We start from the raw sequence: 113,142 nt of genomic DNA on the forward strand, positions 1-113,142 counted from the left end.
CCGCTATGCCAAACGCGCTGCTTACTACCAGGCCGAGCTGACCATCGCTGCGATTGTGCTCTGGCTCCGATGACTTACAGGACAGCTCCTAGCCGCGGCCACGACCCGGCCGGCTCCGGTGTGGAATCGGCCGGGTCGGGTAGTTCCATGCCCGCTCCGCTGCGATCCGCCCGGCGCCTCGGCCGGTGGCACCTGCTCGGCGCGGCCGCGTTGAACGGGACGTACCCGATCCGGTGGTAGTCGCGCAGCGCTTCGAGCCCCGGCCGAAGTCGGCCGGGTGAAACACCCCCGCTGGTGTGACCGTACGTGGTAGGGGTATTCCGGTGGGCATGGAGTGGCACGAAGAGCTGCACGAGCGCGCCGACGAGCGGGTCGGCGCCCTGGCGGACCGGCTGTGGGCGGTCGCGACCGCGCTGCACGAACGGCCGGAACTGTCCTATGAGGAGCACGCGGCCGCCGAGCGGCTGACCGCGGAGCTGGCCGCCGACGGGTTCGACGTGGAGACCGGCGTCGCCGGGCTGCCCACGGCGTTCGTCGCGCGGGCGGGGAGCGGGCGCCCGTGCGTGGCGCTGCTGATGGAGTACGACGCGCTGCCCGGGCTGGGTCACGCGTGCGGGCACAACCTGATCGCCGCGGCCGGCCTCGGTGCTGCGCTGGCGGCGCGCGAGGTGCTGGCGGACGGCCCGGGCTCGCTGCTCGCCGTCGGCTGCCCGGCCGAGGAACGCGGCGGCGGCAAGGTGGCGCTGGCCGAGGCGGGCGTCTTCGACGACGTCGACGCGGCCCTGATGGTCCACCCCGGCGTGCACTCGTGGTCGTGGGCCCCGCTGACCGCGCAGGTCGAGCTCAAGGTGACCTTCCACGGCCGCGCGGCCCACCCGACCGGCGACCCCGAGGCCGGCGTCGACGCCCTGGCCGCGTTGATCCAGGCGTTCGGCGCGGTCTCGGTCCTGCGCCAGCGGCTCCCGGCGGGGGCGCACGTCCAGGGCATCATCACCCACGGCGGCGAGGCCACGAACATCGTCCCCGACCGCGCCGAAGGCCGCTTCGGGCTCCGCGCACTCACGACCGACGCGCTGGACCGCCTGGCCGAGGACGTCTCGACGTGCGCGCAGGGCGCGGCCCTGGCGACCGGCGCGAAGGTCGACGTCGAACGCCTCGGGAGCGGCTACTCGCACTTCCGCGACAACCCGGTGCTGTCCGAGCGGTTCACCGAGCACTTGGCGGCGGGCGGGATCCACGCAACCCCGCCCGAGCCGGGGGTGTTCCTGGGCTCGTCGGACATCGGCGACGTGAGCGTCCGGGTCCCGGCGATCCACCCGTTCGTGGCGATCACGGCGGAGGAGTACTCCGACCACACGGCGGAGTTCGCGGCGGCCGCGGCGAGCCCGCGCGGCCGGTCGGCGATGCTCGCGTCCGCGGCGGCCCTGGCCCGGACGACGATCGACCTGCGCACCCACCCGGCGTTGGTCAGCCGGGCGTGGGACTGCTTCCGCGACCTGGAGCGCAACGGCCGCTGACGCGTTGTCGTAGCACCGTTTCCGGCCCGCCGCCCGCAGCAATCCCGTCCGGGCCCGGGCACCCGGGCCCGGACGGGACCCGGCTAGGCGACGGAGGTGTAGTGCGAGGCGTCGCCTTCGAGCGATTCGCTCGCCCGTCCGTCGACGCCCACCGGGACGTCGCCGGCCACCGTGACGCGGTTGAGGCGCCGGGGGAGGCCGTCGTAGTTGTCGATCGCGTAGTGCTGGGTGATCCGGTTGTCGAACAGCACCAGCTGGTTCGGCTCCCACGCCACGCGCACGACGTTCTCGGGCCGCGTCACGTAGGACTGCAGCAGCCGCAGCAGGTCCCGCGACTCGCTCACCGACAGGCCCTCGATCCGCTGCGCGAACCCGCCGATGAACAGGCCGCGCTCGCCGGTCGCCGGGTGCACCCGCACCACCGGGTGCACCGTGCGGTACTTGCGCGAGACGAACTGGGCCCGGCGCGCCTGCTCCTTCTCGTCCACCGTCTCCGGCGGCTGGACGTAGTCGTAGTCGTTGGTGTGCACCGCCCGCAGCGTGTCGGCGAACGCGCGCAGCGGCTCCGGCAGGTCCCGGTAGGCCGCGGCCGCGTTGGCGATGAGCGTCTCCCCGCCGTAGGGCGGCACCACGAGGCTGCGCAGCGTACTGGCCTTCGGCGGGTTGAGCACGAACGTGACGTCGGTGTGCCAGTGGTTGGCCCGGCCCAGCTCGCTGTCCACCGGCAGGATCGTCGGGGCGCCGTCGACGGCGGGCACGGTCGGGTGCGCCTTGGTCAGCTCGCCGAAGCGCGCGGCGAACCGCTGCTGGCCCTCGTCGTCGAGCTCGGTGTTCCGGAACACCAGCGCCTTGTGCTCGTGCAGGGCGTCGGCGAGGAACGCCACCTGGGACGCGTCGAGATCCCCGGCCGGGTCGAGGCCGATGATCTCGGCGCCGATGTTCCCGGTGATCTTGCGGACGTCGGTGCTGATCGCGGTCATGCGGGCTCCTTGACTCGGTTGCGGTTGACGGGACGCGCGAGGCCGTAGTGCTCGCGCAGGGTGGTGCCGGAGTACTCGGTGCGGAAGAGCCCGCGCCGCTGCAGCTCCGGGACGACGAGGTCGACGAAGTCGTCGAGCCCGCCGGGCAGGGTGGGCGGCATGACGTTGAAGCCGTCGGCGGCGCCGCCGGTGAACCAGGCCTCCAGCTCGTCGGCGACCTGGACCGGCGTCCCGGCGAAGACGCGGTGCCCGCGCCCGCCCGCCAGCCGCTCCAGGAGCTGCCGGATGGTGAGGTCCTCGCGGCGGGCCAGCCCGACGACCAGCTCGAACCGGCTCTGGCCGCCCTCGGTGAAGCTGCCGACGTCCGGCAGCGGACCGTCGAGCGGATAGCCGGTCACGTCGTGGTCGAGCATCTTCGACAGCTGCCGCAACCCGTAGTCCGGGGTGATCAGCGCGTTCAGTTCGGCTTCGCGTTCGCGGGCCTCGGCCTCGGTGCGGCCCAGGATGGGGGAGATGCCGGGCAGGATCTTGATCTCGTCCGGCGTCCGGCCGTACTTGGCGAGCCGGCCCTTGACGTCGTCGTAGAACGCCTTGCCGTCGGCGAACGTCTGCTGCGCGGTGAACACGGCTTCGGCGTGCCGGGCCGCGTACTCCTTGCCGGTTTCGGACGAGCCCGCCTGCACGAGCAGCGGGTGGCCCTGGACCGGGCGTTCGATGTTGAGCGGCCCGCGGACCTGGAAGTGCTCGCCGTCGTGCGCGATGGCCCGGATCCGGTCGGTGTCGGCGTAGACGCCGGTCTCGCGGTCGACGACGGCGGCGTCGTCGTCCCAGCTGTCCCACAGCTTCTTGACCACCTCGATGAACTCTTCGGCCCGCTCGTAGCGCGCCGAGTGGGCCGGCCGCTTGGCCAGGTTGAAGTTCCGGGCTTCGTCGACGCCGGCCGAAGTGACGATGTTCCAGCCCGCCCGGCCGCCGGAGAGGTGGTCGAGCGAGGCGAACTTGCGCGCCAGGTGGTAGGGCTCGTTGTAGGTCGTCGACGCCGTCGCGATGAGTCCGATGTGGACTGTGCTCGCCGCGAGAGCCGACAGCAGCGTCAGCGGCTCGAAGTGACTGTGGGAGTTGTGCTTGACGTTGCCCCACAACGCGACGCCGTCGGCGAGGAAGAGCGAGTCGAGCTTGCCGCGTTCGGCCGTCCGCGCGATGTCGGCGTAGTGCTGCAGCGTCCGCGCCCGGTGCGGGTCGGTCGACGGGTGCCGCCAGGCGGCTTCGTGGTGGCCGTTCGGCATCACGAACGCGTTGAGGTGCATCATGCTTTCTCCTTGGGACGCCAGGTCGAGAACCGCCGTTCGAGGACGACGAAACCGGAGTTGACGAGCACGCCGAGCACCGAGACGGCGATGATCCCGGCGTACATCTGCTGGATCTGGAAGTTCACCTGGCTGGTGTTGATGAGGTAGCCGAGCCCGGCTTTCGCGCCGACCATCTCGGCCGCCACGAGCACCAGGATCGAGTAGGACGCCGCCATCCGGATGCCGGTGAAGACGGTCGGCACGGCCGAGGGCAGGATCACCTTCCGGAACAGCCGCGGGCCGGCCACCCCGAGCGAGCGGGCCGCCTTCACCAGCAGCGGGTCGACGGTGTTGACACCGGCGATCGTGTTGAGCAGCACCGGCCACACGCAGGCGTAGACGACCAGGGTCACCTTCGACAGTTCGCCGATGCCCAGCAGCAGCGTGAACACCGGGAGCAGCGCCAGCGCGGCGGTGTTGCGGGCCAGTTCGAGCAGCGGCTGCAGGAAGCGCGCGACCGGCCGGTACCAGCCGATCAGCAGCCCGAGCGGCACGGCGACCGCGACGGCGATCGCGAAGCCGGCGGCCGACCGGCCCACGCTGGCCAGTAGGTGGTCGGCGAGCTGGCCGTCGAGGACGAGGTCCCAGAGCGCCTGCAGGTCCTCCGACAGCGGCGGGAGGAAGGTGCGGGTGCCCTCGTCGAGGACGAAACGCGGGACTAGCTCCCAGAGCGCGGCGAACAGGACGACCGCGGCGGAGGCGTGCACCGCCCGGGTGAGCGTCTTCGTGAACCGGCGCGGCTTCGCCGGTGCGGCCGGGGATCCGGTGTGGACGGCCGGGGCTTCGAGCGTGGTGGTCATCCGGCCGCGCTCCGTTCGTGTTCGGCCGCCTTGCGGACCTCGTCGTGCAGCAGTTCCCAGAGCCGGTGCCGCTGCCGCCCGAACGCCGGGTCGGACCGGACGTCCCCGGAGCGGTCGCCGAGGTCGATGTCGACGACGGCCTTGAGCCGCCCGGGCCGGGACGTCAGCACGGCCACCCGCTGTCCCAGGTAGACGGCTTCGTCGATGCCGTGGGTGATGAAGACGATCGTCTTGCCGGTGCGGCGCCAGATCCGCAGCAGCTCGTCCTGCAGCTGCTCGCGGGTCTGGGCGTCGAGCGCGGCGAACGGCTCGTCCATCAGCAGCACGGCGGGGTCGTAGGCGAGGCTGCGGGCGATCGCGACCCGCTGCTTCATCCCGCCGGACAGCTCGTGCGGGTAGCGGTCCTCGAAGCCGGAAAGCCCGACCAGGGAAAGGTATTCGCGGGCCCGCTCGGCCCGCTCCCGCTTGCCGAGCGCGCCGCCTTCGAGGCCGAACTCGACGTTGGAGCGGGCGGTGCGCCACGGGAACAGCGCGTACTGCTGGAAGACGACCCCGCGGTCGAGCCCGGGTCCGCGCACCGGCTCGCCGTCGATGAGCACCTCACCGGAGGTCGGCGTGGTGAGGCCGCCGAGCAGGTCGAGCAGCGTCGACTTGCCCGAACCGCTCGGCCCGACCAGCGCGAGGAAGGTGCCGTCGGCGACGTCGAGGGAGACGTCGTCGAGTGCGGTCAGGGCGCCGAACGTCTTGGTGACCGACCGGATGCCGATCACTTGGTCACCGCCGGCGCGCCGTCGCGGTAGGGGTTGTACTCGTTGGTGTACAGCTTCGCCGGGTCGATCTTGTCGCCCTTGATGTAGCCCTGCTGCTTCAGCCACGGCTCCCAGAGCGTGAAGTCCTTGTCGGCGATGAGGCCGCCGCGGGTGACCCCGACGCTCTTCCAGTACTTGAGCGTGTCGGTGTTCTCGTTGCGGCCGCGGGCCTGGATGATCTTGGTGAAGCGGGCGATCACCTGCTCGCGCGGGGTGGTGCGCTCCCACTCGATCGCCTTGGCCACGGCCGAGACGAAGATCTTCGTCGTCTCCGGGTTCTTCTTGATGAAGTCGGTGCGCAGCACGTACGGGCCGCCGTTGTACGGCCCGAACGCCTGGACGTCGCTGAAGAGCGACCGGACGCCGCCCACGGCGAGGGCGTGGTCCTGCAGGATCCCCTGCAGCGCGACGACGTCGAGCTGGCCGTTGCGCAAAGCCTGCTCGGCGTTGACCGGCGGGATGACGACGAGCTGCACCTGCTTGACCTCGTCGTCGGACAGGCCCTGACCCTTGAGCCAGGTGTCGAGCGCGGCCTCGAGGTTCGCGCCGGCGGTGTTGACGCCGACCTTCTTGCCGATCAGGTCGCGGGCGGTCCGGATCGGACTGTCCTCTTTGGTGTAGTAGCCGATGAACGCCTTGTCGTCGGAGCCGTAGTAGTTGACGACCGCCTTGACGGGCGCGCCGGCTTCGACGAGCTTGACGACCGCGCCGGTGAAGGCGCCGCCGAAGTCGGTCTGGTCGGTGGCCGCGGACTGGATGTCCTGCGGGCCGCTGATCGTGTTGCCGACCCACTTCAGTTTGACCGAGCCGAAGTAGCCCAGGTCTTCGGCGAGTTCGGGCAGGGTCACGGCGTTGGCGCTGCCCTGGTAGCGCAGTTCGAGTTTCTCCGGCTGCCCGGGCGTGCCGGTCGCCGTCGCCGACGCGCACCCGGCGAGCAGGAGCGCGGCGGCGGCCAGGAGGGGCAGGGTTTTCTTCACGGTGGTTTCGTCCGTTCCGCCGAGTCGGTGGGGATGCACCGATTGTTCGGGCCCGCCGGCCGGACGGTCAATTTTGCGAGTTCGTGAAATAACTCCGGTGATTCACGAGGCGTGGGACAACCGGGTGAGAAGCGGACCGAGCGGGTCGTCGTAGAGTGCCCGCAGGAGCACCGCGCCGCCCGCGGTCGCCAGCTCGGTGCCCGGGAAGCTCGTCGGCACAACGGTTTCCGCCGGATCGGCGCAGGTCCGCGAACGCTCGCCGACCTCGTCCCGGATGGCGGGAAGGCAACCGGGCACCTGGGCTACACTCCGGTCGACCACGACGAGCACGGCCGGGTTCAGGACGTCGAGCAGCAATGCGGCGGCCTGTCCGATGAGCCGCGCGCGGTCGTGGAAAACCCGCACCGCCGCGGAATCGCCGGAAGTCGCGAGCGCGAGCAATTCCGGGAAGTCCGGCCGTGTGATGAGCCCGCTTTCCGCGGCTTTGCGCGCCAGCGTCGCTTCGGACACCGTGGCTTCGAGACAGCCGGTGCGCCCGCAGCGGCACGGTTCGGCGCTGTCGTCGACCGGCAGGTGCGCGACGGCTCCCGCGGCCGAGCGCGGCCCGTGGTGCACGGTGTCACCGGTGGCGAACGCGGCGTCGACGACGTTGCCGGCGAAGAGCTGAACAACGCTCTCGCGCGCTTTCGTGTGGCCGAAGAGGCGTTCGCCGTGCACGAGGGCGCGCGCGTGGCCGTCGACTTCGACGGCGAGGCCGGTACTGCCGGCCAGCAGATCGCGCACCGGCACGTTCTTCCAGCCGAGCAGCGGGTGTTCGACGACGGTGCCGGATTCCCGGTCGACCCAGCCCCCGGTGGCGACGCCGAGCCCGAGCGGCTCGCGGTCCGGGGCGTGCCCGAGCAGCAGGTCGTCGAGGATCTCGGCGGCGCGGGCGAGGAGGTCTTCGGCGCCCAGGCCGTCGTGCGGTTCTTCGTGCTGCACCAGGACGTTCCCGCGCAGGTCGAGCAGCGCGACGGTCGCGTGGTGCACCGCGAAGTGCACCGCGCCGGCGACGTGCCGTCCGGTGTCGAGGTCGACCGGCACGTGCGGCCGGCCGACGCTTCGCCTTCCGGTTTCCGGGAGTTCCCGCAGCAGCCCGCGCCGGAGCAGTTCGGCGGTGTGCCCGGTGACGGCGGCCGCGGACAGCCCCGTCCGCCGCGCGACGGTGCTGCGCGCGATCGGCCCCTCGTCGAGGATCGCTCGCAGGACGGAACTCGCGCCGGCACTGCGCCGGGCGCCGCGCGCATCCGTCCTCTGTGGACCGTCGGCCGCCGCCGTCATGGCCCGATGGTGGCAGACGCGGCGGCCGGAGCCCAGCGTGCCCAGGATGCGGGCTCTTGACGCATACCCATATCGGCATATGATGGGTCGCGTGGCACGAGCAGCGACGACCGCCGACACCTTCAACGCCGTCGCCGAACCCCGGCGGCGGCAGATCCTCGACGTCCTCATGGGCGGCGAACGGTCCGTCGGCGACCTCGTCGACCTGCTCGGCCTCGCCCAGCCGCAGGTGTCGAAACACCTGCGCGTGCTGCGGGAGGTGGGTGCCGTGGACGTGCGCGGCGACGGCCGGCAGCGGCTCTACCGGCTCAACGGGCCCGCGCTCAAGCCCATCCACGACTGGGTGAAGCGCTACGAGCGGACGTGGGCCGGACGCTTCGACCTGATGGACGAAGTCCTCGAAGAACTCAAGGAACAGGAGCAGTGACGTGGAGATCACCACCCCCGCCGACGACCAGATCCTGATCACGCGCGAATTCGACGCGCCCAAGCACCTCGTCTACCGCGTGTGGACCACGCCGGAGCTGGTGCGGCGCTGGTGGAGCGGGCACCGCGGCACCACCACCGAAGTCGAGCTGGACCTGCGCCCCGGCGGCCGCTGGCGGTACGTCATCAAGTCCAACGCCGGCGCGGAGGTCGGCTTCCACGGCGAGTACCGCGAAATCGTGCCGGACGAGCGGATCGTCTACACCGAGGTGTTCGAGATGCCCGGCGTGGACCTCGACTCCGTGGACGGCCCGCTCAACACCGTCACCTTCACGGCCCTGGACGGGGACCGCACGCGGCTCGAACTGCTGACCGTGACCGGCAGCAAGGAACTGCGCGACACGATCCTCCAGTCCGGCATGGAGGTCGGCGTCAAGGAGCAGATGACGATCATCCAGGAGCTGGCGGACTCCCTGCGCTAGCCGCGCGCAGGAACCGTTCGCCCGTCTTCGCCAGCTCGGCCGCCAGGTCCGGCGCGTCGAGCACCTCGAAGTCGACCTCGAGGAGCCCGAGGTACAGCCCGAGCATCTGCGCGTTGTCGGAGCCCACCTCCGCGACGCACCGGTCCGGCCCCTCGGGCGTCACCTCGACCGCGAGCGGGAGCCGGGCCCGGACGTACGCGTCGGACGCGTGCAGGCGGACCTTCGCGTGGAACCGCCAGGTCGCCGCGCCGACGCTGCGCTGGACGAACTGCGCGACGTCGCCCTCGGGCGGCTCGCGCGGGGCGAAGCGCGGCCCGTTCGGCACCCTCGGCGTCATCCGGTCGACGCGGAACGTGCGCCAGCCGTCCCGCGCGGTGTCCCACGCGACGAGGTACCAGCGCCGGCCCCAGCTGACCAGCCGGTGCGGCTCGACGTCGCGGCGGCTCGCCGCGCGGGTGTGGCTCGTGTAGTCGAACCGCAGCCGTTCGCCGGCGCGGATCGACGCCGCGATCGCCGTCAGCACGTCCGCGTCGACGGCCGGGCCGTCGCCCGGCACCGCGACCGTCGCGGCCTGCAGCGCGTGAACCCGGTGCCGCAGCCGCGACGGCAGCACCTGCTCCAGCTTCGCCAGCGCGCGCACCGACGTCTCGGCGATCCCGGCGACGCCGGTGGCCGTCCGCAGCCCGACCGCGACGGCCACCGCTTCGTCGTCGTCCAGCAGCAGCGGCGGCAGCTGCGCGCCCGCGCCGAGCCGGTAGCCGCCCTGGACGCCGGGGGCGGCCTCGACGGGGTAGCCGAGGTCGCGCAGCTTCCCGACGTCGCTGCGGACGGTCCGCGCGGTGACGCCCAGCCGCTCGGCGAGGTCGGCGCCGGTCCAGTCGCGCCGCGTCTCGAGCAGCGACAGCAGCCGCAACAGGCGGGCGGAGGTCTGCAACATTCTTCGAGGATGACATGAATCGCGGAAGGAAGTCTTCCGCAATGGCTCCTAACGTCCTGGTCATGACGAACCCCTTCCGCATCGAGATCCCGCAGCCCGACCTGGACGACCTGCACCGCCGCCTCGCCGAGGCCCGGTTCGCCGACCCCGTGCCCGGCGACGAGCCGGACTGGTCGCGCGGCATCCCCACCGCCGCCGTGCGCGAACTGGCCGAGTACTGGCGCGACGGCTTCGACTGGCGCGCGCAGGAGGCCGCGATCAACGCGTTCCCGCAGTTCACGACCGAGATCGACGGCCAGGTCATCCACTACCTGCACGTCCGGTCGCCGCGGGCCGACGCGCTGCCGCTGCTGCTCACCCACGGCTATCCCAGCTCCTTCGCCGAGTTCCTCGACGTCATCGGGCCGCTGACCGAGCCGGGCGCGGACGCGTTCCACGTCGTCGTCCCGTCGCTGCCCGGCTTCGGGTTCTCGACGCCGCTGAGCGGCCCGGGCTGGGAGCTCGCCCGGACGACGGACGCGTTCGCCGAGCTGATGACGCGCCTCGGCTACGACCGCTTCGCCGCGCAGGGCGGCGACATCGGCGCCGGCGTCACCGGACGGCTCGCGGCGCTGTACCCGGACCGGGTCGTCGGCACCCATGTCAACAGCGACCGCGGCACGATCGCGCTCGCCGGCGAGCAACTTCCGTTGCCCGAGAACCTGTCCGAGGCCGAACAGTCCGAATTGGACGCCGCCCGCACGGCGTGGCGGGCCGGCCGCGGCTACCTCGACCTCCAGTCGCACAAGCCGGAGACGATCGCGGCCGCGCTCACCGACTCCCCGGTCGGGCAGCTGGCGTGGATCGCGGAGAAGTTCCAGGCGTGGACCGGCGCCGGCGTCGACCGCGACCGGCTGCTGACGAACGTGAGCCTGTACTGGTTCACCCGCAGCGGCGCGACGGCCGCCCGGTTCCTGTACGAGGCCGCGCACTCCGGCCACGGCTGGCTGGCACCGTCGGACGTGCCGGCCGGCTGGGCGGTGTTCGACAGCTCGCCCGTCGTGCGCCGGATCATGGACCCGGAGGAGAAGATCGCGCACTGGTCGGAGTTCGCCGAAGGTGGCCACTTCGCGGCGATGGAAGAGCCGGAGCTGCTGGTGGACGACATCCGGGCGTTCTTCCGCGGCCTGCGGCCGTGAACGCCCGGTTCACCGAAAGCTGACCGCCGGACGCCGCGGTGAGCCAGAATCAGCGCGTGCAGTTCGCGATTCTCGGGCCGGTCGAAGCCCGCCGTCCCGATGGGACCGTCGTCGCCCTCGGTGGTCCGCAGCTTCGCGGGTTGCTCGCGCTGCTCGCGCTCGACGCCGGACGCGTCGTCAGCGCCGAGCGGCTCATCGACGGCCTGCACGGCGACCGCCCGCCCGAGGGTGCCGCCGAAGCGCTCCAGTCGCAGGTCTCGCGGCTGCGGCGCCGGCTTCGGGACGGCGGTGCGCCCGACGGGCTCGTCGAGTTCAGCCCGGCCGGGTACCGGCTGGCCGTCGACCCCCGGGACGTCGACCTCCACCGCTTCGAACGGCTCACTGCCCAGGCAAGGGAAACGCCCGATCCGGCCAGGAGACGCGAGCTGTTCGCCGAGGCGCTCGCGCTGTGGCGGGGGCCGGCGCTCGACGGTCTCGCCGACCCGCCCCGCGCCGCCCGCCTCGCCGAACTGCGCCTGGCCGCGACCGAGGACCGCGTCGAAGCCGACCTGGTCCTCGGCCGCCACGAAGAGGTCGTGGCCGAACTCCGGGAGCTGGCCCGGGAACACCCGCTGCGCGAACGGCTCACCGCCCAGCTCGTGCGCGCCCTGCACGGCGGCGGCCGCTCGGCCGAGGCCCTCACCGTCTTCGCCGAGACGCGGGAGCGGCTCGCCGACGAGCTGGGCGCCGACCCGTCGCCGGAACTGGCGGACGCGCACGCCGCCGTCCTGCGGGCCGCCGCCCCGGCTCCGGCCCGGCGGGTCCCGGTGCCGCTCACCGGGTTCGTCGCCCGGACCGAACTCGACCAGCTGAAGAAGGCCCTCGGCGCCGCCCGGCTCGTCACGCTCACCGGACCCGGCGGCGCGGGCAAGACCCGCCTCGCCATCGAAGCCGCGACCGGCGACGCCTGCTTCGTCGAGCTGGCCGCGACCACCGACGTGCCCCGGGCCGTGCTGACCGCGCTGGGCCTGCGCGAACAGGGCGTGCTCGCCCCGGGCGCGGCCGAGGACCCGGCCGACCGCCTGGCCACCGCCCTCGCCGACCGGCCGCTGCTGCTCGTCCTCGACAACTGCGAACACGTCGTCGCCGCGGCCGCGCGGCTCGTCCGGCGGCTGCTCGCCGGGTGCGCCGGCCTGCGCGTGCTCGCCACCAGCCGCGAACCGCTCGGCCCCACCGGCGAGACGCTGGTGCCGGTCGGGGCCCTGCCCGCCGACGCCGCCGCGAGGCTGTTCGCTGACCGGGCTGCGGCCGTCGCGTCCGGCGAGGAGCCCGACCCGGCCGCGGTGACGCGGATCTGCGCCGCCCTCGACGGCCTCCCGCTGGCGATCGAGCTCGCGGCCGCGCGCCTGCGGTCGCTGTCCGCCGCCGACGTCGCCGCCCGGCTCGGCGACCGCTTCCGGTTGCTCTCGCGCGGCGACCGGACCGCCGAGCCGCGGCACCGGACGCTGCGCGGCGTCGTCGAATGGAGCTGGGACCTCCTCGAACCGGACGAGCGGCGGCTCGCGGGCCGGTTCGCGGTGTTCGCCGGCGGCGCGCGGCTCGGCGCGGCCGAGCGCGTCTGCGCCGAACCCGACGCCGACGTCGTGCTCACCGGACTGGTCGAGAAGTCCTTCGTCGGGTTCGACGGCGGCCGCTACCGGATGCTGGAGACGATCCGGGCGTTCTGCGCCGAGCACGGCGACGACCGGCGCGCGGAGCACGCCAAGTACTTCCTCGACCTGGCCCGCGCCGCGGAACCGAAGCTGCGCGGCGCCGAGCAGTTGACGACCCTCGACGCCCTGACGGCCGAGCACGCCGACCTCACCGCGGCGCTGCGCTGGAGCACCGCCGAAGACCCGGAGACCGCGGTCCGGCTGATCGCCGCCCTCACCTGGTACTGGTGGCTGCGCGGCCGCCGCGGCGAGGCGACGCCGTTCGCGGACGCCGTCGTCGCCGCGTTCGGAGCCGAGCCACCGCCCGGGCTGGCCGAGGAGTACGTGGTCTGCCTGATCCACGCGTCGCGCACCGACGTCGAGCCGGAGCCGATCCTGCGGGAGCTCGACGGGCCGCTGCGCCACCCTTACCTCTTCCTGCTGTGGGCGTTTTCCCCGCACACCAAGGTGAAAGACGGCGAGCGGCTGGCCGCGCTGGTCGGCGACGACCCGTGGTCGCGCGCGTTCACGCGCATCGGGGACGGACTCGGCGCCCAGTACCGCGGCCGGATCGCGGAAGCCGAGACGCACTTTTCCGCGGCGTTGAACGGGTTCCGCGCCCTCGGCGACCGCTGGGGTGCGGCGAGCGCGCTGGAGAAGCTCGCCGAGTTCGCGGACTGGCGCGGCGACCACGTGCGGTTCCGGGAGCTGATGGACGAGTCCGTCCGGCTGGCCGGCGAGCTGGGTTCGTTCGAAGACGCCGCCGACCTGCTCTGCCGCCGCGCCGACGGCGTCCTGCGGGCCGGCGACGCCGAAACCGCCCGCGCCGACTACGAAACCGCCGCCGAACAGGCCCGCGCGGCCGGGACGCCGGTGACGCTCGCGCGGGCACGCGGCGGCCTCGGCGAGATCGCGCGGCGCGCGGGCGACCTGGCCGAGGCGCGGCGCTGGTACACCGCGGCCGTCGGCCTCGCCGCGGGCCCGGTCACCGGCGGCGAGACGCGGATCCGGCTCCACACGGGCTTCGGCTGGACGGCCGCCGCCGAGGGCCGGCTCGACGAGGCGACCGAACTGCACCAGGAGGCGCTGGCCACCGCCCTGGAGCACGCGAACCTGCCGGGCGCGGCCCAGGCGATCGAAGGCCTGGCCGGCGTCCTCGCCGCGCGGGAGGAGGACGAGCGGGCCGCGTTCCTGCTCGGCGTCGCGGTCGGGTTGCGCGGCGCGCCCGTCACCGGCGACCCGGACGTGGCGGGCGTGACCGACCGGGTGCGCTCGCGCATCGGCGCCGAGGCGTACGGCAGGGCCTTCGAGCGCGGCCGCGAAATGCCGCCTGATCAGGCGTTGAGCGAGTTCGGTCAGCGGCGGTTCGCGCTCGGTTCGTGAGCGGTCAGCGGCCGCGCCCACAGTCCGGGGCATGACGAAGACGATCCTGATCTCCGGCGCCAGTGTCGCCGGCCCCGCCCTCGCCTGGTGGCTGCACCACCACGGCTTCCGCCCCACCGTCGTCGAGCGCGCGCCGAGCCTGCGCGACGGCGGCTACAAGGTCGACATCCGCGGCGTCGCGGTCGACGTCGTCCGCCGGATGGGCCTCCTGGACGAGGTGCGCGCGGCGAGCACCGACATGCGCGGCGCGGCGTTCGTGAACAAGCGCGGCAAGGAGGTCGCGACGCTGGACGCCGACACGTTCGGCTTCCGCCACGGCGACGACACCGAGATCCTGCGCGGCGACCTGGCGAAGATCCTCTACGACGCCACTCGCGAGACCACCGAGTACGTCTTCGGCGACTGGATCACCGGCCTGGACGAGCGTGCGGACGGCGTCCACGTGACCTTCGCCCACGGGGCGCCGCGCCGGTTCGACCTGGTCGTCGGCGCCGACGGCCTGCACTCCGGCGTCCGCGCGCTGGCGTTCGGCCCGGAGGAGGACTTCCTGCGCCGGTTCGACGCCTACGTCTCGATCTCGACCGTGCCGAACACCTTCGAGCTGGACCGCTGGGAGCTGCTGCACTCGGCGGCCGCGGGCAAGATGGTGAACGTCTACAGCACCGCCCGCGCCGCCGACGCGAAGGCGGCGTTCTGGTTCAGCGCGCCGCCGCTGACCTACGACCGCCGCGACGTCGACGGCCAGAAGGACCTGGTCGCCGCCCAGTTCGCCGGCCTGGGCTGGGAAACCGCCGCGTTGCTCGACGCGATGCGCGAAGCGGGCGACTTCTACTTCGACCCGGTGTGCCAGATCGTCATGAACCGCCTGTCCGCCGGCCGCGTGACCCTGCTCGGCGACGCGGGGTACTGCCCCTCGCCGGCGTCGGGGCAGGGAACGAGCCTGGCGCTCGCGGGCGCGTACGTCCTGGCGGGCGAGCTGGCCACCGCCCCCGATTCCGGGGTGGCGCTCGCCCGGTACGAGAGCGAGATGCGGCCCTACATCGAGAAGAACCAGGCCCTGGCGAAGGCGGCGTTGCGCGGGATCATCCCGCAATCGCGCGCGTTCGCGTGGTTCAACACCCGGATGATCAAGCTGATGCCGTACCTCCCGGGCCGCAACCGCGTCCTGGAGCAGATGGCCCGCCCGATCCGCGAAGCGGCCGACGCCTTGGTGCTGAAGGAGTTCCCGTGACCGGCGGCCGGCCGTCGTCCATTCGGGACGCATACCCGCCCCGATCACGGGTATCCGCCCCTCAGGAGGTGGTTCTCGTGAGCAAGGACTTCAAGAAGGGCGACCGCGTCCGCTGGGACGCGGGCAACCAGAGCTCCGCCGGGACGGTCGAGGAGAAGATCACCGAGGACACCCACGCGGGCAAGCGGGACGTCAAGGCGTCGCCGGAGGAGCCGCAGTACCTCGTGAAGAGCGAGAAGTCCGGGAAGACCGCGGTGCACCACCCGGACAAGCTCCACAAGGCCTAGCTCTTCGCCAGGTGCTTTTCCGCCCACTCCGCGAACGTCGTCAGCGGGATGCCGAGCGCGCGGGCGAATTCGGGACGCGCGGGGTGGCCGACCTCGTTCTGCCACTCGTGCCGCACCGCGTAGGCGGGCGCTCCGGCCGCGATCGCCTCCTCGGCGGTCATGTCCGGCGCGGTCAGCTCGACGCCGAGCGCGTGCGAGAGGACCTCGGCGACCCGCGTCATGGTCATCCGCTCGCTCGCGAGCTCCAGTTCGACCCCGTCGAAGCGCGCCGGGTCCGCGAACGCCGCGGCCGCCGCGGCGCCGATGTCGTCCACCGCGACCAGGGCCAGTTCCGTCGTGGGCTTGACGGTGGTGACGAGCCGGCCGTGGGGCAGCAGGAACGACGGCGGCAGGAAGTTCTCCATGAAGAAGCCGGGCTTGAGCAGCGTCCAGTGCGGGAAACCGGCGTCGCGGACGCGGTCCTGGATCGCCGTCTTCGTCTCCAGGTAGTGCTCCATCGACGCCCAGCGCCCTTCGGCCCAGCCGGGCACCGACCGGTGCTGCCCGGCGCCGGACACGGAGGTGTGCACGAACTGCGGCACGCCGGCTTCGCGGGCCGCGTCGACGAGGTTGCGGCCTTGCACCCACTCGGAGTCGCCGTCGAGGTTCGTCATGTCGGGCATCTGGATCGAGAACACCCCGCGCACGCCCTTCACGGCCGGGGCGAGGGAGGCGGGGTCGTGGAGGTCGCCTTGCACGATTTCGGCGCCCGACGCGCGCAGAGCCCGCGCCTTCTCCGGGTTCCGCACGAGCGCGCGGACGGGGATGCCGGCCTTCAGGAGGGCGCGGGCGGTGGCGCCGCCTTGCTTGCCGGTGGCGCCGGTGACCAGGACGGGGGACATGGGGACTCCTCGGGACGATAAGTGGCGGGGCCCGCCACTTCGCGGTCGCTACACTAGCCACTAAGTGGCGGCCCCCGCCACTTCCTGTTCCGGAGGTGGTCCGTGCCGCGGTCCGACGCCCGCCGCAACTACGCGCGCATCCTCGCCGTCGCCGAGGAGGAGGTCGCGGCGCGCGGTGCCGACGCGTCGCTGGAGCAGATCGCCCGGACGGCGGGCGTCGGCTCGGCGACGGTCCGCCGCCACTTCCCGACCCGGCCGGCCCTGCTGGAGGCGGTGTTCCGGCGGCAGGTGGACGCGCTGGCCGAGCGGGCCCGGTCGCTGGAGGAGGCCGCGGACGCCCGCGAGGCCCTGCTGGAGTGGTTGCGCGCGTTGACGACCTACTCGGCGTCGGCCCGGGGGCTGGCGACGGCGCTCGTCCGCGACGAGGAGTCGATGGCCCACGCCTGCTCGGCGACGATGACGGAGGCGGCCGAGCCACTGGTCCGCCGCGCCGCCGACGCGGGCGCGGTCGGCCCGGACGTGACGGCGGCGGACCTGATCGCGGTGGTGACCGGGATAGTGCTGGCGACCGAGCACCACCGCGACCCGGCGGCCGAGGCGCAGCGGTTGCTGGAGCTGGCCGTGCGGGGCATCAGCCCGCCGCGGTGAGCCAATGGTGCAGCGCCCACCAGGACCGCACCGCGTCCAGCACCCGGCCGCCCGCGTTTTCCGTCAGCGGCAACGGGGTCAGCTCCGCCAGCCGGTCCAGCCGGTACCGGACCGTGTTCGGGTGCAGGTGCAAGGCCTCCGCGGTCGGGCGCAGGCGCTGGCCGTGGTCCAGGTACGCGAGGGCCGTCGCCGCCAGTTCCCGGTGGAACGGGTTCGCGGGGTCCAGCGCGCCGAGCAACTCCGTCGTCAGCAGACCCGCCAGCAACGGCTGGGCCGTCACCGCGATTTCGCCCGCCAGCGCCGTCAAGTCGTGGTACCCGCGGCCGGCGATGCGCGCCGCCGCCGTGCAGAGCCGGTGGACCTCCCGCAGCTCCGGCAGCGCCGCCGGGGGCGACACGACCAGCAGAACACCGTCCCCGAGCGCCACTCCGGCCGGTGAGCGCGCCGCCAAGCCGGTCAGCCTGCCCTCGACCAGGCCGTACACCCCGCCGAACTCCAGCAGTGCCTGCTCCAGCGTCCGCGCCTGGGCCGGGTCGCTGACGTCGGAGACCACGCAGAAGTACCGCACGTCGGGATGCAGTCCCGCCCGCCGGAGCTCTTCGGGCGCGGGCGGGTGGCCCGAGTGCAGCAACGTCCGCAGCAGCTGCGTCCGCGCGTCGCGCACGGTGCGCGACAGCTGGAGCTCGGCCGCGTGGTAGCCCTTGACGATGTGGTGCTCCAGCGCCCCGGTGTAGCGGTCCGCGTCGAGGACCGTTTCGAGGATGAGCTCGTCCGGCACGCCCGCCGCCCGGGCGCGCTCGACGGCGACGCGGGCCGCGTGCGTGCGGCCGGCCTGGACCCCGCGCAGCAGCGCGGTGAGCGGGACACCCTGCGCCGCGCGGTCGGCGCCCAGCGCCTCGGCAGTGGTGTAGTCCTCTCGCGCGGGCCCGTCCGGGCTCGCCGTCGCCCGCAGCGCGGCCGAGAGCAGGACCTGGATGTGGCGCCGGTTCTCGGCCTCCGGCAGCCGCGCGACCTCGGGCGACTCGCTGCGCGCCACCTTGACCAGCTCGTCCAGCACGGCCTCGTCCGCGGCCAGGTCGTCGAGGATCCGGCGGAGCAGCGGCGTCACCGGGCACCTCCCGAAACCGTTGTGGCACCGCCACAACCCGGCACCGGCGACGTTGGGCGCGCGACCCTACCGGACGGGCTCCGGTGCCCGGTTATCGTGGCAATACCGGACAGTAACCCCTGTCCGGCGCAAAAACCACCGCCGCACCTGTTCAGCGTCGAAAGGTGTCTTGTCGTGCGCACTTCCCCGAGAACCCGCCGCCGGCGGTCCTACCTCTCGCGCCTGGCGTACCTGACCTCCGCCGTCGCCCTGCTGGCGACCGGCGCGGCGGTGCCCGCGACCGGCGCGCCCGCGGCGCTGCGGGAGGTGATGTTCGTCGGCAACAACTGGGACGGGACGGCCGACGTCATCGCCTCGAGCGGCTCCTTCGCGAAGATCGGGCGCGTCAACATCATCCCCGACAAGGACGACCGGCTCCGCGAGATCTACCTGAACCCGATCAAGCTGGCGTTCTTCCTCGGCATCCGCAACGGGCCGGGGGAGGGGCACGACCAGTTCGTCGACGACATGTACACGACGCCGGACGGGACGTCGGTGGTGGCGTCGCGACCCAGCTTCGCCGACGTCGTGTCGATCAGCCTCAGCACCGGCCGGATCAACTGGCGCTTCCCGGTTTCCGGGTTCCGCGCCGACCACATGGCGGTCTCGCCGGACGGCCGCCGCGTCGCCGTCTCGGCCTCGACGTCGAACACCGTGCACGTGCTGGACATCGTGACCGGGCAGCAGGTCGGCTCGTTCGCCACCGGCGACAAGCCGCACGAGAACGTCTTCACCGCCGGCGGCCGGTACCTGTGGAACATGTCGATCGGCAACGTCGACACGAACCTCGACGACCCGGGCTGGGACTTCACCAAGGGGGACCGGCACATCACCGTCGTCGACGCCACGACCTTCCAGCAGGTCAAGGTGATCGACATGCGCTCGCGGCTCGACGCCTTCGGGCGCCACGACCTCTCCAACGCCGTGCGGCCGGTCGCGTTCACCCCCGACGAGTCCAAACTGTATTTCCAGGTGTCGTTCTTCAACGGCTTCCTGGAGTACGACGTCGCGGCCGACAAGATCACCCGGGTCAAGGAGCTGCCGAAGAACCCGGCCACGAGCGACGACCGCACCACGTTCGTCAACGACTCCCGCCACCACGGCCTGTCGATGAACCCGGCGGGCACCAAGCTCTGCGTCGCCGGGACGATGGACGACTACGCCACGGTCGTCGACCGGGCCACGCTGCAGCAGGGCACGCTGGTGCCCGCGGTGAAGCCGTACTGGGCCACGGTGAGCGGCGACGGCAGCGCGTGCGTCATCTCCGAGGCCGGCGCGGACCGGGTCACGGCGATCGACTTCGCGACGGGGCAGAAGCTGGTCTCGGTGCCGGTGGGCGACCACCCGCAGCGGGTCCGCCTCGGCCACGTCCCCGACGGCTGGACCGGCCCGGCCGGGTCATGAGAAGTCGTAGGCGAGCGTGAACCAGCCGCGGACTTCGTCGTCCACATCGGACACTTCGCGCAGCTTCAGCTGGTGTCCCACCCGGGGCCCCGACGCCCACCGCGCCGGGGCGATCCGGGCCGTCTCGACGGGCCGCGGCAGGAACAGGTAGACCAGGACGTCCCGCGAGCGGGGCCGGAGCTCGGCCAGCTTCCGGTCCCGCTTGAGGAACACCCCGACCTTGACGGCGTCCTCGTGGACGTCGCCGAGCGTCCGCAGGTGGCCGAGGACGGCGTCGTAGATCGCGCGGAACTTGGGGTCGCGCCCGGCGAACGTCTCCTCGACCGTGCACCCCGGGACGCAGGTGTGGCCTTGGCCGGCGCGCGCGAACTCGCGGTCGCAGCGCGGGCACGTCCAGCGGGTCGCCATGCCGTCCAGGATGGCACTCACGGCGACGCCGGGCCGGGCGCGGCGGTCAATCCGCCGAAGTGGCCCCCGCGAGGTAGCGCTGGATCGTCGGGCCGACCTCCTCGACGACCTCCGCCGGGGTCAGCGCGACCACCGGCGGCAGGCGCAGCACGTACCGCGTCAGCGCCAGCCCGAGCAGCTGGCTCACCACCAGGCCGGCGCGCCGGGCGGCGTCGGCCGGGTCGCCGAAGCGCAGGACGGCGGGGGTGACCTGGCCGGCGAACACCTCGCGCATCTTCTCGACCACCGCGTCGTCGGCGACCGCCGTGCGCAGCAGCGTCAGCAGGATCTCGTCGGTCGGCGGCCGCTCCCACAGCGCGAGGAACTGCCGCGTCAGCAGGGCGCCGACGGTGCCCGGGTCCGCCGCGGCCAGGTCCGGCAGGTCGAGCTCGACGTCCACGGCCGCGGCGAACAGGCCGTCCTTGCTGCCGTAGTAGCGCATCACCATCGAGGGGTCGATGTCCGCGTCGGCGGCGATCGAGCGGATCGTCGCGCGGCGGAAGCCGTCGGCGGCGAACCGGCGGCGCGCGGCGTCGAGGATGGCCGCCCGGGTGGCGTCGGATCGGCGCGGTGGCTCGGTCATGTCAACAAGTGTAGGCCAACACTTGTTGACAAGCCACGGCGGGCCCGCCTACCGTCGATGCCAACAGTTGTTGGCAAACTCGGAGGAGCCGTCATGACCCTGCCCGCCCGCACCGATGTCCTGATCGCCGGCGCCGGCCCCGCCGGCCTCGCGACCGCGATCGTCCTCGCCGACGCCGGCGTCGACTTCCTGCTGCTCGACCGCCAGGCCGAGGGTGCGAACACCTCCCGGGCCTGCGTGGTGCACGCCCGGACCCTGGAGGTCCTCGCCGAGCTCGGCGTCACCGACCGGCTGGAGGAGCTGGGCGTCGTCGTCCCGACGTTCACCGTCCGCGACGGCGCCACCGTGCTGGCGAAGGTGCCTTTCGGCGGCCTCCCGACGGCCTACCCGTACACGCTGATGGTGCCGCAGGACCGGACCGAGGCCGTGCTGCTGGCGCGGCTGCGCGAAGCGGGCGGCGATGTCCACCGCCCGTACGAGGTCACGTCGCTCGCCGGCGACGACACGGGGGTCACGGTCACGACGACCGGCGGCACCGTGCGCGCGAAGTACGTGGTCGGCGCCGACGGCGTGCACAGCACCGTGCGCGAGCAGGCGGGCATCGGGTTCACCGGCGCCACGTACGCCGAGTCGTTCGTGCTGGCCGACGTCCGGATGAGCTGGCCGCTCGACCGCGCGGAGGTCAGCCTCCACCTGTCCCCGGAGGGTGTGACGGTGGTGGCCCCGCTGCCCGACGGCGAGGACCACTACCGGGTGGTCGCGACGGTCGCCGAGGCGCCCGAGCACCCCGGGCTCGCCGACATCCAGTCCATTGTGGACGCGCGAGGTCCGGAGGGCGCGCGGTCGCGGGTCACCGAAGTGGTGTGGAGCTCCCGGTTCCGCGTCCACCACCGGGTGGCCGACCACTACCGCGCGGGACGGGTGCTCGTCGCGGGCGACGCGGCCCACGTCCACAGCCCGGCGGGCGGGCAAGGTATGAACACGGGCATCCAGGACGCGGTCGCGCTCGGCCGGCTGCTGGTCCGGGTGGCCGCGGGCGAGCCGGACGCGCTGCTCGACACGTACGAGGAGACCCGCCGCCCGGTGGCGACGGAGGTGGTGGCGTTCACCGACCGGATGACCCGGATGGCAACGCTGCGCCCCCGCCCGGCGCGGCTGCTGCGCAACACGGTCATGAAGGCGGCGTTCTCGCTGCCGCCGGTGCGCGCGAAGCTGGCTTACCAGCTGGCCGAACTCGCGGCGCGGTGACGATTCAGCCCGCCGGGGACCACCGGCCGAGCCACTGCTCGGCGCCGAAGTCCTCGTACCGCTTCACCTCGGTGAACCCCAGCTTCGCCGCGAGCCGCATCGAGGCGACGTTGGCGGTCTGGGTGCGCAGCGCCACCGGCTCGCCGGGCCGCGCGGAAGCGAACCAGCCCAGCGCCGCCGCGCACGCCTCCGTCGCGTACCCCTGCCCCCACGCCGACGGCAGGAACAGGTAGCCGATCTCGGTCTCCCCGTCCGCACCCCGGTCGAGGGTGACCATGCCGATCATCGCGCCGTCGAGGTCCACCACGAACGAGCCGAACCGCCGCCCCGGCAGCTCGGGCACCGCGCTCTCGACCTCCGCCCGCGGCCGGGAGCCGCCGATGTACGTGCCCACCTCCGGCGAGGCGAACAGCTCGACGTAGGCCGCGCGGTCGCGGGCTTCGGACTCGCGCAGCACGAGCCGCTCGGTGGGAACCGGATCGGGTGGCCAGGTCACGCCGGCCAACCTAGCGGGTCGGCGGCACGATCCCGTACTCGTGGATCTTGCGGTAGATCGTCGCCCGGGAGATGCCCAGCAGCTTCGCCGCTCGGACCTTGTTGCCGTCCGCGTCTTCGAGGCACTTCACTATCGCGTCGCGCTCGATCGACTCGAACCGGTTCAGGGGCCGGCGCCCGACGGTGTGGAACTCCGCCGGGAGGTCGCCCGGGCGGATGGTGCCCGCCCGGCGGCGCTGGGCCACCGCCCGCAGCACCTGGTAGAGCTGGCCGGTGTTGCCCGGCCACTCCGCCCGCATCAGCAGGTGCAGCGCCGCGGCCGAACACGTCAGGCGCCCGCCGTAGCCGAGCTTGCTCAGCACCAGCGGGACCAGCTCCGCCAGGTCCTCGACGTGGTGGCGCAGCGGCGGTACCCGCACCGTCCGCGGGAACGACTTCAGCAGCTCGGCCAGCGCCGGTTTCGTCTCGGCCTCCGGCACGAGCGTGAGGACCACCCACGGCGCGTCGGGCCGCTCGCGCAGCTCACGCAACGCCGTGGCGAGCGCGTTCGCGGCCGACGCCGTCAGCCGGTCGGCGTGGCGGATCACGAGCGTGCGGATCGGGGCTTCGGCGTGCTCGGGCAGCAGGGCGGCCGCCCAGTCCGTGCCCGTCGCCGCGGCCGCGTCCACCGTCAGCAGCCGCGCCGCCGGGTGGTGGCGCTGGTGCAGGCCCTTCGCCAGGATCAGCTTACCGGTGCCGGCCTCGCCTTCCAGCGCGACCCACTCGCCGCGCTGGTGGCCCGTGTCGAGCTCGTGCCCGCAGCGCAGCCACAGCGGCGCCGACCCGACCACGCCCGGCAGGTACATCGGCAGCATCGGCGTCGACGGCACCGCCAAGGTCTCTTCGGCCTCGATCAGCTTCACCGACAGCACGCCGCCCGCGGTGTCGGTCTCCCGCTGCCCCGGGACGCGGCGGCAGAACACGCGGACGCGCAGCCCGCTGGACAGCGCGAGCGTCGCCGACGTCCGGCGCCCGTCGGTGAGCGCCGCGGTGCCGTGGCTCAGCAGCACGGACTGGTCGGCCGGGTCGAGGAGCTGCCGCGCCCGGTCGTTCATCATCACGATGTCCTCGTTGAACGCCAGCACGATGCCCGTCCACCGGCGGCAGGTCTGCAGGTAGGCCTGGAAGAGGATCATCTCCCGCAGGTCGCTGTGGCGCAGCAGCGCCTGCCGGATCTGCTCGGCCGTCGACCGCGCCAGCGCGATCAGCAGGCCGCCGGCGTCCTTGTACCAGCAGGTGAGGTCGACGGCGCCGATCTTCTTGCCGGAGATCGGGTGGTGGATCGGCACGCCCGCGCAGGCCAGGTTCTCCAGGTGCTCGGCGTAGTGCTCGTGCCCGAACACCGTGGTCGCGCGGCCGTCTTCGAGCGCGGTGCCGATGCCGTTGGTCCCGACGGACTGCTCGCCGTAGCTGAACCCGGGCACCAGCTCGACGCGTTCGAGGTGCCGCTTCAGGTCGGCGTCGCCGGTGCGCTGGGTGAGCACGACGCCGCTGGCGTCGGTGAGGATCAGGCTGATGGGCTGCCCGTCGAACTGCTCGCCCAGCTTGTCCAGCACCGGTTCGGCGCCGCGCATGAGCGGGATGTCCAGGTTCTGGTCGCCGAAGTAGCGCGGGTCGATCCGGTCGGCCTCCACCCGGAACTCCTGCGAACGCCGCCAGGAGGCCAGGATCGTCTGCCGGACCGTGCCCGGCGGCACCGGTTCGGCCGTCAGGAAGCGCACCCGGGTGCGGGCGAGCTCGTCGTCGGCGAGCAGGGTTCCGGGCGCCATCTCGTCCACGTGACCTCCAGCTTCCCGCGGCCCACGTGGGTGCGGGCACACCCGTTGTGCCGCCCGTTCAGCCTAGATCCGGCGCGCGGCGCGCGGTGTCTCAAATTGAGACGCCCGGGCCGCGCCCCCGGCGGTCCGATGGAGGCACGACCCACCGCTGACCAGGAGGAGTGCCCATGGCCGCCGATGCCGCGGAGACGTACAACCCGTGGACGATCGTCAACCTGGTTTTCACGCATCTGGCCGAACAGGGGCTGCACCCGACGTTCGGCGGGGACGGCCACCCCGGTGACCCGGCCGCGGCGCTGCTGCGCGCGCTCGGGATCACCCCGACGGTCGAAGGGGACGCGCGCGTGCGCACGGGCGTCCACAGCGAGCTCGCCGAGCTGCGCGCCCGGATGCTCGACGGGGACGAAACGCCCTGAGCAGCGGTTCTGTCTCAGATTGAGACCCGCGTCACCCGGCGGCGCCCCTTCAATGGTCAACGCAGGACGTCCGCCCGACGGCGAGCGACCGACAAGGAGTTGATCCATGAGTCGCCAGAGTGTGGCGAAAGCCCACCAGAAGATCCAGGAACTGTCGTGGGAGCCGGCGTACCACACCCCGGTTTCGCACTACGGGACCGACTACACGTTCCAGAAGGCCAAGAAGAAGGACCCGTTGAAGCAGGTCCTCCGCTCGTACTTCCCGATGCAGGAGGAGAAGGACCACCGGGTCTACGGCGCCGAGGACGGCGCGATCCGCGGCAACATGTTCCGCCAGGTGCAGGAACGCTGGCTGGAGTGGCAGAAGCTGTTCCTGTCGATCATCCCGCTGCCGGAGATCTCCGCGGCGCGGGCGATGCCGCTGCTCTTCCGCACGGTCCCGAACCCGGAGCTGCACAACGGCCAGGCGATCCAGATGATCGACGAGGTCCGCCACTCGACGATCCAGCAGAACCTCAAGCGCCTCTACATGCAGAACTACATCGACCCGGCGGGCTTCAACTCGAGCCTGCGCAACTTCCAGAACGACTACTGCGGCACGATCGGCCGCCAGTTCGCCGAGGGCTTCATCACCGGTGACGCCATCACCGCGGCGAGCATCTACCTCACGATCGTCGCCGAGACGGCGTTCACGAACACGCTGTTCGTCGCCATGCCGGCCGAAGCCGCCGCGAACGGCGACTACCTGCTGCCGACGGTGTTCCACTCGGTGCAGTCCGACGAGTCCCGCCACATCAGCAACGGGTACGCGACGCTGCTGATGGCGTTGTCGGACGAGAGCAACCACCAGCTGCTCGAACGCGACCTCCGCTACGCGTGGTGGAACAACCACGCCGTCGTCGACGCCGCGATCGGCACGTTCATCGAGTACGGCACCAAGGACCGCCGCAAGGACCGCGAGAGCTACGCGGAGATGTGGCGCCGCTGGATCTACGACGACTACTACCGCAGCTACCTCGTCCCGCTGGAGAAGTACGGGCTCGTCATCCCGCACGACCTCATCGAGGAAGCCTGGAACCGGATCTGGAACAAGGGCTACGTCCACGAGGTCGCGCAGTTCTTCGCCACCGGGTGGCTCGCCAACTACTGGCGTATCGACCCGATGACCGACGAAGACTTCGAGTGGTTCGAGTACAAGTACCCGGGCTGGTACGACAAGTACGGCAAGTGGTGGGAGAACTACGCCCGCCTCGCGACGCCGAACGGGCACCACCCGATCGTCGCCGAAGACGTCGACTACGTGTACCCGCACCGGTGCTGGACCTGCATGGTGCCGTGCCTCATCCGCGAGGACATGGTGGTCGACGAGGTCGACGGCCAGCACCGCACGTACTGCTCGGAGACGTGCCGCTGGACCGACGCCGAGGCGTTCCGGCCCACCTACCAGGGCCGCAACACCCCGAACATGGGCCAGCTGGTCGGCGCCCGCGAGTGGGAGACGCTCTACCACGGCTGGAACTGGGCCGACGTCGTCTCCGACATGGGCTTCGTGCGCGACGACGGCAAGACGATGGTCGCGCAGCCGCACCTGAACCTCGACCCGAAGAAGATGTGGACGCTCGACCACCTGCGCCGGATGCCCGAGGTGCAGTCGCCGAACGTGCTGCTCAACCAGATGACCGACGAGCAGCGCGCCGCGTTCGTGGCCGACTACAACCGCCAGGGCCCGGCCGGGCGGCCGGCGCCGCAGCAGGCCTGACGAGACGGGAAGGGCCCGGCATGGCGGAAAAGCACCGCGTCCGGTTCGAGCCGGTCGGGATCGAGATCGACGTCGCCGAGGACACCACGATCCTGCGCGCCGCGGCCGAGCAGGGCGTCATGCTCATGCACGGCTGCAAGGAAGGGCAGTGCGCGGCGTGCAAGTCGTTCATCCTCGACGGCGACGACGTCGAACACGACCGGTACTCGACCTTCGCGCTCCCCGACTACGAAAAGGAGGAAGGCTTCACGCTGCTGTGCCGGGCCCACGCCTACGAGGACCTCACGATCGAGCTGCTCAACTACGACGAGGAGATGATCCAGTCCGGGCTGCCGATCCAGGAGGCGACCGCCGAGGTCGTCTCGAACGAGAACGTCACGCACGACCTCCGGCACCTGGTGGTGCGCCTCGACGAGGAGCTGAAGTTCTTCCCCGGGCAGTACCTGGACTTCGCGATCCCGGGCACCGAGGAGACGCGGTCGTTCTCGATGGCCAACACCTCGGCGCGCGACGGGCTGCTGGAGTTCGTCATCAAGGTCTACCCCGACGGGGTGTTCTCCCGGTTCCTCGACACCGAAGTCGCGGTCGGCGACCGGCTCCGGGTGACCGGCCCGTTCGGGGTGTTCACCCTCCGGGACAACCCGGGCGCGGAGCTGGTCTTCGTCGGCGGCGGGGCCGGGATGGCGCCGATCCTGTCGCTGCTGCGGTCCATGGCCGAGCGCGGCATCGACCGGAAGGCGACCTACTACTACGGCGCCCGCCGCGAAGCCGACCTCTGCTTCCACGCCGAACTGCGGGAGCTCGAAGAGAAGCTGCCGAACTTCCGTTACGTCCCAGCGCTTTCCGAACCCGGCGACGACGCCTGGGACGGCGAGACCGGCCTGATCACCGACGTCCTGCGCCGGGCCGGCCTCGACCTGACCGGTGCCGACGCCTACGTCTGCGGCCCGCCGCCGATGGTCGAGGCCGCGCTGGAACTGCTGCCCGCGCTCGGCGTCGCCGACAAGCGCGTCTTCTACGACAAGTTCACCACCACGGGCGAAGGGTAAAAACCCATGACAGCCACCTCCGAACGCAGCGTGCCGAAGCCGGCGTTCACCGACGCCGAAGCGGGCGCGAAGGTCTTCCCGGACTCGAATGCCCGCCAGTACAACTACTTCACCCCGGCCAAGCGCAAGCAGAGCCACTACGAGGACGTCACCGTCGAGGTCCAGCCCGACCCGCGGCACTACCTGTCCCAGGGCTGGCTCTACGCCTTCGCCGACGGCAAGGCCGGGTACCCGCTGGAGTGGACGGCGCTGAAGGCGTGGGGCTCGGACCGCCCGGTGCCCGAACGCGGCCCCGGCTCCGGCGGCAAGGGCTACGACTGGCCGGCCCACGGCTGGCACGAGTTCCGCGACCCCAACGAGGAGTGGGAGCTCACCCTCTACCGGTACAACGCGAACGTCGTGCGCCAGCTCAACCAGAACGTCGACGCCGCGCGCCAGGCCAAGGCGTTCGAGCAGTGGAACCGGAACTGGGTGGACTTCGTCGCCAAGCACGTCGGCGCGTGGATGCACGTCGACCACGGCCTCGGCCTCTACCTGTTCGCCAACGCCAACCGCCGCGCCCCGACGAACATGCACAACAACGCGATCTCGGTGAACAGCATGCACCGGATCCGCGCGGCCCAGGACCTGGCGCTGTACAACCTCACGCTCACCGAGGAGATCGAGGGCTTCGACGGCACCGCGCACCTGAGCACCTGGAACGAGGACCCGGCCTGGCAGGGCGTGCGGGACACCGCCGAGCAGCTGACCGGGATCTGGGACTGGGGCGAAGCGATCTTCGCCGCCAACATCGTCTTCGAGCCCCTCGTCGGCGAGCTGTTCCGCAGCAACCTGGTGCAGCAGGCCGCGCCGGCCAACGGCGACTTCGTCACCCCGACGCTGATCGGCGCCGAGGAGTTCGACTTCTCCGAACGCGACCTCCGCTACACCAAGCCGTTGTTCGACCTGCTGATCAACGACAAGGAGTTCGCCGACCACAACCGCGCGCTGCTGCAGAAGTGGCTCGAGGACTGGGTGCCGAAGAGCATCGCCGCCGCCCGGGCGCTGCAGCCGCTGTGGTCGCAGCCCGACGCCAAGCCGATCCGGTTCGAGGACGGCCTCGACCGCGTGAAGAGCCGGTTCGCCGGAATCCTGTCCGAATTGGGCCTCAAGGCACCCGAGGAGCTGGGCCAGTGACTGTCTTCAAAACCGCGGAAAGCCCGTACAAGGTCAACAACACCGCGTCCAACATGTGCGGGTTCACCCTGATGAACAACCAGGTCGGCGCGATCATCGCGGAGGTCATGGGGACGAAGGACAACGTCACCATCACGCCGCTGCCGTCGATGATCCGGGTCGACGCGGTGGGCCGCATGGACGTCGTCTACGCCGAGGTCGACGAGGCCGCCGGCGAAGAGGAGGGCTGGTTCAACGCGGCGGAGTTCGAGGAGAGCATGTCCACCCACTACGGGCGGATGATCCACGAAGACGACCGCACGATCATGTTCGCCAACCCCGAGGACGCGGCCGAGTACCTCGACTTCGACCTCAAGCCGCTCAGGTAGTCCCAGCACGGAAGCACTCGATCCGCTCAGGAAGGATCACCGATGTACGAAAAAGACGGCGAAAAGTATTTCGTGGTGGACGCCCACACCCACTTCTGGGACGCGAGCCCGGACAACTGGGTGAAGGGCCAGGAGGAATACGCCAAGGGCTGGATCGAGTGCTTCCACGCCTACCAGGGGCTCGGCCCGAAGGAGACCCACTGGCCCATCGACCGGTTCCAGAAGTACTCCGAGGAACTGATGATGCACGACCTGTTCGAGGTCGGGCACGTCGACACGGCCATCTTCCAGCCGACCAACCTGCGGCAGTGGTACAAGAACGGGTTCAACACGACCGAGGCCGACGCGGCGCTCGCCGCCAAGCACCCCGGCAAGTTCCTCGTCAACACGACCTTCGACCCGCGTGAAGGCGACGAGGGCATGAAGGCCTTCGAGGAGCGCGTCAAGCGGTACGGCTGCAAGGGCGTCAAGCTGTACACGGCCGAGTGGCGCGGGGACTCGCGCGGCTGGAGCCTCAAGGACCCGGAAGCCGCGCGCTACCTGGAGAAGTGCGAGGAGCTGGGCGTCAAGAACATCCACATCCACAAGGGACCGACGATCTGGCCCCTCGACAAGGACGCCTTCGACGTGTCCGATGTGGACCACGTGGCGACGAACTTCCAGGGCCTCAACTTCATCGTCGAGCACGTCGGCCTGCCGCGCATCGAGGACTTCTGCTTCATGGCCACCCAGGAGCGGAACGTCTACGCGGGGCTGGCCGTCGTGGTCGGCGGCCTGATGCACGCCCGGCCGAAGTTCTTCGCGAAGGTCATGGGCGAGCTGATGTTCTGGCTCGGCGAGGACAAGCTGATCTTCGGCGCGGACTACGCCATCTGGGAACCCAAGTGGCAGGTCGAGGGCTTCGTCGACTGGAACATGCCGGGTGACGACGAGCTGTCGGACTTCGCGCCGCTGACCGTCGACCAGAAGAAGAAGATCCTCGGGCTCAACGCCGCGCGGCTCTACGACATCGACGTGCCGGCGGAGCTGAAGCTCGCGGAACCGAAGTCGGTCGAGCCGGTCGGCGTGCCGAACTCATGACCACCCTGGTGCTCGGTGCCCGCGCCGCCGTGTGGGCGGCGCTGGGCACCGTCCGCGATCCCGAGCTGGACGAACCCCTCACCGACCTGGGGTTCGTCTCCCGCTGCGAGGTGGGCGACGACGGCCACGCCGTCGTCCGGCTGCGGCTGCCGACGTACTTCTGCGCGCCCAACTTCGCGTTCCTGATGGTGGCCGACGCCTACGACGCCGTCGCCGGCGTGCCGGGCCTGACCGGGCTCGACATCCGGCTCGACGACCACTTCGCGTCCGACGTCATCAACCGCGGGGTGGCGGCCCGGCAGGGGTTCGTCGCGTCGTTCGAAGGCGAGGCCGCCGACGAGCTCGACACGCTGCGGTACGACTTCGTCCGCAAAGCAGTCCTGGCCGGCACCGACCGCGTCTGCCGGTCCCTGGACGGCCGCGACCCGCGGGAGCTGACCCTCGGCGACGTCCCGCCGAGCCCGGACCTCGACCGGCTCCGGGCCCGCCGCCGCGAACTCGGCCTGCCCGCCGAGGACGGCGACCCGCTGCTGCTCGACCCGGCCACCGGGCAGGCGGTGGCCCCGGCCGACGCGAAGCGCCACCTGGCCTTCGCCCGGCTGACCCGCACCAGCATGGAGGCCAACTCCGGCGTGTGCCGCGGCATGCTGCGCGCGCGGTACGCGCTGACACCGGATGAGGAGGGCACGGGATGAAGGCCGTGCGGCTGCACAAGTACCACCAGCAACCGGTGATCGAAGAGGTGCCGGAGCCGCGCGCCACCGGGCCCTTCGACGTCGTGGTCAAGATCGGCGGCGCCGGCGTGTGCCGCACCGACCTGCACATCATCGAAGAGCAGTGGGCCGAGAAGTCCGGCGTCACGCTGCCGTACACGATCGGCCACGAGAACGCGGGCTGGGTCCACGAGGTCGGCCCGGCGGTGACCAACGTCGAGGTCGGCGACACGGTCATCCTGCACCCGACGCCGACGTGCGGGCTGTGCCACGCCTGCCGCGCGGGCGACGACATGCACTGCCCGAACGGGAGCTTCCCGGGCATCGACTCCGACGGCGGGATGGCCGAGTACCTGCTGACGTCGGCGCGGGCGTGCATCAAGCTGGACCCGTCGACGCAGCCGCAGGACGTCGCCGCGCTGGCCGACGCGGGCATCACCGCCTACCACGCGGTGCGCAAGGCCGTCCCGCACCTGTACCCGGGCACCACCTGCGTCGTCAACGGCGCCGGCGGCCTCGGGCACATCGGCATCCAGTCGCTGAAGGCGCTGACCGCGACCCGCGTGATCGTGGTCGACCGCAACGCCGACGCCCTGGAACTGGCGGCCACCCTGGGCGCCGACGAGACCGTGCTGGCCGACGGCAAGCAGGTCGACGCCGTGCTCGACCTGACCGGCGGCGACGGCGCGGAGGTCGTGCTCGACTTCGTCGCCGAGCAGGGCGCTCAGCAGGATGCCTTCGCGATGACGCGGCGCGCCGGGTCGCACTTCGTCATCGGCTACGGCAGCAACATCGACATCCCGACGATCGACCTCATCTCCACCGAGCGCAACGTGATCGGCAACCTCGTCGGCACGTACAACGACCTGGTGGAGCTGATGGTGCTCGCCCAGGCCGGGAAGGTCACGCTCCACACGAAGAAGTACCCGCTGGACGCGGCCCTCGACGCACTGGCCGACCTCGACGCCGGTCGCGTGCGCGGTCGGGCCATCCTCACCCCCTAGGAGCAGGAAACATGGCGAAGGAACTGCGGTTCGGCTCGGACGCCCGCGACCTGCTGCTGGCGGGCGTCGACAAGCTCGCCGAAGCGGTCAAGTCCACGCTGGGGCCCAAGGGCCGCAACGTGATCATCGAAAAGATCACCGGTTCGCCGGTGGTCACCAACGACGGCGTCACCATCGCGCGCGAGATCCACCTGAAGAACCAGTTCGAGAACATGGGCGCGCAGCTGGTCAAGGAAGCGGCGATCAAGACCAACGACGTCGTCGGCGACGGCACCACCACGGCCACCGTGCTGGCTCAGGCGATCGTCCACGAAGGGATGCGGGCGATCGCGGGCGGCGGCAACCCGGTGCTCGTCAAGCGCGGCATCGACCACGCCGTCGGGCTCCTGGTGGCGCACCTGGAGAAGCAGGCGCACCCGGTGGTGTCCGAACAGGACTACGCGCGGGTCGCGGCGATCTCCGCCAACGACGACGACACGGTCGGCGCGGTCATCGCGAAGGCCCTGCACACCGTCGGCGACGGCGGCGTCGTGACGGTCGAGGAGTCGCCGTCGATCGGCATGAGCGTCGAGTTCGTCGAAGGGTTCGAGTTCGACAACGGCTACCTTTCGCCGTACCTGGTCACCGACCCGGGCCGGCTGGAAGCGGTGCTCGACGACCCGTACATCCTGATGTGCGCGGAGAAGATCACCAAGGTGCAGCAGCTGATGCCGTTGCTGGACAAGGTGATGCGCGCGCCGCGGCCGTTGGTCGTGATCGGCGAGACGGTCGAGGGCACGGCGCTGTCGATGCTGGTGCACAACCACATGAACGGCACGTTCCAGTCGGTCGCGGTCCGCGCGCCCGGCTTCGGCGACCGGCGGCTGCACAAGCTGGAGGACCTCGCCGCGATCGTCGGCGGCGCGGTGCTCTCGCGGCAGTCCGGGTTCACGATGGAGACGATGACGCTGGAGCACCTCGGCCGGGCCAAGCAGGTCCGGGTCACCGAGAACCGCACCACGATCGTCGGGGGCGCGGGGTCGTCGGAGGCGGTGGACTTCCGGGTCGGGCAGCTGCGCGCGGAGCTGGAGCGCGCGCAGTTCGGCGTCGACGAGGACGTCCTGACCGAGCGGATCGGCGCGCTGACCGGCAAGGTGGCGGTGGTGCGGGTCGGCGCGGCGACGCCGGCCGAGCTGAAGGAGCTGCAGCACCGGGTCGAGGACGCGTTGTCGGCGACCCGGGCGGCGATGGCCGAAGGGATCGTGGCGGGCGGGGGAGCGGCGCTGCTGCACTCCGAAAAGGCCCTCGAGGGCCTGGGCCTGGAAGGCGACCAGGCGATCGGCGTGGAGATCGTCCGGCGGGCGCTGGCCGAACCGGCGTTCCTCATCGCGCACAACGCGGGCCACCCGGCGCACGAGATCGTCGCGCGGACCCGGGAGCTGGGCGACGACGAGGGCTTCGACGCCCTGCACGACCGCTACGGCGACATGGTGGCGATGGGCGTGGTCGACCCGCTGCGGGTGTGCCGGTCGGCGGTGCAGAACGGCGCGTCGGTGGCGGGCCTGCTGCTGACGACGAACTCGCTGATCGCCGAGGAGCAGACCCCCTGGGGCGGCAGCGCGGCGCTGATGACGGAGTTCGGGCCGCTGGACGAAGGGCTGCACCAGCCTTCGCCCGACGCGAGCACGCCGCAGTCCCTCGGGATGGGCCCCTCCGTGGGCTGAGCCCTCGTCCGCGGCCCACGGGGAACGGAGGTCCCCTCACCGGTGTCCTGAGCCCCGGTGAGGGGACCTCCGCCATCGTGCGCCCGCCCCGGTGGCCTGCCATCCTGGTGATCATGACGCACTACGTTCTCGCGCAGACGCTGGCGACGGTCGGGGAGTTCGAGGCGAAGGGCTTCCTGGGCACAGTGGGCAAGATCGCCGCGGCGACGGTGATCTTCTTCATCGCGATCGGCTTGGTCGTGGGGCTGCTGCTGGGGTTCTTCATCGGCCGCTCGGTCGGCCGCCGCCAGGGCCCGCGCTGAGGGCGGCTCAGGGCACCAGGCCGTGGCGGGCCAGCTCCCGCCCGGCCAGCTCCTCGATGACCTCCCGGTCCCGCTGCCGCCACCCCGTCGCGACCTCGCCGGCCGACGCCAGCCGCCTCGCGGGCTGGGTCGTCAACGCCCGCAGCGCCAGCAGGTCCAGGCCCTCGTCGCCGAGCTCGCGCAGCCGCGCGGCCGCCGACGCGCGACGGGTGAACTGCCAGCGCAGCGGCAGCCACGTCGCCACCAGCGTCACCACCGGCAGCGCGATGATGATCGCCGCCATCCACCACGCGAGGCTCTCGACCGCCTCGATCTGCCAGTGTCCCGCGTTGACGAGCTTGGTACCGGCGTCCGAACCGCCGTGCAGCGCTTTCGCCAGCGCTTCGCCGACCAGCGGGAGCCCACCCGCGGAGTTCGCCGCCGAATCGAACGTCCCCCGCAGGCCGGTGCCCGCGTCGACGAGCCCGTCACCGGGGGCGCGCAGCTTCATCACCTCGTCGTACACCGACGTCCCCAGCCAGACCGCGAAGATCACGAGCAGCAGGGCGAGCAGGTCGCTGACGAGCTGGGCGGTGCGGCGGATCGGCCGTTCGGCGTAGAGCTGCATCGGAACGCCTTTCGCGGTGGGGGAGCGCGGGCGCGGGCAACGTACCCGCGCTCCCGGCCACCGAACCGCGGCTAGCTGCGGACGACCTCCGCGAGCCCGCTCAGCGCCGCCGGCAACGCGCCTTCGTGCAGTACGCCCAGCCGCTGCGTCGCGCGGGTCAACGCCACGTACAGGTCTGCCGCGCTGTCGGCGAGGATCGCCGCCGGGTCCACCACCAGGACCGCGTCGAACTCCAGCCCCTTCGTCTCCGACGCGAGCACCGCGCCCGGCACCCCCGGCGGCCCGATCACCACGCTCGTCCCGGGACGCCCGGCTTCCTCGCGGACGAACTCCTCGATCGCCGCCGGCAGCTCGTCCCCGGTCACCTGCCGGGACCACGGCGGAACCCCGCAGGCCCGCACCGACTCCGGCGGCCGCACGCCGGGCGCGAAGTCCGCCAGCACCGCCGCCGCGACCGCCATGATCTCCGCCGGCGTGCGGTAGTTGACCGTCAGCGACCGGTAGACCCAGCGGTCGGCCACGTACGGCGCCAGCATCGGGCCCCACGACCGCGCGCCGGCCGCCGCGCGGCGCTGGGCCAGGTCGCCCACCACCGTGAACGACCGGCCCGGGCACCGCCGCATCAGCACCCGCCAGTCCATTTCGGACAGTTCCTGGGCCTCGTCGACGACGACGTGCCGGTACGTCCAGTCCCGGTCCGCCGACGCCCGCTCGACCAGCGTGCGCGTGTCGGCCTCGACGAACCGCTCGGCCAGGTCCTCGGCGTAGAGCAGGTTCTCCGCCGAGAGCATGACGTCCTCGTCCATCTCCTCCCGGTCCAGCTTCATCGTCTGGAAGACGCCTTCGGCGTACTCGGCCTCGGCCTGCCGCCGTCGCGCTTCCGCCGCGGCGGCCGCCTTGTCCGCCGTCTTGTCGTGGCCCAGCAGGTCGACCAGCTCGTCGAGCAGCGGCACGTCCGACACGGTCCAGGCGTCGCCTTCGGCCCGGTACAGCGGAGAGTCCGCGGGGACCGACGTGTACCACGAGGACAGCAGCTCCTCCGGCGTCAGGATCGGCCACAGCGCGTCGATCGCCGCGGCGAACTTCGCATCGCCGGCGAGGTCCTGCAGCAGCCCCTTCCGCATGCTCTCCCACTCGTCCTTGTCGTCGCGGCCGAGCCAGCCGCGGCCGATCCGGCCGATCGCGCGTTCGGTGAGCACGTACGTGACGATCTCGGTGAACACCGCCCGCGCCTCGTTGTGCGGCAGCCCGCTGTCGCGCGCCTCCTGCCGGGCCCACTCCGCGGTCTCGGCGTCGATCCGCACGGTGACGTCCTTGAGCGCGATCGGCACCGGTTCGGCCGGCAGCCGCTGCCGGTCGGCGACCGCGGCCTTCAGCGCGTCGAGGATCTCCAGCGACCCCTTGAGCCGCGCGGCTTCCGGCGTGTCCTCGGCCGTGACGTGCAGGCCGGGCACGAGGTCGCCGGTGGTCGTGAACACGACGTCGGTCTCGCCCAGCGACGGCAGGACGCGCCCGATGTGGTTCAGGAACGCCGGGTTCGGCCCGACGACCAGCGCGCCGTGGCGTTCCATCCGCTCCCGCTGCGTGTACAGCAGGTACGCGACGCGGTGCAGCGCGACGACCGTCTTCCCGGTGCCCGGCCCGCCCTCGATCACCAGCACGCCCGGGTGGTCGAGCCGGATGATCTCGTCCTGCTCGGCCTGGATCGTCGCGACGATGTCGCGCATGCCCTCGCCGCGCGGCGCGTTGACGGCCGCGAGCAGCGCCGCGTCCCCCTGCGCGTCCCCGTCCGGCCGGCCGAGGTCCTCGTCGGTGAAGCCGAGGACGCGCCGCCCGCGCGTGTGGAACTGGCGCCGCCGCCGCATGTCCTCCGGGTTCGCGCCGGTGGCCGTGTAGAACGGGCGCGCCGCGGGGGCCCGCCAGTCGAGCAGCACCGGCCGGTACTCGTCCTCTTCGTCGAACAGGCCGACGCGCCCGATGTAGGTCCGCTCACCCGAGACGGCGTCCAACCGCCCGAAGCAGAGCCCGTTGTCGACGACGTCCAGCCGCTTCACCTGCCGGCCGAGCGCGCGCACGCTGACGTCCCGTTCCATGGCGCCGACGCCGTTGCCGCCCAGCGCGGCCTCGTACTCGGCCTTGACCCGCGCGCGCTCGGCGTCGAGCCGCGCGTACAGCCCGGCGACGTGGTCGCGCTCGGACCGCAGTTCTTCTTCGTACCCCTGTGTCACATTCCCTCTTCGTTGTCCCGCAACAGCTTTCCGGCGGTGGGCGTGCCGAACCACTTCCGCAGCGCGGCGGGCAGCCCGGCCTCGTCCTCGCCGGTCCAGACGACGTGGCCGTCGGGCCGCAGCAGCACCGCCGGCACGTCCAGTTCCTCGCTGACGTCGACGACGTGGTCGACGCGGTCCTCCCAGCCCGCCGCCGACAGCCGGCCGGTCTGGTCGAGCAGCAGCCCGCGTCCCGCGTGCATCAGCCCGTAGAGCCGGCCTTGCTTGAGTTCGACGTCCCGCAGCCGGCGGCCCAGCAGGGCCGGCCCTTCGCCGAAGTCGTAGCGGATGTTCACCGCGATGATCTTCTCGGTGAGGTACCGGTTGACCTCCTCGAAGTCCATCAGCTCGGTCAGCAGCCGCCGGGCGGCCCGCGGGCCGGGCTCGAGCAGGAGCAGCTCCATCTGCGCGCGGGTGTTGTTCAGCACCTCCTCGGCCACCGGGTGCCGCTCGGCTTCGTAGGTGTCCAGCAGCCCCTGCGGCGCCCAGCCGTCCACCTCGGCCGCCAGCTTCCAGCCCAGGTTGAACGCGTCCTGGACGCCGAGGTTGAGCCCCTGCCCGCCGACCGGCGGGTGGACGTGCGCCGCGTCGCCCGCCAGCAGCACCCTGCCCACCCGGTAGTGCTCGGCTTGGCGGGTGGCGTCCCCGAACCGCGAGAGCCAGCGCGGCGAGTGGACCCCGAAGTCGGTCCCGGCCGTCTTGCGCAGCTGCTCCTTCAGCTCATCCAGCGTCGGCGGGGTCCGGCGGTCCTCGGCGACGTCCCCGGCGGGCACGCCGACCCGGTACGTGCCGCCTTCCACCGGCATGAAGCCGAACCGCTTCTCGGTCTTGCGGACCTCGACGTTGGCGACGTCGATCTCCTCCCGCGAGACGCCGACCTCCACCTCGGCCAGCAGCGTGTCGATCCGGCTGGGCTCGCCCGGGAAGCCGACGCCGAGCAGCTTGCGGACGGTGCTGCGCCCGCCGTCGCAGCCGACCAGGAACCGCGCGCGTTCCCGCGTGCCGTCGGCCAGCTCGACCGTCACGCCGTCGTCGTCCTGGCTCAGCCCGGTCACCTCGCGGCCGCGCCGGATCTCGGCGCCGAGCTCGAGCGCGTGCTCGGTCAGCAGGCGGTCGACGACCGGCTGGTGGATGCCGAGCGTGTACCCGTGCGCGGTGTCCAGCTTGTCCGGCGACGGCTTCGGGATGCCGGCGAAGAAACCCCCGACCGGGTACTTCGTGCCGAGCTCCAGGAACCGCTCCAGCAGCCCCCGCTGGTCCAGCACCTCGATGCTGCGCGCGTGCAGGCCGAGCGAGCGGACGACCTTCGTCGGCTCGGCGTCCCGCTCGAGCACCAGCACGCCGACGCCGTGCAGCCGCAGCTCCGCCGCCAGCATCACGCCGGTCGGCCCGCCGCCGGCGATGATCACGTCGAACAAAAAAGACCCCCTCGGATCACCCGCGTTTCCGCAGGTTGTGGCAACGGCTGAGAATTGTGCGGCACAACGGGGGTCTTGCCGCAAGCCCGGGGGTGCGCTATACGTTGGACATGGAGGGGAGTGGTTTTCCTCCCTCCGGTCTCCGGGACGTCTTCCCAGATCCAGCCCTTGGTACCAGGTTCCGGTCCTCCGCGTCGGGCTGATCTATGACAGCGGTCATAGTGTGCTTCCGGTCGCACTGTGCTCTCATGGAGTCATGACAGCTGTCATAGAAATCCGGGAGCTGGGCGACCGCCCGGCGGACCGGGACCGCGTCGCCGCGCTCGTCGCGGCCTGCTCGCCGGAGAGCCTCCGGCTGCGGTTCCTGATGGGCGGACCGGCGCGCCCGGCCGAGGTCTTCCGGCGCTACGGGCGCTTCCTGCTCGCCGGGACGCCCGCGCTGCTGGCGACGCGCGACGGCGCGCCCGTGGGGCTGCTCAACTTCGTCGCGGAGACTCCGGGCGAAGCCGAGATCGGGATCCTCGTCGCCGACCCCTGGCAGCGGCAGGGGATCGGCAGCGCGCTCACCCGGTGGCTGTGGGCGTCCGGGCGGTGGCCGGGCTGGACCGTGCGCGCGACCGTGCGCGCCGGCAATACCGGCGCCGAGGCTTTGCTGCTGCGCCAGGGGTTCCGGCCGGTGCCGTCGTATGAACGCGGCGAGCGGGACTTCGCGCTGGTCGTCCCGGACTGGGCTATCATGACAGACGTCATGAAGGAGGCGGCGGATGACGCGGACACCCCGCGAGCGGATGGTGCTGAGCGCCGCTCAGCTGGTGCGGATCCACGGGGTCGGGGCGACCGGTATGCGGGACGTGGTCGCGCACGCCGAGGCGCCGCGGGGGTCCCTGCAGCACTACTTCCCGGGCGGTAAGGACCAGCTGATCGCCGAAGCCGTCGCGTGGGCGGGGGACTACGCGGCCCGGCGCGTCGCGCGTATCGCGGCGAAGATCGAGCAGCCGACGCCGGGCAAGCTGTTCGAGGCGATGGCCGCGCAGTGGCGCGACGAGTTCACGGCGCAGGGGTTCGACGCGGGCTGCCCGCTGGTCGCGACGGTCGCCGACACCGTGGCGACCAGCGAAAGCCTGCGTGACGCGGTCGGCAAGGCGTTCGACGGCTGGCAGCGCCCGGTCGCTTCGACGCTGCAGGACCTCGGGGTGCCGGCGGCCCGCAGCACGTCGCTGGCCGTGCTGATGCTGAGCGCGCTGGAGGGCGCGATCGTCCTGGCGCGGGCGCACCAGGACGTCGCACCGCTCGACACAGTCGTCGCGGAGCTGCGCCCGCTGCTCGACGGCGCGGTGGTCTAAAGGCCGCGGAAGAACTCGCGGATGTCCTCGACGAGGACGTCGGGCGCCTGCAGGGACGCGAAGTGGCCGCCGGTGTCGTACTCGGTCCAGCGCGTGATGGTGTTCGACAGCGCGGCGAGGCCGCGGATCGCGTGGTCGCCGCGGAAGTTCGCCACGGCCGTCGGCACGCCGGACGGCGCCGGCCGCTCGCCCCAGCCGTCCTGAGCGGCCTCCACGTAGAGGCGCGCGGCCGAGCCCGCGGTGCCGGTGAGCCAGAAGATCGTGACGTTCGTCAGGATGGCGTCGCGGTCCACCGGCGTCTGGGTCGTCGCGGTGGGGTCCCAGTCGACGAACCACTCGAGGTTCCAGGCGAGCTGGCCGGCGGGGGAGTCGTTGAGCGCGTAGGCGAGCGTCTGCGGCCGGGTGGACATCTGGGTGGCGTAGCCGGAGTGGCCGTACCACCACGCCCGGTTCTCCTCGGCGCGTTTCCGGTCCTCTTCGGACAGTCGGTCGAGGTCACCGGGAGCGGTGGGGACCCCGGCGTTGGCGACGGCGTTGACGTGCACGCCGAGCACCGCGTCCGGCGCGGTCCGGCCCAGCTCGGGCGAGACGATGCTGCCGAAGTCCCCGCTCTGGGCGCCGTAGCGCTCGTAGCCGAGCCGCCGCATGAGCTCGGCCCACGCCCGGGCGGTCCGCCGGGTGTTCCAGCCCCGATCGCGCGTCGGCCCGGAGAAGGCGAAACCGGGCACGGACGGCGCGACGACGTGGAACGCGTCGGCGGGGTCGCCGCCGTGGGCGCGAGGGTCGGTGAGCGGGCCCACGATGCCGGCGAAGTCGGCGACCGTGCTCGGCCAGCCGTGGGTGAGGATCAGCGGCGTGGCGTCCGGTTCGGGCGAGCGGACGTGCAGGAAGTGCACGCGCTGGCCGTCGATGGTGGTGGTGAACTGCGGGAAGGCGTTCAGGCGGGTTTCGTGGGCGCGCCAGTCATAGCTCGTTCGCCAGTACTCGACGAGCTCGGCGAGGTAGGGCTCACTGACGCCGTAGTCCCAGCCGGCGCCGGGCAGTTCACCCGGCCACCGGGTCCGGCCGAGCCGGTGGCGCAGCTCGTCGAGGTCGGCCTGCGGGACGTCGATGCGGAAGGGATCCATGGGGCTACCGTTTCGTGCTTCGAGGACAGTGGCGGTCCTCGAGCGTTCGGCAGGCGACGAATCCGATCGACTCAGGTGTGCGTTCCGCCGTCGATGCGGATTTCCGTGCCCGTGATGAACTTCCCGTCCTCCGACGCCACCATCGCCACGACCCCCGCCACCGTCTCCGGGCCCGCCACCGCGTTGCCCACCTCCGTCGTGTGGTCCGTCGGCAGGATCGGCAGCAACCGCCCGAACAGCGAGAAATCAACGTCCGACGGCAGCCAGCTCGCCGCCGAGTCCGTGATTCCGCTCTTCACGCTGCCCGGTGCGATGCTCACCGCTCGCAGCCCCTGCTTGCCGTACTCCAGCGCCAGCGAATGCGTGAACGCCTGGATCCCGCCCTTGCTCGCGCAGTACGCCGCCATGTACGGGTGTGCGAACGACGCCGAGGTCGAGCTGAAGTTCACCACCACGCCGTGCGAAGACGCCAGCAGCGCCGGCAATGCCGCGCGCGTCACCAGGAACGTGCCCGTCAGGTTCACCGCCAGCACCCGGTTCCACGACTCCAGCGACGTCTCGTGCGTGTGCGAGGCCAGCAGGATCCCCGCCGCGTTGACCACGACGTCCAGGCCGCCGAGCGCGTTCACCGCCGAGGTCACGCCGAACTCCACCGATGCCTCGTCGGCCACGTCCATGGCGAACGTCGTCAGGCCGCCGAGCGGCGCGGCCTTCTGGGTCTCGATCAGGCCCTCTTCGGAGACGTCCGTGCCGATGACCTGGGCACCCTCCTCCATCAGGCGGAACGTGGTGGCCCGGCCGATGCCGGAGCCGGCACCGGTGACCAGGATTCGGCGATCGCGCAGGCGTTCCATGGCGATCACCGTAGCCAAGAAACTACGGCGCGGGCACCCTCTCCGGCTCCGGCGGCGGGCCCGGGGGCGTGCCGTCGCCGAACGGGCGGCCGCCCAGCTCCTCGCGGCCGTGCGGGGTGAGCCAGCCCGACGTGTCCGGCCCGAGCGGGACGATCCCGGTCGGGTTCACGTTCTTGTGCACCACGTAGTAGTGCTCCTTGATCTGCGGGAAGTCGATCGTGTCGCCGAACCCGGGCGTCTGGAACAGGTCGCGCGTGTACGCCCACAGCACCGGCAGCTCGGTCAGCTTCTGCCGGTTGCACTTGAAGTGGCCGTGGTAGACCGCGTCGAACCGGACGAGCGTCGTGAACAGCCGGACGTCGGCCTCGGTGATCGTGTCGCCGACGAGGTAGCGCTGGTCCGCGAGCCGCTCGGACAGCCAGTCCAGCCGGGCGAACAGCTTGCGGTACGAGTGCTCGTACGCCTCCTGGGAACGCGCGAAGCCGCACTGGTACACCGCGTTGTTGACGTCGGTGAACACCTTCTCGGCGACGTCGTCGATCTCGTCGCGCAGCTTCTCCGGGTACAGCTCCGGCGCGCCCGAGCGGTGGTACGCGGTCCACTCGGTCGACATGTCCAAAGTCATCTGCGCGAAGTCGTTGGTGACGACCTGGCCGCTCGGGACGTCGACGAACGCCGGCACCGTGATGCCGCGCGGGTACTCCGGGTCGCGCTTGAAGAACGCCTCCTGCAGCCGCTCGATCCCGAGCACCGGGTCGCGGCCACCGGGATCGAGGTCGAAGCTCCAGCTCCGCTCGTCGTGCACCGGCCCGGCGATGCCCATCGACAGCACCGGCTCGAGACCCAGCAGCCGCCGGACGATCACCGCGCGGTTCGCCCACGGGCACGCCCGCGCCACGACCAGCCGGTAGCGGCCGGGCTCGACCGGCCAGCCGTCGCGGCCGTCGGCGGTGATGCGGTCCGGGAGGTAGTTCAGGTCCCGCTTGTACTCGCCCTTGTCGCTCATCGGCGTCCTCAGCAGTCGTCGGTCGGGGGAGCGGCGTCCAGCGCCGCGGCCAGCCGGGCCAGCACCGGCCCGGCCGTGCGGATGTCCTCGGCGCTCAGGTGGTCGAACACCGAAGCCCGCACGCGGGCGAGGTGGCTCGGGTAGGCCGCCTCCAGTCTGGCCAATCCCGCGTCGGTCAGCACGGCGTTGGACGCGCGGCCGTCCTCGGCGCACTTGCGCTTCTCGACCAGGCCACGCCGGGTGAGGTCGTCGACGACCCGGCTGATCCGGCTCAGCGAGAGCCCGGTGGTCGTGGCCAGCATCGAGATGCGGAGCAGGCGGTCGGGTGCTTCGGACAGCGCGACCAGCACGCCGTAGTCGGTGATCGCGAGGCCGGTCTCGGGCAGGAACTGGTCTTCGAGCGCTCGCGGCAGGGCGGTCGTGATGCGCATCAGCGCCCGCCAGAAGGGAGCTTCGTCGAGGTCGAGCGCGTAGCGTTCACCCATACAGGCGAGCATAGCCAATGCTTGCTTGCGCAACCAGTGAAAGTGAGTACAGTCTTGTTGAACCCTCAATCACTTGGGGGCGCCACCACGAGGAGATGACTGAGAGCCATGACCAGCGCGACCACCTACCCCCAGCTGACCGGTGAGTACACCCTGGACGCCGCCCACTCGCGGATCGGGTTCGTCGCCCGGCACGCCATGGTGACCAAGGTCCGCGGCAGCTTCAACGAGTTCACCGGCACCGCGACGATCGACGGTGACGCCCCGGAGAAGTCGTCCGCCCAGGTCACCATCCAGGCGCACAGCATCGACACCCGCAACGCGGACCGCGACGGGCACCTGAAGAGCAATGACTTCCTGTCGATGGACGAGTACCCGACGATCACCTTCACCACCACCGAGATCAAGCAGACCGGCGACACGTCGTTCGACGTCACCGGCGACCTGACCATCAAGGACGTCACCCGTTCGGTGACCATCCCGTTCGAGTTCGAGGGGTCCGCCAAGGACCCGTTCGGCAACGACCGGATCGGCTTCGAGGGCTCGACCACGATCAGCCGCAAGGACTACGGCATCACCTGGAACGCCGCCCTCGAGACCGGTGGTGTGCTGGTGAGCGACAAGGTTACCCTCGAGTTCGAGATCTCCGCGATCAAGAACGCCTGACTTCGGGAGCGGGAGCCGGTCTCAGCGCCGGTTCCCGCTCGCCCGCAGGTTTTCGATCCCGACGTCGAGCGCCGCTTCCAGGTGGTCGATGCGGCCGGTCGACAGCATCACCACCACGCCGCCCTGCAGTCCCGCGAGCAGGGCGGCCGCCGTGCGTTCGGCGTCGAGGTCCGCGCGCACCTCGCCCGCGTCCTGCAGCCGGCGGATGCCCGCTTCGAGCTCGTTCTGCCAGCTGCGCAGCAACTCGGTCACCACGGCCTGCGCCCCCGGCGTCGCCCGGCCCAGCTGGGAGATCAGCACGTTGAGCGGGCAGTACTGGCCGCGCTCGCGGTAGTGCGAGACGACCGTGTCGCGCCAGCGCCGCCAGGCCGCCCACGAGTCCAGCTCGCCCAGCTGCGGCTGCTGGGCCGCCATCACCTGCGTCGCCTCGAACCGCGCGACTTCCAGCAGGAGCTCCTCCTTGCCTTCGGGGAAGTAGTGGAAGAGCTGGCTCTTGCTGGCGCCGGTCCGCGCGCGGATGTCGTCGAGGGTCGTGACGGCGACCCCGCGCTCGCGGATCTCCGCCGCGGCGCCCTCGACGATCCGCTGCCGCGTCGCGGCGCCCTTCCGGGTCAGCGTTGGACTCACGGGTCCACTTTAAACCAGTGTCGTGGGCGTCGGCCACCACGGGACGATCCGGGCGTGTGTGACGGCGTGGCTGGTCGTGCGCCGGGACCGGTACGCCGAGCTGACCGCCGGACCCGTGTTCGCCGGCACCGACACCGAGCGGAAGGTCACCGCCGACGATCGTGAGGTCCGCTTGGCCGGCGTGCGCGAGTTCGCCGAGCGGGCGGACCGGGACCGGTCGCTGCGCCAGGACTTCGTCGACCGATTCTTCGGCCGGCTGGGCCACGGATGGCGGGAGACCTGGCCGCCGGGCTGGACTCTCGGACTGCCGTCCCCGCGCAAGCCGGGTCACTCGGCCGAGGTCGTGATGGGCACCTCCGCGCCGTCGCGCAGGAAGACCGGGATCCGCTCGGGCGGGGCCGCCGCCTCGACCCAGCCGCCGCCGTCGTGACGCGCACCCGTCACCGCGTCCGTCCACACCGCACCCGACGGCAGGTACACCCGCCGGGACGTGGTCCCCGGTGAAAGCACCGGGGCCACCAGCACGTCCGGCCCCAGCAGGAACTGATCGGAGACGTCCCAGGAAACGGCGTCCGCCGGGAAGTCGACGAACAGCGGGCGCATCGGGGGAATGCCCTGCTCGTGCGCCACGCGCATCTGCTCCATCAAGTACGGCCGCAGCCGCTCCCGCAGCCTCAGCGACTCCACGATCGAGGAGTACGCGGACTCGCCGTAGGACCACACCTCGTTGGGGCCGCCGGTCATCGCCGGGCCGAACGGCGGCCGCGGGTCGCGGAAGCCGTGCAGGCGGAACAGCGGGCAGAACACCCCGTACTGGAACCACCGGACCAGCAGTTCCCGGTAGGAGTCCGACGCCGGGTCGCCGCCGTGGAAGCCGCCGATGTCCGTGGTCCACCACGGGATCCCGGCCAGCGCCACGTTCAGTCCCGCCCGCACCTGCGCCCGCAGCGACTCCCACGTCGCCCCGACGTCGCCCGACCACAGCGCCGCGCCGAACCGCTGGCTGCCCGCCCACGCCGACCGGCTCAGCAGCACCACCTCGTCGTCGCCTTCGGCGCGGATGCCGTCGTGGAACGTCTGCGCGTTCGCCTGCGGGTAGAGGTTGAACACCTCCGACCCCGGGCCGGCGTGGAAGCCGAGGTTGTGCGGGTGGCCGGGCTGGATCTCCGGCTCGTCGCCGTCCAGCCACCACGCGCGCACACCCAGGTCGTAGTAGTTCTCCTTGACCTTGCCCCAGACGAACTGCCGCGCCGCCGGGTTGGTCGCGTCGTAGAACGCCACCGGCATCTCGACGTCGAACCCCTTGTCCTTCCACGGCGCGTGCGCCGGGACGCCGTTCTCGGCGGCGACCAGGAGCCCCTGTTCGTGCAAGGCCCGGTAGTTCGACGACAGCGGGCTCACCGACGGCCACACCGACACCATCAGCTTGACGCCGAGGTCGTCGAGCTCCCGCACCATCGCGGCCGGGTCCGGCCACTCGGCCGGGTCGAACCGCCAGTCGCCGAGGTGGGTCCAGTGGAAGAAGTCCGCCACGATCACCGACAGCGGCAACCCGCGTGCGTGGTACTCGCGCGCCACGGCCAGGAGCTCGTCCTGCGTGCGGTAACGCAGTTTCGACTGCCAGAAGCCGGCGGCCCACTCCGGCAGCATCGGCGCGTACCCGGTCGCGTCGGCGTAGTGGCCCAGGATCTCCCGGGGGCCGGCGCCGGTGGTGACCCAGTAGTCGAGCTGGCGGGCGTCGTCGGCGACCCAGCGGGTGCCGTTGGTGGCCAGCTCGACCCGGCCGACCGCCGGGTTGTTCCAGAGGAACCCGTACCCGCGGCTGGAGAGCAGGAACGGCACCGACACCTCGGCGTTGCGCTGCACCAGGTCGAGCACCAGGCCCTTCTGGTCGAGCCGGCCGTGCGTGTGCTGCCCGAGGCCGTAGACCCGCTCGTCTTCGTAGGCGGTGAACCGCTGTTCGAGGCGGCCGTACCCGTTGCGCGACGGCATGAACAGCCGCGCGCCGGGCCACCAGAAGTGCGCGCGCTGCTCGGCCAGCAGCTCCTCGCCGGTGTCCGTCCGGACGAACTTCAGCTGCGCGTCGATCCCGGTGTCGGTGTCGGCGATCTCGACGATCGCGGTGAGCGCGCCGTTGACGACCCGGCCGGTGCGCTCCTCGACCGACGCGGTCGCGGCGGACGGTTTCGCGGGCAGCAGCGCGCCCGGGACGTCGTCGATGATCCGGTGGCGTCCCGCGCGCACGCGCAGGCTGCCGTCGCCCCACGGCTCGACGCGCAGCACCTCGTGCCGCACGGTGACCTCGAGCGAGCGGCCGTCTTCGGACGTGATCACGCGGGTCTCCTTAGTCTTTGACGGCGCCGCTCGTCAGCCCGGCGACGACGTACCGCTGGGCGACGACGAGCAGGACGGCCGCGGGGATCGCGGCGAGGACGGCGGTGGCCATGATCCCGTTCCAGTCGGCGGACTGGTTGCCGACGAACCGGTAGATGCCCACCGTGATCGGCTCGAACGACTGGCCGGTGGTGAGCGTGACGGCGAACAGGAAGTCCGCCCACGCGAACAGGAACGAGAACAGCCCGGCGGTGACGAGCGCGTTGCGGCTGACCGGCACGATGATCGACACGAACGTCCGCCAGTACCCGGCACCGTCCACACGGGACGCTTCGGTGAGCTCCTTCGGCACGGAGATCATGAACGCCCGCAGCAGGAGCACGGCGAACGGGATGGTCGCGGTCGAGTCCGCGAGCACCAGCCCGAGGTAGTTGTCGATCAACCCCAGGTTGCTGAACACGGTGTAGAGCGCGTTGGCCATCACGATGCCGGGGATCATCTGCACGATGAGCAGCACGAACACCAGCACCGGCCCGCCGCGGACCTTGAGCTGCGCGAGCGCGTACGACGCCGGGGCGGCGATCGCCAGCGACACGAGCACCGCGCCGAGCGCGACGACGACACTGGACAGCAGGTGCGGGCCTTGCGAGGACAACGCTTTGCGGTAGCCGTCGAGGGTGCCGCCGGTGGGGAAGAACGCCGGGTCCGGGCGCAGCAGCGCGCCGCTGGGCTGGAAGGACGCGTTGACCATCCAGTACAGCGGGAACAGCAGCACCGCGACGATCAGGACGCCGAAGACCGTGCGCGGCCAGGACGAGGTCTTCATGCCGCCGCCTCGGCCAGGGTCGCCTTCGCCGAACGCAGGTACAGCAGCCCGAACACCGTCGCCACCAGGATCAGGACGTTGCCGACCGCGGCGCCCTGCCCGAACGCGAAGTCCTTGAAGGACAGGCGGTAGGACCACGTCGTGAGCGTCTGGGTCGCGTTGGCGGGCCCGCCGCCGGTGACGACCATGATCACATCGAACACCTTGATCGTGTAGACCAGCCCGAGCATGAGCACGATCCCGGTGACCGGCCGCAGCAGCGGCCAGGTGACGTGCCGGAACCGCTGCCACGCGCCCGCGCCGTCCAGCGCCGCGGCTTCGTAGAGCGACGCGGGGATCGCGCGCAGGCCGCCGTGCAGGATGACCAGGTTGAACGGGATGCCGATCCAGATGTTGGTCAGGATCACCGCCGGCAGCGCCCAGCTCGTGCTGCTCAGCCAGGGCACCGCGTCGAACCCGAGGAACCGCAGCGCCGCGTTGAGCACGCCGTGGTCCTGGTCGAACATCCACCGCCAGACCGCGCCGCTGACCACCAGCGGCAGCAGCCACGGCAGCAGGAGCAGCGACCGCAGCAGCGCGCTGCCCAGGAAGCGGCCGGTGAAGAACACCGCCAGCGCGAGGCCGATCCCGAACTGGAAGACGAGCGAGCCCGCGGTGAACAGTACCGTGTTGAGCGCCGCCGTTCCGAAGAGCGGGTTGTCGAACACGGCCGCATAGTTGCTGAGGCCGACGAAGGGTGCTTCGCCGGTGTAGAAGGACTTCACCGTGTAGTTCTGCGTGCTCATCACGACGTTCGCGGCCAGCGGGTAGCCGAAGAACACCACGATGTAGGCCAGCGCGGGCAGCAGGAACAGCCACGCGGCGAACCGGGGCGTGCGCCGGGGTTTCCGGCCGGCGCGGGGCGCGGCCGCGACGGCCGGGGCCACCAGGGTCACGAACCGCTCGCTTGCTGCGCGGCCTTGAGGGCCTGGTCGGCGGGCTGCTTGCCGGTGAGCGCCGCCTGGAGCGCGTCGGCCAGCGCCTGGGAGACCTTCGGGTACTTCTCGCCGAGCTCGGCGGTGCGGGAGCGGGCGGTGCCGACCTCGTCGACGAACGCCTGCATCGCCGGCTGGTCCCCGCCGAACTTGGCCGCTGCGGCGGTCTTCGACGGGATGTAGGCGTGCGCCTTGCTCCACTCGAGCATGGTGGGCTCGGAAAGGATGCAGGAGAGCACCTTGCCCGCGGCCTGCTGGGTGGACGCGCCGGTGACCGGCACGGTGCCGACCTCACCGCCGAGCGCGACCACGGGCTTCGCGCCCGCCTGCGGCACCGGGATCGGGACGACGCCGTAGTGCAGCGCCTTCTGCTCGTCGAGCCGGGCCAGGTTCCACGACCCGTTGACCATCATCGCCGCGTTGCCCGCGACGAACTGGTCGGCGACGTCGTTCTGGTTCCACGTCACGACGGACTTCGACGCCGAGCCGGAGGTCACCAGGTCCGTCACGAATCGAAGCGCTTTCACGGACGGCGCGGAGTCCAATTGGGACAGTTCGGCGCCGTTGCTCCAGAAGAACGGGAGGAACTGCCAGGTGCCTTCCTCGGACGGGATCGCGGAGAAGGCGAGGCCGTACTTGCCGTCCTTGGTGAGCTTGGCCGCGGCGGCCTTCAGCTCGTCCCAGGTCTTCGGCGGCTCCACGCCGGCCGCGGTGAGGAGATCCTTGTTGTAGATCAGCGCGAGACCGTTGACGCCGGGGGCGACGCCGTAGACCTTGCCTTGGTAGGTCCCGGCCTTGACGATGCTGTCGTAGTAGCCGTCGGTGGTGATGCCGTAGGTGTCCAGCGAGGTCAGCGCGCCGGTCGCGGCGACCTGCTGCAGCGTCGGGTTGTCGGTGAAGAGCAGGTCCGGCAGCGTCTTCGAGCTCGCGCCCTGCAGGACCTTCGGGAGCATCTGGTCGGTCGGCACCTTCTGCCGCTCGATCTTGATCCCGGTCTGCGTCGCGCACGCGTCGAGGATCTTCTGCCACGCCGCCGAACCCTGCTCGTCGGCGTAGTAGTCGAGCTCGGTGATCGACGACGCCGGTCGGGCGTCGTTCGACGAGGCCGGTGGTGCGGGACTGGGGCTGCACGCGGCGACCAGAGCGGCGCTCGCGGCCAGGATGAGGGCGCGACGGGGTAGGGACATGGTGATCCTCCTACGACGCTGGAGCAGAACCGGGTCAGGTGCGGCGCGGCGCGGCGGTGCTGTCGCGCCGGGTGAGCCGGGGTCCGAGCAGCCGGACCTCGGGCGTGGTGTGGCCGGCCAGCCGGCGCATGGTCATCTCGACGGCCTGGGCCCCGACCTCCTCGGCCGGGATCGCGACCGTGGTCAGCGCGACCGCGTGCTGCGCGGCCATGGTGTCCGGGCAGACCGCGACGACGGAGATGTCCTCGGGCACCCGCAGGCCGCGGTGGCGCAGGTCGGAAAGCAGGCCGGGGAGCACGGCCTCGTTGTGCACGACCAGACCGGTCAGGTCCGGGTCGGCGGCGAGCAGTTCGTCGAGGCAGGCGCTCACCGCTTCGTAGGAATGGGCGCACGGCCGGTTCGTCGCGCGCACGTCGTGGCTCTTCGCGGCGTCGTCGAACCCGCGCAGGAACCGCGTCGCGTAGCTCGTGCCGCGCCGGTAGACGGCGGGGGAGGGGCCGATCAGCGCGATCGAGCGGTGGCCGAGGTCGGCCAGGTGCGCGACGCACGCCGAGCCGGCGGCGGTGAAGTCCAGGTCCACGCAGCTCAGCCCGGCCGGGTGGTCGGGCACGCCGATCAGCACCACCGGCAGGTCGAGCGCGATGAGCATCGGCACCCGCGGGTCGGCGGCTTCGACGTCCATCACCATCAGCGCGTCGGCGATCGCCGACGACGCCACCCGCTGCAGCGCCGCGGGGCCTTCGTCCTTCGTCAGCAGCAGCAGGTCGTGGTCGTGCGCGCGGGCCGCGGTGACCGCCGAGGCGACGAACTCCATCACCACGGCGACGTTGAGGTCCGTGCGCAGCGGCACGACCAGGGCGAGCACGTTCGTCTTGCTGCTGGCGAGCGCCCGCGCCCCGGCGTGCGGGTGGTAGCCGAGCTTGCGGATACTCTCCTCGACCAGCCGCCGGGTCTTGGGCGAGATCGAGCGCTTGCCGCTGATCACGTACGACACCGTGCTGGGGGCCACGCCCGCCGCCGTCGCGACGTCGTTGATCGTGACCACGGGCGGCCTCCTGGGGACGGCGGAGCGGAAGTGCGTCGAAGCGCATCGACGATGGCACGAAGGTAGAAGACCCCGGACCGAAACACAAGCAGTGATTTGCCCACCGCCGGAATTCGATTCCCATTCGACGATCGGCTCTTCGTCGAATTCGTCGAACGCCGCTGATGACGACTCCGTGCCCAGCTCAGTGGCCGATTTCGGGGTCGCGCCGGATCGGCTGGGAGCGCGTCCAGAAAGTCTTGACCTCGTGCTCACACGACTGTAATAGTCGACCCCATCCCCACCTTCGACGCGAATGTTCCGCGCCGCACTGTCGAAACGATTCGACGATTCCGGGAGGCCGCCCGTGCGCCAGTCCCCGCTCCGCCGCGCCCTCGTCCCGGTGGTGGCCGCCACCCTGCTGCTGGCCCCCGCGCCCGCGCTCGCGGCGCCCCCGCCACCGTTCCGCGACCCCGCCCTTCCCCTCGCGGCGAGGATCGACGACCTGCTGTCCCGGCTCACCGCCGACGAGAAGATCTCGCTGCTGCACCAGTACGAGCCGGCCATCCCGCGGCTGGGCATCGGGGTGTTCAAGACGGGCACCGAAGCGCTGCACGGCGTCGCCTGGTCGACCGACTACGACGACAACGGTGCCGTCGTGAAAGCCGACGGCACGGTGTTCCCGCAGGCCATCGGCCTCGCGTCGACGTGGGACCCGGCGCTGGTGAAGCAGGTCGGCACGGCGGTCGGGCAGGAGGCGCGCGGGTTCAACGCGCGCAACCCGACGCTGTGGGGCCTCAACCTGTGGGCGCCGGTGGTCAACCTGCTGCGCGACCCGCGGTGGGGCCGCAACGAGGAGGGCTACTCCGAGGACCCGCGCCTCACCGGCGCGCTCGCGACCGCGTACGGCCACGGCATCCAGGGCGACGACCCGCGCTACCTGCAGGCAGCTCCGACGTTGAAGCACTACCTCGCGTACAACAACGAGGTCAGCCGCGACACGAGCAACTCCTCGGTACCGCCGAAGATCCTGCACGACTACGACGAGCAGGCGTTCAAGATCCCGCTGCGGGCCGGCGCGGCCAACGCCGTGATGCCGTCGTACAACCTGGTCAACGGGCGGCCGAACACCGTCAGCCCCGACCTCGGCGGCCTGCTCCGGAAGTGGGCGCCGCAGGACATCGCCGTCGTCAGCGACGCCGGTGCGCCGTCCAACCTGGTCGACTCGGAGAAGTACTACGCCACCAAGGCCGAAGCCGACGCCGCGGCGATCAAGGCCGGGCTCGACAGCTTCACCGACAACGACACCAACGGCTCGATCACCGTCGAAGCGGTGAAGGAAGCGCTGTCCCGCGGGCTGCTGACGATGGCCGACGTCGAGAAGGCCGACCGGCACCTGCTGTCGCTGCGGTTCCGGCTCGGCGAGTTCGACCCGCCGGGCCGCAACCCCTACGCGAAGATCACCCCGGCGGTCATCAACTCACCCGAACACCAGGCGCTCGCCCGCAAGGTGGCGGACGAGCAGGTCGTGCTGCTGCGCAACAACGCCAACGCGCTCCCGCTCGACGCGGCGAAGAAGAAAGTCGCCGTCGTCGGCCCGCTGTCCGACACGCTGTACGAAGATTGGTACAGCGGCGCGATGCCGTACCGCGTCACGCCGAAGCAGGGCATCGAGGAACGGCTCGGGACCGCGGTGGCCTCGTCCGAAGGCGTCGACCGGATCGCGCTCAAGGACCTCACGACCGGCCGCTACCTGACGGCGCCCGCCGCGCCCGGCAAGGTGACCGCGGGTGGGACCACCGCGGGGAAGGCGGAGTCGTTCGACGTCTACGACTGGGGCGCGGGCAAGAACACCTTGCGGGCGGCGGCGAACGGCAAGTTCCTCAGCTACTCCGGCGGCGCTCTGGTGGACGACGTCGACCAGCCCGCCGGCTGGTTCGTGCAGCAGCAGCTCAAGCTCGACCCGCAACCGGACGGCAGCTACGTGCTCGAGTACGCGGGCAACGAGGTGACCGAGCCGTGGTTCGGCCCGAACCGCTTCGCCGTCGTCGGCGCGGACGGGGTCCTGACGATCTCGTCGCCGGACGCGGCGCACGCGACGAAGTTCGGCCGCGAGGTGCTGACCAGCGGCGTCGCGTCGGCGGTCGCGGCCGCGAAGGGCGCGGACACGGCGGTGGTCGTGGTCGGCAGCATGCCGTTCATCAACGGCCGCGAGGCGAACGACCGGACGAACACCGCTTTGGCGCCGGGGCAACGGACGTTGATCGAGGCGGTTTCGCGGGTCAACCCGCACACGGTGGTCGTGGCGGAGAACAGCTACCCGACGACCGGCTGGGACACGTTGTCGGTGCCGGGGATCGTCTGGACGAGCCACGCGGGCCAGGAGACCGGGCACGCGGTCGCGGACGTGCTGTTCGGCGACGTCAACCCGAGCGGGCGGCTGACCCAGACGTGGTACGCCTCCGACGCGGGGCTGCCGAGCATCCTCGACTACGACATCGCGAAGACCGGGATGACGTACCAGTACTACCAGGGGAAGCCGTTGTACCCCTTCGGTTTCGGGCTCAGCTACACGGGCTTCCGGTACGGCGCGGTGCACGCCTCGCGGTCCGGTTCGGCCGTGCGGGTCAGCGTTGAGGTGACGAACACGGGGAGCCGCGCGGGGACCGACGTCGTCCAGCTGTATTCGAAGGAGTCCGGCGTGCAGCGGTTGCGTGACTTCTCCCGCGTGACGCTTTCACCGCACGAGACGCGGACGGTCCGGTTCGAGGTTCCGTTGGCGGATCTGGCTTCCTGGGACGTCTCACGTGACCGGTCGGTGGTGGCAGAGGGCTGGTACGACTTCTCCGTGGGCCGCAACGCTGTGGACTTGTCGGCTCCGCAGCCGGTGTTCGTGCCGGGGGAGCGAGCCGAGCCTCGCGACCTGAGCCGTCCGACGCAGGCGCAGAACTTCGACGACTACGCCGGAACGACGTTGACGGACACGTCCAAGACGTCGGGCACCTCGGTCGCCGCGGTGGCCGGGAGCTGGCTGGCGTACCGAGACGTCGCGCTGAACGGCCCGGCGCGGTTCACGGCGTCGGTGTCCACAGTGGAGTCAGGGCGTGTCACGGTGCGTTTGGACTCGCCGACGGGCCGGGTCCTGGGAACGGCGCCGGTGACGTCGACGGGTGACCGGTACGCGTACACGACGGTGACGGCGCCGCTGGCGAAGGCGACCGGCCGCCACGACGTCTACCTGACGTTCGACGGACCGGTGAACCTGGCGACGTTCTCCCTGCGGTGACTAGGGCTTGCGGCCGACCCCGGCGTACGGCAGCGAATTGATGGCGGGGTCGTCGGACATGTCGCCGGCTCCCTCGGGCCTCCACATCGCGCAGCCGACCACGCCGGGGTCGACCACCTCGAAGCCGTCGAAGAAGGCGAGGACCTCGTCGTGGGTTCGGGGGACCGGCTGGTTCTGCTGGTCCTGGTTGGTCTTGTACACCTCGACCGCCTCGTCGAGGTGCTCCGACTCCGAATCCGCCGCCACGTGCGTGATCGCCAGGAAGCTGCCCGGGGCCAAGCGGTCGCGGTAGCGGGCCAGGATGCCCGCCGGGTCCCAGGCGTCCGGGACGAAGTGCAGCAGCAGCAACATGAACACGCCGACCGGCTGGTCGAGGTCCAGCAGCTCGGCCGCCCCTTCGAAGACGTCGTTGGCGTCGCGCAGGTCGGCCTGCAGCACCGTGCAGCGGTCGTTGTCCTGCAGCAGCAGGCGGCTGTGCGCCACGGCCACCGACTCGCGGTCGACGTACACCACGCGGCACGACGGGTCCGCCTGCTGGACGATCTCGTGCAGGTTGCCCGCGGTCGGGATCCCGGAACCGATGTCGAGGAACTGCCGGACGCCGGAGGCGACCATGAACTTCGCTGCGCGGCGCAGGAACGCGCGGTTGAGGCGGGCCGCGTCACGCACCCCCGGCATGATCTTGAGGATCTGCTCCCCGAGCGCGCGGTCGGCGGCGAAGTTGTGGTCGCCGTCGAGCCAGAAGTCGTACACCCGCGCCGGGTTCGGCACCGTGGTGTCGATCTCCGGCGGTACCCAGCTCAGCTCCCCGGTCACGGGACCTCCCACCCTCGCGCTCCTCGGAGTGGGCGAGTGTAGCCCCCTCCTCCGTTCGTGTGGACTCGTGCTCGGGCCCGTCCCCGCGCCGCTAGGGTGTTCCGGTCGCGAGGAGACGAGGCCATGACGAACGTTCCCGGCCGGTGGCCCGTGCTCGGGCACACGGTGTCCCTGCTGCGCGACCCGCTGAAGCTCTTCACTTCCCTTCCGGCGCACGGAGACGTCGTCGAACTCCGCCTCGGCCCGCTGCCGGTGCACGTGGTCACGACGCCCGAGCTCTCGTGGCGGGTCCTGGCCACCGACGCCGACAAGTTCGACAAGGGCCTGGTCTTCGACAAGATGCGCCCGCTCTTCGGCGACGGCCTGGCCACCTCCAACGGCGAGCTCAACCGCCGTCAGCGCCGCTTGGTCATGCCCGCGTTCGGCCGGACGCGGATCGCGGGCTACGCCGACACCACGATCACGAAGCTGGCCGACGAGCTGGCGAGCTCCTGGCGGCCCGGCGAAGTCGTCGAGTTCGACAAGCGGATGCAGGACCTCGTGCTCACCATCGCCGGGCAGACGCTCTTCTCGACCGCGCTCGGCGACGAAGCCCTGGCGGAAATCCGACGTTCCATCCCGATCATGCTGAAATACGTGCTCATCCGGGCGTTCTCTCCGAAATTCGTGGAAAAGCTGCCGATTCCCGCGAATCGGGAGTTCGACGCCGCGGCCACGCGGTTGCGCGAGGTGATCGGCGAAACCGTGGTCACCGCCCGGAAAGACGGCGCCGACCACGGCGACCTGCTGTCGATGCTGCTGCTGGCCCGCGACGAGGACACCGGCGAAGGCATGTCCGACCGGCAGGTGCACGACGAGGTCATCACGATCCTCACCACCGGCGCCGAGACCACCGCCGTCGCGCTGGCCTGGTTCTTCCACGAGCTCGGGCAGCACCCGGAGGTCGAACGCCGGTTCCACGCGGAGGTCGACGACGTCCTCGGCGGGCGGCCCGCGCGCTTCGAGGACCTCCCGGATCTCGTGTACACGCACCAGATCGTCAACGAGATCGTCCGCCGCACGCCGCCGCTGATCCTCATGCGCCGCGCCCGCGAGGACGTCGAGCTGGGCGGGGTCACCATCCGCGCCGGCAGCGAGGTCGCCGTCAGCCAGCACACGCTGCACCGGGACCCGCGCTGGTTCCCGGACCCCGACCGGTTCGACCCGGACCGCTGGGCCCCCGGCGAGACGGCGGAACTCCCGAAGGGCGCGTACATCCCGTTCGGCGCCGGCGCGCGGCTGTGCCCGGGGCACGTGTTCGCGCCGACGGAGATCGGCATCGTGGCCGCCACGATCGGGGCGCGCTGGCGGCTGGTCCCGGTGCCGGGCAAGAAGGTCCGCGCGCAGCTCAAAGCCACCATGCAGCCGAACCGGCTGCCGATGACCGTGGTGCCGCGCGGGACCTGACGGTACGCGTCCGGCTACCAGGTGTAGTGTTCCCGAGTTCCTTCACCTGTCCGAGCCCAGAGGGAGTGCGGCGTGAAGCTGCCCGTCAAGGTGACGTCGGCCTTGTTCGCCTGCGGTGTCCTGCTCGCCTCGCTGACGGCCGCGATGCCCGCCGAGGCGGCCGCGATCTCCTGCGGCGACACGGATCTCCCGGTCACCGGCCCCGGCCTGCCCCCGCTGGTGCCGGGCGCGCCGGCGACGGTGCACGGCCGGCTCTGCCTGCCGGCCGGTGACGCCCCGGACACGGTCCAGCTGCTCGTGCACGGCGGGACGTACAACAGCGCGTACTGGGACCTGCCGTACCAGCCGGACCGCTACTCCTACCAGCGCGACATGGCCGCGCACGGCTACGCGACCTTCGCCGCCGACCAGCTCGGCGCCGGGGCCAGCAGCCACCCGCTCAGCCTGCCGCTGTCGGTCTGGGCGGCGGCCGAGTCGATGCACGAGGTGGTCGGCCACCTGCGGGCCGGGCACGTCGGTGGCGTGCCGTTCGCGAAGGTCGTCATCGTCGGGCACTCGGTCGGGTCCGGGGTGGTCGCGGTCGAGGCCTCGACCTACCACGACGTCGACGGCGTCGTCCTCACCGGCATCACGCACCTGCCCGCCCTGCCGGTGCTCGCGCTGGGCGCGGCGCTCGGCCTGCAGCCCGCGCTGCTCGACGGGCAGCTCGGCCGGCTGGGCAGCGACCCGCTCTACTTCACGACGAAACCGGGCGCGCGGGCCGGGTTGTTCTACGCGGCGGGCGATGCCGATCCGGGCGTGATCGCCGCCGACGAGGCGACCAAGGACCAGGTTTCGGTGCCCGGGATGGGCACGGTCGCGCTGTTCGGGATCGTGCTCCCGGCGACGAAGGGAATTACCGTACCGGTTTTCCAGGTGGTGGGGGAAAAGGACGTCCTTTTCTGCGGGCTGCTCGCCCTGCGTGACTGTTCGGACGCCGGCGTGCTGCGCGCGCAGGAGGCACCGTATTACGCCGATCCGTCGAAGTTGTCGATGTACGTCCTGCCGGGTGCCGGTCATTCCGTTGCGTTGCACGAAAACGCGGCGGACTACCGCGACGCCACCCGGTCGTGGCTGCGGGATCGCCTGGCGATCGCTCCGCAGGGTTATCACTCGATTGGATGAATGCTGTTTCGTGCGCCGGACACAATTTCGCGCCAAGATATATCGGCTACCCCGACCGGAGTTTACTGAGCCCCAGGACAGGCTGAGGTGACCGCTCCCCATCCCCGCGGTGACGACCCGCGGAAGAAGCCGTCCGCCGAACGCGCGGCGAGACGGCTCGGCACGCTCGCGCGCAAATGGGGTTACCTGATCTCCACCACCGCGTACCTGCCGCACACGCCCGAGGAGATCGAGCGCGAGCTGGCGGTGCTGGTCGGCAGGCTGTTCGACGCGGTCGCGAGCGAACCGCCGGACCTCGGCGAGGCCGCCGCCGCGGGCGGGCGGCTCGTCGAGCTGCGCTGCGTCGGCGCGGAGAGCCTTCGCCGCACCCTCGAAGTGCTCGGCAAGGCGCTGCTGCGCGAGCCGGAGCTGCGGCACGTCGACGGGCTGGCCGAGCGCGTGGTGCTGGTGCTCGGCGCGCTCAGCTCGGGCTACGGCGAGATGCTGCGCGAAGACATCCAGAAGCGCCAGGAAGGCCTGAGCAGGGCGCTGCTTAAGGTCGAGCAGGAGACGCGCCAGAAGCAGGTCATCACGCGCGCGCAGTTCGAAGAGGTGTTCGCGGGTTCCGCCAGCGGCGTCGCGCTCACCGAGCTGGACGGCCGGGTGCTGCGGGCCAACGCGGCGCTCGCCAAGACGCTCAACCGCACTCCCGCCGAGATCGCCTCGATGACGCTCTTCGACCTGGTCCACCCGGACGAGGTCCAGCAGCTGCGGGAGTCCTACGCCGAACTGGTGGCGGGCCTGCTGCACCGGCTGCGCGTCGGACGCCGGCTCGTCGGCCGGGACGGCGAGCCGATGTGGGCGACCTTCGCCGCGTCGGTCGTCCGCGACGCGCTCGGCACGCCCCGGCAGCTGGTCACCATCGTCGACGACGACACCGAGGTGTCGCTGCTGCAGCGGCGGCTGTCGCACCAGGCCCTGCACGACGTGCTCACCGGGCTGCCGAACCGCCAGTTCTTCAGCACCCGCCTGGAAACCCTGCTGCGCGACGCCGACGCGGCCCGTGGCGTCACGCTGTTCCACCTCGACCTCGACGGCTTCTCGCAGATCACCGGCGGCCTCGGCCAGGATCTGGGCGACCGGGTGCTGCGCGGCGTCGCGGCGAAGCTGAAGGCGGTGTTCGACGGCGAGAAGGCGCTCGTGGCGCGCCTCGGCGGCGACGAGTTCGGCGTGCTGGTGCAGAACACGGCCGAGACGCCGGGCGTGGTGACGCTCGTCCGGAAGATCACCCACGAGCTCGCGGAGCCGGAGTACGTCGACGGCCACCGCGGGGTCGCGGTGTCGGCCAGCATCGGCGTCGTCCACCGGCCACCGCGGGACATCACCCCGGCCGAGCTGCTGCGCGCGTCGGACCTGACGCTGCGGCGCGTCCAGCGGACCGGCAACCAGTGGGGCCTGTTCGACCGCGAGCTGGACCGCCGCGACCGCCACGACTTCGGCCTCGCCGCGGCGATGGCGGGCGCGTGGGAGAACGGCGAGATCGAGGTCCGCTACCGCCCGCTGGTGGACGCGCGGGACGCCGCGATCCGGGGCGTCGAAGCGCGGCTGCGCTGGAACCACCCGGCCGAAGGCGTCCTGTCGCACGAGACGTGCGTGCGGCTGGCGGGCGAGACGGGACTGGTGCTGCCGCTGGGCACGTGGCTCCTGCGCACGGCGGCCGAGCGCGTCGTGGCGGCCGGCGTCACCGTCCCGCTCACGGTCGAGCTGCCCGCGCACCAGGCCGCCGACCCCGAGCTGGTCGGCGAGATCCGCGGGGTGCTGGAGTCCACCGGCCTGGAGGCGGACCGGCTGCGGCCCGGCTTCCCGATGGCCTCGCTGACGGCGGCGACCGGGGACGCGGCGGACAACCTCAAGGTGCTGGCCGAAATCGGCGTGGGCGCCGAGATCCACGAGTTCGGCGACGTCACGTGCCTGACGGAGTTCCCGGCCCGCGCGGTCCGCGTGGCGGCGCACATCGCGGAACGGCGTGAGCACCCGCTGGTGGAGCGCGCGCTGACCGCGCTGATCGACGCGGCCCACCTGGCCGGCGCCGAAGTCGCCGTCACCGGGGTCGCGACCGGGGAAGAGGCCGGGTGGTGGCGCGACCGCGGCGCGGACCGGATGTGCGGCCCGCTGTTCGCCGCGTTGCCGGACGGCCTGCCGTCCTGAGGGCTCAGATCCGGACCAGCACCTCGTCGAGGGACTTGCGCCGCAGGTCCGGCACGACGCAGTCGTCGGCCGGGTAGCCGACCGGGATCACCGCGAACGCCTTTTCGTTGCGGGGCCGGCCGAGCAGCTCGCCGAGGAACCGCATCGGCGACGGCGTGTGCGTCAACGCCGCCAGCCCGGCCACCTGCAACGCCGTCAGCAGCATGCCGACCGCGATGCCCACCGACTCGTCGACGTAGTAGTGCTTGCGGACGCCGCCGTCGTCGTCGAGGGCGAACCGTTGCTGGAACACGACGATCAGGTACGGCGCGTCGGTCAGGTGCGGCTTCACCGCGTCCGTGCCCAGCGGCCGCAGCGCGTCGAGCCACGCCTCGCCGAGCCGGCCGTCGTAGGAGATCCGTTCCTCCGCCTCGGCGGCTTCGCGGAGCCGCCGGCGCACGTCGGGATCGGTGACGAGCACGAACGTCCACGGCTGCTGGTGCGCCCCGCTGGGGGCCGTGGACGCCACCGCGATCGCGTCGAGCACCGCGCGTTCGGGGACCGGGTCGGGGGAGAACATCCGGACCGACCGCCGCGCCTCCATCCGCTGCCGCAGCGCGGCGGCCTGGGCGAGCGCTTCGTCGTCGGGCAGCCGGGCGGGCCGGTAGGGGACGGGGTGGAAGGTCATGTCCGGATTGTGGCGGGGGACACGCCCGCGGCAGCAGGGCCGAACGTGCGATTTACGACGCAGATGCGTTCGACATACGGACAGTAAGGTGATCCTTCCTTCGATTTTTACGCCGAACGGTGCAATGTAACTAGGCCGTTCGGACCTGTCGCGTGAAGTGACCTCCTCATTACCCTCCAGTAGTCAGTGGTGCCGATCACAGTCGCCGGAGGAGGCCCCATGGCGTCGCGCGTCCGAGGACCCGGCTCCGAAGACCGGCGCGAACTGCGGCTCAGGCACATCGCCGGCTGCCTGTCCTGCACCCTCAAGTGCGGGTACTGCGGGCTGCCGGTGCGGCTCACCGGACCGGGCGCGCACCCCGGTTACGGCGTGGTCGAAGAAGTCACCGGGGAACTGGTGCTGCTGCACCGGTTCTGCCGCGGCGCGCTCGGCCGCTGCGGGACGCGGGGGTGCGTGCTGCGGCGCGCCCACCTCGGCCGCGCGACCGAGCAGTACGAAACCGGCCGCCGCCGTCCCGGGCGCTACCAGCGCCTCGGCGTCCGCCGGTCGGCCGACCTCGATCTGTACCGGAAACACTGGCGGGTCGCGAAGATGCGGTACGCGTGCAAGGCGTGCCGCTACTACACCGGCTCGCACTGAGCCGTTCCTTCCAGCACGTCACGGAGGACTCGTGCTCGTTCGTCTCATCCTCGGCCTGCTCATGACCGTCGTCGGCCTCGCCGTCGCCGGCAAGCGGGTGGCGTTCCTGTACCGGCTGATCAAGGCCGGCCAGCCGGACACCAAGCGGTCCGACGACTTGGGTGCCCGGCTCTTCGCGCAGGTGCGCGAGGTGTTCGGCCAGCGCAAGCTGCTGAAGTGGTCGGTGCCCGGCCTGGCGCACTTCTTCACGTTCTGGGGCTTCGTGATCCTCGCTTCGGTGTACCTCGAAGCGTACGGCGCGCTGTTCGACGAGAAGTTCGCGATCCCGTGGATCGGGCACTGGGCGGTGCTCGGCTTCCTGCAGGACTTCATCGCCGTCATGGTGGCCGTCTCGCTGGGCGTGTTCACGGTGATCCGGATCCGCAACGCCCCCGAGCGCAAGGACCGCGCGTCGCGGTTCTACGGCTCGCACACCGGCGGCGCGTGGCTGATCCTCGTCATGATCTTCAACGTCGTCTGGACGATGTTCTTCTTCCGCGGCGCGTCTTCGGCGTCCGGCAACTTCCCGTACGACAACGGCGCGTACGTCTCGCTCGGCGTCGGGAACCTCCTGCGGCCGCTCGGGCACTCGACGACCGAGGCGCTGGAGACCGTCGGCCTGCTGCTGCACATCGGCGTCATGCTGGTGTTCCTGTCGATCGTGCTCTACTCCAAGCACCTGCACATCTTCGTGGCGCCGATCAACGTCTCGGCGAAGCGGCTGCCGGACGCGCTCGGCCCGCTGCTGCCGATGGAGTCCGGCGGGAAGCCGATCGACTTCGAGGACCCGGGCGAGGACGACACGTTCGGCCGCGGCAAGATCGGCGACTTCACGTGGAAGGGCATGCTCGACTTCGCGACGTGCACCGAGTGCGGCCGCTGCCAGTCGCAGTGCCCGGCGTGGAACACGGGCAAGCCGTTGTCGCCCAAGCTCGTCATCATGAACCTGCGCGACAACCTGTTCGAGGAGGCGCCCTACATCCTCGCGGGCACCGAGCACGAGGAGGCGCGCCCGCTGGTCGGCCCGGAGGCCGACGGCGGCGTCATCGACCCGGACGTGCTCTGGTCGTGCACCACGTGCGGCGCGTGCGTCGAGCAGTGCCCGGTCGACATCGAGCACGTCGACCACATCGTCGACATGCGCCGCTACCAGGTGATGATCGAGTCGGCGTTCCCGACCGAGCTGGGCGGGCTGTTCAAGAACCTGGAGACCAAGGGCAACCCCTGGGGCCAGAACAACTCCGAGCGGCTGGCCTGGACGAAGGACCTCGGCTTCGACGTCCCGGTGTTCGACGGCGAGCTCGCGGAAGACGTCGAATACGTCTACTGGGTCGGCTGCGCGGGAGCGTTCGACGACAACGCCCGCAAGACGGTCCGCGCGACGGCGGAGCTGCTGCACATCGCGGGCGTCAAGTACGTGGTGCTGGGCAAGGAGGAGTCCTGCACGGGCGACCCGGCGCGCCGGGCGGGCAACGAGTTCCTGTTCCAGATGATGGCCCAGCAGACGGCGGAGACGCTCAACGCGGTGTTCGAGGGCCGCGAGCCGCGGCTGCGCAAGATCGTCACGACGTGCCCGCACTGCCTCAACACGCTCAGCCGCGAGTACCCGGACCTGGACGGGCACTACGAGGTGGTCCACCACACGCAGCTGCTCAACCGCCTGGTCCGCTCCGGAGCGTTGACCCCGGTGAAGCCGGTCGAGGACGGCCCGCGCGTGACCTACCACGACCCGTGCTACTTGGGCCGTCACAACAAGGTGTACACCCCGCCCCGCGAGCTGGTCGGTGCGACGGGGGCGTCGTTGTCGGAAATGCCCCGCCACGCGGACCGCGCGTTGTGCTGCGGCGCGGGCGGCGCGCGCATGTGGATGGAGGAGCAGATCGGCAAGCGCATCAACCTGGAGCGAGTGGACGAAGCGATCGCGACCGACGCCGAGACCATCGTGACGGGGTGCCCGTTCTGCAGGGTGATGCTGACGGATGGGCTGGTGCAGCGGCAGAGCGAGCAGAAGGCGGAGAACGTGGACGTCCGCGATGTGGCGCAGCTGCTGCTGGAACGGGTGAAGCCCGCGGCTCCGGCGCCCAAGCCCTGACGCGGCTAGGGCTGATCGACGGCCTTGATCGTCGCGCAGAACCCTTCGATGGCGGCGAGGTCCTGCTCCGGGACCTCGTCGCCGGAGAAGTGCATGAGCTCGTTGCGGATGTCTTTCGCCTTCTTGAGCAAGTCGAAGAAGGTCTCGTAGCCGAGCGGCCAGTTCAGCTGGTCGAAGTTGCTGCGTGTCTCGAAGATCTGGACATACTTGCCGAACGTCGGATTGCTCGCCCACTTCGGCGTGGCTCTTTCGATCACTTCCTCCGGCAGGCAGCGCCGGGCGTGCCGTCGAAGCCGCAGTTCTGCTTCCTCGAGGAGTGAGAACGGCCGGGCGAGCTTGCCGAACTGCAGGGTGAGGTCGTTCGCGGTCACGACGCCGACGAGCGTACGGCGGTCCTCACCACGGACGAACACGCAGCCACGGCGGTAGATCTCGTCGATCTGGCCGAACAGCTCTTCGTCGATGTCGATGACCCGAACCTGGATGGTGGCGTCCTGCAAGGTCGGCTCGGGGTTCGCCAAGCGGGCTCGGCCGATGGATTCCCAGCTGACCGCTCCGGCGTAGTACCCGTCTTCGTCGATCACAGCCAGCTGTGAGTAGTTCTTGGCCAGCATCAGGGTCACCGCGGCGGCGAGTGGCTTGCCGACGGTGACGGATTCGACGGCTGGTTCGTCGGGCAGGATGGCGCGCACCATCCACTTGGTCGGCAGGTAGTCCAGCGCGTCGGCCTCTGGCGAATCCGGCGAGTCCGCCGCGTTCGGCTCGACGGCGATCGGGACCAGCTCCACGATGGAGTCCATCCGGGCCGTGGTGAACGGCGGCTTGGTCGTGACTCCGTGCTCGGCCAGTTCGGACTGGACGGTCACCAAGGAGGTCGCCGTGCGCCTCCGATAGCCCCACTTGGACAGCAGGTCCCGGACGGTGAGCTTCACCGGCGCCGCACCGGTCTCGACCGCTTCCCACAGGTCGGCCGAGGTCGCGTCGGGATCGAGGTTCGCCGAGGCGTGCTGCCAGCCCGGGTCCTTCCGCCCGGCCGCGACTTCGCCCAGGCGGCGCACGGCGTCGTGGCGGCTGAGCCGGCAGACGGTGAGCAGGGAACCGAGGCTGCCGCGCAGGTCGGGTTCGAACTCACCGGGGTCGACGTCGGTTCGGAGCCAACGGACCGGCCGGGCGTGCGTGCTGTCCGGCGTCGAGTCGGGGCGGTGCCGGTACGGCCCGGTGATCTCCCCGATGGCGAACTGCCGCACGTTCTTGAGCGGCATGACGATGAGGTCGCCTTCGCTCATCTCCCGGTAGAAGCGCCACAGCTGCCCGGCCCAGTTCCCGATCACGTAGTTCGACCGCTCGGGGTAGAACTCGCGCAGCCCCGCCTTCAGCGCTTCGCGAGTGTCGAACCGGCTCAGCTCGGGAACACCACCCCAGCCGGCGATCGCGAGACCCTCGGCGAGGGACTCCTGGTCGCGCTCGCCCCGCCGTCCCGCGCGGACTTGCCATGCTGACTTCATCGTTCTCCCGGTTCATGGGGCGGGACACGCCTACGCACCCAGTCGGTCGGGGAACGGAGTTCGTCGCAAGAAGCCTGACTGGTTCACCCGTTCGCCGCGTATTTCTCCTCCGCGGTCCGGCTCGGATTCGAGTCGGACCACGGAGGAGGGGCGATGGGGCAACGGGACTTCGCGACGATCGAGACCCTCGGCGGGGCCGTCGCGCGGCTTGAGGTTCGGCGTGGTGCCTGGCTTGTCGGGCGGGCGCCCGAGGCCGATCTGAAACTGCATTCGGATCGGGTGAGCCCGCGGCACGCCTGGCTCCGGCGCGATGCTCGCGGCACCTGGGTCTCCGACGCCGGTTCCCGCGCCGGGACCCTCGTCAACGGCGAACTCCTGGCGCCTCGGCAAGCTCGGCTGCTGCACGACGGTGACCGCGTTTCCTTCGGGCCGATCACCACCGTCTACTCGGACCTGCGCGCGGCCGGGGACGAGCCGGTGTTCGCCACCGTCCCCGCCGCTCGGACGGGCGCGGTCTCGCTCGTCGCCGGGCCGGTTCTCTTCGTCGCCGGGTTCGGGGTCGGGGCCGCTCGGGTGCTCCGGCACTTCGACGCCGGGCCGGAGATCGGGATCGGCCTGCTGATCGCCGGCCTGGTGGTGTCGGGACTGGGGCTGGCGCGGGCGCGCCGGCGAAAGGCGCGCCCGCGCCGGCCGTCAGCCGTCCACAGTGGAAGCGACCACAGTGGACGGTGACGTCGTCGCCGGGTTTCGTCGGCCCAGCTCCGCCGTCGGGACGCGGTAAGTCTCCCGGGCCGTCGCCGCCGCCAAAGCCGCCACCACGCAGACCGCCGCCGTGAAGATCGCCACGCCCAGCCAATCCTGCTTGGCAGAGCCGATCGCCGCCACCACGCTCGGGGCGAAACCCGCCACCGCGAAGCCGATCTGGGTGCCGATCGCCATGCCGGACAGGCGGACCCGGGCGGTGAACATCTCGCCGTACAACGACGGCCAGACGCCGTTGACGCCGGAGTACGCCACGCCGAAGAGCGCGATGCCCAGCACGAACAGCAGCGCGTACGAGCCGATCGAGATCGACCACAGGTACGGGAAGATCAGGACCCCGCACAGCAGGCACCCGGTGATGAACACCGGCTTGCGCCCGACCCGGTCGGCGAGCCCGGCCAGCAGCGGGATCGCCGCCAGCGCGACGATGTTCGCGAGCACGCCCACCCACAGCATCGGCGTGCGGGCCAGGCCGATCGTGTTGACCGCGTAGCTCAGCGCGTACACCGTGAAGATCGTGCTCACCGAGGCGATCGTCGCCGCGACGACCACGCGCAGCACGTCCGCCCAGTGGTCGCGGAACAGGATCGCGACCGGCAGCTTCGCGACCTCGGTGCGTTCGAACACCGGTGTCTCGTCGAGCTTGCGGCGGATGACGAACCCGACCACCACGACCGCCGCGCTGCACCAGAACGGCACCCGCCAGCCCCACGTGAGCAGCTGGTCCTTCGGCAGGGCGGCGACCGGCAGGAAGATCGCCGTCGCCAGGATCTGGCCGGCCTGCGTGCCGCTCAGGGTGAAGCTGGTGAAGTACGCGCGCCGCCGTTCCGGGGCGTGTTCCAGCGACATCGAGTTCGCGCCGGCCTGCTCGCCGGACGCCGAAAGTCCCTGCAGCAGACGCAAAAGCACCAGCAGGATCGGCGCCAGCACGCCGACGCTCCCGTACGTCGGCAGGCACCCGACGGCGAACGTCGCCACGCCCATCAGCAGCAGCGTGAACACCAGGACGCGCTTGCGGCCGAAGCGGTCGCCGACGTGGCCGAGGATGAACGCCCCGACCGGCCGCGCCAGGTAGCCGACGCCGAACGTGGCCAGGGCCAGCAGGGTGCCGGTCGCGGGGGAGGAGGCGGGGAAGAAGACCTTGTTGAACACCAGCGCGGCGGCGGTCCCGTAGATGAAGAAGTCGTAGTACTCGAGCGCGCTGCCGATCCAGGCGGCCAGCGCCGCCTTGCGGGGCATCGATCCGGTCACGGGGATGAGCTCCTGACGTCCGTGCTTCGTTGCTCAGAGTCGGCGGGGAAGCAATGTACGGTCTAGTTAGTTAATAGAGAGTGCGAGACCGTGCCCCGGGTGTCAAGAGGGGGATTTCAGGCGGTCAGGTAGTCGATCACCAGGTCGCCGAGCATCTTCCGGTAGTGCTCGCGCCGGGCGGGGTCGAGCATGTCGCGGCCGAAGATCGCCTGGAACGTGTGGCGGTTCGCCAGCCGGAACACGCAGAACGAGCTGATGATCATGTGGACGTCGAGCGCGTCGACGTCGTCGCGGAAGCGGCCGGCCGCGCGGCCGCGCTGGAGGACCACCGCTAGTCCGCCGAGCGCCGGGTCGGCCAGCCCGGCCAGGATCTCCGACTGCGCGAGGTGCTCCGCGTTGTGGATGTTCTCGATGCTGACCAGCCGGATGAAGTCCGGGTTCGCCTCGTGGTGGTCGAAGGTCAGCGCGGCCAGCTGCCGCAGCGCGTCCTCGGGGTCCAGGTGCTGGACGTCGAGCTGCCGCTCCAGCGACCGGATCGTCGAGTACGCCTTCTCCAGTACCGCGAGGTAGAGCTGTTCCTTGCCGCCGAAGTAGTAGTAGATCATCCGCTTGGTGGTGCTGGTGCGGGCGGCGATCTCGTCGACGCGGGCGCCGGTGTAGCCCTTGGCCGCGAACTCCCGCGTGGCCACCGCGAGGATGTCCGCACGAGTCCGTTCCTTGTCGCGCTGGCGTTCGGCCTCCGACGACGGTGCGGCCACCGGGCTCCCTCCACTGCAGGTCAACGGCCCCACTCTAGCCCAGCCCTTCCGATGGGGCGGTCGCCGCGCTAACGTGAACGTACTAGTTCGTACATTAATCCGGAGGGCGACCGCGTGACCAGCTACCTGATCGGACTCGTCGGCACGGGCATCGGGCCGTCCGCCAGCCCGGCGCTGCACGAGCGGGAAGCCGACGAGCTCGGCCTCCGCTACCTCTACCGCCGCCTCGACCTCGATGTGCTGCGCCGCCCGGTCGCCGACGTCCTCGCCGCCGCGAGGCTCGCCGGGTTCGACGGGCTCAACGTCACGCACCCGGCCAAGCAGCTGGTCCTGGAGCACCTCGACGAGCTGTCCCCGGAGGCCGCGGCACTCGGCGCGGTCAACACCGTCGTCTTCGACCGGGGCCGCGCGATCGGGCACAACACCGACGCGACCGGCTTCGCCCGCAGCCTCACCCGCGGCCTGCCGGACGTCCGGATGGACGAGGTCGTCCTGCTGGGCGCCGGGGGAGCGGGGGCCGCGGTCGCGCACGCGCTGCTGTCCCTGGGCACCGGCCGGCTCACCGTCCACGACGTCGACCCCGAGCGCAGCGCGAAGCTCGTCGACGCGCTGCGGCGGCGGTTCGGCGCCGGACGAGCGGAAACCGGTGACCTCGACGCGATCCACCGCGCCGACGGCCTGGTGCACGCGACGCCGACGGGGATGGCCGCCCACCCCGGTTCGCCGCTCCCGGCCGGGTACCTGCGGCCGGAGCTGTGGGTCGCCGACATCGTCTACCGGCCGCTGGAGACCGCACTGCTGGCCGAGGCCCGCGCCCGCGGCTGCCGCGTCCTGCACGGTGGCGGCATGGTCGTGCTGCAGGCCGCCGAGTCGTTCCGGCTGTTCACCGGCGTCGAGCCGGACCCGGCGCGGATGCTGCGCCACTTCGACGCCCTCGAAGGGGAGGCCGCCCGTGCCGCCTGAACCGCGTACCGCGATCGCCACCGTCTGCCTCTCCGGGACCCTCGAGGACAAGCTCGCCGCGGCCGCCGCGGCGGGCTTCGACGGCGTCGAGCTGTTCGAGAACGACCTGGTGGTCTCGCCGTCGAGCCCGGCCGAGATCCGCCGCCGCTGCGCCGACCTCGGCCTCTCGATCGACCTCTACCAGCCGTTCCGCGACTTCGAAGCCGTCCCACCCGCCGTGCACGCGGCCAACCTCCGCCGCGCGCGGCACAAGTTCGACGTCATGGCCGAGCTCGGCGCGGACACCGTGCTGGTCTGCTCGTCCGTCTCGCCGGACGCGATCGACGACGACGAGCTCGCCGCCGAACAGCTGCGTGCCTTGGCGGACGCCGCGCACGAACGCGGGATGCGGATCGCCTACGAAGCGCTGGCCTGGGGCCGGCACGTGAGCGGCTACGAACACGCGTGGCGCATCGTGCGCCGGGCCGCGCACCCCGCCCTCGGCGTGTGCCTGGACAGCTTCCACATCCTGTCGAAGGGCCACGACCCGGCGCCGATCCGCGCGATCCCCGGCGACAAGATCTTCTTCCTGCAGCTCGCCGACGCACCCGAGCTGCCGATGGACGTCCTGCCGTGGAGCCGCCACCACCGGCTCTTCCCCGGTCAGGGCGACTTCGACCTGACGGCGTTCACCGGGCACGTCCTGGCCGCGGGCTACCGCGGCCCGCTGTCGCTGGAGGTCTTCAACGACGTGTACCGGCAGGCCGACCCGCGCCCGGCCGCGGTCGACGCCATGCGGTCGCTGCTCGCGCTACAGGATTCGCTCGGCGTCCGGGACGTGCCGGCCGCGCCGGCGCTGGCCGGCCACGCGTTCGCCGAGGTCGTCACCGACCCGGGCGCGGGGAAGGTCCTGGCGTCGCTCGGCTTCGCGCGCACCGGCATCCACCGGACCAAGCCGGTCGAGCTGTGGGAGCAGGGCGACGCCCGGGTGGTGGTCAACGAAGGCGGCGCGGCGCACGGCGCCGTCGGCGCGGTGGCGCTGGCCAGCACCGATCCGGCCCGCTCGGCCCGCCGTGCGGAAGCGCTGCTCGCGCCGGTCCTGCCGCGGGTGCGCGGCCCGCGCGAAGCCGACTTGGCGTCGGTCGCGGCGCCGGACGGCACCCAGGTCTTCCTCTGCGGCGACGACTGGCGCGACGACTTCGTGCACACCGGCGAAACGGCGGCCGGCGCGGGGATCCTCGGCATCGACCACGTGGCGCTCACCCAGCCCTTCGACCACTTCGACGAGGCGGCGCTGTTCTACCGGTCGGTGTTCGGGCTGACGCCGTCCCCGGTGGCCGAGTTCGCGGCGCCGTTCGGGCTGGTGCGCAGCCGCGCGGTGGCGGCGGGGGAGGTCCGGCTGACGCTGGACAGCGCCCTGGTCCGGCGCGGCGAATGGGCGCCGGCGGTGCCCGAACCGCAGCACGTGGCGTTCGCCTGCGTGGACGCGCTCGCGGCGGCCGCGGCGATGCGGGCCGCGGGCGCGCCGCTGCTGGCGATCCCGGCCAACTACTACGACGACCTCGACGCCCGCCTGGACCTGCCGCCCGAGCGGCTGGCCGCGCTGCGGCAGCACTCGGTGCTGTACGACCGGGACGCGCACGGCGAGTTCCTGCACTTCTACACGGCGCTGGCCGGGGCGCGGGTGTTCTTCGAGGTCGTGCAGCGGATCGGCGGGTACCGCGGGTACGGGGTGGCCAACGCCCCGGTGCGGATGGCCGCCCACCGCGCGCGCCGCGATTCCGGCTCACCCGCGACAACGGCGGTGTGAGGGCGTACTGCCAGCGAAAACCGTAGAACGCGCGTGACCACCGCCCCGGGAAGCCTTTCCCGGGGCGGTTTTCGTCGCGCGGCCGGCGTGCGGCCGCGCCGATTTCCCGCTGCCCAGCGGTGAAAAACGGCCCGGACACCTTCCTATCAGGACGACTTCCACCGCCCGCTCGTCAGTCCCCGGTAACCGTCCGGCTACTGCGCGTACAACTCCCCGGTGCGTTTACAACGTTCCGGCAACCGCCTTGACACCGCCTGTGGTACGTACCACTCTAACCCCAACATTGGTCTACACCATTTGGGGCGCTCGGCCACGGTGGCCGGGCATGGAAAGGACGGCATCGAGTGAAACGCTGGCTCAAGCTGGCGGCGGGCGCCGCCGCACTCACCCTCGCGACCGCCGGCTGCGCGGGTTCCAGCGGCTCGGACACGGCCGCTTCGTCGAGCGGCGCTCCGGCGCAGCTCAGCGGCACGGTCACGGTCTGGCTGATGACGGGCTCCGCGCCCGCCACGCTGACCGACGCGCTCAACAAGGAGTTCGAGACCGCGCACCCCGGCGTCAAGGTCAAGTACGAAGTCCAGCAGTGGGACGGCATCCAGCAGAAGCTGACCACCGCGCTGGCCGGCGGCACCCCGCCGGACGTCATCGAGATCGGCAACACGCAGACCGCGGCGTTCGCCTCGCAGGACGGCGTCCTGACCGACCTCTCCGGGGACAAGGACAGCTTCAACGGCGCGCAGTGGCTGAAGGGTCTCGCGGACTCCGGCACCTACGACGGCAAGACCTACGGCGTCCCGTTCTACGCGGCCAACCGCGAGGTCATCTACCGCAAGGACATGTTCGAGCAGGCCGGCATCACCAAGACGCCGACCTCGAACGACGAGTGGATCGACGCGATCGGCAAGCTGAAGACCAAGTTCGGCTCCGACCCCGACTTCCAGGCGCTCTACATGCCGGGCCAGAACTGGTACGCGCTGCTGTCGTTCATCTGGGACAACGGCGGTGACATCGCCCAGGCCGACGGCAAGAACTTCAAGGCGACGCTGGACAGCGCCGGCGCGAAGGCCGGTCTGGACTTCTACAAGAAGCTCGTCGACACCTCCGGCACCAAGGCGCCGAAGGACGCGGACGAGGCCAAGCCGCAGCAGGCGACCGTCTACGGCGCCGGCAAGGTGGCCATGATGATCGGCCTCCCGTGGGAGCTGGCGACGGCCGCGAAGACCGACCCGAGCCTGACCGCCAAGACGGGCGCGTTCGCGATCCCGAGCAAGAACGCCGGCCAGAGCGCCCCGGTCTTCCTGGGCGGCTCGAACCTGGCCATCCCGGCCAACAGCAAGAACGTGGCCGCGGCCAAGGAGTACATCAAGCTGCTCTCCAGCCCGAAGTACCAGAGCCAGCTCGCCGCCGCCGGCGTCGTGCCCGGTACGTCGACCGACCTCACCGGCCTGGACAAGGACCCGCTGGGCAGCGTGATGGCGAAGGCCTCCACCAACGGCAAGGCCGTGCCGGCCAGCCCGAAGTGGGGTGACGTGGAGTCCGGCCAGAACCCGGTCAAGGACATGCTGACCGCGTACCTGACCGGCAAGAAGACGCTCGACCAGGCGACCGCCGACGCCAACGCAGCGCTGAACAAGCTCATCGGCGGATGACAGCGACCGCGAATGTGACGATGCCGGCGGGGGCGACCCCGCCGGCATCGCCGCGCGACGCGGGGGTCAAGCGGCGCAAGCGGGGCCGGTTCGGCGACCGGGTGCTCCCGTACCTGCTCCTGCTCCCCGCCCTCGCCGCGATCCTCGTCCTGCTCGCCTGGCCGCTGGTCCAGGTGCTCGCGATCAGCTTCCGCAAGCTCGACATCGGCCAGCTCGTCTCCGGCAAGACGGTCTGGATCGGCTTCGACAACTACACCAACACGCTTTCCGACCCGGAGTTCTGGACGGTCACCTTCCGGACCCTGGTCTTCACCGCCGCGATCGTGGCCGCCACCATCCTCGGCGGCCTCCTGCTGGCGGTGCTCATGCGCCACCTCGGCCCGGTCGTGCGGATCATCGTGCAGGTGACGCTGGTGCTGGCCTGGGCGACGCCGGTGATCGCGACGACCACCGTGTTCCAGTGGATCTTCGACGAGCAGTACGGGATCCTCAACAAGACCCTCGACCGGCTCGGGTTCCACGGCTTCATCGGCTTCTCGTGGTTCTCCAGCGGCGCCAGCACGCTGTCGGTGATCGGGCTGCTCATCGTGTGGCAGGCCGTGCCGTTCGTGACGTTCTCGCTGTACGCGGGCATCATCGGCGTCTCGCGCGAGCAGTACGAGGCCGCCGGCATCGACGGCGCCAGCGCGTGGCAGACGTTCCGCGCGGTCACCTGGCCCGCCATCCGGCCGATCACCACGATGGTGACGTTCCTGTCGGTGCTGTGGGACTTCAACGCGTTCGCCCAGATCTGGGCGATCCGCGAGGGCGGTCCCGACGGCGAGAGCACCACGCTGGCCGTGGTCCTGTACCTCAAGGGCATCGCGGGCAACCACTTCGGCGCGGCGGGCGCGATCGCGACCCTGATGCTGATCGTGCTCGCGCTCATCACCGGGCGGTACATCCAGCTGCTGGTCCGGACCCCGGAAGGTGATCTCAAGTGAGGAAATCGCTGCCGCAGCGGATCGTGCTGTCGGTCGTCGGCATTCTCGTCGCGCTGCTGATCGTCTTCCCGACGTACTGGATGTTCGTTACGTCGCTGCGCACGCCCGGCGAGATCCTGTCGCCGAAGTACGACCTGATCCCGACGTCGTTCTCGTTCGGCAACTTCGCGACGGCGCTGGGCAAGGACAACTTCCCGGTCTACCTGATGAACAGCCTGATCGTCACGGTCGGCTCGGTGCTGTGCGCGCTGGTCGCCGGGACCCTGGCGGCGATCCCGCTGTCGCGGCTGCGCTTCACCGGCCGCAAGGGCTTCCTGGTGCTGGTCATGGTGGCGCAGCTGGCCCCGGTGTCGGCGCTGTTCATCCCGCTGTTCCTGCTGATGCGGGACGCCGGGCTGCTCAACACGCTGCCGTCGCTGCTGCTGATCTACTTCGCGACCACGCTGCCGTTCACGGTCTGGATGCTCTACGGGTTCGTCAACGGGATCCCGTACGAGCTGGAAGAGGCCGCGATGATCGACGGCTGCAGCCAGACCGGCGCGTTCCGCCGGGTCACGCTGCCGCTGCTCGGGCCGGGGCTGGTCACGACGTCGGTGTTCAGCTTCATCACGGCGTGGAACGAGTACCTGTTCGCGCTGGTCTTCATCCAGGACAAGCCGAAGGAGACCCTGCCGGTGTGGCTGGCGTCGTTCCGCACGGCGTTCGCCACCGACTGGGGCGGCGTGATGGCCGCGTCGGTCATCTACGCGATCCCGGCGCTGGTCTTCTTCCTGCTCGTGCAACGCAAGCTGGTGTCCGGCGCGACCGCCGGCGCGGTGAAGGGGTAGCGGTTGACCACACCGGAGAAGCTCGCCGAAGCCGTCCTGCTGCCCGGGTTCGCCGGGACCACCGCGCCGGACTGGCTCCGCCGCCGGGTCGCCGACGGCCTGGGCGGGGTGGTCCTGTTCGGCCGCAACGTCGTCGACGACGAGCAGGTCGCCGCCCTCACCGCGCAGCTGCGGAGTGAGCGGGACGGCGTCGTCGTCGGGATCGACGAGGAGGGCGGCGACGTCACCCGCCTCGACGTGAACACCGGGTCGTTCGTGCCGGGGCCGCTGGCGCTCGGCGCGGCCGACGACCCGGAGCTGACCACGGCGGTCGCCGCCGCACTCGGCGAACGGCTCGCGGCCTGCGGCGTCACGCTCAACCTGGCGCCCTGCGCGGACCTGACCCTGGCGGCCGAGGACCCGATCATCGGCGTCCGGGCGTTCGGTTCGGACCCGGCGAAGGCGTCGCCGCACGTCGCGGCGTACGTGACCGGGCTGCAGAAGTACGGCGTCGCGGCGTGCGCGAAGCACTTCCCGGGCCACGGCGCCGCGACCGAGGACTCGCACGTCGCCCTGCCGGTGCTGCCGAGGACCGTGGAAGAGCTGCGGGAGATCGAGCTGGTCCCGTTCGCCGCGGCGATCCGCGCCGGGGTGCGCTCGGTGATGTCGGGTCACCTGGTCGTCCGGGCGTGGGGCGACGAGCCGGCCACGCTCAACCGGGTGGCGCTCACCGACGTGCTGCGGGGCGAGCTCGGCTTCACGGGCGCGGTCATCACCGACGCCCTGGAAATGGGCGCGGTGTCCGGCGCGTACGGCCGGCACGACGGCCTCGGCCGCTCCGCCGTGCGGGCGCTGGCGGCGGGGGCGGACGCGCTGTGCCTGGGCGGCGCGGCGTTCGAGGCCGAACACCTGGACGCCTGCGTGTCGGCGATCGCGGCCGCGGTCGCGGCGGGGGAGCTGCCCCTGGAACGGCTCGAGGAAGCGGCGTCGCGCACGGCGGCGCTGGGCACCGACCCGGCGCCGGCCTCGGTGGGCCCGGTCGACCGGCGGCTCGGCCTCGAGGCGGCGCGCAAGGCCCTGCGGATCACCGGCGAGCCCCGGCTGGCCGGGCCGCCGCTGGTGGTCGACGTCCAGACCGAGCCGACGATCGCGGCGGGCCCGATGCCGTGGGGCCTCGGCGCGCACCTGGCCGAGCTGGTGCCGGGAACGCGGGCGATGACCGCGACCCCGGACGACGTTTCGGAGGTCCTGGAGGCGGCGCGGGAGGTCCGCAGCGTCGTGGTGGTCACCCGGGAGGCGCACCGGCACCCGCGGGTCCGCGAGCTGCTGGCCGCGTTGTCCACTGTGGACTACATCCGGGTGGAGACCGGGGTACCGGGGCCGCCGGATGGTGCCGGGCCGCGGATCGACACGTTCAGCGGTTCCTACGTGAGTCTGCGCGCCGCTGCGGAATATCTCGCCTGAAAGCGGACGAAACCCCGCGGCAATGCCGGGGTTTCGTCCGCTTTGCCGTATCTCCACGGGCTCGGCCGCGATTTGTACGGACCTTGTACCGGCGGTCCCCATTCTGTCCCCACACCGAAACTGGAGGACGGAACAATGAACATGGGGATCCTGAAGCGGGTGGCCGGGGTGGCCGGCATCGCCACGGCGATCGCGGTCGTCGGGGCGAGCCCGGCCTTCGCGGCGTCGGGCACCGTGCACACCGACTCGGGCGCCGCGCTGACCGTGCGGGCCACGCCGAGCACCGGCGGGAGCGCGGTCGGCTCCATCGCCGACGGCACCGCGGTGACCATCAGCTGCCAGACCAACGGATCGACCGTCGACGGCAAGTACGGCACCTCGGACATCTGGGACAAGGTGGGCAACGGCTACGTCAGCGACGCCTACGTCTACACCGGCTCCGACGGCCGCGTCGCGCCGGACTGCGCGGGCTCGACGCTGACCTGCTCCACCGCGGGCACGGGCGATTCGAAGTCCTGCGCGCAGGCGGTGGCGTACGCCAAGACCCGGATCCACACGAACGACCTCGCCTCCTACGAGGGCTGGTGCGACCGGATCAACGCGCAGAACTACGGCTGGACCGCTTCCGGCTCGGAGACGGCCTACATCCACTGGACGCAGATCCCGGCCTCGTTCAAGCACCCGGGTGACTACCAGGTCCCGGCCGGCGGCCTCGCGTTCTTCAAGAGCAGCGGCGCGGGCCACACGATGATCTCGATCGGCGGCGGCAAGTTCCTGTCGAACGACATCAACGGCTACGGCAGCTACACCGAGACGACGATCGCCCAGATCAAGAGCAAGTGGGGCCAGACCTACCTCGGCTGGTCGCAGCCGTGGTTCAAGGTGAACCACTGACCCGCTGAGGCGGGGGAGCGGGTCTCGCCGGCCCTGGGGGGCGGCGAGACCCACCCGGCCGGCGGCCACCCGGCCGCGCGCCGCGAAGACCTCAGCCCGGTTCTGTCCGGCGTCCCCGGCCAGGGCTGGATGAACGAGGTCGGCGTCGCGTGTACGAGCCGCGGAGTTCGCTCGCCACCAATCCCGGCCGCGCGAAATCCGGCACTGCCCACCATCCCCGGACAGCGCCCGATTCGGCGCCAGCCACCGCCGGGAAAGCCGATCGGCCCCTGCCCACCTCCCCCGGGCAGGGGCCCTTCCGCTCACCCTCCCGGCTTCAGGTGGTGCAGCACGAAAATCCCGCCCACCGCCGGCCGGTCCGCTCGCTCGTGGTCCGTGGCCACGTACTCGTCCAGCACCGCCAGGATCCGGCGGTCCAGCTCCTCCACCTCGTCCGGCGACAGGTGCAGCAGGAACTTCTCGTGCACCGCCACCGACTCCGGCCCGGCCGCCCGGAGCTCCTCCTGGAAGATCTCGATCGGCGCGAACTTCGTCTCCGCGTCGGCTTCGGACAGCGGCCCGTCGAGCCACCACGTCTCGTTTTTGGACTTGTACGGCTTCTCGAGCGCCCCGCTGGCGCCCGTCCGGACCGGGGCCGGCTCCAGCAGGCCCGCCGCCACCAGCTGGCGGACGTGGTGCAGCACCGTGCCCGGGTCGCGGTCGAGGCGGTCGGCCAGCTGCTTGTTCGTCAGCTCCTCGACCAGGCACAACCGCATGATGCGCAGCCGCAGCGGGTGGCCGAGGGCCTTCGCCTCCTCCGGCGTCGCCGGGCGCCGGCGGCGGGGTTCCGTCATGAGCGGAGCGTAGTCCATCGATGGAATCGAGTCACATCGATGGAGAAAACCCCATCGATGTGCGATCCTCCATTAATGACCACCGCGTTCTGGCGGCTGTGGACTGCGGCCGGCCTGTCCAGCCTCGCCGACGGCGTCCTCAAGGTCGCGTTGCCGCTGGTCGCGGTCGGCTACACCCGCGAGCCGGCCCTCATCGCCGGGCTCGCCTTCGCCTTCAGCCTGCCGTGGCTGCTCCTCGCGCTGCCCGCCGGCGCGCTGGTCGACCGCCTCGACCGCCGCCGCGCGATGCTCGCCGCCAACCTCGTCCGCGGCGGGCTCCTCGGCGCCGTCACGCTGCTGACCGTCTTCGGCGCGGGCTCGATCTGGGCGCTCTACGTCGTCGCCGTCGGGGTCGGGTGCGCCGAGACGCTCTACGACACCGCGGCGCAGTCGATCGTCCCGCAGGTCGTCGGGCGCGAGCAGCTCGCCCGCGCCAACGGCCGCATGTTCGCCGCCGAGCAGACCGCCAACGAGTTCGCCGGGCCGCCGCTCGCCGGACTGCTCGCCGCGGCCGGGGTCGTCGCCGCGCTCGTGACGCCGGTGGCGCTGTGGGCCGTCGCGGTCGCGGCCCTGCTGCTCGTGCGCGGCGAGTACCGGATCCCGCGCGAGCGCCGCACGACCCTGCGCGCCGACATCGCCGAAGGATTGCGTTTCCTGCTGCGACACCGGGTGTTGCGGACGTTCTCGGTCATGGTCGGCACGTTCAACTTCGCCACCGGCGCGACCTTCGCCGTTCTCGTCCTCTACGCGGTCGGGCCGGGCTCGGCGATGGGCTTGTCCGCACCGGCGTTCGGTCTGCTGATGGCCACGAGCGCGGCGGGCGGGCTGACCGGGTCGCTGGTCGCCGAAGCCGTCGAACGCCGTCTGGGCCGGGTCCGCGCGCTGTGGATCTCCTGGCTCACCGGCGGGCTCACGGTCGGCACGCTCGCGGTGACCGCGAACCCGTACGCCGTCGGTGCCGGCTTCTTCCTCGGCGGCACGGGCGTCCTGGTGTCGAACGTCGTGATGGTGTCGCTGCGCCAGCGGCTCACCCCGGACCGGCTGCTCGGCCGGCTCAACAGCAGCTACCGCCTGGTCGCGTGGGGCACGAAGTCCCTCGGAGCGCTCGCGGGCGGCGCGATCGCGCAAGTGGCCGGGCTGCGCACGGTCTTCGTGGTGATGGCTGTGCTGGCCTTCGCCGTCGTGGCCGGGTTGCGCGTGGTGACCGAGGAGGCGCTCGATCAGAGCGGATGGGTTTCCACGTAAGCGTTCCAGACCTTCTTCGGCACGCACATCCGCCACGCGTCGAGGACGAGTTCGCGCATCTCCTCGACGTCGATCGCCGCGAGCCGGCACCGCACCCACTGGTAGCGCAGGTCCGACGGCTCGGGCATGAGGAACTTCTCCGGTTCGCCGGCCACCAGCGCGTCCCGCTGGTCGCGGGGATAGCCGAAGCCCAGCACGGTCTCGTCCCGCGACAGCGCCGCGAACACGATCTGCCCGACCCGGAACTTGGGCCGGTCTCGCACCACGGCTTCGTAGGCGCGGGGGAGCGTCAAGGCGAACGCGCGGACTTCGTCACCGGTGACCACGCCGGTCAGTAAACCGCACGAGCCGGCGGCACCGGAGTGCCACCGGCTCATGGGGGCGTCACGCCCGGCAGGTCTTGCCGCGGTTCACGCAGTTGACCAGCCCGTTCATGATCCGCTGCGACATCACGTTGGCGAAGTCGTCGTGGTCGGAAACCGGGTTGTGCTTCTCCTGCGGGAAAGCGTCCACTTTGTACTGCTTCTTGACCTGGACGTCGTGCGGGATGTCGTAGGTCAGCGTGATCTGCAGCTGCGGAACGGCCTTGAACCCGTTGGCGCACCGGCCGAACTGGTCCGGGAACACGATGTGCGTGCGGTGGTTGGCGCTGTCGGTGTTCTTCCCGTCCCAGCAGCTCGGGAACGTGTGGATCCGCTTGACCTTGCTGCCCTGCGGGCAGATCGGGTACTTGTCCGTGACGCGGTTCTCGAACCCGCTGCACGTCCAGCTCGCGCGGGCGTTGGCCGGCCCGTTGGTCGAGACCTTCGCGTCGCCGTAGAGCACGCGCAGGAACTTCGGCATCGCCACGACCTTGCCGACCGGGCTGCCGCGGAAGGTGATCTGGACCTTCTGCGGGCGCAGGATCTTGCCGTCGTTGCCCGGCAGCTCGTTGTTCTCGTCCTGCCCGGGCAGCGCGCCGCCCGCCGTCGTGCTCGGCGGCGGGGTGGGCGTGCCGGTGTCCTTGCCCGGCTTGGGCGCGCACTGCGCGAGGCCGCCCAGGTCCTGCGGCTTCGGCGCGAACCGGCCGATCGCGATGGCGATGCGGTCGATGATCGCGGCGCGGCGGTCCTTGAGCGGGTTCAGGATCGCGTTCTGCACGAAGTTCGCGCCGCCCTGGCCCTGCGTCGCCGCGATGCGCTGGTTGGCTTCGTCGGTCTGCGTGTCGAGCTGGTCGAGGTTGCCGTCGACCTCGGCCATCGCCTGGTCGGGCACGTCGGCGAGCTTGCTGGCGACGTCCGGGCAGGCGACCTGGACGGTCTTGGCCTCCTGGTCGGCCTGCGCTCGGTCGCCGTCGGGCTTCTTGGCGGGCTCGTTCTTCTCCTTCTCGCCGGTGTCGATGCGCACGACCGGCCAGAAGTAGGCGGACTTGTCGCCGTTGCGGCAGGTGGTGCCGGCCTTGACGAGGCTCTTGTTGTTGGAGTCGGCGTTCGTCGAGAGGTTGCCGACGTAGTCGTGCAGGTGCTGGGCGCCGTTGCGGACGCCGGGCTGGGCGATGAAGTTGTCGGGGTTGAAGTGGCCGTTCTCGTTGCGGCCGCAGTCGACGGTGAAGGTGCCGGTCGACGCGCCGTAGACCGGGCGCGGGTCGAACTGGTTCGGCTGGACCTTGAGGATGTCGACGAAGAACGCGGGGTTCGCCTCGTCGGCGCTCGCTTCACCGGTGTTGCCGGTGGTCGTCGCGACGACGATGCCGCCGACCGCGATCGCGAGCGCGAAGCCGCCGGTCGCGATCTTGGTTCTGCGGGAAATGCGATGGCGCCCTTGGGTGCGGGACATGGATCCTCCGGGTGTCGGGCTGGCGGGAACGCGCGACAACTGGCGGTGCGAGCCCAGGCTCGTACCCACCAGGTACTGCGTCGGCGGGACGGAACGACGGCCGCGCCGGCCACCGACCCGACATCGGTGGGTGCGCGGCCACCTGCCCGTGGCCACGCCGACAACCGGCTGGTTATCGTTCCGTGATGGAAGCTACACCGGGGTTTGACACCGGGCAAGAAGGTATTTTCGGCAATCACGAACCGTCATTCCGGGTTCTCGTCTGCGTAGCCGGGCGCGGGCGCGAAAAGGCGCGGGAAATCGACGAAGAATGGTGTACGCGAAAAACGCGGGCGCGTCGGCCCGCAACTGGATCACGCTGGATCGCCGCGCGTGTCCCTCTCCGGCGTACTCGGGTGTGCGGTCATCCTGGGGCGCTGACCGGGGCGTTGTCCAGCTTCGGGGGATGTGGCGAAAAACTTTGAACCGATCCGAACCCGCATCCGTATCCCTGGGTGAGACCCGCCGAATGCCCACCCGCCGAATGCCGCCCGCGGCGGCGGCGGAACCGTGGCGCGGGTGAATGCCCCATTCCGGTCCGCCGCCGATCCGAATGCGCGGTGCACGTCAATGCAGGGCCGCCGGAACCGCCGGGATCGCGGAAAGGGCCGAGTCCAGGCGGTGGCCGACCGCGAGGCCCACCTGGTCGCGCAGCGCCGCCAGCTTGTCCACGTCGATGCCCGTCGCGATGCCTTCGCGGTGGAAGAAGTCGACCAGGTCGTCCGTCGCGACGTTGCCCGACGCCCCCGGCGCGAACGGGCAGCCTCCGAGTCCGCCCAGTGCCGAGTCGAAGCGGCGGATGCCGAGCGACAGTCCTTCCCAGGCGTTGGCCGCCGCGCGGCCGTAGGTGTTGTGCAGGTGCAGCCCGAGTGGGACGTCCGGCAGCTCGTCGCGCACCGCGGCGACGGTCGCGCGCAGCTGCCCCGGCCGCGCCGCGCCGATCGTGTCGGCGAGGTGGACGACCCGCGCGCCGAGCCGGCCCAGCCGCGCGGCCACATCGGCCGTGCGGTCGGGATCGGTGTCGCCGTCGAACGGGCAGACGAACGCCGTCGCCACCGAAGCCTCGATGGCGACGCCCGCCTCCGTGAGCAGTGCGGCGCACGCGGCCAGCCGGTCGAGCGCCGCGTCCGTCGGGACGCCCGCGTTGGCGGCGCTGTGGCCGTCGCTGGCCGAGACGACCAGCCGCACCGAGCGAGCGCCGGCTTCGATCGCCTGCCGGGCGCCGCGTTCGGTGAAGACGAGCGTGTGCAGGACCGCCGGGGCGTCCAGCAGCGTCCGCAGCACCTCGCCGGTGTCGGCCATCTGCGGCACCCGCCGCGCGGAGACGAACGAGCCGACCTCGAGCGACCGCACGCCCGCGTCGACGAGGCCGCGCGCGAGCCGCACCTTTTCGTGCGAGGGCACGGTGATCGGCTCGTCCTGGAAGCCGTCGCGCAGGACGACCTCGGTGAGCAGGACTTCGGTCATCAGATCACTCCAGTCTCGCGGAGGCGGGTGACCGCCTCGCCGGTGACGCCGAGCTCGGCGAGCACGGCCTCGGTGTGTTCGCCCAGCTCCGGCCCGAGGGTGCGGGTCCGGCCGGGCCGCTCGGTCAGCGCCGGCACGATGCCGGGGAAGGTGACTTCGGCGTCGTGCCCGGGCACTCGGTGCCGCTCGTGCATGCCGCGCGCGGTGAAGTGCGAGTCCTTCGCGATGTCGGCGGCGGTCAGGATCGGACCACAGGGGACGGACGCCGCGCGCAGCACGGCTTCGGCGGCTTCCTGGGTGAGCGTCGCCGTCCACGCGCCGATCGCGTCGTCGAGCAGCCCGGCGTGGGCGACCCGGCCGGCGTTGTCCGCGAACCGCGGGTCGTCGGCCAGGTCGGCGCGGCCGACGGCGTGCATCAGGCGGCGGAAGATCGCGTCGCCGTTGCCGCTGACCACGATGTACTTGCCGTCGGCGCAGGCGTAGGTGTTGGACGGCGCCACCCCCGGCAGCGCCGAACCGGCCGGGCCGCGCGTGACGCCGAACGCGTCGTAGTCCGGGATCAGCGACTCCATCAGGGAGTAGACGGCCTCGTACAGCGCGACGTCGACGACTTCACCGGGGGTGCTGCCGGGCTCGCGCTCGCGTCGGAGCAGGCCCATCAAGGCGCCGATCACCGCGTAGAGTCCGGCGACCGAGTCGGCGAGGCTGACCCCGACGCGCGTCGGCGGCCGGTCGGGGTAGCCGGTGAGCGCGCGCAGGCCGCCGATCGCCTCGGCGACGCCGCCGAAACCGGGCCGGTCTCGGTAGGGCCCGGTCTGGCCGTACCCGGAGACGCGGACGACGACCAGCCGCGGGTTGAGCGCGCGGAGCTCGTCCGGGCCGAGGCCCCAGCGTTCGAGGGTGCCGGGGCGGAAGTTCTCCAGCAGGACGTCGCTGCGGGCGGCGAGCGCGCGGACGAGCTCCTGGCCTTCGGGACGGCGCAGGTCGACGGTCACCGAGCGCTTGTTGCGGCCGAGCGCGCGGAACAGCAGGGACGTGTCGCCGTCGTGCAGCCGCCAGCGCCGCAGCTCGTCGCCGGTGCCCGGGCGCTCGACCTTGACGACGTCGGCGCCGAAGTCGGCGAGGAGCCGTCCGGCGGTCGGTGCGGCGATGAAGTTGCCCAGCTCGACCACGCGGATGCCGGATAGGGGTCCGGTTTGCTGACTCATGACCGACTCCAAACCACTATGTGAGTTGCAAACCCAGAATACGGGCGAGTGTCGGGGAGTCAACAGCGCGGAGCGTGGATAGACTGTGCGGCACACCACGGCACGGGGCGGGGCGATGGCAGAGGAAGAACGCAGCGGCACGACACCGGTCCTGGTGCTGCGCAAGTTCAAGCAGATCCTCGAGTCGTTCACGATCGACGACCCCGAGCTGACGCTGCAGCAGATCACCCGGTCGACCGGGCTGCCGGCGAGCACGTGCCAGCGGCTGGTGCACAACCTGGTGCGCGAGGGCTTCCTCGACCGCTACGACGACACCTACCGCGTCGGGCTCGGCCTGGTCCGCTGGGCGGCGCCCGGGACGTTCGGCCTCGACCTGGTCCGGCTGACCCGGCCGGTGCTGCAGCAGCTGCGCGACGAAACGGGCGAGACGGCCTGCCTGTACGTCCGCGACGGCGCGTACCGCACGGTGATCTCGCTGGCCGAGTCGCGGCACCCGGTGGTCCGGCTCTTCGTGGTCGGCATGGTGATGCCGCTGCACGCCGGTTCGGCCGGGAAGGTGTTCCTGGCCTGGGACAAGCTGGCGATCAAGGACGCGATCGGTCACGGCCTGGCCCGCTTCACCCCGCGCACGGTCGTCGACATCGACCTGCTCACCGAGCAGCTGGGCCAGATCCGCGAGGCCGGCTACGCGGTGAGCTTCGAGGAACGCGACCTGGGCGCGGCGTCGTTGAGCGCCCCGGTGTTCGGCCTGAACGGCGAGGTCAGCGCGGCGATCGGGATCGGCGCGCCGACCCAGCGGTTCACCGCGGCCGACGTGCCGCGGCTGGCCCCGATCGTGACCGAGGCCGGGCGCCGCGCTTCGGAGCGGCTGGGGTACCGGCCGGGTGTCGAGCGGGTCGCCGCTCTCTGATCCATCCTGTCTTCGCGACGTGCCGGGCGCGGTCGCGCCCTTGACTCTGCCGCGGGCCCGTCACATTATGGGTTGGCCAACCACATAGTGGAGAAGTCAAAGGAGACGACGGATGGCGAACATCCCCGACGCCGCCGTGCCGGACACCGGCACGATCGCGGGCCGGCTCGACCGGCTGCCCATCACCCGCACGCACCGCCGGGCCACCGTCGCCGTCGGGCTCGGGCTCTTCTTCGACTTCTACGAGGTCTTCCTGACCGGCGTGCTGAGCTCGGTGCTCGTCGAGGAGTTCTCGCTCACGAAGGCGGAGCTGCCGCCGCTGCTGGCGTCGACGTTCGTCGGCATGTTCTTCGGTGCCCTGCTGCTCGGCCGGCTCGCCGACCGGTTCGGCCGCCGCGGCGCCTTCCTGCTCAACCTCGGGCTCTACTCGCTGTTCTCGCTGCTCGGCGCGTTCAGCGGCAGCGCGCTGATGCTGCTCGTGACGCGGTTCTTCGCAGGCATCGGCTTGGGCGCGGAACCGCCGCTGGCCGACACCTACCTCACCGACCTGCTCCCGGCCCGCAAGCGCGGCCGGTTCATCGCGTGGGCGTACACGCTCGCCTTCTGCGGCTTCCCGGTCGTCGGCTTCCTCGCCCGCGGCCTGACCGGGCACGAGATCCTGGGCATCGCCGGCTGGCGCTGGCTGTTCGTGCTCGGCGCCTTGGGTGCGGGCGCGGTGTTCCTGCTGCGGCGCGGCCTGCCCGAGTCGCCGCGGTGGCTGGAATCGGTCGGCCGCAACGAGGAAGCCGAGCATCTGGTGGCGGGCATGGAAGCCGAAGCCCGCGGCACCGCGACCGCGACGCCGACCCCGCCGCGCGGCACCACCCGCAAGCGCGCGGCCGCGCCGGTGCGCGAGCTGTTCGGCCCCGCGCTGCGCCGCCGCACCGGGATGATGGTCGTCTTCCACGTCCTGCAGACGCTCGGCTACTACGGCTTCGGCACGCTCGTGCCGCTGGTGCTGGCCGCCAAGGGGTACGCGGTCTCGCAGTCGCTGCTGTTCGCCGCGCTGACCTACCTCGGCTACCCGGTCGGGTCCGCGCTGTCGCTGCCGATCGTGGAACGCGTCGAGCGCAAGTACCTCGTCGTCGGCTCGGTGCTGGCGATGGCGGCGTTCGGCGTCGCCTTCGGCTACGCGGGGTCGATGGCGCTGATCCTCGTGTTCGGCTTCCTCTACACCGCGACCAGCAACCTGTTCTCGAACGCCTTCCACATCTACCAGGCCGAAATCTTCCCGACGGCGCTGCGCTCGACGGCGTCCAGCGGCACCTATTCGCTTTCCCGCCTGGCCAGCGGCGCGATGCCGTTCGTGCTGGTGCCGCTGCTGAGCTCGCACGGCCCGACGACGCTGTTCCTGGTCGTGGCGGGCGCGCTGGTGGTGGTCGCGCTGGACGTCGCGGTGCTCGGCCCGCGCACGACCGGCCGGCGGCTGGAGAACGTCAACGACGAGACCGCGCCGTCCCTTCGCTGACGGTCGCGACCCGGCGACCCGGTCCGGGAGCGCCGGATCGGAGGAGGCCAAGTCCCTCGATCCGCCGCTCCCGGACCTTCGCGCCCGCTCGTTCAGGACACCTCGCGCTTCCGGTCGAGGAGTCCGCGCCGCAACGTCGTCAGGGCGCGGTGCTGGGCCACCCGGACCGCGCCCGCGCTGCTCAACCCCACCGCCGTCGCCGTCTCCTCGGCCGACAGGCCCAGGATGATGCGCAGCACCAGGATTTCCCGCTGGCGAGGCGGGAGCGTGTCGAGCAGCCCCTCCGACCAGTCCAGCCCCGCGGCGCGCTCGACCTCCTCGCCCGTCGGGTCCGGGCCGGTCCACCGGTCGACCGGCAGCTCGGCCACCGGGCTCGTCCGGTCGCGCGCGCGACGGCGGTGGAAGTCGGACACCTTGTGCGCCGCGATGCCGAACACGAACGCCAGGAAGCCGTCGGGCGCGTAGCGGTACCCGGGCAGCGCGCCGACCACCGCCAGGAGCACCTCCTGCGCGCAGTCCTCGGCGTCCGACGACCCGTCCTGCCACGTGCCGAGCCGGCCGAGGCAGTAGCGGAACACCATCGGCCGCAGTGCGCGCAGCACCCCCGCGACCGCGGCGCGGTTGCCGGACATCGCGGACCGGACCAGCGCGGGGTCGAGGCTGAACGTCGCCGTCGGTGCGGGTTCGCCCGCGGCGGACTGCGGCGGCATCGGACTTCACCTCTCCTCGGCGACGGACTGTCACGACGCTAGGTCACCCGGAGTGGCCGCCACACCGGCCGGGCGGCCGCCACGGCCCGGGTCTTCCGGCCCTGGTGCCCACACCCCCGGTGTGCGTGCCGGGGTGCGTGGCGGCGCCCGGGCCGAACGGCCCTACCGGCTGCCCCGGCCCACCGATCACGCTGGTGGCCGGGGATTTTTCACAGGAGAAACACAGGGAACGCGATGGTGGACGACGTGGGCTTCGGGCTGCTGCTGGACCGGCAGCAGTGCCTGGCCTTGCTCCGGACGGCGAGCCTCGGGCGGGTGATCTTCACCCACCGGGCCATGCCGGCGGTCCGCCCCGTGCGGTTCGCCGTCGTCGACGAGGCCGTCGTGTTCGCCGTCCCGGCCGGGAGCCCCCTCTACGCGGGCGCCCGCGACGCCGTGGTGGCCTTCGAAGCCGACGACTTCGCCGACGACTTCGGCGCCGGGTGGTACGTCAGCCTGCTGGGGCGGGCCACCGAGTCGCCGGTCGACGACGCCGGCGTCGCCTGCCTGTGCCCGTGCCCGGCCCTGAACGGCCGCCGGTTCCTGCGGATCCCGGTCGAGACCATCACCGGTCACCGCATCAGCTGCCACTCCGCGTAACAAAGCGATTCCGCCGATCGACCCACCGGATGGACGAACCGGATTGGGCCGACACGGGCAGTCGCCTGTGGGACCCTTGACGGCCCGAGGGCACTCTCGGGATCGGACAGACGGGGTCGGCGGGAAGTGGCGGACGAAATCGGCATGCCGGCGATCCTGGCCGCGGTGGCCGGGATCGCGCGGGAGCTGGAAGTTCCGGCGGTGCTGGAGACCGCGGTCGCGGCGGTGTGCGACCTGGTCGGCGCCCGGCACGGTCGCGTCGAGCTGACCGGCCCCGAAGGCGGCGTCGCCGAGTACGGCCGGGCCGGCGGCAACGGCGTGGTCGAGCTGCCCGTGCGGGCCGGGGCGAAGGTGTTCGGCACCTTCCGGGTGGAACCGCCCGCCGGCCGCGAGTTCGGCCCCCGCGAGCGGCAGGTCCTGGGCGCGGTCGCCGGGGCGACGGCGATGGCCGTCGACAAGGCCGTTCTGGTCGGCCAGATGCGCCGCCGCGAGCGATGGCTCGAAGCCTCCTACGACGTCACGCGCGCCCTGCTCGCCACGAAGGACTTCCACGCGACCCTCCGGCTGATCGCCGAACGCGCGCGCGTCGTGGCCGGCGGCACGGCCGGCGCGATCGCGCTGCCGGACGGGCCGGGGCAGCTCGTCTTCGACATCGTCGAGCCGCCGGGCGAGGACGCCGACCGGCTCACCGGCGTGACCGTGCCGACCGAAGGCACCGCGACCGGCGTCGCGTACACCACCCGCAAGCCGGTCGTCGTGCGCGACTACGGGGAGCGCGTGCAGGAACAGCAGCGCGACCGCGCCGGGTCGATGCCGGCGATGATCAAGGACCTGGACTCGGCGATCTCGGTGCCGCTGATCGTCGGCGAGGAGACGCTGGGCGTGCTCGTCGTCGCGAAGTTCCGGGACAAGACACCGTTCACCGACGCCGAAGTGCAGCTGGCCGAGACGTTCGCCGGCCACGCCGCGCTCGCGGTCGAGTTCTCCCGGGCCCAGGACGCGCGCCAGCAGCTGGCGGTGTTCGAGGACCGCGACCGGATCGCCCGCGACCTGCACGACCTGGTCATCCAGCGGCTGTTCGCGACCGGGCTCGGGCTGGAGGGCGTCAGCAGGCTGATCGCCGACCAGGTGGTCGCCGGGCGCGTCGCCGGGTTCGCCCAGGACCTCGACGGCACCATCCGCGAGATCCGCAACAGCATCTTCTCGCTGCAGGCGCCCGCGCAGGCGCAGGGCAGCCTGCGCGCGGAACTGCTGCGGGTGGCCGTCGACGCGCGGGACACGCTGGGCTTCGAGCCGCGCGTGGGGTTCGACGGGCCGCTCGACGCGGCGGTGCCGGACGCCGTCCGGTCCGACCTGATCGCGTCGCTGCGCGAGGCGCTGACGAACGTGGCGCGCCACGCCGGGGCGACGGCGTGCTCGGTCGAGGTCACCGTGGACACCGCCGGCCGGCGGCTGACCCTGGCGGTGCGCGACGACGGAACGGGTCCCCCGTCCGGGCCGGGCCGGGTCAGCGGGCTGGGCAACCTGGCCGCGCGTGCGGCACGGTGGGGCGGGACCTGCGGGCTGGCGGCCGCCGAGGCCGGCGGCTCGCGTCTGGAATGGACCGCGGAGCTGCCGGCGCGGACCGGCGAGCAGGGGAGTGGACGATGACGATCTCGGTGTTCCTCCTGGACGACCACGAGCTGGTCCGCACCGGGCTGAAGACCGTCTTCGAGTCCGAATCGGACATCGAAGTGGTCGGCGAGGCGGCGACCGCGGCCGAGGCCCTGGTCCGGATCCCGCAGTCCCGCCCGGACGTGGCGATCCTCGACGTCCGGCTGCCCGACGGCCAGGGCGTCGAGGTCTGCCGCGAGATCCGCTCGACGGTCGCGCCGCCGCCCGCGTGCCTGATGCTGACGTCCTATTCGGACGACGACGCGCTGTTCGGCGCGATCATGGCGGGCGCGGCCGGGTACATGCTGAAGCAGGTGTCGGGCCGGTCCCTCGTGGACGCCGTCCGCACGGTCGCCGTCGGCGGCTCGCTGCTGGACGCCACGCTGACCGCGTCGGTGATGAACAAGCTGCGCGGCGCGGACGTGGCGGCCCCGGACCCGCGGTACGAGCAGCTCAGCCCGCAGGAGCGGCGGGTGCTGGACCTGGTCGCCGAAGGCCTGACCAACCGGCAGATCGCCGAGCGGCTGTTCCTGGCCGAGAAGACCGTGAAGAACTACGTCTCGTCGGTGCTGCACAAGCTCGGGGTCGAGCGGCGCACCTCGGCGGCGGTGTACCTGTCGCAGCGACACGCCGACGGCGGCCGTTCGGGCTGATCCCACGCCCACTCGGCGCAAAGCCGTGGGGCATCCGACGTATCTGGCCGCCGATGCGATACACCTGACGGGTGACGCACGAATTGTCGTGCGCGGCAGAGGGGACAGCATGTCGGGGTTGTCGAGCGGGGACTATGTCACGCAGCAGATCCGGGCACTGGCGAGAGCCGTGCGCAGCGAAGGGGCCGGCGGGGTCGGCACGCGCAGCTTCCAGCTGGCGGAGCACCTGGCGGCGGAGGGAGGCGTCCACCGCGGCGACATCCTGACGGCGACGGCGACGCTCCTGGCGATGACGGCGTGGTGCGACGGCGAAGCCGAAGCGGCCCGCCGGTTCGCCGAGCTGGCGGGCGAAAACGACGTCGAGTCGCGCGAGCTGGTGGGGCACCTGCTGTGCCTCGAAGTCGGGGCCGAGGAGGGCTGGCTGCCGGAGGAGCAGGCGGAGGCGTTGCTGGAGTACGCCCGCCGGGCGCGCCGCGGCGACCTCGCCTTGCGGGTCCGGGCGATCGCCGGTTCGCGCGGCGGACGGCACCGGCGGGACAACTGACGGTCGTGAGTGAGAAACAGTGTTCCAACACTGTTTCTCACTCACGAGCCGTAGCCGGCGCGGCTAGCTCGGGAGGGGACGGGCGGGATCGGCCAGCAGGTCCGGGTCGACCGTCCGTCCACCGCGGATCAGCTCGCGGACCGCGTCGAGGCCTTCGTCCCACTGGTTGACGTGCAGGCCGGCGACCACCCGGCCGCCCGCGAGCCAGAACGCGTGGAACGCCTCGTCCGTGCCGCGGGTCACGACGCGGTCGTACCCGCCGGGCGGGAACCAGCCGGTGAACTCCATGCCGACGTCGTACTGGTCGGAGAAGAAGTACGGCAGGTCGTCGTAGACCACTTCGCGGCCGAGCATCGACAGCGCCGCCGCCGGGCCGCCGTTCGTGGCCGCCGCCCAGTGCTCCACGCGGATGTGGCGGTCGTAAGCGGGGTGCCACGCGCTCGCGACGTCGCCGACGGCGAACACGTCCGGGTCCTCGGTGCGCAGCGACGCGTCCACGCGGACGCCGTCGTCGACCGCCAGCCCGGCTTCCTCGGCCAGCTGCGTCTCGGGGCGCGCGCCGATCCCGACGATCACCACGTCGGCCGGGATCTCGCCCGCGTCGGTCCGCACGGCCGTGACCGACGTGTCGCCCGCGAAGCCCGTCACCCCGGTGCCGAGCCGCAGGTCGACGCCGTGGCGGCGGTGCAGCTCGGCGAAGAACGCGCCCAGCTCCGGCCCGAGCGTCGCGTGCAGCGGGGACGGGCTCGGCTCGACGATCGTCACCTCGCAGCCGTAGGTCCGGGCCGCGGCCGCCGTTTCCAGGCCGATCCAGCCCGCGCCCGCGACGACGACGCGGCCGCCCGCGGCCAGCGCGTCGCGCAGCCGGTCGGCCTGGACGAGCCGGCGCAGGTAGTGGACGCCCTCGAGGTCGTTGCCCGGCACGCGCAGCCGCCGCGGCGACGCCCCGGTCGCCAGCAGCAGCTTCGTGTAGCCGAGGCGTTCGCCGCCCGCCAGCTCGATTTCGTGGGCGGCGCGGTCGAGTGCCGTGACGCGGCGGCCGGTCAGCACTTCGATGCTCTGGTCGGCGTACCACTTCTCGTCGTGGACGAAGACCGACGCGCGGTCGTCCTGGCCGAGCAGGTAGCCCTTCGACAGCGGCGGCCGCTCGTAGGGCAGGTCCGGCTCCGCGCCGACGAGCACGACGCGCCCGGCGAACCCTTCCGCCCGCAGCGTTTCCGCGGCCTTCGCGCCGGCCAGCCCCGCGCCGGCGATGACGAACGCGTCCATCAGGCACTCACCCCGGTCAGCGCGAAGAACTCCTGCCGCGTCTTGGGTTCCTCGCGCAGCAGGCCGTGCAGCGCCGACGTCACGGTGAGCGCGCCGGTGGCCCGCACGCCGCGCAGCGACATGCACAGGTGCTCGGCTTCGATCACGACCCCGACGCCCTTGGGTGCCAGGTGCTCCTGCAGCCAGTCGGCGACCTGCTTGGTCAGCCGCTCCTGCACCTGCAGGTCGCGCGCGAACATCTCGACGACGCGGGCGAGCTTCGACAGCCCGAGGATCCGCTCGCCGGGGAGGTACCCGACATGCGCGACGCCGCGGAAGGGCAGCAGGTGGTGCTCGCACAGCGACTGCACCGGGATGCTCTTCGCCAGCACGAGCTCGTCGTAGCCCTCGTCGTTCGGGAATGTCGTCAGCCGGAAGTCGCGCGGCTTCAGCATTTCCGCGAAGGCGCCGGCCACCCGCCGCGGCGTGTCGCCCAGGTGCTCGGACGACGGGTCCTTCCCCAGGGCGCGCAGCAGGTCGGCGACCGCGCGTTCCGCCACGGGCAGGTCCATCGCGTCGCGCTCGTGGACGACGCCCAGGTGCCGCAGCGGCACCGGTTCGCTGACGGGTTCGACGGTCACGGAGGCCTCCTTCTAAAACCAAGACGTGCCGACGTTAGAAGCCCGCCGGGGTTTTCGTCAACGGTTGTGTGTTTTAGAGTGCTCGGATGCACAAGTCCCAGGCCGGCGCGCTGGCCGCGGTCGCGGCGCTCGACGAGCCGACGCGCCGCCGGCTGTACGAGTACGTCGTCCGGCGCCCGCAGCCGGTCAGCCGCGACGACGTCGCTGCGGCCCTCGCGGTGCCCCGCGCGACCGTCGCCTTCCACCTGGACCGCCTGGTCGAGGAGCAGTTGCTGGCCGTCGAGTACGAGCGCCGCAGCGGCCGCACCGGACCGGGTGCGGGCCGCCCGGCCAAGCTCTACCGCCGGTCGGACCGGCAGGTGAGCGTCTCGGTGCCGGAGCGGCACTACGAGCTGGCCGGCGAGCTCCTCGCGTCGGCGATCGAGGAAGCCGACGAGACCGGTGGGTCGGCGCGGGAGATCCTGGGCCGCCGCGCCCGCGAGCACGGCGCGGGACTGGCGGCATCGGACGTCGTCGCCGCGCTGGAGGAGCACGGGTTCGAGCCGCGCGTGGAAGGAGACGGCGTGCTGTTGGGCAACTGCCCGTTCCAGCGGCTGGCCCGGACGCACACGCGGCTGGTCTGCGAGATGAACCTGGGCCTGGTCGAGGGCCTGCTCGACGGTGCTGGGGACCGCCGGCTGCGGGCTCGGCTCGATCCGCAGCCCGGGTTCTGCTGCGTGCGCCTCGCGCCGGCGTGAGGCCGGCCGCGAGCAGGTGCGGTCCACGCCGAACCGGCGTGGGCCGCGGCTTTCCCTTCTAGCGAGGGAGAAACGCCAGCACGCCGAGGAACGCGCCGAAGCCGACGAGGGCCGCCGAGGCGATGCGGTGGAGGCTTCGGCCGCGCAGCCTCCTCGCGAGCCGCGTGCCCAGCAGTGTTCCCGCGCCCGCCACGACCCCCAGCACGCTGCCGAGTCCGAAGTGGACGGATCCGTGCGCCGCGTAGCCGAGCGTCGCGAACCCGACCAGTGGCAGCTGGATCAGCTGGCCGGCGGCGATCGTCGTCAACGCGGGCACGCCCAGGGCCAGCAGCACCGGGACGAGCAGCACGGGGCCGCCGGTGCCGGTCAGCGCCGAGCCGAACCCGACGGCCGCGCCGACCGCGACGGCGGCCGGCGCGGGCAGGTCGCGGGATTCGCGCGGGCGTGCCCAGAGGTTGAAGGCGCCGGAACCGGCCGTCACGACGGCGAGGAACAGCCAGAGCGCCGTCGCCGGGACGACGCCGTTGACCAGGGCGCCGGCCGCCGCGGCCGGGGCCGCGCCGAGCGTGAGCCACCCGCCGAAGCGCCACGGCATGGCCTGGTGGCGGGCGTAGGCCGTGGTGCCGACGATTCCCGTGAACAGGAAGGCCCAGCTGCTGGTGCCCGCCGCCGCGTGGACGTCGAGGCCGGCGAGCCACGTCAGCGCGGGCGGCAGCAGGACACCGCCGATGCCGATCGCTCCGATGAAGACGCCGACCGGCACCGCCAGCAGCAGAACCGCCACCACGGCGCCGACGCTAACACGCCGTTCCTACTTGGCCGGCACCTCGCCGAGCCGGGTGGCGACGCCCGTCGTGAGCGCGCTCGCGCCGATCTCCGTGCCAGGCTTGATCCACGGCTCGTCCGGCTCCGCGCCCGCGACCTGGCGCTCGCCGATGAACTGCCCGGTCACCGGGTCGATGATCAGCTGGCGGATCTCGTGGCGGTCGTCGAGACCGAGGGCGACGCCGGTGCGGCCGTCGAGGTTGGTCTCCGCCGCCAGCACCGTCATGCCCGGGATCTTCGCCAGCGCCCGGTACCACTGCGCGCGCAGCCCGGCCGGCATCACCCCGGCCCGGAGGATCTCGATGCCGTAGTGGAACATCGCCCGGGGCGTCGAGCCGCGGCCCGCCGTCAGCGCCCGCAGCTTCGCGTACAGCGCCGCCGGGTCGTGCGGCAGCGTCGCGTAGAACGCCGGGCTGTCCCAGTCGGTGGGGTCGGCGCACTTCTTGGGCGGCTTGGCGTTCGGGAAGAAGTCGCCGCAGCGGCCCTGCCACTGGCCCTGGTCGGTGTCCGTGACCTCCGGTACGGGCGCCTGGGACTGCGGCACCGAGCCGCCCAGGAACTTCCCGGTGTTCAGGATCCGGCGGTTCTCCTGCCAGACGTCGTGCTCGTCGGGCGGGATCCAGCGGTCGACCTGCTGCTCCCACAGGTACGTGTACCCGGTGGTGGCGCCGGTGTGGACGCCGCGTTGCACCCACGTGTGCTCCGCGACGAAGCGGAACTGCCCCGGGCCGACGGGCTGGTCGGCCGCGCCGACGCTGAGGTCGGCCGCCCGGTTCAGCACCTGCGGGGCCGACATCAGCTTGATGTCGGGCCAGTTCGCGGTCGGGTTCGCGCTCGGGTGCGCGCTCGGCGGGGGACCCGCGACCGCCGGGGCGTCCGGGGCCGGGCCGGTCTGGACGACGACGGCCACCGTGACCGCGCCGGCCACGGCGGCGGCGACCGGCACGGCGATCCACCGGCGGGTCCGCTTCGGCCGCGGCGGGACGACGGCGGGCGCGACTGCCAGCTCGGCCATCAGCCGCGCCCGGGCGGCGGACAGGTCGGCCGGCGCCGTGCGGGCGTCGCGGTGGAGCAGCTCGAGGGTTTCGTCGAGCTCAGGCATGGGGGTTCTCCTCGGTGGGGACGAGCAGGGCCTGCAGGCGGTGGCGGACGCGGTGCAGGCGCGAGCGGACCGTGCTGGCGGGCACGCCGAGCGCTTCGGCGACTTCCGCCGGTTCGAGCCCGGCCCAGGACGTGAGCAGCAGGACGTCGCGGTCCTGTTCGGACAGCGCGGCCAGCTCGCCGGCGAGCACGCGCAGGCGCGCGGCCGCGTCGACCCGGCCGGCCACCGCGGTGTCGTGGTTGTCCTCCGGACGCTCCTCGACGCCGGCCTTCGCCGTCAGCTGGAAACCGCGCACCTCCTGGCGCACGTGGTTGCGCAGCAGGTTGGTGGCGATCCCGTAGAGCCAGCCGCGGATGGGCGCCGTCTCGGGGTCGTAGCTGGCGCGTCTTCGCAACGCGACGACGAACGTCTCGGCCACGAGGTCGTCGGCGGCGTGCACGCCCACCCGCCCCGCGAGGTACCCGCGCAGCGGACGGGCGTACTCGTCGAAGAGCCGCGAGAAGACCTCTTTCGGATCCTTCGCGGCGAGGTCGGGCCGGTCGAGCCGTTCCACGATTCTGGTCACGCTACTGGTTGTCGCGACCCGCCGCCCGCGTCCCCGGCCGCCCGCCCCGATGAGACGCGGGCCACATCCGGGCTCCGGGCCCGAACAGCGCCGGGGCCTGCGGACAACAACCGGTATGCCCAGGGGAAGCGCGATGCTGCTGGCCGCGACGTGCGGCGGGGTGGTGGTGGCGATGCTGGCCGCGGCCGCGGCGGTGCGGCCACCGGTGCCCACCGCGCCACCGCCCGCGCCGCCGCTCACGACGAGCGTGGCCACGACGGCGACTCCCGCGCCGCCGGAGACCACGTCGAAGCGCCGGACGGGCACCGCGCCGACGACCCCGGCGCGGTTCGCCCGGTCCTGACGCGCCCGGCGTCCGCCGGTGACGGCCCGTTCGGCGGTACGGTTTCCCCGGTGGTGACGCGGAGCGAGGCGAAGGGGGCCAGGGTGGTGGACCGGGCGAAGCCGGGGGAGCAGGCCAGGACGTCGGCTCCGGGGCCGCGGCAGCCCAGCCTGGCCGACGTCGCCGGCATGGCCGGGGTCTCGCACATGACCGTCTCGCGCGTGGTGAACGAGAGCGGGCCGGTGCGCCCGGAAACCCGCGAGCGGGTCCTCGCCGCGGTGCAGAAGCTCGGGTACCGGCCCAACACCGCCGCGCGGACGCTGGTCACCGGCCGGTCGGGCACCCTCGGCGTGGTCGCGCTGGAGTCGAACCTCTACGGGCCGGCGAGCACCCTCTACGGCATCGAGAACGCCGCGCGCGAGGCCGGGTACGGCGTCGCGATCTGCAGCGTCACCCGGCCGGGCCGGACGTCGATCGGCGACGCCGTGGAAAGCCTGCGGCGCCAGGCGGTCGAGGGGATCGTCGTGATCGCCCCGCACGTGACGGCCGGCCGGGCGCTCGCGGCGGTCCCGGGCGACATCGCGGTGGTCGCGGTCGGCGGCGGCGAGTCGGCGCCGGTACCGGTGATCTCGGTCGACCAGTACGACGGCGCCCGCCGCGCCACTGAGCACCTCCTCGCCCTGGGGCACAAGACGGTCTGGCACCTGGCGGGCCCGGAGGACTGGCTGGAGGCCCGCGACCGCGAACGCGGCTGGCGCGAGACCCTGGAGCGGCGTGGCCTGCGGGTCCCCGCGGTCGTGCGCGGCGACTGGAGCCCGCGGTCGGGCTACGAGGCCGGCCGGGCGCTCGTCGGCAAGCGCGGGCTCAAGGCGGTGTTCTCGGCCAACGACCAGATGGCGCTGGGCCTGCTGCGCGCGTTCACCGAAGCCGGGATCCGGGTGCCGGAGGACGTCCAGGTGGCGGGCTTCGACGACGTCCCCGAGGCGGCGTACTTCACCCCGCCCCTGACGACGGTCCGGCAGGACTTCATCGAGGTCGGCCGGAAGACGTTCGGGCTGCTGGAGGACCGCATGGCGGGCGGCGACACCCGCGCGCGGCACCTGGTCCCGGCCGAGCTGATCGTCCGGGAGAGCACCGGCCCCCGCTGAACCGTCCCGAACGACTCGGTCAAGACAGCGACCAGGTCTGTTAGCGCTAACACGACGTCGGCACTGATCCATCCCGGTGTTGTATCTTGACCGCTTCTGTGTGATCGGCAAAGGATCGTGTTCGGTTCAGTGCCGTTCCTGGAGGTCCCCGCATGCGTGCCGCCGTCCGCACCCTGCTCGTCGCCGTGCTCGCCTTGGTCGGGGTGACCGTCCCGCAAGCCTCCGCCGCGCCGCCGCCGAAAGCGGCCCACACCGTCACCTACGACGGCTACTCCTTCCTGGTCGACGGCAACCGCACCTACCTGTGGTCCGGCGAGTTCCACTCCTACCGGCTCCCGAGCCCCGACCTCTGGCTGGACATCTTCCAGAAGATGAAGGCCGCCGGCTTCAACGCGACCTCCCTCTACTTCGACTGGGGCTACCACTCGCCGCGCCAGGGCGTCTACGACTTCACCGGCGTCCGCGACCTCGACAAGCTCCTCGACATGGCCCAGCAGGCCGGGCTCTACGTCATCGCGCGGCCCGGGCCGTACATCAACGCCGAGGTCGACGGCGGCGGCTTCCCGACCTGGCTGTCCACCACCCCCGGTCACACCCGCAGTGCCGATCCGGTCTACCTGAAGTACTCCGACGAGTGGCAGACGCAGATCGACCGGATCCTGCAGCGCCACCAGCTCACCAACGGCACCGGCAGCGTGCTGGCCTACCAGGTCGAGAACGAGTACTACAACGGCAACGCCGACGGCCGCGCGTACATGAAGCACCTCGAGGACAAAGCCCGCGCCGACGGCATCACCGTTCCCTTGGTGGGCAACAACAACGGCACCTTCAACGCCGGCGAGGCCGCGCTCGACGTCGACGCCGCCGACTCCTACCCGCAGGGTTTCGACTGCTCCAACCCCACGCGCTGGAACGGCGTCCCCGACATCAGCTACGACCACGTCCCGGGCAAGCCGCTGATCACCGCCGAGTTCCAGGGCGGCGCCTTCGACCCGTGGGGCGGCCCCGGCTACGAAAAGTGCGCCCAGCTGATCAACGACCAGTTCGCGAACGTGTTCTACAAGCAGAACATCGCGGTCGGCGCCACCGGCCAGAGCTTCTACATGCTGCACGGCGGCACCTCGTGGGGCTGGAGCGCGATCCCGCAGAACTACACGTCCTACGACTACGGCGCCGCCATCACCGAAGGCCGCCAGTTCGACCCGAAGTACAACGAAGACAAGCTGATCGGGTACTTCACCCAGTCCGTCACGCCGCTGACCAAGACCGACGGGCTCGCCTCGGCGCCGCTGACCGATCCGGCGCTCACCGACACCGCGCGGATCAACCCCGACACCCGCACGCAGTTCCACACCCTGCGCCACACCGACTCGACGTCCACCGCCACGAACACCACCACGATGGCACTCGACCTCGCCGCGCACGCCGGTTACACCTACGACGACCGCGCCGCCGAGGTCGGCTACGCCGGCACGTGGAGCCACGTCGGGCCGGAGGTGAACTACACCGGCGGCGACTACCAGCACACCGAGTCGTTCTCGCAAGCGACCGGCGACAGCGTGAGCATTCCCTTCACCGGCACCGGGATCCGCTGGGTGACGTCGAAGGACCCGAGCCACGGCATCGCCGACGTCTACCTCGACGACGCGAAGGTCAGCACCGTCGACCTCTACGCGGGCAGCAAGCAGAACCAGGTCACCGGTTACGAGGTGCGCGGCCTGCCCGCCGGCGCGCACACGCTGAAGATCGTCGTCACCGGGCAGAAGAACGCGAGCGCGACCGGGCCGTTCGTCGTCGTGGACGCCGTCGACCTGCTCTCGGGCAGCGGCGACTACTACCCGGTCGTCCCGCAGCAGCCCGGCACCGGGCTCACGCTGAACGGCCGCCAGTCGAAGATCGTCGTCGCCGGGTACGACCTGGGGCAGACCCGGATGCAGTACTCGACGTCGGAGATCATGACCGACGCGGCCATCGGCGGCCGGGACGTCGCGGTCCTGTACGGCGACAAGGGCGGCCCGGGCGAGACCGTCCTGCGGTTCGCGCAGCAGCCGTCCGTGCAGGTGCTCGGCGGCGCCGCGACGTCCACTTGGGACGCGACTCGCGGTGACCTGCGGCTGGACTACACCCACGACGGCCTGACCCGCGTGCTCGTCACCGCACCCGGGCAGCGGCCGCTGCTCCTGCTGCTCGCGGACAAGGCGATGGCGGCGACGTTCTGGCGCCAGGACACCGCGGCCGGCCCGGTGCTGGTGCGCGGCACGCACCTGGTGCGGACCGCGGCCGACGACCACGGCACGCTGAACCTGACCGGCGACACCGGCACCGACGGCGCGTTCGAGGTCTTCGCGGCCGAGAAGTCGCTGTCGTGGAACGGTTCCCGCGTCGTGACGCAGCCGACGCCGAGCGGCAGCTTGACCGCCGCCGCGCCGACCGCGAAACCGGTGACCCTGCCCGCGCTGAGCGGGTGGAAGCACCAGCAGGAGTCGCCGGAGAGCCAGCCGGGCTTCGACGACTCGGCGTGGCCGGTGGCCGACAAGCAGACCACCAACAGCTCGACCGCGCTCGGCACGAAGCCGGTGCTCTTCGCCGACGACTACGGCTTCCACACCGGCAACACGTGGTACCGGGGCCGGTTCGCGAGCGACGGCAAGCAGACCGGGATCACGCTGTCGAGCCAGAGCGGCGGCCCGGCCGGCGCGTTCTCGGCGTGGCTCAACGGCGTCTTCCTCGGCAGCTCGACCGATCCGCAGCACACGTTCGCCTTCCCGGCTGGTTCGGTGCGTCCGGGCGACAACGAGATTTCCGTGCTGACCGTGAACATGGGGCACGAGGAGGACTACGGCGCGAACAACGGCAACAAGGCCGCGCGCGGGCTCACCTCCGCGAGGCTCACCGGGTCGCCGCTGACGTCGGTGACCTGGCGGCTGCAGGGCGTCCGCGGCGGCGAGACCGGCCTCGACCCGGTTCGCGGCCCGCTCAACACCGGTGGCCTCTACGGCGAGCGCGCGGGCTGGTCGCTGCCCGGCTTCCCCGACGGGCGCTGGACGTCGACGTCGTTGCCGGCGAAGGACACGACCCCGGGCGTGTCCTGGTACCGCACCACCGCGGATCTCGACCTGCCCCGCGGGCAGGACACCTCGCTCGGCCTGACGATCACCGACGACCCCGCGCGGCAGTACCGGGCGCTGCTGTTCGTCAACGGCTGGCAGCTCGGCCAGTACGTCAACCACCTCGGGCCGCAGCACAGCTTCCCGATCCCGAACGGGGTTCTGAACCCGAACGGGCACAACACGATCGCGGTCGCGGTGTGGAACCTCGACGGCAGCACCGGCGGCCTCGGCAAGATCGCGTGGACGAACTACGGCAGCTACTCCTCGCCGCTGACCGTGCGGCAGAACGCCTCGCCGGGTTTCGACCCCGCGCGGTACGCGATGCCGGCCGCGCCCACCACGACCGTGTCGCTGACCGCGCCGGACACCGCGTCGGGCGGGCAGCGGTTCACCGCCTCGGCGACGGTCCGGGTGGCCGCGGACGCGCCCCCGGCGTTCGACGTCAAGCCGGCGCTCACCGCGCCGGCCGGGTGGACCGTCGGGCCGGCGTCCCCGCCTTCGGTGGCGAAGGTCGACGGCGGCCGGGCGGCGACCTTCACCTGGCCGGTCACCGCTCCCTCCACAGTGGACACATCCGCGCTGAAGGTGGCGGTGGCGTACCGGCAGGCCGGACGGCCGGGGTCGGCTTCGGACGAGCGGATCGTCGGCGCGGTGCCGCCCGCGCCGCCGGCCGGGCAGGTGGCCGTCAGCTCGCTGCCGTTCCTCACCGCCACGAACGGCTGGGGCCCGGTCGAGCGCGACACGAGCAACGGTGAAGCGAACGCCGGCGACGGCAAGCCGATGACCATCGGCGGGGTGGCGTACGCGAAGGGCCTGGGCGCCCACGCGGCGAGCGACGTCCAGCTCTACCTGGCGGGCGCCTGCACCCGCTTGACGGCTTCGGTGGGCGTGGACGGTGAGACGGGCACCGGCGGCAGCGTCAGCTTCAGCGTCTCGGCGGACGGGACGACGAAGGTGACGACGCCGGTGGTGCGCGGTGGCCAGGCGGCCGTGCCGATCGACGTCGACGTCACCGGCGCCCAGGTCCTGGACCTGCTGGTCGGCGACGGCGGGGACGGCAACGGCAACGACCACGCGGACTGGGCGCTGCCGACGCTGACGTGCACTACGCCGCCCGCTCGGTGACCGCGGGGAGTCCCCGGAGGAAGAAGGTGGCGCGGACCTCGCGGCGTTCGCGCCACAGGTGGTGCAGCGCGAGCCCGAAGATGATCGAGCCGACGACGTTCGCGACGAAGTGCCACCAGACGCGGTAGGTGGTCAGGCCTGGGCCCGGGTCCACCAGGCCGAAGAACGTCGAGAGGCCGATGGCGCGCGACCCGAACGCCACGGACAGCGTCAGGACCAGGTGCTCGAGCCCGTGCAGGCCCTGCATCCAGACGCCCATCTTGGCCCAGCGGCGGGCGCGGGTGCCCCGCGCCCGCCGCGTGATCACCATGACCCCGGCCAGCCCGGCCAGGAAGATGAAGTTGCCCGTGAGGTGCAGCAGCTCCATGCCGAACGTCTTGCGGTCCGGCAGCAGCATCTGCAGGCCGTTCGCGAGCCCGGTGCCCCACGGCGTCATCCACGCCGGCGCGTTCGGGTGCCCGAGCCAGTAGCCGACCTGCGCGATGTGCTCCTGGACGTGGCCGAGCTGGCCGAGCACGCCGATGCCGATCACCGCGACCGAGCCGCGGTACACCCACGGCCGCACCGGCGTGCGGTTCGCGTACGCCAGCACCGCGACCGCGGCCCACATGGCCAGCGCCCAGAGCACGAGCAGCGCCGCGCCCGCGACGTCCCAGCCGGACATCGCCCCCATCGGCATCGTCATGGCCGCCTCCCGTCCGCGTCCCGCCCAGGCTAGCCGCGGAACCGGCCGCGGAACGTCTTCGTCCGTGCGGCCGGGAACCGGGCAAACCGTTACACCGCAACGGTTCTCCGCTCAAGACAGGACAAGCCGGACGGCCAGCGCCGTGATCACCGCGCTGGAGGCGAGCGCCGTCACCAGCCGGCCCCGCGGCCCGGTGAGGACGCGCCCGAGCAGTGCCCCGCCGCCGGCCAGCAGCGCTTGCCAGCTCGCCGAGGCGGCGAACGCGGCGAGCACGAACACGACCTGGTCGAGCGCCGAGACGGCGTCCCCGGCGCGGTCGCCGACGACCAGGGCGGTGAAGTAGACGACGGTCGTCGGGTTCACCAGCGTGATGCCGAGCAGGCTGACGTAGGCGCGGCCGGGCGCGAGCGGCGTCACGGGCCGGGCGGTGGTGTCGCGGTGCGAGCGCAGCGCCAGCACGGCGCCGCGGACCGCCAGCACGACCAGGACGCCGGCCGACACCAGCCGCAACGGCCCCGCGACCGGCGTGACGACCCCGGCGATCGCGGCCCCGCCGAGCACCGCGACCAGCGCGTACACGCCGTCGGCCGTGGCGACGCCGAGGGCCGCGGCCAGACCGGTGCGCAGCGAGGTGCGGGCGGCGAGCGCGACGAGGTAGGTCGCGACGGCGCCGACCGGGATCGCGATGCCGTAGCCGGCCAGCAGGCCGGCGAGCAGCGCGCCCGTCACGGCGCGGGGGTGATCGACCTCCGCGGCCGGCCCGGCTGCTGCTGGACCGGCGCGGTGGCGGCGGCGGTCGGCAGGAGCGGCGTGCGGTGAGAGGTCATGCGCAGATGGTGTAGCCGGGCGCCCGGCGGGGCAACCGTATTTCCAGCCGGTGCGCACCGGGCGCCTGTGCTTGGATCGGCCGGGGGGAACGGCCGACGCGAGAAAGGGTTTTCACGATGCGGGTCGACCTCAGCGGGAAGACGGCCCTGGTCACCGGGTCCACCCAGGGCATCGGCTCGGCGATCGCGGCGGGACTGGCCGCCGCGGGCGCGCGGGTCGCGGTCAACGGCCGGAGCGAGACCGGGGTCGCGAAGGCCATCGCGCGCCTGAAGGAGGACCAGCCGGACGCGGACCTGATCCCGGCGCCGGGTGATGTCTCGGACGAGGCCGGCGCGGCCCAGGTCGTCGAAGAGGTGCCGGACGCCGACATCCTGGTCAACAACCTCGGCATCTTCGGCGCGCAGGAGCCCCTGGACATCACCGACGCCGACTGGCGGCGCTACTTCGAGGTCAACGTGCTGGCCGCGGTGCGGCTCACCCGCGCGTACCTGCCCGGGATGACCGGGCGCGGCTGGGGCCGGATCCAGTACATCGCCAGCGATTCCGCGGTCGTGATCCCGGCCGAGATGATCCACTACGGGGTGTCCAAGACGGCGTTGCTGGGGGTCTCGCGCGGGTTCGCCAAGCACGCGGCCGGCACCGGCGTCACGGTGAACGCCGTGATCGCGGGGCCGACGCACACCGGGGGCGTCGAGGACTTCGTCTACGAGCTGGTCGACAAGGACCTGCCGTGGGAAGAGGCCCAGCGCGAGTTCATGAAGAAGCACCGGCCGCAGTCGTTGCTGCAGCGGCTGATCGAACCCGAAGAGATCGCGAACCTGGTGGTGTACTTGAGTTCCCCGTTCGCTTCGGCGACCACGGGCGCGGCGGTGCGGGTCGACGGCGGGTACGTCGACTCGATCCTGCCGTAGGCCCGCTCCCGCCCGGGCGCACGGGGGAGGCCCGGGAGGGAACGGGGGTTTGGGGCCGGTACGGGGGCCGCCTCGCGGCGGAAGGCACGACACGGCTCCAGCGTTACCGGTATTCCGTGAAGGCAAGGGGTGAGGCCCGGGGGCACCGCCGTACCGACACCCAGTACAACGCTTCGGCCGGATTGGTGTTCCGCGGCCGGGAGTGACGTGCGTCGCGGCCATCCGGGGTACCCCGCGCAGGGGTCGCCCGGACGAGCGCGCCGGCTGTCGTGTCGGGCGCGCGTGGGTGATGATCGATTTCATGGACCACATCGAGACGTCCGCGAAACCCGCCCGCGGCCTGCGCCGGGTGCTCCTCGCCGCGGCGGCGGGAGCACTGCTCGCCGCCGCGGCGTGGGTGGCGCTCTGGCTCGCCATGCACCTGTGAACCGCCGTCACGAGCTTGATCGCCTCAGCCGGTGACGCTGGGGGCGCCCGTCTCCAGGTGGCCGCTGAACCGGCGGAGGAACTTCGGGTCGGCGTCGAGCGTCGCGGAGAGGTCGTACCAGCCGTTGCCGTACGCCACCGGGTTCCAGTCGTCCGTCACCGTCTGGCCCGCGGCCAGCGCGTACGTCCACGGCCCGTCCGCGCGGTAGTGGTTCGCGGTCACCGTGACGTGCACGGCCGTCGTGCCGCTGTTGCGCATCGTCAGCCGCAGCTTGTCGTCCGTCGTGTAGCTGCCCAGGACGTCGACGCCCGCGCCCGCGCTGTTCGCGTCGCCCGCCAGGACCCAGCGGAACCGGTTGGGGCCGTGCACCGCGACGCCGTACTTGCCGCCGCCGTAGAGCTGGATCCGCCAGGTGTCGCTCACCTGCGCCCCCGGGGCCAGGTCGTACGGCCACGGGCCGTCGGTCTGGCCGTCGTTGCGGTAGGCCATCAGCTGCACGGCCGCGGTGCCCTGGTTGGCGAACGTCGTCGTGAGGATCTTGCGGTCGGCGCTCAGGGACGTCGTGACCGACGGCCGGTAGGGGAGCGCCCGGGCGGGCCGGGTGCCGGGCTCCTGCACCGGGACCTGCTGCTTCCCGGTCGCCGGCGGGGCCGGCTTCGGCAGCTTCTTCTGGGTGTCGTCGGCCTGCTTGCGCAGCGCCGAGGTGTCCGGCAGCAGCGGGATCTGCACGTTCGGGGTGCCGAAGTCGAAGCACGTCATGAGGTCGCCGCAGATCGCCCGCCGCCACGCGCTGATGTTCGGCTCGGCGACGCCCGTCCAGCGCTCGAGGAACCGGAGCACCGACGTGTGGTCGGTGACCTCGGAGCTGACCCAGCCGCCGCGGCTCCACGGCGAGATCACCGTCATCGGGACCCGCGCGCCGAGGCCGATCGGCTTGCCGCCGATGTACTCGCTCGCGGTGCCCGACGGCGCGATCGGCGGGGCGACGTGGTCGAAGAACCCGTCGTTCTCGTCGTAGTCGATGAGGACCACTGTGGACTCCCACAGCTTCGGGTTGGCCCACAAGGCGTTCAAGACGGTCTGGGTGTACGCAGCGCCGTCGACCGGGCGGGCTTCGGGGTGCTCGCAGTAGCCGTAGGGCGCGACGACCCACGACACGCGGGGGAGCGAGCCGCTCGCGCAGTCGGCCTTGAACTCGGCGAGGACGTGGTCGACGTCCTTGCCCTGTCCCGAGTCCGGGGCCCACGTCTTGAACACACTGGCCCGCTTGGACAGATCCGAGCTGTAGTCCTGGTGGTAGGCCTTGAACAGCCACAGCGGGTTGTCGCCGTAGTCGCCGACGAACGAGCCGCTCGCGTCGCCGACCTCCTTGTTGGCGTACACCTTCCACGAAACGCCGTGCTGCTGCAGGCGTTCCGGGTAGGTCGTCCAGCTGAAGACCGGCTTGTAGTCGGCGGGGTTGTAGTTCGCCGGGCCGCCGGCCTTGCCGTCGGCGTCGATCGTGCCGGTGAACAGGTAGAGCCGGTTGGGCGTGGTCGGGCCCTGCACCGAGCAGAAGTAGTGGTCGCACACCGTGAACGCGTCGGCCAGCGCGCGGTGGAACGGGATGTCGCCCTGGTCGAAGTACCCCATGGTCATCTCGCCCTTGGCGGGGATCCACGCGGTGTTCGCGCCGCCGGCGATCGCCTGGTGCTGGTCGGTCCAGCCGTGGCCGAGGTCGCCGAGGTCCTGACCGTCCACTTTGGTCGTGTCCACCCGGAACGGCAGCAAGTACTTCCCGTCGCTGCGCCCGGAATCGGGCTGGTGGAAGACGTCCTGGCCGTTCGGCTGGACGATCGCCGAGCGGTCGCCGTAGCCGCGGACGCCCTTCATCGTGCCGTAGTAGTGGTCGAAGGAGCGGTTCTCCTGCATGAGGACCACGACGTGCTCGACGTCCGACAGGCTGCCGGAGACGCGCGGTTCGGCGAGCGCTTCGGCCATGCCGGGTGGCAACGCGCCGAGCGCGCCGGCGGCGGCGACCCCGCCGAGGAAGCTGCGTCGGGTGAGCTCGTGCGGGTCGGCCATCACGGGAGCCTCCAGGGGACCTCGGCAGGGCAGCGCCAGCGTAGGTGAGCACGGCTGTCCGGTGACACCGACGATCGGACGTAATCACGCAGCGTGAAGTTCACGAGCTGTTCGGTTCGCGGGACGCCGGCGTGACACTTTCCGGTGACCCGGAGGTGAACGCGGTCCGGACGGGGAATCTTGATCAGCACAAACCCCTGACGCACAGGGGAGATTGCGGAAGGAGAGCACGATGAAGACCCGAATCGCTTCCCTGGCGACGGCCGCTGCGCTCACGATTTCCGCGGTGGTCGCCGCGGCGGCTCCGGCGTCGGCCGACCCGGTCCCGGGCAATCCGGACCAGTTCTACGCCTACTGCTCGGTCGACCTGCTCGGGGTGCCGCTGTCGTGCACCGAGACCGACGCGGCCCACGCGTCGCACATCTGCCAGTACGTCCTCACCGGCGTCGGGCTCGGCCTCGACTGCATCCTGCGCTGACTCGCGCGTTGCCCGAAAGTACCCGGTGGTCCGGACCATCGGGTACTCGTCGGAAAATGTCCGACCGGATAGCCTTGTTCTTCGCCACCGGCCCGTCCATACTTTGTTGTGTTCGACAACAAATAGGGTGCCGGTGAGCCGCCAGCCGTCGCCCGCGGAACGGAAGGGGCGACGACGATGTCGACCAGGAACTCCGCCCGATGGCGGCGGACCGCCCGCCTGCTGGTGGCCCCCGCGGCGCTGCTCGTGACCGCCGCCGTGGTGACCGCACCGCAGAGCCAGGCGGCGCCGGCGCGGACCCTCGCGAGCTTCAGCGACGACTTCGACGGCCCGGCGGGCAGCGGGGTCGACGGCTCGAAGTGGGTCCACGAGACCGGCGACAACGTGAACAACCACGAGCGGCAGTGGTACACCGACGGCACCGCCAACGCGGCGCTCGACGGCCAGGGCCACCTCGTGATCACCGCGAAGAAGGAGAACAGCGGGAACAACTGCTGGTACGGCGCCTGCGAGTACACGTCGGCGCGGCTCAACACCTCCGGCAAGTTCACCGCGTCGTCCGGGCACGTCGAGGCCCGGATGAAACTGCCCCGCGGGCAGGGCATGTGGCCCGCGTTCTGGATGCTGGGCTCCGACATCGGCAACGTCGGCTGGCCGCAGTGCGGCGAGATCGACGTCATGGAGAACGTCGGGTTCGAGCCGAACACCGTGCACGGCACCATCCACGGCCCCGGCTACTCCGGTTCCGGTGGCATCGGCGCGCCCTACAGCGGGCCGAACTTCTCCGACGACTTCCACACCTACGCGATCGACTGGTCGCAGGACAAGATCGTGTGGTCGGTCGACGGCAACGCCTACCAGACCCGCACGCCGGCCGACGTCGGCGGCAACCAGTGGGTGTTCAACCACGACTTCTTCGTGATCCTCAACCTCGCGGTCGGCGGCTACTGGCCCGGCGACCCCGACGGCAGCACCCAGTTCCCGCAGCAGCTCGTGGTCGACTACGTCCACGTGAGCTGAGGGTCGCAAACCAGCGGGACCGGCTCCTCCCCGTGCGCGGCGGAGGGGAGCCGGTCCCGCGCCACGCCTTTTGGTGCAGAACCGGGACATTTCCGGTTCAGACCTGTCGAACAACCCCGACGGCCCGGCGATCTTCCCCGGACACAGTGGCGGTGCGCGCTCATCGAGCGCCCCGGCACCCGGAGGAGAACCATGGCCCGTACCCGCATCCCACCCGTCGCCGGCGGGATCGCCGCCGCCGTCGCGGTGGCGCTCGCCGCGGCCTGCTGGGTCCTCTTCCCGCCCTCGGTCGCGGGGCACGCGAGCGCGAGCCGGCCCGTCGTCGACCTCGCGCTGCCGTGGCCCGCCGACGGGCAGGCGAGCGCCGAAGTCCAGGGCTTGGGCTCGCTCGGCAGCCGCGGGGAGCAGCGGCCGGTGCCGATCGCCAGCGTCACCAAGGTCATGACCGCGTACGTGGTGCTCAAGGACCACCCGCTGGGCCCGGGCGAAGCGGGCCCGATGATCACCGTCGACGAGCGGGCCGACACCGAATCGACCTCGCGCGAAGAGTCGACCGTGACCCTGCGGGCGGGGCGGCAGGTCAGTGAGCGCGATCTGCTGGCGCTGATGCTCGTCCCGTCCGGCAACAACGCCGCCCGGCTGCTCGCCCGCTGGGACGCCGGCAGCCAAGAAGAGTTCGTCGCGAAGATGAACCGCGAGGCCGCCGCGCTCGGCATGGCCGACACGACCTACACCGGCGCCAGCGGGGTCGAGGACTCGACCACGAGCACCGCCACCGACCAGCTGCGCCTGGCCCGCGAGGTGATGCGCAACGCCGTGATCCGCGAAATCGTGGCCACGACGAGCCTGCGCGTCGACGGCGTGCCCGGTGTCGTCAACACGAACACCCTCCTCGGCCGGGACGGCGTGATCGGGCTGAAGACCGGTTCGTCGACCGCCGCCGGCGGGGCGCTGATGTGGGCGGCGAAGGGACCGGGTGACAAGCTCATCCTCGGCGTCGTCCTGCACCAGAACCCGGGCGGGAGCCCGGCGCAGGGGCTGAGCGCCGCGCTCGAGAACAGCCGGACGCTCATCGCCGCCATCCAGCGGGAACTGCCGGCGGCCACGCGATGACCGCGGTGCTCGAGACCCCGCCGACGCGCCCGATCCGGCGCCGCGGCCGCGTGATCGCGGTGTTTTCCGCGCTGACGGCGCTGCTGCTGCTCGCGCACCCGCTGGTGCCCAACTGGGTGGGCAACGCCGGCAGCCTGCTGGAGACGTTCCTGCCGTGGACCGGCCTGCTCGTGCTCCCGCTGCTCGTGGCGGCGCTCCTCCGGCGGTCGGCGCTCGCGCTCGTTTCGCTGCTGCTGCCGGCGCTGGTGTGGGGCGGGTTCTTCGGCGGCCGGCTGTTCGACAAGACCGAAGCCGGCGGCGACCTGACGATCGTCTCGCACAACGTCAACGACGAGAACCCGGACCCGGCCGGCACGGCGCGGGCGCTGGCCGCGACCGGTGCGCAGGTGATCGCGTTGGAGGAGCTGAAGAAGTCCGAGATCCCGAAGTACGAAGACGCGCTCGCCGCGGGCTACCCGCACCACTCGGTGCAGGGCACGGTCGGGATCTGGAGCACGTTCCCGCTCGGCGACACGCGACCGGTCGCGATCATGCCGTGGACCCGCGCGCTGCGGACCACTGTGGACACTCCGAAGGGCGCGGTCGCGGTGTTCGTGGCGCACCTGCCGTCGGTGCGGGTCCGGCTCGAGGCGGGCTTCACGGCGACCGGGCGCGACGATGCGATCGGCCTGCTCGCCGACGCGGTGGCTGCGGAGTCTTCGCCGCGCACGGTGCTGGTCGGCGACTTCAACGGCACGGCCGACGACCGCGCCCTGGACCCGATCACCGCGCGGATGCGCTCCGCGCAGGAGGAAGCCGGCGACGGGTTCGGGTTCAGCTGGCCGGCCGGGCTCCCGCTGGCCCGGATCGACCAGGTCTTCGTCGCCGGGCTGCGGCCGGTGGCGGCGTGGACGTTGCCCGCGACGGGCAGCGACCACCTCCCGGTGGCGGCTTCGGTCGCCTTCTGACGGCCTCCGCGCAGGCCGAACATGCCCCTTGAACACCCGCGTCGGCGGCATCCGGTGAATAACCCACCGGCTTTCCCGCAGGTCGGGCGGCGAAGCCACGACCGGCCGCCCCGGCGGCTTACGTGATTAGACCGTTACGCGACCCAGGCTTGACCCCGCCGGTGTTATCGCTAACACTGACTCCTCGCCGTCACCGGAACGGGTGACGGAGACCACGACGACGTGTGCGAAAGGGGACGCCGGTGGCCGAACGACCCCGCTCCGGCGGCCCCGTCAGGGTGACCGCCGCCGGCACGCGGCAGCCCAGCCTGACCGACGTCGCGGGGGTGGCGGGCGTCTCGCACATGACCGTCTCCCGGGTCATCAACGGGACCGGCCCGGTGCGGCCGGAAACCCGCGCCCGGGTGCTCGCCGCGATCGAAGAACTGGGCTACCGCCCGAACTCCGCGGCCCGCGCGCTCGTCACGGGGCGCACCGGGACGCTCGGCGTCGTCGCGCTCGAGTCCAATCTGTACGGTCCGGCCAGCACGCTCTACGGCATCGAGAACGCCGCCCGCGAAGCCGGGTACGCGATCACGATCTCGAGCGTGAGCCGCCCGGGCCGGTCGTCGATCGCCGACGCGGTGGAGAACCTCCGCCGCCAGGCCGTCGAAGGCATCATCGTCATCGCCCCGCACGTCACCGCCGGCCGGGCGCTGGAAGCCGCACCCGCGGACTTCCCGGTCGTCGCGGTCGGTGGCGGGGAGACGGCACCGGTTCCGGTCATCTCCGTCGACCAGCGCGACGGCGCCCGGCGCGCCACCGAGCACCTGCTGGCCCTCGGGCACCGGACCGTCTGGCACGTCGCCGGCCCCGAGGACTGGCTGGAAGCCCGCGACCGCGAGGCCGGCTGGCGGGAGACCTTGGAACGCCACGGCGCGAACGTGCCGCAGGTCATCCAGGGCGACTGGAGCTCGCGCTCCGGCTACGAGGCGGGGCGATCCCTCGCCAAGGAACGCGACCTGGACGCCGTCTTCGCCGGCAACGACCAGATGGCGCTCGGCTTGCTGCGCGCCTTCGCCGAAGCCGGCATCTCGGTGCCGCGGGACGTGCGCGTCGCGGGCTTCGACGACGTCCCCGAGGCGGCGTACTTCACGCCGCCGCTGACCACGGTGCGCCAGGACTTCATCGAAGTCGGCCGGCGCACGTTCGGCCTGCTCACCCAGCGGATGGACGGGGGCGACCGGCACGCGCGCGCACTGGTCGTGCCCGAGCTGATCGTCCGCGAGAGCACCGGGCCGCGTTAGCGCCTCGCGCGCGCCCGGACCCGGAAGACCAGCTCCGACTGTTAACGCTAACAAGAATGATCACCGTCGATCGAGGAGTGAACGTGCTGAAGAAGCGATGGGCCGCCGCGGCGGCCGCGGCGGCCGGACTCGTGCTGCTCACCGCCTGCGGGAGTGGTGGCTCTTCCGGTGGCTCCGGCGGGGCGATCACCCTCGGGTTCGCCCAGGTGGGCGCCGAGAGCGGGTGGCGGACGGCCAACACCAAGTCGATCCAGGACTCGGCGAAGACCGCCGGCATCGAGCTGAAGTTCTCCGACGCGCAGCAGAAGCAGGAGAACCAGATCTCCGCGATCCGCTCCTACATCCAGCAGAAGGTCAAGGTCATCGCCTTCTCGCCGGTCGTGGAGTCCGGCTGGGACACCGTCCTCAAGGAAGCCAAGACGGCCAACATCCCGGTCATCCTCACCGACCGCGCGATCGACTCGCCGGACAAGTCGCTCTACAAGACCTTCCTCGGCTCGGACTTCATCGCCGAGGGCAAGAAGGCGGGGGAGTGGCTGACCAAGGAGTACGGCAGCGCCACCGGCCAGGTCAACATCGTCGAGCTGCAGGGCACCACCGGTTCGGCCCCGGCCAACGACCGCAAGAAGGGCTTCGCGGACGTCATCGCGGCGGACCCGAAGTACAAGATCGTCGCGTCGCAGACCGGTGAGTTCACCCGCGCCAAGGGCAAGGAGGTCATGGAGGCCTTCCTGAAGTCCCAGCCCAAGATCGACGTCCTCTACGCCCACAACGACGACATGGCCCTCGGCGCCATCGAGGCGATCGAAGCCGCGGGCAAGGTGCCGGGCAAGGACATCAAGATCGTCTCGGTCGACGGCGTCAAGGACGCGCTGACGGCGCTGGCCGACGGCAAGATCAACCACGTCGTCGAGTGCAACCCGCTGCTCGGCCCGCAGCTGATGGACCTGGTCAAGAAGGTCGCCGCCGGCGAGCAGGTGCCCGCCCGCATCGAGACCCAGGAGACCGAGTTCGACCAGGCCTCGGCGAAGGCCGCCCTGCCGCAGCGCCAGTACTGACCGAAACCCCGCGTCCACCCCGGAGCACGCAATGCCTGAACCGCAGCCCATGGTGCGGATGAGCGGTATCCGCAAGGAGTTCCCCGGCGTCCTCGCGCTGGACGACGTCGCCTTCCGGATGTTCCCCGGCGAAGTCCACGCCCTGATGGGCGAGAACGGCGCCGGCAAGTCCACCCTCATCAAGGTGCTGACCGGCGTGTACGGGGTGGACGCGGGCACGATCGAGCTGAACGGCGAGCAGGTCGCCTTCAGCGGGCCCGGCGAGGCCCAGAAGGCCGGCGTCAGCACGGTCTACCAGGAGGTCAACCTCTGCCCGAACCTGTCCGTGGCGGAGAACGTCTGCCTCGGGCGGGAACCCCGCCGCTTCGGCCGCATCCAGTGGGGCCCGATGCGGCGGCGGGCCGAGGAGCTCCTCGCCCGGCTGGACGTCCACGTGGACGTCTCGGCCGAGCTGAGCACCTGCTCGATCGCCGTCCAGCAGCTGGTGGCGATCGCCCGCGCGCTCGACGTCGAGGCGCGGGTGCTCGTCCTCGACGAGCCGACGTCCAGTTTGGACACCGGCGAGGTCGAGCGGCTGCTGCAGGTCGTCCGGTCCCTGCGCGAGCAGGGGCTGGCGATCCTGTTCGTCTCCCACTTCATCGACCAGGTCTTCGCCGTCGCGGACCGGATGACGGTGCTGCGCAACGGGAAGCTGATCGGCGAGTACCGCACCGCGGACATCACGCCGGTCGACCTGGTCACCAAGATGATCGGCAAGGAGCTGCGGGTCCTCGAAACGCTCGAGGACTCCGGGCCCAGCCGGGCCGAGGTCGCCGGCGCGCCGGTGCTGCTGGCCGCCGAAGACCTCGGCCGCAAGGGCGGCGTCGAACCGTTCAGCCTCGACATCCACGCCGGCGAGGTCGTCGGGCTCGCCGGGCTCCTCGGTTCCGGGCGCACCGAGCTCGCCCGGCTGCTCTTCGGCGCCGACCACGCCGACAGCGGCTCGGTGACGATCGACGGCAGCGCCACCGCGCTGCGCACCCCGCGGGCCGGTCTCGACCACCGGATCGCGTTCTGCTCGGAGAACCGCAAGACCGAAGGACTGGTCGAGGAGCTGACCGTCCGGGAGAACATCGTCCTCGCGCTGCAGGCGTCCCGCGGCTGGGCGCGCCCGCTGTCCCGCCGCCGTCAGGACGAAATCGCGGAGAAGTACATCAAGACCCTCGACATCCGCCCGGCCGATCCCGAGGCCTTAGTGGGCAACCTGTCCGGGGGCAACCAGCAGAAGGTGCTGCTGGCCCGCTGGCTCATCACCGAGCCGCGGCTGCTCATCCTCGACGAGCCCACACGCGGCATCGACATCGGCGCCAAGACCGAGATCCAGCGGCTCGTCACCCAGCTCTCGGCCGACGGCATGGCCGTCGTGTACATCTCCGCCGAGCTGGAGGAGGTCCTGCGGCTGAGCCACCGCGTCGTCGTGCTGCGCGACCGGAAAGTGGTGGCGCAGCGGGAAAACCAGGGACTCACCGCGGACGACATCATGGCCACGATGGCCGAAGGGGTGCAGGCGTGAAAGGGATGACCAAACACCGGCTCTTCTGGCCCGTGGTGGCGTTGCTGGCCCTGTTGGTGGGCGACCTCATCGCGAGCCCGGCGTTCTTCTCGATCGAACTGCGCGACGGCCACCTCTACGGCAACCTCGTCGACATCCTCAAGAACGGCGCCCCGCTGATCCTCATCGCGATCGGCATGACGCTCGTCATCGCCACCCGCGGCATCGACCTCTCGGTCGGCGCGGTCGTCGCGATCAGCGGGTCGCTCGCGTGCCTGTGGATCGCCGGCCACCCGGACGGCGTGGGCGCCACGCTCGTCGCGGTCGGGCTGGCGCTCGGCCTGTCCCTGGTGCTCGGGGCGTGGAACGGCTGGCTCGTCGCCGCGCTGGGCATCCAGCCGATCATCGCGACGCTCATCCTCATGGTCGCCGGCCGCGGGATCGCGCAGCTGATCAGCGGCGGGCAGATCATCACCATCAACTCCGGCCCGTACGAGTGGATCGGCAGCGGGTTCGTCGCCACGCTGCCCAGCGCGATCCTCATCGCCCTGCTGGTCTTCGTGCTCGCTTCGCTGCTGGTCCGCCGCTCCGCGCTCGGCCTGCTCGTGGAAGCCGTCGGCGGCAACCCGGAGGCCAGCAGGCTGGCCGGCCTCCGCTCGGCGCGGTTGACCTGGCTCGTCTACGTCTTCTGCGGGCTGTGCGCGGGCATCGCCGGGCTGATGATCAGCGCGAACGTGCACAGCGCCGACGCCAACCACGCCGGGTTGTTCATCGAGCTCGACGCGATCCTCGCCGTCGTCGTCGGCGGCACCCAGCTGACCGGCGGCCGGTTCTCCCTCGGCGGCTCGGTGATCGGCGCGCTGCTCATCCAGACGCTGACCACCACCGTCTACGCCCTCGGCATCCCGCCCGAGGCGATCATGCTGTTCAAGGCCCTGGTCGTGCTCGCGGTGTGCCTGCTGCAGTCGCCCGCGTTCCGCCGCAAGCTCCGCCGCCGCAAGGCCCACCCGGCCGCGCCGGCCCCCGCGTCCGCTCCGGAGAAGGTGGAGGTCACGGCATGACCACGCTCACCCGCGTCAAGAGCTACCGGCCGCAGCAGCGGCACGTCCCGATCCTGGCGACGATGGCGCTGCTGATCGCCGCCTACATCTTCGGCGCCGCCCAGTACGAGGCCTTCGGGTCCGGGCAGGTCGTGCTGGACCTGTTCATCAACAACGC

The 113,142-nt window shown here is 71.7% G+C and carries 104 protein-coding genes and 1 pseudogene (1 of these 105 only partly in view); 60 read left to right on the forward strand and 45 right to left on the reverse strand.

Going from position 1 to position 113,142, the window contains the following annotated elements; genetic code table 11:
* Positions 1–329: 329 nt before the first annotated feature.
* Positions 330–1,517, forward strand: a complete 1,188-nt coding sequence (locus ACIRSS_RS42795) for an amidohydrolase (RefSeq protein WP_400905951.1) — start codon at positions 330–332, stop codon at positions 1,515–1,517.
* Between the two features lie 83 nt (positions 1,518–1,600).
* On the opposite strand, the gene ACIRSS_RS42800 is transcribed toward ACIRSS_RS42795, so the two are convergent.
* The 6 genes from ACIRSS_RS42800 to ACIRSS_RS42825 form a co-directional block, all read right to left on the reverse strand.
* Entirely contained in the window at positions 1,601–2,497 is an 897-nt protein-coding gene (locus tag ACIRSS_RS42800) for a TauD/TfdA dioxygenase family protein (protein WP_400905953.1), read from the reverse strand.
* Positions 2,494–3,807 carry an LLM class flavin-dependent oxidoreductase gene (locus ACIRSS_RS42805; RefSeq protein ID WP_400905956.1) on the reverse strand — a complete coding sequence of 438 codons (1,314 nt, stop codon included), beginning with the start codon at positions 3,805–3,807 and terminating at the stop codon, positions 2,494–2,496. The genes ACIRSS_RS42800 and ACIRSS_RS42805 overlap by 4 nt, the downstream gene beginning before the upstream one ends.
* Positions 3,804–4,646: an ABC transporter permease gene (locus ACIRSS_RS42810; RefSeq protein ID WP_400905959.1), complete on the reverse strand. Its 843-nt coding sequence runs from the start codon at positions 4,644–4,646 to the stop codon at positions 3,804–3,806. Before ACIRSS_RS42810 ends, ACIRSS_RS42805 begins: the two co-directional genes overlap by 4 nt.
* Positions 4,643–5,416, reverse strand: coding sequence for an ABC transporter ATP-binding protein (locus ACIRSS_RS42815; RefSeq protein ID WP_400905962.1), 774 nt, complete (start codon positions 5,414–5,416; stop codon positions 4,643–4,645). The genes ACIRSS_RS42810 and ACIRSS_RS42815 overlap by 4 nt, the downstream gene beginning before the upstream one ends.
* The gene (locus ACIRSS_RS42820; RefSeq protein WP_400905965.1) at positions 5,413–6,432 is read right to left on the reverse strand and encodes an ABC transporter substrate-binding protein; all 1,020 of its coding nucleotides are present in this window, start codon (positions 6,430–6,432) and stop codon (positions 5,413–5,415) included. Before ACIRSS_RS42820 ends, ACIRSS_RS42815 begins: the two co-directional genes overlap by 4 nt.
* 102 nt (positions 6,433–6,534) lie before the next feature.
* The gene (locus tag ACIRSS_RS42825; protein ID WP_400905968.1) at positions 6,535–7,752 is read right to left on the reverse strand and encodes an ROK family protein; all 1,218 of its coding nucleotides are present in this window, start codon (positions 7,750–7,752) and stop codon (positions 6,535–6,537) included.
* A gap of 91 nt (positions 7,753–7,843) precedes the next feature.
* Here ACIRSS_RS42825 and ACIRSS_RS42830 point away from each other — a divergent pair, with 91 nt between their 5' ends.
* Together ACIRSS_RS42830 and ACIRSS_RS42835 are read left to right on the forward strand one after the other, a co-directional pair.
* Positions 7,844–8,179 (forward strand): ArsR/SmtB family transcription factor, encoded by a 336-nt coding sequence (locus tag ACIRSS_RS42830; protein ID WP_400905971.1) that lies wholly within the window; start codon positions 7,844–7,846, stop codon positions 8,177–8,179.
* A gap of 1 nt (position 8,180) precedes the next feature.
* Positions 8,181–8,660, forward strand: coding sequence for an SRPBCC family protein (locus ACIRSS_RS42835; RefSeq protein ID WP_400905973.1), 480 nt, complete (start codon positions 8,181–8,183; stop codon positions 8,658–8,660).
* Here ACIRSS_RS42835 and ACIRSS_RS42840 read toward each other — a convergent pair.
* Positions 8,629–9,597 (reverse strand): helix-turn-helix transcriptional regulator, encoded by a 969-nt coding sequence (locus ACIRSS_RS42840; protein WP_400905976.1) that lies wholly within the window; start codon positions 9,595–9,597, stop codon positions 8,629–8,631. The two genes, ACIRSS_RS42835 and ACIRSS_RS42840, sit on opposite strands and share 32 nt — an antisense overlap.
* A gap of 62 nt (positions 9,598–9,659) precedes the next feature.
* Between ACIRSS_RS42840 and ACIRSS_RS42845 the strand changes: the two genes are divergently transcribed.
* The 4 genes from ACIRSS_RS42845 to ACIRSS_RS42860 all read left to right on the forward strand — a co-directional run bounded on the left by ACIRSS_RS42845 (position 9,660) and on the right by ACIRSS_RS42860 (position 15,346).
* Positions 9,660–10,775 (forward strand): epoxide hydrolase family protein, encoded by a 1,116-nt coding sequence (locus ACIRSS_RS42845; protein ID WP_400905979.1) that lies wholly within the window; start codon positions 9,660–9,662, stop codon positions 10,773–10,775.
* A gap of 56 nt (positions 10,776–10,831) precedes the next feature.
* Positions 10,832–13,828, forward strand: coding sequence for an ATP-binding protein (locus tag ACIRSS_RS42850; protein ID WP_400905981.1), 2,997 nt, complete (start codon positions 10,832–10,834; stop codon positions 13,826–13,828).
* A 31-nt stretch (positions 13,829–13,859) separates the two neighbouring features.
* On the forward strand, positions 13,860–15,059 hold the full coding sequence (locus tag ACIRSS_RS42855) for an FAD-dependent monooxygenase (RefSeq protein WP_400905984.1): 1,200 nt from the start codon (positions 13,860–13,862) through the stop codon (positions 15,057–15,059).
* 77 nt (positions 15,060–15,136) lie between these two features.
* The gene (locus ACIRSS_RS42860) at positions 15,137–15,346 is read left to right on the forward strand and encodes a DUF2945 domain-containing protein (RefSeq protein ID WP_400905986.1); all 210 of its coding nucleotides are present in this window, start codon (positions 15,137–15,139) and stop codon (positions 15,344–15,346) included.
* Here ACIRSS_RS42860 and ACIRSS_RS42865 read toward each other — a convergent pair.
* A complete protein-coding gene (locus ACIRSS_RS42865) occupies positions 15,343–16,227 on the reverse strand; it encodes an NmrA family NAD(P)-binding protein (RefSeq protein ID WP_400905989.1) in 885 nt (294 codons plus the stop codon). The genes ACIRSS_RS42860 and ACIRSS_RS42865 overlap by 4 nt on opposite strands.
* Before the next feature lie 102 nt (positions 16,228–16,329).
* Between ACIRSS_RS42865 and ACIRSS_RS42870 the strand changes: the two genes are divergently transcribed.
* On the forward strand, positions 16,330–16,875 hold the full coding sequence (locus ACIRSS_RS42870) for a TetR/AcrR family transcriptional regulator (RefSeq protein WP_400905992.1): 546 nt from the start codon (positions 16,330–16,332) through the stop codon (positions 16,873–16,875).
* Here the strand turns inward: ACIRSS_RS42870 and ACIRSS_RS42875 are convergent.
* Positions 16,859–17,983 carry a helix-turn-helix domain-containing protein gene (locus ACIRSS_RS42875; RefSeq protein ID WP_400905995.1) on the reverse strand — a complete coding sequence of 375 codons (1,125 nt, stop codon included), beginning with the start codon at positions 17,981–17,983 and terminating at the stop codon, positions 16,859–16,861. The genes ACIRSS_RS42870 and ACIRSS_RS42875 overlap by 17 nt on opposite strands.
* 309 nt (positions 17,984–18,292) lie before the next feature.
* Here ACIRSS_RS42875 and ACIRSS_RS42880 point away from each other — a divergent pair, with 309 nt between their 5' ends.
* Positions 18,293–19,426: a YncE family protein gene (locus ACIRSS_RS42880; protein ID WP_400907766.1), complete on the forward strand. Its 1,134-nt coding sequence runs from the start codon at positions 18,293–18,295 to the stop codon at positions 19,424–19,426.
* Here ACIRSS_RS42880 and ACIRSS_RS42885 read toward each other — a convergent pair.
* Together ACIRSS_RS42885 and ACIRSS_RS42890 are read right to left on the reverse strand one after the other, a co-directional pair.
* A complete protein-coding gene (locus tag ACIRSS_RS42885) occupies positions 19,421–19,834 on the reverse strand; it encodes a DUF5655 domain-containing protein (RefSeq protein ID WP_400905997.1) in 414 nt (137 codons plus the stop codon). The two genes, ACIRSS_RS42880 and ACIRSS_RS42885, sit on opposite strands and share 6 nt — an antisense overlap.
* A gap of 46 nt (positions 19,835–19,880) precedes the next feature.
* Positions 19,881–20,456, reverse strand: coding sequence for a TetR family transcriptional regulator (locus tag ACIRSS_RS42890; protein ID WP_400905999.1), 576 nt, complete (start codon positions 20,454–20,456; stop codon positions 19,881–19,883).
* A 93-nt stretch (positions 20,457–20,549) separates the two neighbouring features.
* Between ACIRSS_RS42890 and ACIRSS_RS42895 the strand changes: the two genes are divergently transcribed.
* Positions 20,550–21,704: an FAD-dependent monooxygenase gene (locus tag ACIRSS_RS42895; protein ID WP_400906002.1), complete on the forward strand. Its 1,155-nt coding sequence runs from the start codon at positions 20,550–20,552 to the stop codon at positions 21,702–21,704.
* Between the two features lie 4 nt (positions 21,705–21,708).
* On the opposite strand, the gene ACIRSS_RS42900 is transcribed toward ACIRSS_RS42895, so the two are convergent.
* Both ACIRSS_RS42900 and ACIRSS_RS42905 read right to left on the reverse strand, forming a co-directional pair.
* A complete protein-coding gene (locus ACIRSS_RS42900) occupies positions 21,709–22,200 on the reverse strand; it encodes a GNAT family N-acetyltransferase (RefSeq protein WP_400906004.1) in 492 nt (163 codons plus the stop codon).
* Between the two features lie 10 nt (positions 22,201–22,210).
* Complete coding sequence (locus ACIRSS_RS42905; RefSeq protein ID WP_400906007.1) at positions 22,211–24,016, reverse strand: sigma-54-dependent Fis family transcriptional regulator; 1,806 nt, start codon at positions 24,014–24,016, stop codon at positions 22,211–22,213.
* Between the two features lie 167 nt (positions 24,017–24,183).
* On the opposite strand from ACIRSS_RS42905, the gene ACIRSS_RS42910 reads away from it, so the two are divergent.
* From ACIRSS_RS42910 to ACIRSS_RS42955, 10 genes are all read left to right on the forward strand, one after another.
* Entirely contained in the window at positions 24,184–24,432 is a 249-nt protein-coding gene (locus ACIRSS_RS42910; RefSeq protein ID WP_400906009.1) for a hypothetical protein, read from the forward strand.
* 106 nt (positions 24,433–24,538) lie between these two features.
* Positions 24,539–26,191 (forward strand): methane monooxygenase, encoded by a 1,653-nt coding sequence (locus ACIRSS_RS42915; RefSeq protein ID WP_400906012.1) that lies wholly within the window; start codon positions 24,539–24,541, stop codon positions 26,189–26,191.
* Between the two features lie 20 nt (positions 26,192–26,211).
* Positions 26,212–27,240: an NADH:ubiquinone reductase (Na(+)-transporting) subunit F gene (locus ACIRSS_RS42920; protein ID WP_400906014.1), complete on the forward strand. Its 1,029-nt coding sequence runs from the start codon at positions 26,212–26,214 to the stop codon at positions 27,238–27,240.
* Between the two features lie 6 nt (positions 27,241–27,246).
* A complete protein-coding gene (locus ACIRSS_RS42925) occupies positions 27,247–28,416 on the forward strand; it encodes a toluene hydroxylase (RefSeq protein WP_400906017.1) in 1,170 nt (389 codons plus the stop codon).
* On the forward strand, positions 28,413–28,784 hold the full coding sequence (mimD, locus tag ACIRSS_RS42930; protein WP_400906018.1) for a propane 2-monooxygenase effector subunit MimD: 372 nt from the start codon (positions 28,413–28,415) through the stop codon (positions 28,782–28,784). Before ACIRSS_RS42925 ends, mimD begins: the two co-directional genes overlap by 4 nt.
* A gap of 42 nt (positions 28,785–28,826) precedes the next feature.
* Positions 28,827–29,864 (forward strand): amidohydrolase family protein, encoded by a 1,038-nt coding sequence (locus ACIRSS_RS42935; protein ID WP_400906021.1) that lies wholly within the window; start codon positions 28,827–28,829, stop codon positions 29,862–29,864.
* Entirely contained in the window at positions 29,861–30,559 is a 699-nt protein-coding gene (locus tag ACIRSS_RS42940; protein ID WP_400906023.1) for a metal-sulfur cluster assembly factor, read from the forward strand. The genes ACIRSS_RS42935 and ACIRSS_RS42940 overlap by 4 nt, the downstream gene beginning before the upstream one ends.
* Positions 30,556–31,581, forward strand: coding sequence for an NAD(P)-dependent alcohol dehydrogenase (locus ACIRSS_RS42945; protein ID WP_400906026.1), 1,026 nt, complete (start codon positions 30,556–30,558; stop codon positions 31,579–31,581). Before ACIRSS_RS42940 ends, ACIRSS_RS42945 begins: the two co-directional genes overlap by 4 nt.
* Before the next feature lie 11 nt (positions 31,582–31,592).
* Positions 31,593–33,284 (forward strand): chaperonin GroEL, encoded by a 1,692-nt coding sequence (groL, locus tag ACIRSS_RS42950; protein WP_400906029.1) that lies wholly within the window; start codon positions 31,593–31,595, stop codon positions 33,282–33,284.
* A gap of 113 nt (positions 33,285–33,397) precedes the next feature.
* Positions 33,398–33,586: a hypothetical protein gene (locus tag ACIRSS_RS42955; protein ID WP_257920466.1), complete on the forward strand. Its 189-nt coding sequence runs from the start codon at positions 33,398–33,400 to the stop codon at positions 33,584–33,586.
* 7 nt (positions 33,587–33,593) lie between these two features.
* On the opposite strand, the gene ACIRSS_RS42960 is transcribed toward ACIRSS_RS42955, so the two are convergent.
* The 3 genes from ACIRSS_RS42960 to rox form a co-directional block, all read right to left on the reverse strand.
* The gene (locus tag ACIRSS_RS42960; RefSeq protein ID WP_400906033.1) at positions 33,594–34,193 is read right to left on the reverse strand and encodes a hypothetical protein; all 600 of its coding nucleotides are present in this window, start codon (positions 34,191–34,193) and stop codon (positions 33,594–33,596) included.
* Between the two features lie 71 nt (positions 34,194–34,264).
* Positions 34,265–36,421 carry an RNA polymerase recycling motor ATPase HelR gene (gene helR / locus ACIRSS_RS42965; protein ID WP_400906035.1) on the reverse strand — a complete coding sequence of 719 codons (2,157 nt, stop codon included), beginning with the start codon at positions 36,419–36,421 and terminating at the stop codon, positions 34,265–34,267.
* Entirely contained in the window at positions 36,418–37,878 is a 1,461-nt protein-coding gene (gene rox / locus ACIRSS_RS42970) for a rifampin monooxygenase (protein WP_400906037.1), read from the reverse strand. The genes helR and rox overlap by 4 nt, the downstream gene beginning before the upstream one ends.
* Before the next feature lie 256 nt (positions 37,879–38,134).
* Between rox and ACIRSS_RS42975 the strand changes: the two genes are divergently transcribed.
* Together ACIRSS_RS42975 and ACIRSS_RS42980 are read left to right on the forward strand one after the other, a co-directional pair.
* Entirely contained in the window at positions 38,135–38,788 is a 654-nt protein-coding gene (locus tag ACIRSS_RS42975) for a GNAT family N-acetyltransferase (RefSeq protein ID WP_400906040.1), read from the forward strand.
* The gene (locus ACIRSS_RS42980) at positions 38,721–39,221 is read left to right on the forward strand and encodes a TetR family transcriptional regulator C-terminal domain-containing protein (RefSeq protein WP_400906043.1); all 501 of its coding nucleotides are present in this window, start codon (positions 38,721–38,723) and stop codon (positions 39,219–39,221) included. The genes ACIRSS_RS42975 and ACIRSS_RS42980 overlap by 68 nt, the downstream gene beginning before the upstream one ends.
* Here ACIRSS_RS42980 and ACIRSS_RS42985 read toward each other — a convergent pair.
* The 4 genes from ACIRSS_RS42985 to ACIRSS_RS43000 form a co-directional block, all read right to left on the reverse strand.
* Entirely contained in the window at positions 39,218–40,348 is a 1,131-nt protein-coding gene (locus tag ACIRSS_RS42985; protein ID WP_400906044.1) for an epoxide hydrolase family protein, read from the reverse strand. The two genes, ACIRSS_RS42980 and ACIRSS_RS42985, sit on opposite strands and share 4 nt — an antisense overlap.
* Before the next feature lie 71 nt (positions 40,349–40,419).
* Complete coding sequence (locus tag ACIRSS_RS42990) at positions 40,420–41,202, reverse strand: SDR family NAD(P)-dependent oxidoreductase (protein ID WP_400906046.1); 783 nt, start codon at positions 41,200–41,202, stop codon at positions 40,420–40,422.
* A 22-nt stretch (positions 41,203–41,224) separates the two neighbouring features.
* Entirely contained in the window at positions 41,225–42,208 is a 984-nt protein-coding gene (locus ACIRSS_RS42995; RefSeq protein ID WP_400906048.1) for a glutathione S-transferase family protein, read from the reverse strand.
* An 8-nt stretch (positions 42,209–42,216) separates the two neighbouring features.
* Positions 42,217–42,693: a MarR family winged helix-turn-helix transcriptional regulator gene (locus ACIRSS_RS43000; RefSeq protein WP_400906051.1), complete on the reverse strand. Its 477-nt coding sequence runs from the start codon at positions 42,691–42,693 to the stop codon at positions 42,217–42,219.
* Between the two features lie 108 nt (positions 42,694–42,801).
* Between ACIRSS_RS43000 and ACIRSS_RS43005 the strand changes: the two genes are divergently transcribed.
* Entirely contained in the window at positions 42,802–43,359 is a 558-nt protein-coding gene (locus ACIRSS_RS43005) for a YceI family protein (protein WP_155543674.1), read from the forward strand.
* A 21-nt stretch (positions 43,360–43,380) separates the two neighbouring features.
* On the opposite strand, the gene ACIRSS_RS43010 is transcribed toward ACIRSS_RS43005, so the two are convergent.
* Positions 43,381–43,986, reverse strand: coding sequence for a TetR/AcrR family transcriptional regulator (locus tag ACIRSS_RS43010; RefSeq protein WP_400906055.1), 606 nt, complete (start codon positions 43,984–43,986; stop codon positions 43,381–43,383).
* A gap of 22 nt (positions 43,987–44,008) precedes the next feature.
* Between ACIRSS_RS43010 and ACIRSS_RS43015 the strand changes: the two genes are divergently transcribed.
* A complete protein-coding gene (locus ACIRSS_RS43015) occupies positions 44,009–44,416 on the forward strand; it encodes a hypothetical protein (protein WP_400906057.1) in 408 nt (135 codons plus the stop codon).
* Here the strand turns inward: ACIRSS_RS43015 and ACIRSS_RS43020 are convergent.
* From ACIRSS_RS43020 to ACIRSS_RS43040, 5 genes are read right to left on the reverse strand one after another with little or no spacing between them, the layout of a single operon-like run.
* The gene (locus ACIRSS_RS43020) at positions 44,314–46,320 is read right to left on the reverse strand and encodes a TIM-barrel domain-containing protein (protein WP_400906060.1); all 2,007 of its coding nucleotides are present in this window, start codon (positions 46,318–46,320) and stop codon (positions 44,314–44,316) included. The two genes, ACIRSS_RS43015 and ACIRSS_RS43020, sit on opposite strands and share 103 nt — an antisense overlap.
* A 10-nt stretch (positions 46,321–46,330) precedes the next feature.
* Positions 46,331–47,146: a carbohydrate ABC transporter permease gene (locus tag ACIRSS_RS43025; RefSeq protein ID WP_400906062.1), complete on the reverse strand. Its 816-nt coding sequence runs from the start codon at positions 47,144–47,146 to the stop codon at positions 46,331–46,333.
* Complete coding sequence (locus ACIRSS_RS43030; RefSeq protein ID WP_400906065.1) at positions 47,143–48,081, reverse strand: carbohydrate ABC transporter permease; 939 nt, start codon at positions 48,079–48,081, stop codon at positions 47,143–47,145. Before ACIRSS_RS43030 ends, ACIRSS_RS43025 begins: the two co-directional genes overlap by 4 nt.
* Positions 48,078–49,307 carry an extracellular solute-binding protein gene (locus ACIRSS_RS43035; RefSeq protein ID WP_400906068.1) on the reverse strand — a complete coding sequence of 410 codons (1,230 nt, stop codon included), beginning with the start codon at positions 49,305–49,307 and terminating at the stop codon, positions 48,078–48,080. Before ACIRSS_RS43035 ends, ACIRSS_RS43030 begins: the two co-directional genes overlap by 4 nt.
* Positions 49,308–49,341: 34 nt before the next feature.
* Positions 49,342–50,352 carry a LacI family DNA-binding transcriptional regulator gene (locus ACIRSS_RS43040; protein ID WP_400906070.1) on the reverse strand — a complete coding sequence of 337 codons (1,011 nt, stop codon included), beginning with the start codon at positions 50,350–50,352 and terminating at the stop codon, positions 49,342–49,344.
* Between the two features lie 346 nt (positions 50,353–50,698).
* On the opposite strand from ACIRSS_RS43040, the gene ACIRSS_RS43045 reads away from it, so the two are divergent.
* The gene (locus ACIRSS_RS43045; protein ID WP_400906073.1) at positions 50,699–53,617 is read left to right on the forward strand and encodes a glycoside hydrolase family 3 C-terminal domain-containing protein; all 2,919 of its coding nucleotides are present in this window, start codon (positions 50,699–50,701) and stop codon (positions 53,615–53,617) included.
* Here ACIRSS_RS43045 and ACIRSS_RS43050 read toward each other — a convergent pair whose 3' ends face one another.
* Entirely contained in the window at positions 53,618–54,433 is an 816-nt protein-coding gene (locus tag ACIRSS_RS43050) for an SAM-dependent methyltransferase (protein ID WP_400907768.1), read from the reverse strand.
* 123 nt (positions 54,434–54,556) lie between these two features.
* Here ACIRSS_RS43050 and ACIRSS_RS43055 point away from each other — a divergent pair, with 123 nt between their 5' ends.
* The 3 genes from ACIRSS_RS43055 to ACIRSS_RS43065 all read left to right on the forward strand — a co-directional run bounded on the left by ACIRSS_RS43055 (position 54,557) and on the right by ACIRSS_RS43065 (position 59,230).
* A complete protein-coding gene (locus ACIRSS_RS43055; protein ID WP_400906076.1) occupies positions 54,557–55,879 on the forward strand; it encodes a cytochrome P450 in 1,323 nt (440 codons plus the stop codon).
* A gap of 72 nt (positions 55,880–55,951) precedes the next feature.
* Entirely contained in the window at positions 55,952–57,043 is a 1,092-nt protein-coding gene (locus tag ACIRSS_RS43060) for an alpha/beta hydrolase (RefSeq protein WP_400906079.1), read from the forward strand.
* Positions 57,044–57,130: 87 nt separating this feature from the next.
* Positions 57,131–59,230, forward strand: a complete 2,100-nt coding sequence (locus tag ACIRSS_RS43065) for a putative bifunctional diguanylate cyclase/phosphodiesterase (RefSeq protein ID WP_400906081.1) — start codon at positions 57,131–57,133, stop codon at positions 59,228–59,230.
* A 4-nt stretch (positions 59,231–59,234) separates the two neighbouring features.
* Here the strand turns inward: ACIRSS_RS43065 and ACIRSS_RS43070 are convergent, their stop codons facing one another.
* Positions 59,235–59,897 (reverse strand): nitroreductase family protein, encoded by a 663-nt coding sequence (locus ACIRSS_RS43070; protein WP_400906083.1) that lies wholly within the window; start codon positions 59,895–59,897, stop codon positions 59,235–59,237.
* A 219-nt stretch (positions 59,898–60,116) separates the two neighbouring features.
* On the opposite strand from ACIRSS_RS43070, the gene ACIRSS_RS43075 reads away from it, so the two are divergent.
* Positions 60,117–60,536, forward strand: coding sequence for a hypothetical protein (locus tag ACIRSS_RS43075; RefSeq protein WP_372664697.1), 420 nt, complete (start codon positions 60,117–60,119; stop codon positions 60,534–60,536).
* Positions 60,537–60,567: 31 nt separating this feature from the next.
* Positions 60,568–62,667: a (Fe-S)-binding protein gene (locus tag ACIRSS_RS43080; RefSeq protein WP_400906086.1), complete on the forward strand. Its 2,100-nt coding sequence runs from the start codon at positions 60,568–60,570 to the stop codon at positions 62,665–62,667.
* A gap of 5 nt (positions 62,668–62,672) precedes the next feature.
* On the opposite strand, the gene ACIRSS_RS43085 is transcribed toward ACIRSS_RS43080, so the two are convergent.
* On the reverse strand, positions 62,673–64,172 hold the full coding sequence (locus tag ACIRSS_RS43085; protein WP_400906090.1) for a CBS domain-containing protein: 1,500 nt from the start codon (positions 64,170–64,172) through the stop codon (positions 62,673–62,675).
* Positions 64,173–64,325: 153 nt separating this feature from the next.
* On the opposite strand from ACIRSS_RS43085, the gene ACIRSS_RS43090 reads away from it, so the two are divergent.
* Positions 64,326–64,904, forward strand: coding sequence for an FHA domain-containing protein (locus tag ACIRSS_RS43090; protein WP_400906092.1), 579 nt, complete (start codon positions 64,326–64,328; stop codon positions 64,902–64,904).
* Here the strand turns inward: ACIRSS_RS43090 and ACIRSS_RS43095 are convergent.
* Together ACIRSS_RS43095 and ACIRSS_RS43100 are read right to left on the reverse strand one after the other, a co-directional pair.
* A complete protein-coding gene (locus tag ACIRSS_RS43095) occupies positions 64,866–66,185 on the reverse strand; it encodes an MFS transporter (protein WP_400906094.1) in 1,320 nt (439 codons plus the stop codon). The genes ACIRSS_RS43090 and ACIRSS_RS43095 overlap by 39 nt on opposite strands.
* Positions 66,186–66,301: 116 nt before the next feature.
* Positions 66,302–66,943, reverse strand: coding sequence for a TetR/AcrR family transcriptional regulator (locus ACIRSS_RS43100; RefSeq protein ID WP_400906097.1), 642 nt, complete (start codon positions 66,941–66,943; stop codon positions 66,302–66,304).
* 114 nt (positions 66,944–67,057) lie between these two features.
* Here ACIRSS_RS43100 and ACIRSS_RS43105 point away from each other — a divergent pair, with 114 nt between their 5' ends.
* The 7 genes from ACIRSS_RS43105 (at position 67,058) to ACIRSS_RS43135 (ending at position 75,491) form a co-directional block, all read left to right on the forward strand.
* Positions 67,058–67,906 carry a shikimate dehydrogenase gene (locus ACIRSS_RS43105; protein ID WP_400906100.1) on the forward strand — a complete coding sequence of 283 codons (849 nt, stop codon included), beginning with the start codon at positions 67,058–67,060 and terminating at the stop codon, positions 67,904–67,906.
* The gene (locus tag ACIRSS_RS43110; RefSeq protein WP_400906102.1) at positions 67,896–69,695 is read left to right on the forward strand and encodes a TIM barrel protein; all 1,800 of its coding nucleotides are present in this window, start codon (positions 67,896–67,898) and stop codon (positions 69,693–69,695) included. The genes ACIRSS_RS43105 and ACIRSS_RS43110 overlap by 11 nt, the downstream gene beginning before the upstream one ends.
* A 344-nt stretch (positions 69,696–70,039) precedes the next feature.
* The gene (locus tag ACIRSS_RS43115; protein ID WP_400906105.1) at positions 70,040–71,344 is read left to right on the forward strand and encodes a sugar ABC transporter substrate-binding protein; all 1,305 of its coding nucleotides are present in this window, start codon (positions 70,040–70,042) and stop codon (positions 71,342–71,344) included.
* Positions 71,341–72,327, forward strand: a complete 987-nt coding sequence (locus ACIRSS_RS43120) for a carbohydrate ABC transporter permease (RefSeq protein ID WP_400906107.1) — start codon at positions 71,341–71,343, stop codon at positions 72,325–72,327. Before ACIRSS_RS43115 ends, ACIRSS_RS43120 begins: the two co-directional genes overlap by 4 nt.
* The gene (locus ACIRSS_RS43125) at positions 72,324–73,154 is read left to right on the forward strand and encodes a carbohydrate ABC transporter permease (RefSeq protein ID WP_400906109.1); all 831 of its coding nucleotides are present in this window, start codon (positions 72,324–72,326) and stop codon (positions 73,152–73,154) included. Before ACIRSS_RS43120 ends, ACIRSS_RS43125 begins: the two co-directional genes overlap by 4 nt.
* Before the next feature lie 3 nt (positions 73,155–73,157).
* On the forward strand, positions 73,158–74,597 hold the full coding sequence (locus tag ACIRSS_RS43130) for a glycoside hydrolase family 3 protein (RefSeq protein WP_400906111.1): 1,440 nt from the start codon (positions 73,158–73,160) through the stop codon (positions 74,595–74,597).
* 135 nt (positions 74,598–74,732) lie between these two features.
* Positions 74,733–75,491 (forward strand): hypothetical protein, encoded by a 759-nt coding sequence (locus ACIRSS_RS43135; RefSeq protein WP_400906114.1) that lies wholly within the window; start codon positions 74,733–74,735, stop codon positions 75,489–75,491.
* A gap of 302 nt (positions 75,492–75,793) precedes the next feature.
* Here the strand turns inward: ACIRSS_RS43135 and ACIRSS_RS43140 are convergent, their stop codons facing one another.
* Complete coding sequence (locus ACIRSS_RS43140) at positions 75,794–76,324, reverse strand: ArsR/SmtB family transcription factor (RefSeq protein WP_400906116.1); 531 nt, start codon at positions 76,322–76,324, stop codon at positions 75,794–75,796.
* 75 nt (positions 76,325–76,399) lie between these two features.
* On the opposite strand from ACIRSS_RS43140, the gene ACIRSS_RS43145 reads away from it, so the two are divergent.
* Positions 76,400–77,608: an MFS transporter gene (locus ACIRSS_RS43145; RefSeq protein ID WP_400906119.1), complete on the forward strand. Its 1,209-nt coding sequence runs from the start codon at positions 76,400–76,402 to the stop codon at positions 77,606–77,608.
* On the opposite strand, the gene ACIRSS_RS43150 is transcribed toward ACIRSS_RS43145, so the two are convergent.
* From ACIRSS_RS43150 to ACIRSS_RS43165, 4 genes are all read right to left on the reverse strand, one after another.
* Positions 77,584–77,934 carry an MmcQ/YjbR family DNA-binding protein gene (locus ACIRSS_RS43150; RefSeq protein WP_400906122.1) on the reverse strand — a complete coding sequence of 117 codons (351 nt, stop codon included), beginning with the start codon at positions 77,932–77,934 and terminating at the stop codon, positions 77,584–77,586. The two genes, ACIRSS_RS43145 and ACIRSS_RS43150, sit on opposite strands and share 25 nt — an antisense overlap.
* Before the next feature lie 58 nt (positions 77,935–77,992).
* A complete protein-coding gene (locus ACIRSS_RS43155; protein ID WP_400906125.1) occupies positions 77,993–79,423 on the reverse strand; it encodes a DUF1996 domain-containing protein in 1,431 nt (476 codons plus the stop codon).
* Between the two features lie 606 nt (positions 79,424–80,029).
* Positions 80,030–80,929, reverse strand: coding sequence for a hydroxymethylglutaryl-CoA lyase (locus tag ACIRSS_RS43160; RefSeq protein WP_400906127.1), 900 nt, complete (start codon positions 80,927–80,929; stop codon positions 80,030–80,032).
* Positions 80,929–82,137, reverse strand: coding sequence for a CaiB/BaiF CoA transferase family protein (locus tag ACIRSS_RS43165; protein ID WP_400906130.1), 1,209 nt, complete (start codon positions 82,135–82,137; stop codon positions 80,929–80,931). Before ACIRSS_RS43165 ends, ACIRSS_RS43160 begins: the two co-directional genes overlap by 1 nt.
* A gap of 115 nt (positions 82,138–82,252) precedes the next feature.
* On the opposite strand from ACIRSS_RS43165, the gene ACIRSS_RS43170 reads away from it, so the two are divergent.
* The gene (locus ACIRSS_RS43170; protein ID WP_400906133.1) at positions 82,253–83,047 is read left to right on the forward strand and encodes an IclR family transcriptional regulator; all 795 of its coding nucleotides are present in this window, start codon (positions 82,253–82,255) and stop codon (positions 83,045–83,047) included.
* 112 nt (positions 83,048–83,159) lie between these two features.
* Complete coding sequence (locus ACIRSS_RS43175) at positions 83,160–84,554, forward strand: MFS transporter (RefSeq protein WP_400906136.1); 1,395 nt, start codon at positions 83,160–83,162, stop codon at positions 84,552–84,554.
* Between the two features lie 92 nt (positions 84,555–84,646).
* On the opposite strand, the gene ACIRSS_RS43180 is transcribed toward ACIRSS_RS43175, so the two are convergent.
* Positions 84,647–85,264, reverse strand: coding sequence for a sigma-70 family RNA polymerase sigma factor (locus ACIRSS_RS43180; protein WP_400906139.1), 618 nt, complete (start codon positions 85,262–85,264; stop codon positions 84,647–84,649).
* Between the two features lie 234 nt (positions 85,265–85,498).
* On the opposite strand from ACIRSS_RS43180, the gene ACIRSS_RS43185 reads away from it, so the two are divergent.
* The 4 genes from ACIRSS_RS43185 to ACIRSS_RS43200 all read left to right on the forward strand — a co-directional run bounded on the left by ACIRSS_RS43185 (position 85,499) and on the right by ACIRSS_RS43200 (position 88,753).
* Entirely contained in the window at positions 85,499–85,903 is a 405-nt protein-coding gene (locus tag ACIRSS_RS43185) for a pyridoxamine 5'-phosphate oxidase family protein (RefSeq protein ID WP_400906141.1), read from the forward strand.
* Positions 85,904–86,047: 144 nt separating this feature from the next.
* Positions 86,048–87,553, forward strand: coding sequence for a GAF domain-containing sensor histidine kinase (locus ACIRSS_RS43190; protein ID WP_400907771.1), 1,506 nt, complete (start codon positions 86,048–86,050; stop codon positions 87,551–87,553).
* Positions 87,550–88,209 carry a response regulator gene (locus ACIRSS_RS43195; protein ID WP_400906144.1) on the forward strand — a complete coding sequence of 220 codons (660 nt, stop codon included), beginning with the start codon at positions 87,550–87,552 and terminating at the stop codon, positions 88,207–88,209. Before ACIRSS_RS43190 ends, ACIRSS_RS43195 begins: the two co-directional genes overlap by 4 nt.
* A gap of 109 nt (positions 88,210–88,318) precedes the next feature.
* Positions 88,319–88,753: a hypothetical protein gene (locus ACIRSS_RS43200; RefSeq protein ID WP_400906146.1), complete on the forward strand. Its 435-nt coding sequence runs from the start codon at positions 88,319–88,321 to the stop codon at positions 88,751–88,753.
* Positions 88,754–88,816: 63 nt separating this feature from the next.
* Here ACIRSS_RS43200 and ACIRSS_RS43205 read toward each other — a convergent pair whose 3' ends face one another.
* The gene (locus tag ACIRSS_RS43205; protein WP_400906149.1) at positions 88,817–90,022 is read right to left on the reverse strand and encodes an NAD(P)/FAD-dependent oxidoreductase; all 1,206 of its coding nucleotides are present in this window, start codon (positions 90,020–90,022) and stop codon (positions 88,817–88,819) included.
* A complete protein-coding gene (folE, locus tag ACIRSS_RS43210; RefSeq protein ID WP_400907774.1) occupies positions 90,022–90,573 on the reverse strand; it encodes a GTP cyclohydrolase I FolE in 552 nt (183 codons plus the stop codon). Before folE ends, ACIRSS_RS43205 begins: the two co-directional genes overlap by 1 nt.
* Positions 90,574–90,728: 155 nt before the next feature.
* On the opposite strand from folE, the gene ACIRSS_RS43215 reads away from it, so the two are divergent.
* Entirely contained in the window at positions 90,729–91,379 is a 651-nt protein-coding gene (locus tag ACIRSS_RS43215) for a helix-turn-helix transcriptional regulator (RefSeq protein ID WP_400906152.1), read from the forward strand.
* 58 nt (positions 91,380–91,437) lie between these two features.
* Here the strand turns inward: ACIRSS_RS43215 and ACIRSS_RS43220 are convergent, their stop codons facing one another.
* From ACIRSS_RS43220 to ACIRSS_RS43230, 3 genes are read right to left on the reverse strand one after another with little or no spacing between them, the layout of a single operon-like run.
* Positions 91,438–92,166 (reverse strand): sulfite exporter TauE/SafE family protein, encoded by a 729-nt coding sequence (locus tag ACIRSS_RS43220; protein ID WP_400906155.1) that lies wholly within the window; start codon positions 92,164–92,166, stop codon positions 91,438–91,440.
* A 24-nt stretch (positions 92,167–92,190) separates the two neighbouring features.
* Positions 92,191–93,306 carry a CU044_5270 family protein gene (locus ACIRSS_RS43225; RefSeq protein WP_400906157.1) on the reverse strand — a complete coding sequence of 372 codons (1,116 nt, stop codon included), beginning with the start codon at positions 93,304–93,306 and terminating at the stop codon, positions 92,191–92,193.
* A complete protein-coding gene (locus ACIRSS_RS43230) occupies positions 93,299–93,871 on the reverse strand; it encodes an RNA polymerase sigma factor (RefSeq protein ID WP_400906160.1) in 573 nt (190 codons plus the stop codon). The genes ACIRSS_RS43225 and ACIRSS_RS43230 overlap by 8 nt, the downstream gene beginning before the upstream one ends.
* A 115-nt stretch (positions 93,872–93,986) precedes the next feature.
* Here ACIRSS_RS43230 and ACIRSS_RS43235 point away from each other — a divergent pair, with 115 nt between their 5' ends.
* The 3 genes from ACIRSS_RS43235 to ACIRSS_RS43245 all read left to right on the forward strand — a co-directional run bounded on the left by ACIRSS_RS43235 (position 93,987) and on the right by ACIRSS_RS43245 (position 99,576).
* Positions 93,987–94,214: a hypothetical protein gene (locus ACIRSS_RS43235; protein ID WP_400906162.1), complete on the forward strand. Its 228-nt coding sequence runs from the start codon at positions 93,987–93,989 to the stop codon at positions 94,212–94,214.
* Between the two features lie 83 nt (positions 94,215–94,297).
* Positions 94,298–95,341 (forward strand): LacI family DNA-binding transcriptional regulator, encoded by a 1,044-nt coding sequence (locus ACIRSS_RS43240; protein WP_400907776.1) that lies wholly within the window; start codon positions 94,298–94,300, stop codon positions 95,339–95,341.
* A gap of 152 nt (positions 95,342–95,493) precedes the next feature.
* Positions 95,494–99,576, forward strand: coding sequence for a beta-galactosidase (locus tag ACIRSS_RS43245; RefSeq protein WP_400906165.1), 4,083 nt, complete (start codon positions 95,494–95,496; stop codon positions 99,574–99,576).
* Here the strand turns inward: ACIRSS_RS43245 and ACIRSS_RS43250 are convergent.
* A complete protein-coding gene (locus tag ACIRSS_RS43250) occupies positions 99,557–100,261 on the reverse strand; it encodes a DUF6008 family protein (RefSeq protein WP_400906168.1) in 705 nt (234 codons plus the stop codon). The genes ACIRSS_RS43245 and ACIRSS_RS43250 overlap by 20 nt on opposite strands.
* A 111-nt stretch (positions 100,262–100,372) precedes the next feature.
* The gene (locus tag ACIRSS_RS43255) at positions 100,373–100,990 is read right to left on the reverse strand and encodes a LysE family transporter (protein ID WP_400906171.1); all 618 of its coding nucleotides are present in this window, start codon (positions 100,988–100,990) and stop codon (positions 100,373–100,375) included.
* 215 nt (positions 100,991–101,205) lie between these two features.
* Between ACIRSS_RS43255 and ACIRSS_RS43260 the strand changes: the two genes are divergently transcribed.
* Together ACIRSS_RS43260 and ACIRSS_RS43265 are read left to right on the forward strand one after the other, a co-directional pair.
* Complete coding sequence (locus ACIRSS_RS43260) at positions 101,206–102,000, forward strand: SDR family NAD(P)-dependent oxidoreductase (RefSeq protein ID WP_400906174.1); 795 nt, start codon at positions 101,206–101,208, stop codon at positions 101,998–102,000.
* Positions 102,001–102,301: 301 nt separating this feature from the next.
* The gene (locus ACIRSS_RS43265; RefSeq protein WP_400906177.1) at positions 102,302–102,427 is read left to right on the forward strand and encodes a hypothetical protein; all 126 of its coding nucleotides are present in this window, start codon (positions 102,302–102,304) and stop codon (positions 102,425–102,427) included.
* A 24-nt stretch (positions 102,428–102,451) separates the two neighbouring features.
* Here ACIRSS_RS43265 and ACIRSS_RS43270 read toward each other — a convergent pair whose 3' ends face one another.
* Positions 102,452–104,491, reverse strand: coding sequence for a phosphocholine-specific phospholipase C (locus ACIRSS_RS43270; RefSeq protein ID WP_400906180.1), 2,040 nt, complete (start codon positions 104,489–104,491; stop codon positions 102,452–102,454).
* Positions 104,492–104,723: 232 nt separating this feature from the next.
* Between ACIRSS_RS43270 and ACIRSS_RS43275 the strand changes: the two genes are divergently transcribed.
* The 9 genes and pseudogenes from ACIRSS_RS43275 to yjfF all read left to right on the forward strand — a co-directional run.
* Complete coding sequence (locus ACIRSS_RS43275; protein ID WP_400906183.1) at positions 104,724–104,969, forward strand: hypothetical protein; 246 nt, start codon at positions 104,724–104,726, stop codon at positions 104,967–104,969.
* 177 nt (positions 104,970–105,146) lie between these two features.
* Positions 105,147–105,986 (forward strand): annotated as a pseudogene (locus ACIRSS_RS43280) (family 16 glycosylhydrolase); the annotation flags it as partial.
* 195 nt (positions 105,987–106,181) lie between these two features.
* Positions 106,182–107,102, forward strand: a complete 921-nt coding sequence (locus tag ACIRSS_RS43285) for a D-alanyl-D-alanine carboxypeptidase family protein (RefSeq protein ID WP_400906186.1) — start codon at positions 106,182–106,184, stop codon at positions 107,100–107,102.
* Positions 107,099–108,049 carry an endonuclease/exonuclease/phosphatase family protein gene (locus ACIRSS_RS43290; protein ID WP_400906189.1) on the forward strand — a complete coding sequence of 317 codons (951 nt, stop codon included), beginning with the start codon at positions 107,099–107,101 and terminating at the stop codon, positions 108,047–108,049. Before ACIRSS_RS43285 ends, ACIRSS_RS43290 begins: the two co-directional genes overlap by 4 nt.
* A gap of 242 nt (positions 108,050–108,291) precedes the next feature.
* On the forward strand, positions 108,292–109,335 hold the full coding sequence (locus ACIRSS_RS43295; RefSeq protein WP_400906192.1) for a LacI family DNA-binding transcriptional regulator: 1,044 nt from the start codon (positions 108,292–108,294) through the stop codon (positions 109,333–109,335).
* A gap of 56 nt (positions 109,336–109,391) precedes the next feature.
* A complete protein-coding gene (locus ACIRSS_RS43300) occupies positions 109,392–110,393 on the forward strand; it encodes an ABC transporter substrate-binding protein (RefSeq protein WP_400906195.1) in 1,002 nt (333 codons plus the stop codon).
* Between the two features lie 49 nt (positions 110,394–110,442).
* Positions 110,443–111,945, forward strand: coding sequence for a sugar ABC transporter ATP-binding protein (locus ACIRSS_RS43305; RefSeq protein WP_400907779.1), 1,503 nt, complete (start codon positions 110,443–110,445; stop codon positions 111,943–111,945).
* Positions 111,946–111,950: 5 nt separating this feature from the next.
* Entirely contained in the window at positions 111,951–112,985 is a 1,035-nt protein-coding gene (locus tag ACIRSS_RS43310) for an ABC transporter permease (protein WP_400906198.1), read from the forward strand.
* Positions 112,982–113,142, forward strand: the start of a protein-coding gene (yjfF, locus tag ACIRSS_RS43315; RefSeq protein ID WP_400906201.1) for a galactofuranose ABC transporter, permease protein YjfF. The gene runs 826 nt beyond the window's last position; only the first 161 of its 987 coding nucleotides appear in the window; its start codon is at positions 112,982–112,984; its stop codon lies off the right edge, out of view. The genes ACIRSS_RS43310 and yjfF overlap by 4 nt, the downstream gene beginning before the upstream one ends.

Source organism: Amycolatopsis sp. NPDC101161, assembly GCF_044768185.1.
In the GTDB taxonomy this organism is placed as follows: domain Bacteria; phylum Actinomycetota; class Actinomycetes; order Mycobacteriales; family Pseudonocardiaceae; genus Amycolatopsis.

Excerpts from the sequence above, each read along its gene's own strand:
- ACIRSS_RS42845 (WP_400905979.1), top strand. The coding sequence starts at position 9,660 with ATGACGAACCCCTTCCGCATCGAGATCCCGCAGCCCGACCTGGACGAC.
- ACIRSS_RS42960 (WP_400906033.1), bottom strand. The coding sequence starts at position 34,193 with ATGCAGCTCTACGCCGAACGGCCGATCCGCCGCACCGCCCAGCTCGTC.
- ACIRSS_RS42855 (WP_400905984.1), top strand. The coding sequence starts at position 13,860 with ATGACGAAGACGATCCTGATCTCCGGCGCCAGTGTCGCCGGCCCCGCC.
- ACIRSS_RS42915 (WP_400906012.1), top strand. The coding sequence starts at position 24,539 with ATGAGTCGCCAGAGTGTGGCGAAAGCCCACCAGAAGATCCAGGAACTG.
- ACIRSS_RS43305 (WP_400907779.1), top strand. The coding sequence starts at position 110,443 with ATGGTGCGGATGAGCGGTATCCGCAAGGAGTTCCCCGGCGTCCTCGCG.
- ACIRSS_RS42910 (WP_400906009.1), top strand. The coding sequence starts at position 24,184 with ATGGCCGCCGATGCCGCGGAGACGTACAACCCGTGGACGATCGTCAAC.
- ACIRSS_RS42890 (WP_400905999.1), bottom strand. The coding sequence starts at position 20,456 with ATGACCGAGCCACCGCGCCGATCCGACGCCACCCGGGCGGCCATCCTC.
- ACIRSS_RS43205 (WP_400906149.1), bottom strand. The coding sequence starts at position 90,022 with ATGGACGCGTTCGTCATCGCCGGCGCGGGGCTGGCCGGCGCGAAGGCC.
- ACIRSS_RS43185 (WP_400906141.1), top strand. The coding sequence starts at position 85,499 with ATGGTGGACGACGTGGGCTTCGGGCTGCTGCTGGACCGGCAGCAGTGC.
- ACIRSS_RS43070 (WP_400906083.1), bottom strand. The coding sequence starts at position 59,897 with ATGACCTTCCACCCCGTCCCCTACCGGCCCGCCCGGCTGCCCGACGAC.
- ACIRSS_RS42995 (WP_400906048.1), bottom strand. The coding sequence starts at position 42,208 with ATGAGCGACAAGGGCGAGTACAAGCGGGACCTGAACTACCTCCCGGAC.
- ACIRSS_RS43165 (WP_400906130.1), bottom strand. The coding sequence starts at position 82,137 with ATGAGTCAGCAAACCGGACCCCTATCCGGCATCCGCGTGGTCGAGCTG.
- ACIRSS_RS43035 (WP_400906068.1), bottom strand. The coding sequence starts at position 49,307 with ATGTCCCTACCCCGTCGCGCCCTCATCCTGGCCGCGAGCGCCGCTCTG.
- ACIRSS_RS42800 (WP_400905953.1), bottom strand. The coding sequence starts at position 2,497 with ATGACCGCGATCAGCACCGACGTCCGCAAGATCACCGGGAACATCGGC.
- groL (WP_400906029.1), top strand. The coding sequence starts at position 31,593 with ATGGCGAAGGAACTGCGGTTCGGCTCGGACGCCCGCGACCTGCTGCTG.
- ACIRSS_RS43215 (WP_400906152.1), top strand. The coding sequence starts at position 90,729 with ATGCACAAGTCCCAGGCCGGCGCGCTGGCCGCGGTCGCGGCGCTCGAC.
- ACIRSS_RS43250 (WP_400906168.1), bottom strand. The coding sequence starts at position 100,261 with ATGACGATGCCGATGGGGGCGATGTCCGGCTGGGACGTCGCGGGCGCG.
- ACIRSS_RS42985 (WP_400906044.1), bottom strand. The coding sequence starts at position 40,348 with ATGGATCCCTTCCGCATCGACGTCCCGCAGGCCGACCTCGACGAGCTG.
- ACIRSS_RS43155 (WP_400906125.1), bottom strand. The coding sequence starts at position 79,423 with ATGTCCCGCACCCAAGGGCGCCATCGCATTTCCCGCAGAACCAAGATC.
- ACIRSS_RS43055 (WP_400906076.1), top strand. The coding sequence starts at position 54,557 with ATGACGAACGTTCCCGGCCGGTGGCCCGTGCTCGGGCACACGGTGTCC.
- ACIRSS_RS42945 (WP_400906026.1), top strand. The coding sequence starts at position 30,556 with ATGAAGGCCGTGCGGCTGCACAAGTACCACCAGCAACCGGTGATCGAA.
- ACIRSS_RS43005 (WP_155543674.1), top strand. The coding sequence starts at position 42,802 with ATGACCAGCGCGACCACCTACCCCCAGCTGACCGGTGAGTACACCCTG.
- ACIRSS_RS42895 (WP_400906002.1), top strand. The coding sequence starts at position 20,550 with ATGACCCTGCCCGCCCGCACCGATGTCCTGATCGCCGGCGCCGGCCCC.
- folE (WP_400907774.1), bottom strand. The coding sequence starts at position 90,573 with ATGGACCTGCCCGTGGCGGAACGCGCGGTCGCCGACCTGCTGCGCGCC.
- ACIRSS_RS43245 (WP_400906165.1), top strand. The coding sequence starts at position 95,494 with ATGCGTGCCGCCGTCCGCACCCTGCTCGTCGCCGTGCTCGCCTTGGTC.
- ACIRSS_RS42810 (WP_400905959.1), bottom strand. The coding sequence starts at position 4,646 with ATGACCACCACGCTCGAAGCCCCGGCCGTCCACACCGGATCCCCGGCC.
- ACIRSS_RS43190 (WP_400907771.1), top strand. The coding sequence starts at position 86,048 with ATGCCGGCGATCCTGGCCGCGGTGGCCGGGATCGCGCGGGAGCTGGAA.
- ACIRSS_RS42935 (WP_400906021.1), top strand. The coding sequence starts at position 28,827 with ATGTACGAAAAAGACGGCGAAAAGTATTTCGTGGTGGACGCCCACACC.
- ACIRSS_RS42925 (WP_400906017.1), top strand. The coding sequence starts at position 27,247 with ATGACAGCCACCTCCGAACGCAGCGTGCCGAAGCCGGCGTTCACCGAC.
- ACIRSS_RS43090 (WP_400906092.1), top strand. The coding sequence starts at position 64,326 with ATGGGGCAACGGGACTTCGCGACGATCGAGACCCTCGGCGGGGCCGTC.
- ACIRSS_RS43285 (WP_400906186.1), top strand. The coding sequence starts at position 106,182 with ATGGCCCGTACCCGCATCCCACCCGTCGCCGGCGGGATCGCCGCCGCC.
- ACIRSS_RS42920 (WP_400906014.1), top strand. The coding sequence starts at position 26,212 with ATGGCGGAAAAGCACCGCGTCCGGTTCGAGCCGGTCGGGATCGAGATC.
- ACIRSS_RS43075 (WP_372664697.1), top strand. The coding sequence starts at position 60,117 with ATGGCGTCGCGCGTCCGAGGACCCGGCTCCGAAGACCGGCGCGAACTG.
- ACIRSS_RS42865 (WP_400905989.1), bottom strand. The coding sequence starts at position 16,227 with ATGTCCCCCGTCCTGGTCACCGGCGCCACCGGCAAGCAAGGCGGCGCC.
- ACIRSS_RS42825 (WP_400905968.1), bottom strand. The coding sequence starts at position 7,752 with ATGACGGCGGCGGCCGACGGTCCACAGAGGACGGATGCGCGCGGCGCC.
- ACIRSS_RS43160 (WP_400906127.1), bottom strand. The coding sequence starts at position 80,929 with ATGACCGAAGTCCTGCTCACCGAGGTCGTCCTGCGCGACGGCTTCCAG.
- ACIRSS_RS43135 (WP_400906114.1), top strand. The coding sequence starts at position 74,733 with ATGAACATGGGGATCCTGAAGCGGGTGGCCGGGGTGGCCGGCATCGCC.
- ACIRSS_RS42795 (WP_400905951.1), top strand. The coding sequence starts at position 330 with ATGGAGTGGCACGAAGAGCTGCACGAGCGCGCCGACGAGCGGGTCGGC.
- ACIRSS_RS43145 (WP_400906119.1), top strand. The coding sequence starts at position 76,400 with ATGACCACCGCGTTCTGGCGGCTGTGGACTGCGGCCGGCCTGTCCAGC.
- ACIRSS_RS42880 (WP_400907766.1), top strand. The coding sequence starts at position 18,293 with ATGTTCGTCGGCAACAACTGGGACGGGACGGCCGACGTCATCGCCTCG.
- ACIRSS_RS43025 (WP_400906062.1), bottom strand. The coding sequence starts at position 47,146 with ATGAAGACCTCGTCCTGGCCGCGCACGGTCTTCGGCGTCCTGATCGTC.
- ACIRSS_RS42885 (WP_400905997.1), bottom strand. The coding sequence starts at position 19,834 with ATGGCGACCCGCTGGACGTGCCCGCGCTGCGACCGCGAGTTCGCGCGC.
- ACIRSS_RS43275 (WP_400906183.1), top strand. The coding sequence starts at position 104,724 with ATGAAGACCCGAATCGCTTCCCTGGCGACGGCCGCTGCGCTCACGATT.
- ACIRSS_RS43140 (WP_400906116.1), bottom strand. The coding sequence starts at position 76,324 with ATGACGGAACCCCGCCGCCGGCGCCCGGCGACGCCGGAGGAGGCGAAG.
- ACIRSS_RS42840 (WP_400905976.1), bottom strand. The coding sequence starts at position 9,597 with ATGTTGCAGACCTCCGCCCGCCTGTTGCGGCTGCTGTCGCTGCTCGAG.
- ACIRSS_RS43170 (WP_400906133.1), top strand. The coding sequence starts at position 82,253 with ATGGCAGAGGAAGAACGCAGCGGCACGACACCGGTCCTGGTGCTGCGC.
- ACIRSS_RS43265 (WP_400906177.1), top strand. The coding sequence starts at position 102,302 with ATGGACCACATCGAGACGTCCGCGAAACCCGCCCGCGGCCTGCGCCGG.
- ACIRSS_RS43290 (WP_400906189.1), top strand. The coding sequence starts at position 107,099 with ATGACCGCGGTGCTCGAGACCCCGCCGACGCGCCCGATCCGGCGCCGC.
- ACIRSS_RS42955 (WP_257920466.1), top strand. The coding sequence starts at position 33,398 with ATGACGCACTACGTTCTCGCGCAGACGCTGGCGACGGTCGGGGAGTTC.
- ACIRSS_RS43085 (WP_400906090.1), bottom strand. The coding sequence starts at position 64,172 with ATGAAGTCAGCATGGCAAGTCCGCGCGGGACGGCGGGGCGAGCGCGAC.
- ACIRSS_RS43200 (WP_400906146.1), top strand. The coding sequence starts at position 88,319 with ATGTCGGGGTTGTCGAGCGGGGACTATGTCACGCAGCAGATCCGGGCA.
- ACIRSS_RS43175 (WP_400906136.1), top strand. The coding sequence starts at position 83,160 with ATGGCGAACATCCCCGACGCCGCCGTGCCGGACACCGGCACGATCGCG.
- ACIRSS_RS42990 (WP_400906046.1), bottom strand. The coding sequence starts at position 41,202 with ATGGAACGCCTGCGCGATCGCCGAATCCTGGTCACCGGTGCCGGCTCC.
- ACIRSS_RS43260 (WP_400906174.1), top strand. The coding sequence starts at position 101,206 with ATGCGGGTCGACCTCAGCGGGAAGACGGCCCTGGTCACCGGGTCCACC.
- ACIRSS_RS42940 (WP_400906023.1), top strand. The coding sequence starts at position 29,861 with ATGACCACCCTGGTGCTCGGTGCCCGCGCCGCCGTGTGGGCGGCGCTG.
- ACIRSS_RS42975 (WP_400906040.1), top strand. The coding sequence starts at position 38,135 with ATGACAGCTGTCATAGAAATCCGGGAGCTGGGCGACCGCCCGGCGGAC.
- ACIRSS_RS42805 (WP_400905956.1), bottom strand. The coding sequence starts at position 3,807 with ATGATGCACCTCAACGCGTTCGTGATGCCGAACGGCCACCACGAAGCC.
- ACIRSS_RS43310 (WP_400906198.1), top strand. The coding sequence starts at position 111,951 with ATGACCAAACACCGGCTCTTCTGGCCCGTGGTGGCGTTGCTGGCCCTG.
- ACIRSS_RS43300 (WP_400906195.1), top strand. The coding sequence starts at position 109,392 with ATGATCACCGTCGATCGAGGAGTGAACGTGCTGAAGAAGCGATGGGCC.
- ACIRSS_RS43180 (WP_400906139.1), bottom strand. The coding sequence starts at position 85,264 with ATGCCGCCGCAGTCCGCCGCGGGCGAACCCGCACCGACGGCGACGTTC.
- ACIRSS_RS43235 (WP_400906162.1), top strand. The coding sequence starts at position 93,987 with ATGCCCAGGGGAAGCGCGATGCTGCTGGCCGCGACGTGCGGCGGGGTG.
- ACIRSS_RS43225 (WP_400906157.1), bottom strand. The coding sequence starts at position 93,306 with ATGCCTGAGCTCGACGAAACCCTCGAGCTGCTCCACCGCGACGCCCGC.
- ACIRSS_RS43270 (WP_400906180.1), bottom strand. The coding sequence starts at position 104,491 with ATGGCCGACCCGCACGAGCTCACCCGACGCAGCTTCCTCGGCGGGGTC.
- ACIRSS_RS43120 (WP_400906107.1), top strand. The coding sequence starts at position 71,341 with ATGACAGCGACCGCGAATGTGACGATGCCGGCGGGGGCGACCCCGCCG.
- ACIRSS_RS42980 (WP_400906043.1), top strand. The coding sequence starts at position 38,721 with ATGCGGGACGTGGTCGCGCACGCCGAGGCGCCGCGGGGGTCCCTGCAG.
- ACIRSS_RS43195 (WP_400906144.1), top strand. The coding sequence starts at position 87,550 with ATGACGATCTCGGTGTTCCTCCTGGACGACCACGAGCTGGTCCGCACC.
- ACIRSS_RS43000 (WP_400906051.1), bottom strand. The coding sequence starts at position 42,693 with ATGGGTGAACGCTACGCGCTCGACCTCGACGAAGCTCCCTTCTGGCGG.